At 70.1% G+C, this 113749-nt stretch carries 93 protein-coding genes (2 of these 93 running past the window's edge); 44 read left to right on the plus strand and 49 right to left on the minus strand.

What is annotated here, in order from left to right; genetic code table 11:
- A protein-coding gene (locus tag ACG01O_RS11245; protein WP_394384544.1) for an oxidoreductase crosses the window boundary here: on the minus strand, positions 1–1109 show its 5' portion. Its footprint begins 952 nt before the window's first position; only the first 1109 of its 2061 coding nucleotides appear in the window; it begins with the start codon at positions 1107–1109; its stop codon lies beyond the left edge, outside the window.
- Positions 1110–1300: 191 nt separating this feature from the next.
- Between ACG01O_RS11245 and ACG01O_RS11250 the strand changes: the two genes are divergently transcribed.
- From ACG01O_RS11250 to ACG01O_RS11275, 6 genes are all read left to right on the plus strand, one after another.
- On the plus strand, positions 1301–2614 hold the full coding sequence (locus ACG01O_RS11250) for a DUF4397 domain-containing protein (protein WP_394384546.1): 1314 nt from the start codon (positions 1301–1303) through the stop codon (positions 2612–2614).
- A 99-nt stretch (positions 2615–2713) separates the two neighbouring features.
- Positions 2714–3403, plus strand: a complete 690-nt coding sequence (locus ACG01O_RS11255; protein WP_394384548.1) for a hypothetical protein — start codon at positions 2714–2716, stop codon at positions 3401–3403.
- A gap of 107 nt (positions 3404–3510) precedes the next feature.
- A complete protein-coding gene (locus ACG01O_RS11260; protein ID WP_394384549.1) occupies positions 3511–3723 on the plus strand; it encodes a cysteine-rich CWC family protein in 213 nt (70 codons plus the stop codon).
- A 29-nt stretch (positions 3724–3752) separates the two neighbouring features.
- Positions 3753–4610, plus strand: a complete 858-nt coding sequence (locus ACG01O_RS11265; protein WP_394384551.1) for a DMT family transporter — start codon at positions 3753–3755, stop codon at positions 4608–4610.
- Between the two features lie 14 nt (positions 4611–4624).
- A complete protein-coding gene (locus tag ACG01O_RS11270; RefSeq protein WP_394384553.1) occupies positions 4625–6295 on the plus strand; it encodes a long-chain-fatty-acid--CoA ligase in 1671 nt (556 codons plus the stop codon).
- A gap of 155 nt (positions 6296–6450) precedes the next feature.
- A complete protein-coding gene (locus ACG01O_RS11275; protein ID WP_394384555.1) occupies positions 6451–6729 on the plus strand; it encodes a hypothetical protein in 279 nt (92 codons plus the stop codon).
- A gap of 52 nt (positions 6730–6781) precedes the next feature.
- Here ACG01O_RS11275 and ACG01O_RS11280 read toward each other — a convergent pair whose 3' ends face one another.
- The 3 genes from ACG01O_RS11280 to ACG01O_RS11290 form a co-directional block, all read right to left on the minus strand.
- Positions 6782–8077, minus strand: coding sequence for an ABC transporter ATP-binding protein (locus ACG01O_RS11280; protein ID WP_394384557.1), 1296 nt, complete (start codon positions 8075–8077; stop codon positions 6782–6784).
- A 169-nt stretch (positions 8078–8246) separates the two neighbouring features.
- Entirely contained in the window at positions 8247–9974 is a 1728-nt protein-coding gene (locus ACG01O_RS11285; protein ID WP_394384558.1) for an ABC transporter permease, read from the minus strand.
- Positions 9975–10128: 154 nt separating this feature from the next.
- Positions 10129–10440, minus strand: coding sequence for a DUF2834 domain-containing protein (locus ACG01O_RS11290; protein WP_394384560.1), 312 nt, complete (start codon positions 10438–10440; stop codon positions 10129–10131).
- 109 nt (positions 10441–10549) lie between these two features.
- Here ACG01O_RS11290 and ACG01O_RS11295 point away from each other — a divergent pair, with 109 nt between their 5' ends.
- Positions 10550–11320, plus strand: a complete 771-nt coding sequence (locus ACG01O_RS11295; protein ID WP_394384562.1) for a helix-turn-helix domain-containing protein — start codon at positions 10550–10552, stop codon at positions 11318–11320.
- Positions 11321–11351: 31 nt separating this feature from the next.
- Positions 11352–11876: a DUF1697 domain-containing protein gene (locus ACG01O_RS11300; RefSeq protein ID WP_394384564.1), complete on the plus strand. Its 525-nt coding sequence runs from the start codon at positions 11352–11354 to the stop codon at positions 11874–11876.
- Between the two features lie 127 nt (positions 11877–12003).
- Here ACG01O_RS11300 and bglX read toward each other — a convergent pair whose 3' ends face one another.
- Positions 12004–14262, minus strand: coding sequence for a beta-glucosidase BglX (bglX, locus tag ACG01O_RS11305; RefSeq protein WP_394384566.1), 2259 nt, complete (start codon positions 14260–14262; stop codon positions 12004–12006).
- Between the two features lie 137 nt (positions 14263–14399).
- Between bglX and ACG01O_RS11310 the strand changes: the two genes are divergently transcribed.
- On the plus strand, positions 14400–15203 hold the full coding sequence (locus tag ACG01O_RS11310) for a helix-turn-helix domain-containing protein (protein ID WP_394384568.1): 804 nt from the start codon (positions 14400–14402) through the stop codon (positions 15201–15203).
- A 3-nt stretch (positions 15204–15206) separates the two neighbouring features.
- Here the strand turns inward: ACG01O_RS11310 and ribA are convergent, their stop codons facing one another.
- Entirely contained in the window at positions 15207–15812 is a 606-nt protein-coding gene (gene ribA, locus ACG01O_RS11315) for a GTP cyclohydrolase II (RefSeq protein WP_394384570.1), read from the minus strand.
- Positions 15813–15898: 86 nt separating this feature from the next.
- On the opposite strand from ribA, the gene ACG01O_RS11320 reads away from it, so the two are divergent.
- The 3 genes from ACG01O_RS11320 (at position 15899) to ACG01O_RS11330 (ending at position 19469) form a co-directional block, all read left to right on the plus strand.
- Positions 15899–16594, plus strand: coding sequence for a dienelactone hydrolase family protein (locus ACG01O_RS11320; RefSeq protein ID WP_394384571.1), 696 nt, complete (start codon positions 15899–15901; stop codon positions 16592–16594).
- Between the two features lie 257 nt (positions 16595–16851).
- A complete protein-coding gene (locus ACG01O_RS11325; protein ID WP_394384573.1) occupies positions 16852–17535 on the plus strand; it encodes a PEP-CTERM sorting domain-containing protein in 684 nt (227 codons plus the stop codon).
- 263 nt (positions 17536–17798) lie between these two features.
- Positions 17799–19469 (plus strand): HDOD domain-containing protein, encoded by a 1671-nt coding sequence (locus ACG01O_RS11330; RefSeq protein WP_394384575.1) that lies wholly within the window; start codon positions 17799–17801, stop codon positions 19467–19469.
- 18 nt (positions 19470–19487) lie between these two features.
- Here ACG01O_RS11330 and ACG01O_RS11335 read toward each other — a convergent pair whose 3' ends face one another.
- The 4 genes from ACG01O_RS11335 to ACG01O_RS11350 form a co-directional block, all read right to left on the minus strand.
- On the minus strand, positions 19488–20576 hold the full coding sequence (locus tag ACG01O_RS11335; protein ID WP_394384577.1) for an HD domain-containing phosphohydrolase: 1089 nt from the start codon (positions 20574–20576) through the stop codon (positions 19488–19490).
- The gene (locus ACG01O_RS11340; RefSeq protein ID WP_394384579.1) at positions 20573–23320 is read right to left on the minus strand and encodes an ATP-binding protein; all 2748 of its coding nucleotides are present in this window, start codon (positions 23318–23320) and stop codon (positions 20573–20575) included. The genes ACG01O_RS11335 and ACG01O_RS11340 overlap by 4 nt, the downstream gene beginning before the upstream one ends.
- Before the next feature lie 16 nt (positions 23321–23336).
- The gene (locus tag ACG01O_RS11345; protein WP_394384581.1) at positions 23337–24458 is read right to left on the minus strand and encodes an FIST signal transduction protein; all 1122 of its coding nucleotides are present in this window, start codon (positions 24456–24458) and stop codon (positions 23337–23339) included.
- Between the two features lie 103 nt (positions 24459–24561).
- Positions 24562–25038: an Lrp/AsnC ligand binding domain-containing protein gene (locus ACG01O_RS11350; RefSeq protein WP_394384583.1), complete on the minus strand. Its 477-nt coding sequence runs from the start codon at positions 25036–25038 to the stop codon at positions 24562–24564.
- Between the two features lie 101 nt (positions 25039–25139).
- Here ACG01O_RS11350 and ACG01O_RS11355 point away from each other — a divergent pair, with 101 nt between their 5' ends.
- On the plus strand, positions 25140–28697 hold the full coding sequence (locus ACG01O_RS11355) for an L-glutamate gamma-semialdehyde dehydrogenase (RefSeq protein ID WP_394384585.1): 3558 nt from the start codon (positions 25140–25142) through the stop codon (positions 28695–28697).
- A 21-nt stretch (positions 28698–28718) separates the two neighbouring features.
- Here the strand turns inward: ACG01O_RS11355 and ACG01O_RS11360 are convergent, their stop codons facing one another.
- Positions 28719–29369 carry an MSMEG_1061 family FMN-dependent PPOX-type flavoprotein gene (locus ACG01O_RS11360; protein WP_394384587.1) on the minus strand — a complete coding sequence of 217 codons (651 nt, stop codon included), beginning with the start codon at positions 29367–29369 and terminating at the stop codon, positions 28719–28721.
- A gap of 277 nt (positions 29370–29646) precedes the next feature.
- Positions 29647–30054, minus strand: coding sequence for a hypothetical protein (locus ACG01O_RS11365; RefSeq protein WP_394384588.1), 408 nt, complete (start codon positions 30052–30054; stop codon positions 29647–29649).
- Between the two features lie 78 nt (positions 30055–30132).
- Between ACG01O_RS11365 and ACG01O_RS11370 the strand changes: the two genes are divergently transcribed.
- Positions 30133–30303, plus strand: coding sequence for an oxidoreductase-like domain-containing protein (locus ACG01O_RS11370; protein ID WP_394384590.1), 171 nt, complete (start codon positions 30133–30135; stop codon positions 30301–30303).
- Positions 30304–30330: 27 nt separating this feature from the next.
- Here ACG01O_RS11370 and ACG01O_RS11375 read toward each other — a convergent pair whose 3' ends face one another.
- Positions 30331–31236, minus strand: coding sequence for a hypothetical protein (locus ACG01O_RS11375; protein ID WP_394384592.1), 906 nt, complete (start codon positions 31234–31236; stop codon positions 30331–30333).
- A gap of 57 nt (positions 31237–31293) precedes the next feature.
- Here ACG01O_RS11375 and ACG01O_RS11380 point away from each other — a divergent pair, with 57 nt between their 5' ends.
- The 4 genes from ACG01O_RS11380 (at position 31294) to ACG01O_RS11395 (ending at position 34311) form a co-directional block, all read left to right on the plus strand.
- On the plus strand, positions 31294–31572 hold the full coding sequence (locus ACG01O_RS11380; protein WP_394384594.1) for a DUF2277 domain-containing protein: 279 nt from the start codon (positions 31294–31296) through the stop codon (positions 31570–31572).
- Between the two features lie 37 nt (positions 31573–31609).
- Complete coding sequence (locus ACG01O_RS11385; protein ID WP_394384595.1) at positions 31610–32029, plus strand: hypothetical protein; 420 nt, start codon at positions 31610–31612, stop codon at positions 32027–32029.
- 41 nt (positions 32030–32070) lie between these two features.
- Positions 32071–32325 (plus strand): hypothetical protein, encoded by a 255-nt coding sequence (locus tag ACG01O_RS11390; protein WP_394384597.1) that lies wholly within the window; start codon positions 32071–32073, stop codon positions 32323–32325.
- 114 nt (positions 32326–32439) lie between these two features.
- Positions 32440–34311: an ABC transporter ATP-binding protein gene (locus ACG01O_RS11395; protein ID WP_394384599.1), complete on the plus strand. Its 1872-nt coding sequence runs from the start codon at positions 32440–32442 to the stop codon at positions 34309–34311.
- Positions 34312–34333: 22 nt separating this feature from the next.
- Here ACG01O_RS11395 and ACG01O_RS11400 read toward each other — a convergent pair whose 3' ends face one another.
- The 13 genes from ACG01O_RS11400 to ACG01O_RS11460 form a co-directional block, all read right to left on the minus strand.
- Positions 34334–35839, minus strand: a complete 1506-nt coding sequence (locus tag ACG01O_RS11400; protein WP_394384601.1) for an ATP-binding protein — start codon at positions 35837–35839, stop codon at positions 34334–34336.
- A complete protein-coding gene (locus ACG01O_RS11405; protein WP_394384602.1) occupies positions 35836–36384 on the minus strand; it encodes a heme NO-binding domain-containing protein in 549 nt (182 codons plus the stop codon). Before ACG01O_RS11405 ends, ACG01O_RS11400 begins: the two co-directional genes overlap by 4 nt.
- Positions 36385–36582: 198 nt before the next feature.
- Positions 36583–37572, minus strand: coding sequence for a DUF1444 domain-containing protein (locus ACG01O_RS11410; RefSeq protein ID WP_394384604.1), 990 nt, complete (start codon positions 37570–37572; stop codon positions 36583–36585).
- A gap of 88 nt (positions 37573–37660) precedes the next feature.
- Positions 37661–38665 carry an alpha/beta hydrolase gene (locus tag ACG01O_RS11415; RefSeq protein ID WP_394384605.1) on the minus strand — a complete coding sequence of 335 codons (1005 nt, stop codon included), beginning with the start codon at positions 38663–38665 and terminating at the stop codon, positions 37661–37663.
- Between the two features lie 50 nt (positions 38666–38715).
- Positions 38716–39432, minus strand: a complete 717-nt coding sequence (locus ACG01O_RS11420; protein WP_394384607.1) for a hypothetical protein — start codon at positions 39430–39432, stop codon at positions 38716–38718.
- A gap of 138 nt (positions 39433–39570) precedes the next feature.
- Positions 39571–43257, minus strand: a complete 3687-nt coding sequence (locus ACG01O_RS11425) for a hypothetical protein (protein WP_394384609.1) — start codon at positions 43255–43257, stop codon at positions 39571–39573.
- A 35-nt stretch (positions 43258–43292) separates the two neighbouring features.
- The gene (locus ACG01O_RS11430) at positions 43293–46808 is read right to left on the minus strand and encodes a beta strand repeat-containing protein (protein ID WP_394384611.1); all 3516 of its coding nucleotides are present in this window, start codon (positions 46806–46808) and stop codon (positions 43293–43295) included.
- A 156-nt stretch (positions 46809–46964) separates the two neighbouring features.
- Positions 46965–47714 carry a PEP-CTERM sorting domain-containing protein gene (locus ACG01O_RS11435; protein ID WP_394384613.1) on the minus strand — a complete coding sequence of 250 codons (750 nt, stop codon included), beginning with the start codon at positions 47712–47714 and terminating at the stop codon, positions 46965–46967.
- A gap of 56 nt (positions 47715–47770) precedes the next feature.
- Positions 47771–50557: a DUF7453 family protein gene (locus tag ACG01O_RS11440; protein WP_394384615.1), complete on the minus strand. Its 2787-nt coding sequence runs from the start codon at positions 50555–50557 to the stop codon at positions 47771–47773.
- A 50-nt stretch (positions 50558–50607) separates the two neighbouring features.
- Complete coding sequence (locus ACG01O_RS11445) at positions 50608–51555, minus strand: hypothetical protein (protein WP_394384617.1); 948 nt, start codon at positions 51553–51555, stop codon at positions 50608–50610.
- A 23-nt stretch (positions 51556–51578) separates the two neighbouring features.
- The gene (locus tag ACG01O_RS11450) at positions 51579–52262 is read right to left on the minus strand and encodes a PEP-CTERM sorting domain-containing protein (protein WP_394384619.1); all 684 of its coding nucleotides are present in this window, start codon (positions 52260–52262) and stop codon (positions 51579–51581) included.
- A gap of 139 nt (positions 52263–52401) precedes the next feature.
- On the minus strand, positions 52402–55404 hold the full coding sequence (locus ACG01O_RS11455; protein ID WP_394384621.1) for an AAA family ATPase: 3003 nt from the start codon (positions 55402–55404) through the stop codon (positions 52402–52404).
- A gap of 80 nt (positions 55405–55484) precedes the next feature.
- Positions 55485–56618, minus strand: a complete 1134-nt coding sequence (locus ACG01O_RS11460; protein ID WP_394384623.1) for a hypothetical protein — start codon at positions 56616–56618, stop codon at positions 55485–55487.
- A 104-nt stretch (positions 56619–56722) separates the two neighbouring features.
- Here ACG01O_RS11460 and proC point away from each other — a divergent pair, with 104 nt between their 5' ends.
- From proC to ACG01O_RS11485, 5 genes are all read left to right on the plus strand, one after another.
- A complete protein-coding gene (gene proC / locus ACG01O_RS11465) occupies positions 56723–57541 on the plus strand; it encodes a pyrroline-5-carboxylate reductase (protein ID WP_394384625.1) in 819 nt (272 codons plus the stop codon).
- Between the two features lie 9 nt (positions 57542–57550).
- Positions 57551–58093 (plus strand): chorismate--pyruvate lyase family protein, encoded by a 543-nt coding sequence (locus ACG01O_RS11470; RefSeq protein WP_394384627.1) that lies wholly within the window; start codon positions 57551–57553, stop codon positions 58091–58093.
- A gap of 180 nt (positions 58094–58273) precedes the next feature.
- Positions 58274–58819 carry a hypothetical protein gene (locus tag ACG01O_RS11475; protein ID WP_394384629.1) on the plus strand — a complete coding sequence of 182 codons (546 nt, stop codon included), beginning with the start codon at positions 58274–58276 and terminating at the stop codon, positions 58817–58819.
- 105 nt (positions 58820–58924) lie between these two features.
- Positions 58925–60088, plus strand: a complete 1164-nt coding sequence (locus ACG01O_RS11480; RefSeq protein WP_394384631.1) for an HPP family protein — start codon at positions 58925–58927, stop codon at positions 60086–60088.
- Complete coding sequence (locus tag ACG01O_RS11485; protein WP_394384633.1) at positions 60078–61112, plus strand: Gfo/Idh/MocA family protein; 1035 nt, start codon at positions 60078–60080, stop codon at positions 61110–61112. Before ACG01O_RS11480 ends, ACG01O_RS11485 begins: the two co-directional genes overlap by 11 nt.
- Before the next feature lie 81 nt (positions 61113–61193).
- On the opposite strand, the gene ACG01O_RS11490 is transcribed toward ACG01O_RS11485, so the two are convergent.
- Positions 61194–61982 carry a substrate-binding periplasmic protein gene (locus tag ACG01O_RS11490; RefSeq protein WP_394384635.1) on the minus strand — a complete coding sequence of 263 codons (789 nt, stop codon included), beginning with the start codon at positions 61980–61982 and terminating at the stop codon, positions 61194–61196.
- On the minus strand, positions 61979–62887 hold the full coding sequence (ubiA, locus tag ACG01O_RS11495; protein ID WP_394384636.1) for a 4-hydroxybenzoate octaprenyltransferase: 909 nt from the start codon (positions 62885–62887) through the stop codon (positions 61979–61981). Before ubiA ends, ACG01O_RS11490 begins: the two co-directional genes overlap by 4 nt.
- Before the next feature lie 83 nt (positions 62888–62970).
- Here ubiA and ACG01O_RS11500 point away from each other — a divergent pair, with 83 nt between their 5' ends.
- Both ACG01O_RS11500 and ACG01O_RS11505 read left to right on the plus strand, forming a co-directional pair.
- On the plus strand, positions 62971–63381 hold the full coding sequence (locus ACG01O_RS11500) for an OsmC family protein (RefSeq protein ID WP_394384638.1): 411 nt from the start codon (positions 62971–62973) through the stop codon (positions 63379–63381).
- 97 nt (positions 63382–63478) lie between these two features.
- On the plus strand, positions 63479–64204 hold the full coding sequence (locus ACG01O_RS11505) for a glutathione S-transferase N-terminal domain-containing protein (RefSeq protein ID WP_394384640.1): 726 nt from the start codon (positions 63479–63481) through the stop codon (positions 64202–64204).
- Between the two features lie 3 nt (positions 64205–64207).
- Here the strand turns inward: ACG01O_RS11505 and ACG01O_RS11510 are convergent, their stop codons facing one another.
- From ACG01O_RS11510 to ssb, 4 genes are all read right to left on the minus strand, one after another.
- Positions 64208–65563, minus strand: a complete 1356-nt coding sequence (locus tag ACG01O_RS11510; RefSeq protein WP_394384642.1) for an aminotransferase class I/II-fold pyridoxal phosphate-dependent enzyme — start codon at positions 65561–65563, stop codon at positions 64208–64210.
- Between the two features lie 134 nt (positions 65564–65697).
- Positions 65698–66048: a PRC-barrel domain-containing protein gene (locus ACG01O_RS11515; RefSeq protein WP_394384644.1), complete on the minus strand. Its 351-nt coding sequence runs from the start codon at positions 66046–66048 to the stop codon at positions 65698–65700.
- A gap of 175 nt (positions 66049–66223) precedes the next feature.
- Positions 66224–67087, minus strand: a complete 864-nt coding sequence (locus ACG01O_RS11520) for a PEP-CTERM sorting domain-containing protein (protein ID WP_394384646.1) — start codon at positions 67085–67087, stop codon at positions 66224–66226.
- Between the two features lie 336 nt (positions 67088–67423).
- Entirely contained in the window at positions 67424–67957 is a 534-nt protein-coding gene (ssb, locus tag ACG01O_RS11525; RefSeq protein ID WP_394384648.1) for a single-stranded DNA-binding protein, read from the minus strand.
- Positions 67958–68113: 156 nt separating this feature from the next.
- Here ssb and ACG01O_RS11530 point away from each other — a divergent pair, with 156 nt between their 5' ends.
- The 6 genes from ACG01O_RS11530 (at position 68114) to ACG01O_RS11555 (ending at position 78400) form a co-directional block, all read left to right on the plus strand.
- Positions 68114–69217, plus strand: coding sequence for a sensor histidine kinase (locus tag ACG01O_RS11530; RefSeq protein ID WP_394384650.1), 1104 nt, complete (start codon positions 68114–68116; stop codon positions 69215–69217).
- Complete coding sequence (locus ACG01O_RS11535) at positions 69214–70008, plus strand: LytR/AlgR family response regulator transcription factor (protein WP_394384652.1); 795 nt, start codon at positions 69214–69216, stop codon at positions 70006–70008. Before ACG01O_RS11530 ends, ACG01O_RS11535 begins: the two co-directional genes overlap by 4 nt.
- Positions 70005–70862 (plus strand): head GIN domain-containing protein, encoded by an 858-nt coding sequence (locus ACG01O_RS11540; RefSeq protein ID WP_394384654.1) that lies wholly within the window; start codon positions 70005–70007, stop codon positions 70860–70862. Before ACG01O_RS11535 ends, ACG01O_RS11540 begins: the two co-directional genes overlap by 4 nt.
- Positions 70863–70903: 41 nt before the next feature.
- Positions 70904–75994, plus strand: coding sequence for an alpha-2-macroglobulin family protein (locus ACG01O_RS11545; protein WP_394384656.1), 5091 nt, complete (start codon positions 70904–70906; stop codon positions 75992–75994).
- Between the two features lie 258 nt (positions 75995–76252).
- On the plus strand, positions 76253–77794 hold the full coding sequence (locus ACG01O_RS11550) for a GmrSD restriction endonuclease domain-containing protein (RefSeq protein WP_394384658.1): 1542 nt from the start codon (positions 76253–76255) through the stop codon (positions 77792–77794).
- Between the two features lie 207 nt (positions 77795–78001).
- Positions 78002–78400, plus strand: a complete 399-nt coding sequence (locus ACG01O_RS11555) for a YfeK family protein (protein WP_394384660.1) — start codon at positions 78002–78004, stop codon at positions 78398–78400.
- Positions 78401–78436: 36 nt separating this feature from the next.
- Here the strand turns inward: ACG01O_RS11555 and ACG01O_RS11560 are convergent, their stop codons facing one another.
- Positions 78437–79027 (minus strand): putative 2OG-Fe(II) oxygenase, encoded by a 591-nt coding sequence (locus tag ACG01O_RS11560; RefSeq protein WP_394384662.1) that lies wholly within the window; start codon positions 79025–79027, stop codon positions 78437–78439.
- Positions 79028–79116: 89 nt separating this feature from the next.
- Between ACG01O_RS11560 and ACG01O_RS11565 the strand changes: the two genes are divergently transcribed.
- Both ACG01O_RS11565 and pbpC read left to right on the plus strand, forming a co-directional pair.
- Positions 79117–80046 (plus strand): hypothetical protein, encoded by a 930-nt coding sequence (locus ACG01O_RS11565; RefSeq protein WP_394384663.1) that lies wholly within the window; start codon positions 79117–79119, stop codon positions 80044–80046.
- A gap of 11 nt (positions 80047–80057) precedes the next feature.
- Positions 80058–82406 carry a penicillin-binding protein 1C gene (gene pbpC, locus ACG01O_RS11570; RefSeq protein WP_394384665.1) on the plus strand — a complete coding sequence of 783 codons (2349 nt, stop codon included), beginning with the start codon at positions 80058–80060 and terminating at the stop codon, positions 82404–82406.
- Between the two features lie 34 nt (positions 82407–82440).
- Here pbpC and truD read toward each other — a convergent pair whose 3' ends face one another.
- Entirely contained in the window at positions 82441–83472 is a 1032-nt protein-coding gene (gene truD, locus ACG01O_RS11575) for a tRNA pseudouridine(13) synthase TruD (RefSeq protein WP_394384667.1), read from the minus strand.
- Positions 83473–83529: 57 nt separating this feature from the next.
- Here truD and ACG01O_RS11580 point away from each other — a divergent pair, with 57 nt between their 5' ends.
- Together ACG01O_RS11580 and dgt are read left to right on the plus strand one after the other, a co-directional pair.
- Positions 83530–83751, plus strand: coding sequence for a SlyX family protein (locus tag ACG01O_RS11580; RefSeq protein ID WP_394384668.1), 222 nt, complete (start codon positions 83530–83532; stop codon positions 83749–83751).
- A 209-nt stretch (positions 83752–83960) separates the two neighbouring features.
- The gene (dgt, locus tag ACG01O_RS11585; RefSeq protein ID WP_394384670.1) at positions 83961–85319 is read left to right on the plus strand and encodes a dGTP triphosphohydrolase; all 1359 of its coding nucleotides are present in this window, start codon (positions 83961–83963) and stop codon (positions 85317–85319) included.
- 67 nt (positions 85320–85386) lie between these two features.
- Here dgt and ACG01O_RS11590 read toward each other — a convergent pair whose 3' ends face one another.
- Entirely contained in the window at positions 85387–85881 is a 495-nt protein-coding gene (locus ACG01O_RS11590) for a cupin domain-containing protein (RefSeq protein ID WP_394384672.1), read from the minus strand.
- 29 nt (positions 85882–85910) lie between these two features.
- On the opposite strand from ACG01O_RS11590, the gene recQ reads away from it, so the two are divergent.
- Entirely contained in the window at positions 85911–87794 is a 1884-nt protein-coding gene (recQ, locus tag ACG01O_RS11595) for a DNA helicase RecQ (protein ID WP_394384673.1), read from the plus strand.
- On the opposite strand, the gene ACG01O_RS11600 is transcribed toward recQ, so the two are convergent.
- Entirely contained in the window at positions 87795–88079 is a 285-nt protein-coding gene (locus ACG01O_RS11600; protein ID WP_394384675.1) for a hypothetical protein, read from the minus strand. It lies immediately after the preceding gene.
- Positions 88080–88282: 203 nt separating this feature from the next.
- On the opposite strand from ACG01O_RS11600, the gene ACG01O_RS11605 reads away from it, so the two are divergent.
- The 6 genes from ACG01O_RS11605 to ACG01O_RS11630 all read left to right on the plus strand — a co-directional run bounded on the left by ACG01O_RS11605 (position 88283) and on the right by ACG01O_RS11630 (position 95520).
- On the plus strand, positions 88283–91819 hold the full coding sequence (locus tag ACG01O_RS11605) for a hypothetical protein (RefSeq protein ID WP_394384677.1): 3537 nt from the start codon (positions 88283–88285) through the stop codon (positions 91817–91819).
- Entirely contained in the window at positions 91816–92493 is a 678-nt protein-coding gene (locus ACG01O_RS11610; RefSeq protein ID WP_394384679.1) for a hypothetical protein, read from the plus strand. Before ACG01O_RS11605 ends, ACG01O_RS11610 begins: the two co-directional genes overlap by 4 nt.
- 403 nt (positions 92494–92896) lie before the next feature.
- The gene (locus tag ACG01O_RS11615; protein ID WP_394384680.1) at positions 92897–93289 is read left to right on the plus strand and encodes a DUF6896 domain-containing protein; all 393 of its coding nucleotides are present in this window, start codon (positions 92897–92899) and stop codon (positions 93287–93289) included.
- Positions 93290–93468: 179 nt separating this feature from the next.
- Positions 93469–93879 (plus strand): hypothetical protein, encoded by a 411-nt coding sequence (locus ACG01O_RS11620; RefSeq protein ID WP_394384682.1) that lies wholly within the window; start codon positions 93469–93471, stop codon positions 93877–93879.
- Between the two features lie 87 nt (positions 93880–93966).
- The gene (locus ACG01O_RS11625; RefSeq protein ID WP_394384684.1) at positions 93967–94404 is read left to right on the plus strand and encodes a hypothetical protein; all 438 of its coding nucleotides are present in this window, start codon (positions 93967–93969) and stop codon (positions 94402–94404) included.
- A gap of 489 nt (positions 94405–94893) precedes the next feature.
- A complete protein-coding gene (locus ACG01O_RS11630; protein WP_394384686.1) occupies positions 94894–95520 on the plus strand; it encodes a hypothetical protein in 627 nt (208 codons plus the stop codon).
- Between the two features lie 64 nt (positions 95521–95584).
- Here ACG01O_RS11630 and ACG01O_RS11635 read toward each other — a convergent pair whose 3' ends face one another.
- The 8 genes from ACG01O_RS11635 to ACG01O_RS11670 all read right to left on the minus strand — a co-directional run bounded on the left by ACG01O_RS11635 (position 95585) and on the right by ACG01O_RS11670 (position 106650).
- Positions 95585–96325: a LytR/AlgR family response regulator transcription factor gene (locus ACG01O_RS11635; RefSeq protein WP_394384688.1), complete on the minus strand. Its 741-nt coding sequence runs from the start codon at positions 96323–96325 to the stop codon at positions 95585–95587.
- Positions 96322–97437 carry a sensor histidine kinase gene (locus ACG01O_RS11640; RefSeq protein ID WP_394384690.1) on the minus strand — a complete coding sequence of 372 codons (1116 nt, stop codon included), beginning with the start codon at positions 97435–97437 and terminating at the stop codon, positions 96322–96324. Before ACG01O_RS11640 ends, ACG01O_RS11635 begins: the two co-directional genes overlap by 4 nt.
- Positions 97438–97564: 127 nt before the next feature.
- On the minus strand, positions 97565–97987 hold the full coding sequence (locus ACG01O_RS11645) for a hypothetical protein (RefSeq protein ID WP_394384692.1): 423 nt from the start codon (positions 97985–97987) through the stop codon (positions 97565–97567).
- A 99-nt stretch (positions 97988–98086) separates the two neighbouring features.
- Entirely contained in the window at positions 98087–99478 is a 1392-nt protein-coding gene (locus tag ACG01O_RS11650) for a pectate lyase family protein (protein ID WP_394384693.1), read from the minus strand.
- Between the two features lie 362 nt (positions 99479–99840).
- The gene (locus ACG01O_RS11655; RefSeq protein WP_394384695.1) at positions 99841–102804 is read right to left on the minus strand and encodes an AAA family ATPase; all 2964 of its coding nucleotides are present in this window, start codon (positions 102802–102804) and stop codon (positions 99841–99843) included.
- 76 nt (positions 102805–102880) lie between these two features.
- On the minus strand, positions 102881–104086 hold the full coding sequence (locus ACG01O_RS11660; RefSeq protein ID WP_394384697.1) for a hypothetical protein: 1206 nt from the start codon (positions 104084–104086) through the stop codon (positions 102881–102883).
- A 200-nt stretch (positions 104087–104286) separates the two neighbouring features.
- A complete protein-coding gene (locus ACG01O_RS11665) occupies positions 104287–104520 on the minus strand; it encodes a hypothetical protein (protein WP_394384699.1) in 234 nt (77 codons plus the stop codon).
- 138 nt (positions 104521–104658) lie between these two features.
- Positions 104659–106650: a S9 family peptidase gene (locus tag ACG01O_RS11670; RefSeq protein WP_394384701.1), complete on the minus strand. Its 1992-nt coding sequence runs from the start codon at positions 106648–106650 to the stop codon at positions 104659–104661.
- A 72-nt stretch (positions 106651–106722) separates the two neighbouring features.
- Here ACG01O_RS11670 and uvrA point away from each other — a divergent pair, with 72 nt between their 5' ends.
- Entirely contained in the window at positions 106723–109632 is a 2910-nt protein-coding gene (gene uvrA / locus ACG01O_RS11675; RefSeq protein WP_394384703.1) for an excinuclease ABC subunit UvrA, read from the plus strand.
- Positions 109633–109688: 56 nt separating this feature from the next.
- Here uvrA and ACG01O_RS11680 read toward each other — a convergent pair whose 3' ends face one another.
- The gene (locus ACG01O_RS11680; protein ID WP_394384705.1) at positions 109689–110522 is read right to left on the minus strand and encodes an MHFG family PEP-CTERM protein; all 834 of its coding nucleotides are present in this window, start codon (positions 110520–110522) and stop codon (positions 109689–109691) included.
- A gap of 217 nt (positions 110523–110739) precedes the next feature.
- Here ACG01O_RS11680 and ACG01O_RS11685 point away from each other — a divergent pair, with 217 nt between their 5' ends.
- Positions 110740–111135 (plus strand): response regulator, encoded by a 396-nt coding sequence (locus ACG01O_RS11685; protein WP_394384707.1) that lies wholly within the window; start codon positions 110740–110742, stop codon positions 111133–111135.
- Positions 111136–111302: 167 nt separating this feature from the next.
- Here ACG01O_RS11685 and ACG01O_RS11690 read toward each other — a convergent pair whose 3' ends face one another.
- The 4 genes from ACG01O_RS11690 to ACG01O_RS11705 all read right to left on the minus strand — a co-directional run.
- Positions 111303–111725 (minus strand): SWIB/MDM2 domain-containing protein, encoded by a 423-nt coding sequence (locus tag ACG01O_RS11690; RefSeq protein WP_394384709.1) that lies wholly within the window; start codon positions 111723–111725, stop codon positions 111303–111305.
- A 233-nt stretch (positions 111726–111958) separates the two neighbouring features.
- Complete coding sequence (locus ACG01O_RS11695) at positions 111959–112504, minus strand: cytochrome b/b6 domain-containing protein (RefSeq protein ID WP_394384711.1); 546 nt, start codon at positions 112502–112504, stop codon at positions 111959–111961.
- An 8-nt stretch (positions 112505–112512) separates the two neighbouring features.
- Entirely contained in the window at positions 112513–112797 is a 285-nt protein-coding gene (locus ACG01O_RS11700) for a PepSY domain-containing protein (RefSeq protein ID WP_394384713.1), read from the minus strand.
- 11 nt (positions 112798–112808) lie between these two features.
- Positions 112809–113749, minus strand: the 3' portion of a protein-coding gene (locus tag ACG01O_RS11705; protein WP_394384714.1) for an alpha-hydroxy acid oxidase. 196 nt of this gene lie beyond the right edge of the window; only the last 941 of its 1137 coding nucleotides appear in the window; its start codon lies beyond the right edge, outside the window; it ends in the stop codon at positions 112809–112811.

The raw sequence follows: 113749 nt of genomic DNA on the forward strand, positions 1-113749 counted from the left end.
TCTTGCTCGTAGGCCGCGCGCGGGTTCACCAGGCAGCTGGAAATCTTTTGCTGGAAGGTGTGGTCCAGGCAGGCCTGGTTGCAGGCGATGCAGGTGTTGATCTCGTCCGCCCGGTTCTGGCGCGCCTTCTTGACGAACTCCGGGTCGGCCAGAAAAGGCCGGGCCATGGACACCATGTCGGCGCTGCCGTCGGCCAGCACGCCTTCGGCCACCTCGGGCGTGTTGATGCGGTTGCTGGTGATCAGCGGCGTGGTGATGCCTTCGGCCCGCAGCTGCGCACGCAGCTTGGCCGTCACCCACGCAAAGCCGGCCCGCGGCACGCTGGTGGCAATCGTCGGGATGCGCGCCTCGTGCCAGCCGATGCCGGTGTTGATGATGGTGGCGCCGCCGCGCGCCACGCGCCGGGCCAGCTCCATCACCTCGTCCCAGCTGCTGCCGTTGGGAATCAGGTCCAGCATCGAGAGGCGGTAGATGACGATGAAGTCCGGCCCCACGGCCTCGCGGATGCGCGCCAGGATTTCCAGCGGCAGCCGCATGCGGTTTTCGTAACTGCCGCCCCAGGCGTCGGTGCGGTGGTTGGTGTGCTCCACCAGGAACTGGTTGATGAAGTAGCCCTCGCTGCCCATCACCTCGATGCCGTCGTAGCCGGCCTCTCGGGCGAGCTTGGCGCAGCGCACGAAGGCGCGGATCTGCCGCTCGATGCCCCGGGCGCTCAGCTCGCGGGGCGTGAACGGCGTGATCGGGCTCTGGATGCGCGACGGCGCCACGCACAGCGGCGAGTAGCCGTAGCGGCCGGTGTGCAGGATCTGCAGCGCGATCTTGCCGCCCTCGGCGTGCACCGCGTCGGTGATGAGCTTGTGGCGCCGCGCGGCGCCGCTTGTGGCCAGCGTGCCGGCGAACGGCTTGGCCCAGCCCTCGATGTTGGGCGCGAAGCCGCCGGTCACGATCAGGCCCACCTCGCCCCGGGCGCGTTCGGCAAAGAACACCGCCATGCGCTCGAAGTGCTTGCGGCCGTCTTCCAGCCCGGTGTGCATGCTGCCCATGAGCACGCGGTTCTTCAGCGTGGTGAAGCCGAGGTCCAGGGGCGCGAGGAGGTGGGGGTAGGTCATGGCGGCGATGCTAGCGACGCCGGCCGCGCGTGGATTGGAGAGTTCTCCTCAGGTCGACCCGGCTCGACCAGCAACAGTTCTTCACCCGCTGCCAGATGGCGGCAATCGCGATCGGGCTGGGTTGGGTTCTAATCACGCGTCCGCGAACGGGGGATTTGGCCCGGCGGTTTGGTTTTTTCGGAGAGTTTTCGATGCGATTCACCCCCTGGGCCACCCGACTGGTCCTGACGCTGAGCCTGTCGGCCACCGCCTTCCTGACCGCTTGCGGCGGCGGCGGCGGCAGCGGCAGCACCGCGCAGGTCCGCCTGCTCAACGCCACGCAGTCCTACGCGCAGCTGGACCTGACGGTCAACGACAAGACCATCAACAGCAAGGTCGCCTACGCCACCGTCGGTGAGTACGGCGGCGTGGACACCAACAACACCGCCACCAAGGTGCTGACCAGCGACGTCGGCACCAGCATCTCGGCCACCACGCCGACGCTGTCCGGCGGCAACAACTACACCTACATCTCCTACGGCTTCGCCGGTGCCATCCGCACCTCGCTGCTGCAGGAAGCGGAAACCGCCCCCGACACCGGCAAGGCCAAGCTGCTGGTGCTGAACCTGGCGCCGGACGCCGGCGCCCTGGACGTGTACGTCACGGCCAGCGCGGACGCCCTGGACACCGCCACCCCGGTCACGTCCAACCTGCAAGGCGGTTCGGGCAGCGGCTACAACCTGATCAACGCCGGCACCTTCCGCGTGCGCGTGACGGGCTACACCAAGAAGGGCAATGACCTGCGCCTGGACATCCCGGCCATCACGCTCGACTCGGCCAGCGTCAACACGCTGATCCTGACCGCCACCAACGGCGGCGTGCTGGTGAACGGCATGCAGCTGGTGCAAAAGGGCGCCGTCAAGAACTACGCCAACTCGCTGACCCGCGTGCGCGCCGTCAACGCCCTGGCCGGCACGCCCATCGTGGCCGCCAGCGTGAACGGCAACAACATCCTGCCCGCTTCGCTGCCGCCCAACACGACCGACTACTACAGCTTCACCGCCGGTGCCAGCACGACGTCCATCACCGTGAACAGCATCCCGCTGACGGTCGGTTCGCCCAGCTTCGCCGCCGGTGGCGACTACACCCTGCTGATCTGGGGTGATGCCTCGGCGCCGCAACTGTCCGTGCTGAGCGACGACAACCGCCTGCCCACCGTGAGCGGCAACGTGAAGATGCGTCTGGTGAACGGCCTGTCGGTCGCCGGCAGCGTCGCGTCGCTGAACATCGACTTCCAGGCCCAAGCCAGCAACGTGCTGCCCGGCACCAGCTCGGCCCCGGTGAGCATCGGCTCGTCGACCGGCTCGGTCGTCACGGTCAACTCGCCCCTGAAGGTGGACGCCCTGTACAACCCGTCGGCCGGCACCTCGTCGGGCCTGACCCCGCTGACCGCCAACGGCGTCTACACCATCTTCGTGATGGGCGACCCGAACGCCCCGAAGGGCAAGCTCAGCAAGGACCGCTGATCCGCCGCCGGCGCGATCCGCACGCAAAGCCCCCGCGCCACCGGCCGGGGGCTTTTTTCATGCCCGGCCCGCGTGCGGACTGCGGCGAAGATGCGCCCCATGGCCACGCCCTCCCGCTTTCACCTGCAGCGCTTGCGCCAGCTGTGGCGCAGCGCCGGCTGGCCCTGCCAGGACCTGGTGGAGGTGGAACTGCTGGCCGCCGGCTGGGTGGAGCGCCTGCAAGAGCCCGACGGCCGCGAGCGCCTGCGCGTGACCGAGGCCGGCGTGGCGCTGATTGCCGCGTCACTGACCCGCAACCGCGCCGCGCGCGACCGCCACGAGCAACTGGTGGAGCGCGTGGCGGTGGAGATGCAGCGGGCCGGTCGCATCGCTTGGCGCGGGCTCACGCTGCGGGCCGGCCTGCCCGGCGACAGCGAGGGGCAGACCCGCTGGGTGCAGGCCATGCCCGACGTCTATTCCATCCGCCACAGCACGGTGGAGGAGTACCTGGAGCCGGCCATCCATGAGATCAAGGTCAGCCGTGCCGACCTGCTGGGCGAGCTGCGCCGGCCCGACAAATCGGCCGCCTACCGCGCGCTGTGCGGCCAGTGCTGGTTCGTGCTGCGCGCCGGCATCGCCGAGCCCGAGGAAATTCCGCCCGAGTTCGGCGTGCTCATCGGGCACGACACGCACCTGGAGCTGGCCCGCCCCGCCCCGCGCCGCGCCCACAAGCCGGACTTCGCCACCTGGATGACCCTGGCTCGCGCCACGCCGCTGGCGCCGCCGGAGGATCCACAATCCCTACTTTGAACGTTCGTCCTGCCCGCTGACATGGCTGCCGAGTTCCTGACTGTGCCGTCCGTCCCCCTCCTGCCCCTTCGTGGCCGCCGCGCGGCCGGCCGCGCATGAACGGCCCCATGCTCGACGCCCGCTGCCCCCGCTGCGGTGGCGCGTTTGAATGCGGCATGCAGGCCGGCCACTGCGCCTGCTTTGGCATCCGGCTGACCGAGCGGCTGCGGGCCGAGCTGGCCGAGCGCTACAGCGGCTGCCTGTGCCTGCCCTGCCTGCGCGAACTGATCGACGCGAACAGCCGCCCGCCGCTGCCGCCCGGCGCCGCCACGCCCGACTGAGCCGCCGCGCCTTGGCATGATGGGCGGCCATGACCGCCCTTGACCGCCTCGCGCCGCCGCTGTTCATCTTCATCTGGGCCACCGGCTACATCGCCGCCAAGCTGGCCGCGCCCTATGCCGACCCGCTGACCTTCCTGAGCTGGCGCTATGCCGGCGTGGTGGCGTTGATGCTGTCGCTGGCCGTGGTGGCCCGCGCGCCGTGGCCGTCGCCGCGACAGATGCTGCACCTGGCCGTGGCGGGCCTGGGCATCCAGGCGCTGTACCTGGGCGGCGTGTGGGTGGCCATCCGCCAGGGGCTACCGGCGGGCACGGCGGCGCTGATCGTGAACCTGCAGCCGGTGCTGGTGGCCGCGGCCGCGCCGCTCATCGGCGAGCGCGTGTCGCCCCGGCAGTGGGCGGGCGTGGCGCTGGGCCTCGCGGGCGTGGTGCTGGTGATCTGGCACAAGCTCAACCTGGGCGCCAGCTACGGCCCGCCCTTGCTGCTGAGCCTGATGGCGCTGCTGGCCATCACGGCGGGCACGCTCTACCAAAAGCGCTTCGTGCCGCAGTTCGACCTGCGCACCGGGCAGGTGGTGCAGTTCACCGCCGCGCTGGCCGGCACGCTGCCGCTGGCGGGGTGGCTGGAGCCCATGCGCATCGTCTGGAACGCCGACGTGATCTTCGCCATGGGCTGGAGCGTGCTGGTGCTGACGGCCGGCGGCATCAGCCTGATGTTCTACATGCTGCGCCACGGCCGGGTCACGGCGGTCAGCAGCACCATGTATCTGGTGCCCTCTGTCACCTCGGTGATGGCGTGGTTGTTGTTCGGTGAAACACTCGGCGCACAAGCCATTGCCGGCATGGGCGTGACGCTGCTGGGCGTCTACCTGGTGGTGGTGAAAAAGTAGACCGGAGACCCCCGATGACGACGAGAGCCCACCACAAGTTCTGGCCTGCCCGCGTGCCGCACGCCATCGAGCCGCCCGCCACCGCGCTGACCGACAACCTGCTCGTCAACGCGCGGCGCTTTCCGCACCGGGCGGCGCTCGTGTTCCTGGGGCACACCACCACGTATGCCGAACTCGCGGCGCAGGTGCAGCGCCTCACCGCGTGGCTGCATGGGCGCGGCATCGCCAAGGGCGACCGCGTGCTGGTGGACCTGCAGAACTGCCCGCAGCTCGTCATCGCGCACTACGCCATCCTGAGCCTGGGCGCCGTGGTGGTGCCGGTGAACCCGATGTGCCGCGCGGCCGAGATCCGGCACCTCATCACCGACAGCGGCGCCGGGTTCGCCGTGACCAGCGTTGACCTCAGCGCCGAGTGGCTGGCCGCCGGCATGGCGGCCTCAAACCTGCTCGTCACGCGCCTGGCCGAGGTGCTGCCCGGCGGTCGGGCGGAAGGCGCCGAGCTGCCCGCCGGCTGGGCCGACTGGCTCAATGCCGACCTCGCCCTGCCCGCTGGCGCCACGCCCTGGGCCGAGGCCATGGCGTGCACCGCCACACCGCCGGTGGTCCAGGTGGGCGCCGACGACCTGGCCCTGCTGCCCTACACCAGCGGCACCACCGGCCACCCCAAGGGCTGCATGCACAAGCACCGCAGCCTGCAGCACAACATCTTTGCCGGCGGCCTGTGGGCCAACGCCAACCACGAGGACGTGGTGCTGGGCGTGGTGCCCATGTTCCACATCACCGGCATGGTGGTGGTGCTGCACGGCACCCTGGCCTGCGGTGCGGCGCTGGTGCTGATGCCGCGCTGGCAGCGCGAGTACGCGGCCCACCTCATCGCCACCCACCGCGTCACCCGCTGGACCAACATTCCCACCATGGTCATCGACCTGCTGGCCAGCCCGCAGGTGGACCGCTTCGACCTGAGCAGCCTGATCTCCATCGGCGGCGGCGGTGCGGCCATGCCGCAAGCCGTGGCCGAGCGGCTGTGGCAGCGCTACGGCCTGCGTTACATGGAAGGCTACGGCCTGACCGAAACCGCCGCGCCCAGCCACAGCAACCCCTACGACGCGCCGAAGCAGCAGTGCCTGGGCGTGCCCTACCTGAGCTGCGATGCCCGCGTGGTGGACCCCGACACGATGCGCGAGCTGCCCGTGGGCGAGGCCGGCGAAATCATCGTGCACGGCCCCATGGTGTTCGAGGGCTACTGGGGCCGGCCCGACGCCACCGAGGCCGCGTTCATCGCGTTCGAGGGCAAGCGCTTCTTCCGCACCGGCGACATCGGCTTCGTGGACGCCGACGGCTACTTCTTCATGACCGACCGCCTCAAGCGCATGATCAATGCGAGCGGCTTCAAGGTCTGGCCCAGCGAGGTGGAGAACCTCATGCACGCCCACCCGGGGCTGGCCGAGGCCTGCATCATTTCGGCGCCCGACGCCTACCGCGGCGAGACGGTGAAGGCCGTGGTGGTGCGGCGTGCGGGCCATGAATCGCTGACCGAGGCCGAGTTGCGCGAGTGGTGCCGCGCGAACATGGCGGCCTACAAGGTGCCGGCGCTCATCGAGTTCGTGGACAGCCTGCCCAAAAGCGGCGCCGGCAAAGTGATGTGGCGCACCCTGCAAGACCGCGAGAAAGCCGCCGCCAAGTGAGGCCTTCCCTGCGGGTTACCCCGGAGTTACGGGGGGTGGCGCCGGTGTTGTTCACCTTCATCGCCGCGGAGTTTTGACCACCCGAACCCGCCTAACCCCGAAAAAATGATCGACACACAGCAACTCTGCTGTGCCAGCTCAAGGGGGAGACGCAAATGGTTCAAGACCTCGAATTCGCACCGCGGTATTGGGTTCAGGCGGCGGACGACACCTGGTATCCCGCGCCCTGGTGGGCCCAGGCCTTTCCTCTGCTGGATGCATTTGCCGACCCCGGCCGCGCCCGTGCCGAAGAGTCGGCTCGGGCCCAGGAGCTGCAGCAGATCGTGGAGCGTGGCGGCCTGGTGCGCAGCACCGAGCCCGACTCCGCCCTGCCGGTGACCGAGGTGGTGCGCGCGGTGTATGCCCGCGCCGGGGTGGCGCACCTGCTGGCTTGACCCCCAGGTCCGATTGGCGGGCCAGGCCCGCTGACGCGCCCGGGATGGGCGCTCAGTCTTCGTCGGCTTCCGGCAGGTGGATGACGCCGGTGTGGAAGTCGTACTCGAACACCTCGCCGTAACGGGCCCATTCGATGGCCACGCGCAGCACGCGCTCGGCCTCGGTGTGGTCCATGTGGGCCGACAGCAGTTGCAGGAAGGGCTCTTCCTTGAGCTCGCCGTCGGTCTCCTGCTCCAGGCTGTGGCGGATGTACGCCGCCAGCGGCACGTGTTCCAGCAGCTGCTGGCCGAACACCTGGCGGCGGAACTCGTGCGTGCCTTCCACGTACTTGCGGCCCAGGGCCGTCATCAGCAAGTCGCCGCCGCTGAGCTGGGCCAGGCCCAGGCGGTTGAGCGCGTCGGCCAGGGGCAGCACTTCCTCGTCGGTGAGCTCGCTCTCCTCCACCAGCTGCGGCAGGTCGGCGCGGCCCTGGAAGGGGTCGTCGGCCAGCAGTTCCAGCAGGCTTTCCATGCGGCCCACTTCGGCCTCGGGCAGGCGGTCGCCCAGGTGCGGCTTGGCCGTCTCCTCGGCCGCGCCGGGCAGCGTGGTGGCGCTGGTCATGAGGCGGTAGACCTCGTCGATCAGCAGCCGCACCTCGGGGCTGTCGGCGCGGCGCGGGCGCGGCAGCGTGATGGGCAGCTCGGCGCGCACGCGGCCGGGGTTGCTGGAGAAGATCAACACGCGGTCGGCCATCATCACGGCCTCTTCGATGTTGTGCGACACCACCAGCATGGCCTGCGTGGGCATCTGGCCGCCGTCCCACAGCTCCAGGATTTCGTTGCGCAGCCGTTCGCCGGTCAGCACGTCCAGGGCTGAAAACGCTTCGTCCATCAGCAGCACGTCGGGCTCCATGACCAGGGCCCGGGCGATGCCCACGCGCTGGCGCATGCCGCCCGACAACTCGCGCGGCAGCGCACCCTCGAAGCCGGCCAGGCCGATCAGTTCAATGGCCGCCTCGGCCCGCTCGGCCCGGTCGGCCGCAGGCATGCCGGCGGCTTCCAGGCCCAGCTCCACGTTCTGCTGCACCGTGAGCCACGGGAACAGCGCGAAGCTTTGGAACACCATGGCGATGCCTTGCGCCGGCCCGAACAGCGGCTGGCCGCCGTAGTGCACGTCGCCGGCATCGGCCGGAATCAGCCCGGCCATGATGCGCAGCAGCGTGCTCTTGCCCGAGCCGCTCTGGCCCAGCAACGCCACGATTTCGCCCTTGGCGAGCTGGAAGTCCACGCCTTCCAGCACCGAGCGCAGATGACCGTCGGCCGACTTGAAGCCCTTGGCGACCCCCTTCAGTTCGATGAGTGCCTTCATGTACGTTGATCCTTGTGTTTGACGGGCCGGGCGCCGGGCCGCTCCCAAGCCGGCCCGTTGTGGCGATGGGCTTGCCGGTCGAACCGGCCAGCATCGCCGTCCCCACGGGGGACCGACCGGGCCTGCCCGCGTTCAGCAGGGCGGGACTGGGCGAGGGGCTGGCAGTGATTCAGAAATGCATCCTTTCCTCGGCGATGCGGTACAGGCGTCGCCAGACCCAGTGGTTGAGCGCCATGACGAACACGCACATGACGCCGATGCCCAACGCGATGCGCGGGAAGTCGCCGGCGGTGGTCATCTGCTGGATGTAGCTGCCCAGGCCCGCGGCCTGCAGGTGGGTGTCGCCCCAGGTCACGTACTCGGCCACGATGCTGGCGTTCCAGGAGCCCCCGCTGGCGGTGATGGCGCCGGTGACGAAGCTGGGGAAGATGGCCGGCAGCAGGTAGCGCTTCCAGGCCAACCAGCCCTTCAGCCCGAGGTTCTGCGCGGCCAGACGCAACTCGGTCGGGATGGTGGCGGCCCCAGCCACCACGTTGAACAGCAGGTACCACTGCGTGCCCAGGATGATCAGCGGCGACAGCCAGACGTCCGGGTTCAGCTTGAACTTCACGATGAACAGCACCGCCACCGGAAACACCAGGTTGGACGGAAACGCCGCCAGGAACTGCGCCACCGCCTGCACGCGCCCGGCGATGCGGGGGTTCAGGCCGATCCACACCCCGATGGGCACCCAGATGACGGAGGCCACGGCGATCAGCACCAGCACGCGCATCAGCGTGTAGAAGCCCAGCTGGAACACATGCGCGGCTTCGCCCCAGCCCACTTCGGTGTGGATGAAGCTCACCAGGCGCCAGACGGCAAACAGCACCAGCGCAGCGATGAAGGCGTCCCAGGCGCGGGCCCACAGCGGGTTGGGGGCCTGCGGTCGGGCGTGGATGGAGCGGCCGTCGTGGCGCTTCTTGAACGACGCGAAGCTGGCCGTGATCCAGCGGCCCGGCCACGCGCCCAGGCGCTGCAGCAGCGCGGTGCGGCGCAGCCAGGTCAGCAGCCACGACTGCGGCGCGTTCTCGCTGCCCGTGGCCTCGAAGCGGAACTTGTCGGCCCAGGCCAGCAGCGGGCGGAAGAAGAGCTGGTCGTACAGCAGGATGCCGATCAGCATGCCCAGGATGGCCCAGCCGATGGCGCCGAGGTCACGCGCCTCGATGGCCACCGCGATGTAGGAGCCCACGCCGGGCAGCTTGATGTCCTGCCCCGCGACCGAGATGGCTTCGGATGCGACGACGAAGAACCAGCCGCCGCTCATGCTCATCATCATGTTCCACAGCAGGCCCGGCATGGCGAACGGCAGTTCCAGCCGCCAAAAGCGCTGCCAGCCCGACAGCTGGAAGATGCGCGCGGCCTCCTGCAACTCGCCCGGCACCGTGCGGAGGGACTGGTAGAGGCTGAAGGCCATGTTCCAGGCCTGGCTGGTGAAGATGGCGAACAGGGCTGCCAGTTCCACGCCGAACAGGTTGCCCGGGAAGAGCGCGATGAAGGGCGCCACCGCGATCGCCTGGAAGCCCAGGATGGGGATGGACTGCAGGATGTCCAGCAGCGGCACCAGCACCTTCTCGGCGGCGCGCACCTTGGCGGCCAGCACCGCGAACACGCACGCAAACACCACCGACGCCGCCAGCGCGATGAACATGCGCAGCGTGGTGCGCAGCAGGTAGTACGGGAGCTGGGTCGGGTCCAGGCTCAGCGGCAGCGCCTCGCCCAGGTGGAAGGGGCGCGCCATCTGGGCCGCCGCCATGGCCAGCAGCACCAGGACCGCCAGCACAAGCGGCAGCAGCGCCCAGTCCCAGCGGTTGACGCTGGCCTCGACGGCGGAGCGGGTGAAGTAGCGACGGTCAGACATGGGGCCCTGCGAGCAGAAGCCGGCAGCCTACGGGGCTGGCCCGGCCCGCACATGAAGGCCCGCTGTCCCTGGGCTTGCTCGCAGCTTGCGCGGTGCGCTCTGGGGCAGCGGCCCCGCATCGGGTCGCTCGCTGGGCGTTCGCGCGGGCCTGGGCTCAGGCCGCGACTTCCCGTAGGGGCTGCGCGCCCTGGGCCGCAGGCGTCAGCAGCAGGTACAGCAACGGCCCGAACGAGCCAGCGGCCAGGGTGATCATCGCGTAGGGCCAGACGCGGCGGCCTGTGGCCTGGGCGTCCCGCGCGAGAAAGCCCAGCAAGAGCAAGGACGTGATGACGAAGTCGACCAGCAGTTGCCAGGCACCCAGGTTGGCCATGCCCGCCTGCCAGATGCCGAGGTAGCCGACCTCCCACATGGCGTACAGCGAGAACGCACCGAAGGCGGCCAAAACGAGGAAGAGGACGGGTCGCATGACGATCTCCTTGAGGTTGGGGTGCCGTCATGCTGCGGGGGCTGCCGCAGGGCCGCAATGACCTGGGAGGTCATCGCCTCACGGCCGGCTGCGCCTCAGAATGCGCCACATGACGGCCCTCCTCGCCACCCTGCGCAAGTCGCGTCGCGTCAGCCAGCTGGAGCTGTCGCTGCGAACCGGCGTCTCGCAACGCCACCTCAGCTGCATCGAGACAGGCCGCTCCGGCGTGGGCCGCGAGACGCTGCTCACGTTGCTGGACGGGCTGGGTGCCTCGCTGGAGGAGCGCAACCAGGCGCTGTTGGCCGCCGGCTACGCACCGGCCCACACCGAGCGTTCGCTGGACGATCCGGAAATGGCGCCAGTGCGTGCGGCCTTGGCGCAGCTCATCCACGCCAACGGCGCTGCACCCGCGCTGGTGTTGGACGGTGAGTACAACGTCGTCATGGCCAACGCGGGCCTGGCGCGGCTGCTCACGCTGCTGGGCCTGCCGGCCGAGGCCCTCCTGGCCCAACCGCTGAACCTGCTGCGTGCCGTGTTTGCGCCGGGCGGCCTGCGCACGCTGTGCGTGGACGAAGCCTGGCTGTGCAATGAGATGTGGGCCCGCGCCAGCCGAGAAGCCGAGCACCTGCCCCGGCTGCGCACATTGTTGGATGAGCTGCGGCCGACGTTGGCGCCCTGGGCGGGCAGCGAGACCTGCAGCCTGCTGCCCGTGCTGGCTTTCCGCCTGCGCGCGGCGGACGGGCGCGTGTTGAGCTTCTTCTCCACCCTCACCAGTTTCGGCACGCCGCTGGACATCACGCTGGCGTCGCTGAAGGTGGAGCACCTGTTCCCAACGGACGAGGTGACGCGCGCCGCGCTGGCCGAGGTGGCGATGGGTTAGCGTTCGGCCTTTTCGATCGAGGACGCGAACCATGCCCCGTTACGTCGCCATGCTCCGAGGCGTGAGCCCGATGAACTGCAGCATGTCCGAGCTCAAGCGCAGCCTGGAAGCCGCCGGCCTGGCCGACGTGAAGACGCTGCTGAGCAGCGGCAATGTGGCCTTCACGGTGGCACGGACGCTGCCGCCCGCGGTGCTGCAGAAGCGCGTGGAGAAGGCCATGAAGGACGGCATGGGGCGCAGCTTCCCTGCCGTCGTGCGGCTCAGCACGCAGTTGCGGCAGCTCATCCAGTCCGATCCGTTTGCCGAGTTGGAGCTGCCGACCGAGGCCAAGCGCGTCGTGACCTTTCTGCGCAACCCCGGGGCCGTGTCCGAGGTCCTGCTGCCGATCGGCGTGCCCGATGCCTACATCTTCAAGCGCGTGGGCAGCGAGGTGTTGTCCGTCTACGTGCCCGACGAGAAGCGGGGCCCGGCCTTCATGCAGCTGCTGGAGAAGACCTTCGGCCAGGACATCACGACGCGCACCTGGGACACCGTCACGAAGTGTGCGGCCGCCTGAGCGCTTCGAGGGGTCCCGCCGAACGGTGCGCCGCCAGCACTCGAAGTGCTTTGGCCCGCGCGAGCCCGACGGCCCTGCGTGTTAGCGCGTGGGGGCGCTGACGCGCCGCGATGCGCGTCAGCCCTGATCAGCGCGTCAGCTGGAACTCGGTGTGCGCGGTGGCCGCGGAGCTGCCGCCCACCCACACGTCGAAGCGGGCGGGCTCCACGCCCCAGGCTTTCGTGACGGGGCTCCAGAACTTCAGCTCGTCGCGGCCCAGGGTGAAGCTCACCGTCTGCTCGGCGCCGGGCGCCAGGTGCACGCGCTGGAAGCCCTTCAACTCCCGCTGCGGCCGCGCGGCGCTGCCCGAGCGCTGGTGGGTGTAGAGCTGCACCACCTCGTCGCCCGCCACCGCGCCGGTGTTGCGCACCGTAACGCTCACCTTCACCGGCGCGCCGGCCTTGGCCGTGGTGCGGTCCAGCGTGAGGCCGCTGTACGTGAAGCTCGTGTAGCTCAGGCCGTGGCCGAAGGGGTACAGCGGCGAAGAGGGCGCATCGGTCGAATAGCGCGAGGTGAAGTTGCGGCCGGTCTCGTCGGCATGCGTGCGGTTGTGGTTGTAGTAGGCCGGCACGTGGCCGGTGCTGCGCGGCCAGCTCACCGGCAGCTTGCCGCCCGGGTTCACCGCGCCGCTGAGCACGTCGGCCACCGCGTGGCCGCCCTCGCTGCCCGGGAACCAGGCCTCCACGATGGCCGGCACGTGCGTGCTGGCCCAGGCGATGTCCAGCGGCCGGCCGTTCAGCAGCACCAGCACCACCGGTTTGCCCGTGGCCACCACCGCCTCCAGCAGCGCCTGCTGGTTGCCCTGCAGCGCCAGCGACGCGACGGACGCCGCCTCGCCGCTCATGTTGGCGCGCTCGCCCAGCACCATCACCACGGCTTCGGCCTGGCGCGCGGTCGCCACGGCTTTGGCCAGTTCGGCCTGCTGCTCGGCAGCGGACATCAGCGCCGGGGCCGCCTTGCCTTGATCGGCATCCCAGGGCAGCGGATAGGCGCGCTGCATGTCGCCACCGCGTGCGAACGTCACCTCGGCCTGCGGCCAGCGGGCCTTGATGCCTTCGAGCACCGTCACGCCGGTGGTTTTCTCCACCGTCCAGGAGCCGAGGATGTCTTCGCCGCTGTCGCCCAGCGGGCCGATGACGGCAATGCGCTTGAGCGACGCCGCCAGCGGCAGCGCCCGGCCCTCGTTGCGCAGCAGCACCAGCGAGCGCTGCGCGGCCTCGCGCGTGGCGGCGCGGTGGGCGGGGTCGTTGAACACGGCGGCCTTGCGCTCCGGCGCACCGTAGGGTTGTTCGAACAGACCCATGCGCAGCTTCACCGTCAGCACCTCACGCACCGCGTCGTCCACCACCCGCATCGGCAGCTTGCCGGCCTTCACCAGCGCCGGCAGCTGGCGCATGTAGCTGTTGCTGGCCATGTCCATGGTCACGCCGGCCTGCAGGCCGCGCGCGGCGGCGTCGGCGTTGTCGGCCGCAAAGCCGTGGTTCTCCAGCGACTGCACCGCGAACGCGTCGCTGATGACGAAGCCCTTGAAGCCCATCTCCCGGCGCAGCACGTTGCGCAGCAGCCAGGCGTTGCCCGAGGCCGGCACGTCGTTGAGCGTCATGTAGGCCGACATCACCGTGCCCGCACCCGCGTCGATGGCCGCCTGGAAGGGCGGGAAGTACACGTTGCGCAGCGTCACCTCGGGCACGAAGACCGAGTCGTAGTCGCGCCCGCCGTCGGCCGCGCCGTAGGCGGCGAAGTGCTTCACGCTGGTCAGCACGCGCTCGGGCGTGCCGAGCGCCGGGCCCTGCAGGCCGCGCACCTGGGCGCGGGCCATGGCCACGCCCAGGAAGGTGTCCTCGCCCGCGCCTTCCACGATGCGGCCCCAGCGGGCATCGCGGGCGATGTCCACCATGGGCGTGAAGGTCCAGTTGATGCCGGCCACCGACGACTCTTTGGCGGCGATGGCTTGCGAGCGCTCCACCAGCGCCGGGTCCCACGAGGCGGCCAGGCCCAGCGGCACCGGGAACACGTTCTTGTAGCCGTGGATCACGTCGTAGCCGAACAGCAGCGGGATGCCCAGGCGGCTTTCCTTCACCGCCACGCGCTGCAGCCGGGCGATCAGGTCGGAGTCGATGGTCCACAGCACCGAACCTGCCTTGCCGGCGCGGATGAGCTCGTCCGGCGTCTCCTTGTTCGGGCCCGGCACCTCGGCGCCCAGCTGCGTGAGCTGGCCGATTTTTTCCTCCAACGTCATGCGGGCGATCAGCGCGTTGGCGCGTTGCGTGACGGTGTCGGCACCCGCCGTGGTGGCGGTGAGCAAGCAGGCGCAGGCGGCCGCAGCCAGCGGCGAGAGTCGGGCCATGGGGATGTCTCCTGAATCGTTGTGGTGTTCTGACCGGCGGCGACTCTAGGTTCCGGGCCCGGGGGGCGTGAATCGCCGCACGGGCGATCCGCCTATAACATCGGCCGATGCGCGGCGTGATCGGATCGACCGGACCCATGATGCCCATGACCGGCTACTTCAACAGCCGCGCGGAGCCGCGTCAGTGGGTGGAGGGCAACCTCGCGCACTGGAACGGTTACTTCACGCTCCGAGGGAAAGGCGAGGTGCGCTTCCCTCAGGAGATGGTGACCACCAGCGTCGGCGAGCTGCTGCTGCTGGCGCCCACGCACCCGCGCTCCTACCGCATTCCGGACCCGCAAACGGGTTGGGAGTTCTACTGGCTACATTTTCGGACGACGCCCCGGCTGGACGGCTGCCTGCCCTGGTTTGACCCGGCCCGCCGCTGGCAGGCGCATGCGGTGGCCGATGTGTCGCTGCGCGTGGAGCTGGCCTCGCAGCTGGAGGCCGCGCACCGCTTCAACCTGACCGAACCCGACCTGCCCCAGCGTGAGGCCATCGTCGAGGCGCTGCTGGAAGCCTTCCTGCTGCGCGTGGCCGGCGCCGAGGCCAGCCCGGGCGGCGCCAACCCGGTGGACCCGCGCATCGAGCGCGTGCTGGAGCGCTTCCATTGCGACCTGGCCGCGCCGGTGAATGTCGATCAGCTCGCCGAGTTCGCCGGCCTGTCGCGCTCGCAGTTCTGCCTGCTGTTCCGCCGCGGCACCGGCCGCTCGCCCCAGGTCTACATGGAAGACCGCCGCCTGGAAATGGCCGCGCATTACCTGCGCGCCACCGGCCAGCCCGTGGCCGAGGTGGCCGAGATGGTGGGCTTTGCCAACCCGTTCTATTTCACGCTGCGCTTTCGGCGCCGGCATGGGCTGAGCCCGACGGCGTACCGCGAGCAACACAGCGGCGGCGCGTGAGGCTCACTCGAACAGATGCCCCAGGTCGTGGTGGCCCATGGACTCGGCCTTGGTGCGCAGGTACTTCTCGTTGTCCGGCCCCAGCGGGGTGAGGGAGGCTTCGCGCTCCACCACCTCGATGCCGAACTCGGCCAGCGCGGCCATCTTGAGCGGGTTGTTCGTCAGCAGCCGGATGCGGTGCACGCCCAGCGCGCGCAGCATGCAGGCAGCGGCGTCGTAGCGACGGGCGTCGATGGGCAGGCCCAGCACCGCGTTGGCCTCGATGGTGTCGCGGCCGGCGTCTTGCTCGGCATAGGCGCGCAGCTTTTGCACCAGGCCGATGCCCCGGCCCTCGTGGCCGCGCATGTAGATGATGGCGCCGCGCCCGAGGGCGGCGATGCGCTTCATGGCGCTTTCCAGCTGCGGCCGGCAGTCGCAGCGCAGCGAGCCGAACACCTCACCCGTCACGCACTCGGAGTGCACGCGCACCACCGGCGGCTCGTCGCCGGCCAGGTCGCCCATGCTCAGCACGACGTGCTCCTGCCCGCTGTCACCCTCCCGGAAACCGTGGATGGTGAACTCGCCGTAGGGCGTGGGCAGGCGGGTGGAAACGATGTGTTCGATCTTCATGGCGAGCCCGCATTGTCCCCTGGGCGGGAAACCCCCCGGCAGATGCGGCAGCATTCGCGGCTGAATCTGCAACCCAAGGAGCAACCATGGCGCAAAACATCCACTTCGCACGTCCCGACGGTGTCAGCGTGCCGGGCTATCTGGCCGAGGCCGATCGGCCGGTGGGGGCGGTGGTGGTCATCCAGGAGTGGTGGGGCCTGAACGACCAGATCCGCGGCGTGGCCGACCGTTTCGCCCGCGCTGGCTTCACGGCCCTGGTGCCCGACCTGTACCGCTGCCAAAGCACCGTGGAGGCGGAGGAGGCCCACCACCTGATGACGGGCCTGGACTTCGGCCAGGCCGCCTCGCAAGACGTGCGCGGCGCGGTGCAGTACCTGCAAGGCCTGAAGCTGGGCAGCGGCAAGGTGGGCATCACCGGCTACTGCATGGGCGGTGCGCTGACCGTGCTGGCGGCCACGATGACGCCCGAGGCCGCGGCCGCCGTGGTTTGGTACGGCATGCCGCCGCTGGAGTACGTGGACGCCAGCCGAGTGGCCATGCCCGTGCAGGCCCACTGGGCCACGCAGGACGAGTTCTTCAAGATCGACGGCGTGGACGCGCTGGAAGCCAAGTTCGCCGACGCGGGCGTGCGCTACGAGGGCCACCGCTACCTGGCGCACCACGCCTTCGCCAACGAAACCGCGCAAGGCCCACACCGCCTGCCGCAGACGCAATACGACGCCACCTGGGCCACCCAGGCCTGGGACCGCACGCTGCGTTTCTTCGGCCAGCACCTGGGCTGACCTTGCATGGCGGGGTGACCGCTGCAGCGGCGGCACACAGCGATTGCGCCGGCGCGCATGACGTCCACCTGGACCCCCGGGGCCAAGGGGCGCAATGCCGCGTCGAGATTTTTTACAGCGGCGCTCCGCCGGAGTCTATCAAGGCCATCCATCGCTTTTGTTGATCGGCTCTTTCGGCCGCTGGCCCATCCTTTGCTTGTGGCACCGCCCGCCCGCCCGGATCTTCGGTCGGCCATCCGATACACCAACACTTACACATGCGCCTGAATCTCTTCGGCCTCGCCCTGGCCTCCTCTCTGCTGACCGCCAGTCAATTGGCTGCGGCGAACGTCTCGGCCATCTCTGAAAATTTCGAGGGCACGTTGTCGAAGTGGGTTGACCGCAGCGTCTCCGTCGGCGGCCCGGTTCAGTCCGCCATCGTGGTGGACCCGCTCAATGCGGCCAACCACGTGCTCGGCTTCAACATGATGTACAGCGCCGGCAGCCTGTTCAGCGCTGACACCATCCAGACCACCAATGGCATGTTCACGGTCAGCTTCGACTACCTGGGCCTTGCGCAGCCGGGCAGCGTGGCCGGTGACCTGGGCGGCTTCTTCGGCATCAGCCAAGGCAACCCGGGCTTCCACGACTGGATCGCCGGGACCCTGGATGGCTACCAGATGGCCAACGGCGTGCCCGTCATCAACCTCATCGATGACGGTGCGTGGCACCACTACAGCCTGACCTTCAAGTCCACCATCGGCAATTCGGTGCACCTGATGTTCGAGGACTTTCAAGGCTCGGGTGGTGTTGCGGGTGACGTCTTCTTCGACAACATCCAGTTCAACGACAGCAGCGTTCCAGCGGCTCCGCTCAACAACCTGCCCGAGCCGGGCAGCCTGGCCCTTCTGGGCGCCGCGGCTCTTGGCGCTGCCGCCGTGCGCCGCAAGCGCCAAGCCTGACCCGCTGACCCGCGTGTCGAAGCACCTCGCGCTTGCCGCGTGAGGTTCTTGTTTGCATCGGGTGTGGGGTGCTGCGATGAGTGCAGCTGTTCGGTGAGTCGGCCCGTTCGTGGCGCCCCTCACGGCAGCCAGCCGTGCGAAGTTGCCCGATCCGCCACCCCCGCCCCGCTGAATCCATGGCGGGTGTGGGGGCTTGCGTGCTAGCCTGCCGGCGCTCCACAAAAACGAGAGATGCGCCCCCGCCGGCGCAGGGATGCAGATCGATGCAGCACGAGGAAACACGCCGCGCCGACGGGGAAAACGGCACGGGCGTCAGCGCGTCCAAGGTCACACCGGCTCCAGCGCCGGCCCCACCGCCGCCGCCCCCGCCACCGCCCAGCGCTGCCGCGCAGGACGAGGCCGAGGCGCGCGAAGAGGCGATGCGCCAGCAGCGCCTGACCCGTGTGATGCAAAGCATCGATGCCCAGCCCGACTTCGCGGCCGTGAAGGCCTCGATGCTGAACCTGCAGCAGATCAGCCGCTCCGAGCGCTCGCACGTGCGGGCGCTGACCGACCTGATCCACGACGACCCGGCCATGCTCGCCAAGCTGTTGCGGCTGGTGAATGCGGCCTTTTACCGCTCGGTGGGCGGCGGCGAGATCACCAGCATGGCGCGCGCCGTGCAGCTGCTGGGCTTTCAGAAGGTGGGCATGCTGGCCAGTTCGCTGCGCCTGTTCGAGACCCTGCCCAAGACCGCCGACGGCCTGCGCATGCAGCAGGAGTTCGCCCGCTCGCAGCTGGCGGCTTTGCTGGCGCAAGATTTCTGCCACAGCCGCCGGCACGGCGACACCATTTACCTCTCGGCGCTGTTCCAGCGGCTGGGGGACCTGCTGGCCGGCCTGCACTTCCAGGACGACGCCCAGGTCATCGAAGACAAGCTGGACATGCAGGACCTGCCCAAGGAGTCGCCGCAGCGCCACCGCGCGCGCGACAAGCTGGCCCGCGCCAACTGGGGGGTGACGGTCGAAGAGATCGGCCACGACGTGGCGCGCGGCTGGGGCTGGCCGGCCAACCTGCTGGGCACCATGCGCAGCCTGCACCCCGAGTCGCCCGAAGACCCGCTGGAAGGCGACGACTACGCCCGCGTGCTGTGCACCGCGGTCAACAGCTTTGCCGGCGAGCTGATGCAGGTGCCGCGCGTGGGCACGCTGGAAGAGCAGGCCGAGGCCCGCGGCCCGGTGGTGCGTGCCTTTGCCGAGCGCCATGCGGAGCAGCTGGGCCTGAACCCCGAGACCCTGGCCGAGGCGGTGGAGCAGACCTTTGCTGCGTGGCTGGAGCTGCTCAAGGCCCTGGGCGTGACGCTGCTGGCCCCCGGCGAGGTGCCGGCCAAGGCTGCGGCCAAGAAGCTGGACCCCAACTCGCGCGAGTACCGCCAGAACCTGGCGGACAACCTGGCGGACGCCATCGAGCACCTGCGTCGCATGAACCGGCGCTCGGCCCCGCTGCAAGACGTGCTGGACGCGGCGTTGAAGCTGCTGATGAAGTCGCTGGACCTGCAGCGCGCCGTGGTGTGCCTCACCGACCCCAGCGCCGCCGGCCTGCGCGGCAGCATGGGCGTGGGCGACAAGGCCGTGGTGCTGGCACCTTTCTTCGAGATTCCGCTGGCGCCGCCGAGCTGCCTGTTCGGCCTGCTGTGCGCCAAGAATGCCGACACGCTGATCCGCGACGTGGCGGACCCCGTCATCGCCAAGCGCCTGCCGGGCTGGTACCCGGAGCGGGTCAAGGCCGGCACCTTCCTCGTGCTGCCCTTGATGACTACGGGCCAACAGGTGGTGGGCATGCTGTATGGCGACCAGCGCCAGGCCGGTGACCTGGTGGTGCACGACCGCGGGCTGGCGCTGCTGCGCGACCTGCGCCAGCAGGTGCTGAACGCGGTGATCATGCCGCGCGCCTGAGCGGCGCTCCGGCCGAACTCAAACCTTGCCCAGCAGCCCGGCCAGCTGCGGCGCCAGCGCGGCGTCGTCGTCGGCAAAGCGCTCGCGGATGGCGAGCACGCCGGGCCAGTCGCCCAGGAAGGCGTCCACGCAAGCCGGGTCGAAGTGCTGGCCCGAGGCCTCGCGGATGAACGCCTGCGCGCGGTCCAGCGGCCAGGCCGGCTTGTAGGGGCGCTGCGAGGTCAGCGCGTCGAACACGTCGGCCACCGCCACGATGCGGCTGAACAGTGGAATCGCCTCGCCCGCCAGGCCCTGCGGGTAGCCGCTGCCGTCGAACTTCTCGTGGTGGCCGTGGGCGATGTCGGCCCCGGCGCGCAGGTAGGCCGAGCTGCTGTCTTTCAGGATGTCGTAGCCGTGCCGGGCGTGCTGCTTCATCACCTCGAACTCTTCGGGCGTGAGCTTGCCGGGCTTGAGCAGGATGTGGTCCGGGATGCCGACCTTGCCGATGTCGTGCAGCGGCGCGGCGTGCAGCAGCAGGTCCAGGTCGTCGCCGTTCAGGCCGAGGTGGCGGCCGATCAGCTGGGCGTAGTGCGCCATGCGCAGGATGTGGGCGCCGGTCTCGGGGTCGCGGAACTCCGCCGCGCGCGACAGCCGCAGCACGGTTTCCAGCTCGCGCAGCCGCAGTTCAGCGGTGGCCTCGCGCACCTCGGCGGCCAGCCGGTCAGCGTGGTGCAGCAGCGCGCGGCGCGCGCGTGACAAGGCCAGCAGGTTGCGCGCCCGGGCCGAGAACTCGACCCGGTCCACCGGCTTGGTGAGGAAATCGGTGGCGCCGGCGTCCAGCGCGCGGTAGCGGGTGTCCTTGTCGGCGTCGGCCGTGATCATCAGCACCGGCAGGTCTTCGCAGCCGGGGGTCTGGCGCAGGGCCTGCAGCAGTTGCACGCCGTCCAGCCCCGGCATCATGTAGTCGAGCACGATCAGGTCCGGCCGCTGCGCCTGCGCCCAGGCCAGGCCGGCGTGGGCGTCGGCAAACACCACCGCGTCGCAGTCGGGCAGCTTGCCCAGCAGGGCCTGGAACAGCGCCAGGTTGATGGCGTTGTCGTCGATGACCTGCACGCGTTGTCGGCTCATGGCAGGGTGGTCTCCACACGGGTGAGGGCGTCCAGCAGGCCTGGCATGGCGCGCAGGATCTGGGCATGCAGGGCGTCCACGCGCTCGGCCTGGCGCTGGCGGGCGCTGGCTTCCAGCCGCTCGGCCGCCAGGGCCACGGGCTCGGCGCCGAACATGCGCAGCGTCGATTTCAGGGTGTGGCACACGTAGGTCATGCCCTCCCAGTCGCGCTGGGCCACGGCGGTGGCCAGCCGTTCGGCGTCCAGCGGCCACTGCTTCAGGAACACCGGCGCAATGATGGCCACGACCGTGGCGTCGGCGCGGGCCAGGCCCTGGGTGGCGTCGTAGCCCGGTGCCGGTGCGGCCTCGGCTCGGCCAGCAGGCGCGGGCGCGCTGCGCGGGGCATGGCGGGCCAGCACGCGCTCGAACTCGGCCACCACGAGGGGTTTGGCGAGGTAGTCGTCCATGCCTGCGTCCAGGCAGCGCTGGCGGTCGGCGGGCAGGGCGTTGGCGGTCATGGCGATGATGGGGGTGCGCGGCCCTTGCTCCATCGCGCGGAAGCGCCGGGTGGCCTCCAGCCCATCCAGCACCGGCATCATCATGTCCATGAAGACGAGGTCGAAGCGCCGCGCCAGCAGCTGCGCCAGGGCTTCCTCGCCGTCGCCGGCCAGCACCACGCGGTGGCCGCGCCGGGTCAGCAGGTTCATGGCCAGGCGTTGGTTGACCGGGTGGTCCTCCACCAGCAGCACATCCATCGCGGCGGCGTCGCCAGCCTCGTCTGCGGTGGTGCCGGCGGGGGCCTCAGGGGCCTGCGGAGCGGCCACGCGGGCCAGGGGCAGCTGCACATGGAATTCGCTGCCGCGGCCCACCTCGCTGTCCACCCAGATGCGCCCGCCCATGGCCTGCACCAGCCGGGCCGAGATGGTCAGCCCCAGCCCGGTGCCGCCGTAGCGGCGGGTGATGGAACTGTCTTCCTGCGTGAAGGCGTCGAAGATGGTGTGCAGCAGGTGGGCCGGGATGCCGATGCCGCTGTCGCGCACGCTGAAGCGCAACTCGTAGCGTTCGGGCGAGGCGTCTTCGATGCGCACGGTGGTGACGATCTCGCCGCGCTCGGTGAACTTGATGGCGTTGCCCAGCAGGTTCAAAAGCACCTGGCGCAGCCGCCCAGCGTCGCCCACCACCCAGCCGTGCAGGTCGGGTGCGATGTTGTGCGTCAGGGTCAGGCCCTTGAGCGTGGCAGCGCCGACGAGTGACTTGATCGCGGCGTCCACCGTGGCTTCGACGCTGAAGGGCAGGGCCTCGATCTGCAGCTTGCCGGCCTCGACCTTGGAGAAGTCCAGGATGTCGTTGATGACCCGCATCAGCGACTCGGACGACGACTTCACCACCTCCAGGTAGCCGCGCTGCTCGTCGTCCAGGGGGGTGTCCAGCGCCAGCTCGGTCATGCCCATGATGCCGTTCATGGGCGTGCGGATTTCATGGCTCATGTTGGCCAGGAATTCCGACTTGGCCCGGTTGGCGGACTCGGCGGCCTCCTTGGCGCTGCGCAGCTCCTGCGCCACCGCATGGGCCTGGGTCACGTCCTGCCAGATGCCGGTGTAGACGATGTGGCCGCGCGGTGTGAGGTGGGCGTCGGGGTGGGCTTCGCTGCTGATCCAGAGCGTGGCGCCATCCGGCCGGCGGATGCGGAACTCGCCGCGCCAGGCGATGCGCTGGCGCATGGCGTCGTGCATGGCCACCGCGGCGCGGCTGCGGTCCTCCGGCAGGATCAGGTCCAGCATCGCGTCGGTGTCGCTCAGCACGTGCTCGGGCTGCAGGCCCATCAGATGCCGCACCGTCTCGCTGACGAAGGTGAAGCGGAAGGTCAGCGTCTCTGGCGACACCTCCACCTGGTACACGGCGCCCGGTACCGCGTTGGTGATGCGCCGCAGCCGCGCCTCGGCCTGCTGGATGGAGGCCTCCAGCGCCTTGCGCGCGGTGATGTCGGTGCGGATGGCGATGTATTGAACCGGCACGCCGTGCTCGTCTTTGAGCGGCACGATGGTGGCCTGCACCCAGTACAGGTGGCCGGCGCGGGCGCGGTTGCAAATCTCGCCGTGCCACACCCGGCCGGCACGAATGGTTTGCCAGAGGTTGGCGAAGAACGCGCGGTTCTGCACGCCGGAGTTGATGAGCCGGTGGTTCTGGCCCACCAGCTCTTCGCGGCTGTAGCCGCTGATCTTGATGAAGCTGTCGTTGACGTAGGTGATCTCGCCGCCCACCGTGGTGATGCTGACGATGGCGTGCTGGTCCAGCGCGAACTTCTGGTTGGCGAGTTCGGCCAGCGCGGCCTGCAGTTCGCGGCGGCCTTGCTCGCGCTGGCGGAACAGGTCGGCCACGCGGTGCGAGAGCGATTCCAGGCTGTCGTCCTGCGCGGGCAGCCGGGCGTCGCCGGTCTCGGCCATCAGGGTGTCCACGGTCGCGCGCAGCGCGTCGATGGCCCGGTTGCGGCTCAGCAGCTCGGCGCGCAAGCGCTTGTTGCTGTCGGTGGTTTCGGCGGAGCTGAGCTCCAGGCTGCGGGTCTTGAGGTCCAGGTCGCGGTCGTAGTTGTCGTACGCGCCGTCGATGCGCTCCAGCAGCAGGCCCAGCCCTTGCAGTGCCGCCGCCTGCTCGGGGCTGAGGGCATCGCCGGCTTTCAGCGCGGTGAGCTCCGCCAGGCGCGGCCCCACCTCGGCCTCTTGCAGGCCCCAGGCCCGGCGCAGCTGGCGGATCAGCAGTTTGTGCATGGCGGCAGGGGCGGGCTCAGGCTTCGTGCAGCCGTGCGATGGTCATGGTCTGGTTGTGCAGCTTGCAGTCCAGCAGCGTGCCGGCCGGGCTGACCTCGCCGTTGGAATAGAACCCGGTGAGCGTGACGCCGGGGCCGAACACGTCGGCCACGGCTTCCACTTCTTCGTCCACCCGGTCGCCCATCACCAGCTTGCGGCCCACGCAGCTCACCAGCAGCGCCAGGCCCGGGCCTGAGCGCGGCGTGGCCGACTGTTGCGCTGCGGTGCCGGCACCGTCCACCAGCGCGTCGGTGCTGGCGTGCATCAGGCGCAGGTAGCCGTCGGGGTCGATGTCGCCGGCCAGGGTCACGCTGCCCTCGGCCTCGTTCACGCCCAGGATGGTGCGCACCAGGCCCACCTCCTGGTCGTCCTCGCCCAGCATCGCGAAGGGGAACAGCAGGCCTGAGCCCGGCAGGCCCTGCGCGTGGCTGCCCAGGTAGCGCTTGTAGATCTCCAACGCCGGTTCTCCGTCCAGTTCGTACAGCACGTTGTGCTCGGAGCGGGTCACCTTGCGGGCCGGGCCGAAGGGCGTCCAGCCGCCGTAGCAGCCGAAGTCGAACTGCAGCGCGTCGCCGTACAGGCCCACGGCCACCAGCTGGTCTTGTGACAGGCCTTCGGGCGTCAGCACCCAGGTGGCCTGGAAGCTCACATCCCCCGCCAGGCCGCCGGCAATCGGCACACCGCCCAGCACGCCCTTCATGCCCTGCAGCAGCGCGCTGCCGTTGATGCCCACGCCTTGCGACAGCAGCAGCACCGCGCGCAGCCCGTCGGCCGGCAGGCCCTGGGCCAGGCGCTCGCCCGCGGCCTGCGCGTCGGCCATGCCGGCCAGGCGCGTGACGGCGGCGCGCACCTGCACGCGGTCAAAGCTCACGGCGGTGACCACGGCGGTGTCGTCGCTCACGCCGCGGCTGGAAATCTCGCCCGCGGTGCAGCAGCCCATGCGCACCGCCGCCGGTGCGGCCTGCGCCAGCGGCGCTTGCAAGGCTTGCAGCCACCCGGGCGAGGCGAACACCAGGATCAGTTGCGCCCAGCCCCCGGCCAGAAAGCCCAGGTCGACCGACGTCGGCACCCCTCGAAACACCTGTTGTTCCACACGCATGCGCTGCCTCTCACGTTGGCGGAATGGCCGGTCGGCGCCGCTGCCGCCCGGGTCATCCGGGCATGGTGCATGAACTGGGCGACGCTGCCCACGCGGGCGGCCCTCAGAACGGCAGGGCCGTGGTGGATTTCACTTCTTCCATCACGGCGTAGGTGCGGGTTTCGCGCACGCCGGGCAGCGTCCAGATCACGCTGCCGATGAACTCGCGATAGGCGCCCATGTCGCGCACCCGGGTTTTGAGCAGGTAGTCGAACCCGCCGGCCACCAGGTGGCACTCCAGGATCTCGGGTCGGGCCTGGACGGCGCCCTTGAAGGTGTCCATCACATCCTGCACCGTGCGGTCCAGGTGCACCTCGATGAACACCAGCATCGCCACGCCCAGCTTGGCCGGGTTCAGCCGCGCCTCGTAGCCCAGGATGTAGCCCTCGCGCGTGAGCCGCTTCACCCGCTCCAGCACCGCGGTGGGCGACAGATGCACGGTCTCGGCCAGCTTGAGGTTGGAAATGCGCCCATCGGCCTGCAGCACGCGCAAGATGCGCTCGTCGATCTTGTCGAGGGAAGCGGTGGTGGCGTCAGTCATTGGGGTGCTTCATCTGGATTTAACTCGGCGAGAGCGTTGATCCTTGGAATTTAATCCAGTCTCACCGTCGATAGAGTGCGACTCCTCACCAGGAGACCCCCATGCCCACGCCTTTCATCGCCCCGCCCGAGCATCCCCGCCTGCCCGACGCCTACCGGCCTGAACACGGCGTGGTGCAAGCCCTGGCCGACCGCATGGGCGGCGCGCTGGCCTGGTCGCAGGTCATCGACATGGCCGCCCCCTGGGTGGAGCAGGTGCGCAAGAACCCCGCGCCCTTCTGGGCCATGGAATCGCTGCTGCGCGAGTACCCCATCACCAGCGCCGAGGGCCTGGCCCTGATGCGCCTGGCCGAAGCGCTGCTGCGCGTGCCCGACGCACCCACCGCCATCGCGCTGACCGCTGACCAATTGGGCCGCGCCGACTTCGACGGTGCCAGCGAGGGCAGCCCGCACAAGATGCTGGCCGCGCTGTCGGCCTCGGCCATCTCGCTGTCCAAGCGCTTCCTGCCGGGGGCAGACGACGACGGCGGCCTCTTCAAGCGCCTGGGCGCGCAGACCGTGGTGGCTGCCACCGTGCGCGCCATCCAGCTGCTGGGCCGGCAGTTCGTGCTGGGCCGCAATATCCAGGAAGCCATGGGCGAGGCCGATGATGCGCGCAAGGCCCAGAAGCAACTTCGCTTCAGCTACGACATGCTGGGCGAAGGCGCCCGCACCGAAGACGACGCGCGCCGCTACCAGGCCGCCTACGTGAAGGCCATCCAGGCCATCAGCGCCGGCCGCCGCGCCGAGAGCCCGGAAGGCTCGGACGGCATCTCCATCAAGCTCAGCGCGCTGTTCAGCCGCTACGAGGTGCTGCAGCGCGACCGCGTGTTCGCCGAGCTGCTGCCGCGCGTGTGGCAGCTGATCGAGCTGGCCGCGGCCGCCAACATCAACCTCACCATCGACGCCGAAGAGGTGGACCGCCTGGAGCTGTCGCTGGACGTGCTGGACACCCTGGCCGCCGGCATTGCGCTGCGCTACCCGCAATGGCGCGGCTTCGGCCTGGCCGTGCAGGCCTACCAGACCCGCGCGCTGGCGGTGGTGGACGAAGTGGCGGCCATCGCTCGCAAGCACGGCCTGCGCTTCATGGTGCGGCTGGTGAAGGGCGCCTACTGGGACGGCGAGATCAAGCGCGCCCAGGAACTCGGGCTGCCGCACTACCCGGTGTTCACGCACAAGCAGCACACCGACGTCTCCTACCTCGCCTGCGCCCGTGCGCTCATCCAGCACGCCGACGTCATCTACCCGCAGTTCGCCAGCCACAACGCCGGCACCATCGCGGCCATCGTGCAGATGGCCCGTGCGGCCGGCGCGGCCTTCGAGATGCAGCGCCTGCACGGCATGGGCGAAGGCGTGTACCGCGAGGTGCTGAAGGACGGCAGCATCCCCTGCCGCGTTTACGCCCCCGTGGGCGAGCACCGCGACCTCCTGGCCTACCTGGTGCGCCGCCTGCTGGAGAACGGCGCGAACTCGTCGTTCGTGCACCAACTGGCCGACCCCACCGTGCAGGTGCCCGAGTTGCTGGGCTCGCCGCTGGCCGACGTGCGCACCACCGGCGCGCTGCCCCTGCCCCCGGCGCTGTACCAAGACGGTGACAGCCGCGGCCGTGCCAACTCCACCGGCGCGGACCTCACCGCCCCTGCCCACCGCGCGCCGCTGCAAGCCGCGCTGGACACCGTGGCCGTGCAGGCCGTGCCCGAAGCCACCGCCGCCGAGGTCGACGCCGCCATGCAGCGCTTGCACGCTGGCTTTGCCGGCTGGAACGCCACGCCGGTGGCCCAGCGCGCGGCCATCCTGCGCCGCGCGGCCGATGCGCTGGACGCCCGCCTGGCCGAGTTCTGCGCGCTGCTGGTGAAGGAAGCCTTCAAGATCCAGGCCGACTGCGTGGCCGAAGTGCGCGAAGCCGTGGACTTCCTGCGTTATTACGCGGACCAAGCCGAGCTGGACGCCAGCGGCATGCAGGGCCGCGGCGTGTTCGTCTGCATCAGCCCGTGGAACTTCCCGCTGGCCATCTTTGCCGGCCAGGTGGTGGCCGCGCTGGTGGCGGGCAACACCGTGGCCGCCAAGCCGGCGGAGCAGACGCCGTTCGTGGCGCTGCAGATGGTGGCGCTGCTGCACGACAGCGGCGTGCCAGCCGACGCGCTGGCCCTGCTGCACGGCGCCGGCGAGACCGTGGGCGCGGGCCTGGTGGCCCACGAACACACGGCCGGCGTGTGCTTCACCGGCTCCACCGCCGTGGCGCAGATCATCCACAAGGCCCTGGCGGCCAAGCCCAACGCGCCGCTGCCGCTGATCGCCGAAACCGGCGGCCTGAATGCGATGGTCGTCGACTCGACGGCACTGCCCGAGCAGGTCATCGACGCCGTCGTGCAAAGCGCCTTCCGCTCGGCCGGCCAGCGCTGCTCGGCCCTGCGCCTGCTGTGCGTGCAGGCCAGCATTGCCGACGGCGTGGTGGAGATGCTCAAGGGCGCCTTGGAGCAGCTGCACGTCGGCGTGCCGGCGAAGCTTGCGACCGATGTGGGCCCCGTCATCGACGACGAAGCCCACGCCAATATCAGCCGCCACGTTGAGCGCCTCAAGCGCGAGGCGCGCCTCATTGCCGAAGCCCCGGTCGCCGAGGCCATGCCGCGCCAGATCCGCCCCGTGGCTTTTGAGCTGAAGCGCATCGCCGACCTGGGCGAAGAGATCTTCGGCCCGGTGCTGCACGTGGTGCGCTTCGAGGGTGGCGTGGATGAGGTCATCGACGAGATCAATGCGCTGGGCTACGGCCTCACGCTGGGCATCCAGACCCGCATCGACAGCCGCGCGCAGCGCCTGGCCGACGCGGCCCGCATCGGCAACGTCTACGTGAACCGCAACATCATCGGCGCCGTGGTGGGCGTGCAGCCCTTCGGCGGCGAAGGCCTGTCGGGCACCGGCCCCAAGGCCGGCGGGCCCGACTACCTGCGCCGCTTCTGCGCCGAGCCCGTGCTGGCCGCCGCCGCACCCTCGGTGACCCTGACGGGCGCGGCCCCGGCCCCCACCCTGGCGCTGGACACCGCCTGGCGCGACACCGCACTCGCCGACCGCATCGCCACGCTGCGCCGCGCGGCCGACGCGCTGGACGCGCCCACGGCCCTGGCCCTGCGCAGCCTGTTCGGCGCCGCGCAGGCCCAGCTGGCAGACGTGTCGCTGCCTGGCCCCACCGGTGAAAGCAACACGCTGCGCCACCATGCCCGCGGCGTGTTCGCGGTGCTGGGCCGTGCCGAAGCCGGCCTGGCGGCCGTGGTGAGCGCGCTGCTGGCGGGCAACACTGTGGTGTGGGTGGGCGGCGACGAGCCGGCCCGCCAGGCCCTGCTGCGCGCCGGCCTGCCTGCCCGCGCCCTGACCTTGACGCCCGAGGTGGCGCTGGGCGCCGTGCTGGCCTCCGCCCAACTGGCGGGCGTGGCCCTGGCGTCGTCGGATGCGGCCGCCGCGCGTGCGATGGCCCAGGCCCTGGCCACGCGGCCGGGCGCCATCCTGCCCCTGGTGGTGGCCGCCGGCCATGTGCGCCAGCTCTACCGCTTCACGGCCGAGCAAACGCTGACCATCAACACCGCCGCCGCCGGCGGCAACGCCGCGCTGCTGGCCGGCGTGCACTGACCGGCCGGGCCCGCGCAGGGCTCAGTAAAAGCCTTCGCGGCGGCGGTAGCGCGCGGCGCGCTCGGCGTCGTAGCCCGCCGCGTCGAAGGCCTCGCCCTGGATGGCGCGGTGCACCTCGCCGCCGGTGGGCAGCTCGGCCGGGTCGATGAAGCGGGCCGGCTCCCAGAAGTGCGAGCGCAGGAAGGCCTTGGAGCACTGCGTGTAGGCCTCCTCGATGTCGATCAGCAGGCCCAGGCGGGGCACCTTGCCTTCCAGCGCGCTGGGCGCCAGCAGGGCCGCATCGGTGGTGATGACGGCCCGGCCGTTCACGCGGAAGGTGTCGGTCGCGCCGGGAATGATGAACAGCAACCCCAGGCGCGGGTTGGCCAGCAGGTTGCGCAGCGAGTCGGCAATGCGGTTGCCGGGGCGCTCGGGCATCAGCAGCGTGCGGTCGTCCAGGATGCGCACAAACCCCGCCGGGTCGCCGCGCGGGCTCACATCGCAATGGCCCTGCGCGTCGCTGGTGGCCAGGCACACCAGGGGTGCGCGCTCGATGAACCGGCGTGTCTCGGGGTAGAGCCGGTCGGTGATCTTGGCGCAGGTCAGCGGCAGCGGTTCGCCGATGAGGGCGCGCAGGTCGGCTTCGGTCTGCACGAGGCGGTCAGTCAGCCGGTGGGTGTGGGGCGCGGTCATGGCGGGCACCAGGCGGGGAGGTGCGCGCATTGTGGGCGCCGCTTTGGCCCGGTGCGGCTCGTCACGCCGGGGCGCGGAGCGGCCTCATGTGACGACGGCGGGCTGAAAAGAAAAAGGCCCTCTGCGGGTGACTCGCACCAGAGAGGGCCAAATCCACCCAGGGGCGGTGGAGGAGACAAACGGTCATTGCAGCTATGCAATGTTGCGGTGCAGCATAGCTCAATTTTTACCAAATGGTGTGACAAAAAGGTGTCACGTCGCAACAGCGGCCATCGGGTCAGAAAAACTGCACAAGAAACGCCGCCGCGGCCGGGCTCAGCCCGACCAATTTGTTCGTCGCCTGCCGGTAGCACTTGAAGTTGAGCTCGGTCTCGGGCTGGCCGTCGTCCCAGGCGGTGAAGGGCTTGAGCTGGGCGCGGCCCAGCGGCTGCTGCGCGCGGGCCGTGACCTGCACGGTGAGGTCCACGCGCGGCGTTTGCCGGTCGCAGTCCGGCCGGCGCGGGCAGGGCGCTGTGGCCGTGACCACCCCGCGGGCCACCAGTCCGCTGCCGCCCTCGTGCTCGCTGGCGATCAGGTACACCGTGTCGCCCACCGCCACGTGCTTGCCGCCGTACATGGTTTTCTGGGCGGTGAACACCAGCACGCAGGCCTCCGGGTCGGGGATCGCGGCTTTGAGCAGGTACATGCGGGCGGCGCTTGTTGGCGGTGGGGTGTGGGGGTCTTGGGCCGTAGGGCCATCTTCGCGGCCGGACAATCCCGGGTCATGCGCGACGACCCTGACCCCATGCCCGTGCCGCCGCCCGCGCCGGACTTTGACGCCTGCTGCGGCAACGGCTGCGATCCCTGCATCTTCGACCTGCACGACCTGGCGATGGACGAGTACCGCCGGGCGCTGAGGGCGTGGCGGGAGCGGCATCCGGACGTGCCGGCCTGAGGGGCAGTCCCGGCGCCGCCGCGGTCGTCAGATGTCGTGCGTCGGGTTGCGGCCGTGCAGGGGCCGGTAGGTGGTGCCGTCGTGGCGCAGCACCCGCTGCTCGTCGATGGTGCGTCGGGTCAGTGGGGCGCCAGGGGGCTCTTGGGCCGCTTCGGTGCCGGTGAACGTCAGCACTGCATCCGGCCAACCCGTGCCGGTGGCGGCCTCGAAGCGCCAGGTGCCCTGGATGTCGAAGCAGTTGTCCGCGGTGAGCGATGCCTCAGCCGCGTCGGCCTTCTTGCCCTCCAGCCATTCGCTGCACCCCTCGACGGCGCCCGCAGCGCTCGTGGCGATGCGCTCGTTGAACAGCGGCTGCACGCCCGCTGCCGTGACGCCGAACACCTCAACCCAACTGCCGCAGAAGCCTTGCCAGCAGCTGCCGTTCTCGATCGACAGGGCTACGCGTCCGGGGGCCAGTGCCTGTTGCTTCAACTCGCCGGGGGTGCCGAAGAAACCGGTCCAGGTGAGGGCCGGCCGTGCGAAGGTTGCGAACCAGCGGCCATCGCGCCGCTCGAATCCGTAGACGCTGACACTGGCACCCGTGGCATGGCCGTCGACCGGCTCGCCGCGGCCCCCATCGAGCGGGCCGGCGACGACGAGCGCGCGGTGGTCGGCGTCCAGCGCGATCACCTGCATCGGCGACACCAGCACGCGCGAGGTTTTCTCCGGCGAACCGGGTTCGGCAGGCATGTCGACCGCGTGGGGCGCGTCGGCCTTCCAGCCGGCGAACACCTGTGCCATCAGCGCGCCGGGGCTGTCGTCCGCGGCACCCGCCGGTGCGGATGCCGCTGCGGTGTCCGAGTCCGGACCCGGCCCGGGCCCCGGCCGTTGGCAGGCCTGCAGCGTGAGCATCAGCAGCGCCAGCGCCACCCATTGAAAACCAGTGCGTCGCATGGGCCGGCACGATAGCGCAGGGCCTAGCATCGACCGCTTCACGCCCGGAGCCCCGCCATGTGCCGCAACATCCGCACCCTCTTCAACTTCGAGCCGCCGGCCACCGAGGTCGAGATTCGCGACGCGGCACTGCAGTTCGTGCGCAAGCTCAGCGGTTTCAACGTGCCCTCGCAGGCCAACGCGGCCGCGTTCGACCATGCGGTGCAGGCGATTGCGGCCGAGGCGCGCACGCTGATCGCGTCGCTCTCCACCACCGCTGCGCCCAAGAACCGCGAGGTGGAGGCGGCCAAGGCGCGAGCCCGGTCGGCCGAACGGTTCGGCGGCACGGCGGGCTGACGCACAATCGCCGCGCCATCGCTCCTTGAGTCTGCCCATGCGCCTGAAGCTCGCCCTGTTCTTCATCGCCCTCGTGCTGCTGGTGACCGCCTGGATGGCGTTTGCCTGGCGCTGGAGCTACTCCGAAGGCGAGCGCGCCGGCTGGGTGCAGAAGTTCTCGCGCAAGGGCTGGATCTGCAAGACCTGGGAGGGCGAGCAGGCGCTCGTGTCGCTGCCGGGTTCCAGCACGGTGGAGAAGTTCTACTTCACCGTGCACGACGAGGCCACAGCCGAGGCCATCAACAAGGTGATGGGCCGCCGCGTGAACCTGCACTACGAAGAGAAGGTGGGCCTGCCCACCTCGTGCTTTGGCGAGACCCGCTACTTCGTGACCGGCGTGACCCCGGTGGACGAGATCTCGCTGTCGCCCGGCGTGGTGGTGCCGGTGCCGGCGGCAGCGTCGGCGGCCAGCCGCTGAGGGTGTGCCGTCATAACGACCGCATCAACCCAAAACCCCGCATGACCACGCCAGAGCACATCCTGAGCCTGCTGGGCCGTGCCAACGCGCACGAGGCCCAAGCCGGGGCGTACTACCGGCAGGCCAAGGGGTGCCACGACGACGACCGCAGCCACTACTTTGAAAAGGAGCGGGACGAGGCCGACGCCGCGCGCGAGCTGCGGGCGACGGCCTGGGCCCTGGTGCAGGCGGACCCGACGCTCCAACCTCCCGGGGTGGTGGTGCCGGCGCCCGCCTCGCCAACAGCCGGCCGCTGATCCCGGCGGCCCCACGGTCGGGCCCCTGGGGCCTCGCGCGGGCCAGCCAGGGCGCGCCGCCTGACGCCGCGGGTAGGGCGTGTGTGGACAGCGTTGTCCGGCGACACTTGCGGCATGTCGATCTTCCAGCCGCTGACCTCGCGCTTCGAGCGCCTCGTCGACCCCTACCCCGAAACCTCCGACGCGGCCGGCAGTGCGCCGCCGTCGCGGTTCTTTCCTTTCCTGTGGCGCTGTGCCGAGGGCGTGCGCCGGCACTTGCTGACGGTGATGCTGTTCACCGCTGGCATTGCGGCTGCGGAAGCGTGGCTGTTCAGCTTGATGGCTTCGCTGGTGGACTGGTTGTCCACCCAGCAGCCGGCCGAGCTGTGGCGCCGGCCGCAGCCGGTGGTGCTGATGCTGGTGGGCGTGCTGGGCCTGAGCGTGGTGCTGGCCGGCGTGCAGGCGCTGATGAAGTACCAGGGCGTGTTCGGCAACTTCCCGATGCGGCTGCGCTGGATCTTCCACAGCCGCATGCTCAACCAGAGCCTGGCCTTCTTCGGTGACGAGTTCGCCGGCCGCATCGCCACCAAGGTGATGCAGACCGCGCTGGCGGTGCGCGACACCTGGCTCATCGTCGTGGACATCCTGGTCTACGTGTGCGTGTACTTCGGCACCATGGTGGCCATCGTGGCGGCGTTCGACGCCCGGCTGATGGCGCCGTTCGCGGTGTGGCTGGCGCTGTACCTGGTGGCGCTGCGCTTCTTCGTGCCCCGACTGGGCCGGGTGGCCCAGGCCCAGGCCGATGCGCGCAGCCTCATGACCGGCCGCATCACCGACGCGTACACCAACATCGCCACCGTCAAGCTCTTCGCCCACGGCCGGCGCGAGGCCGGCTACGCCAAGGCTGCGATGCAGGACTTCATGCTCACCGCCTACGGCCAGATGCGGCTGGTGACGGGTTTCGAGGTGGTCAACGCCACGCTGTCGGCGCTGCTCGTGGGCAGCACGGCGCTGCTGTCGCTGTGGTTGTGGAGCGAATCGGCCGTGGGCGTGGGCGCGGTGGCGGCGGCCACGGCCATGGCCATGCGCTTGAACGGCATCTCGCATTGGGTGATGTGGGAAATGGCCTCGTTGTTCGAGCACATCGGCACCGTGCAGGACGGGCTGGCCACTTTGTCCAAGCCCCAGACCATCACGGATGCAAACGGCGCCACCGAGCTGACCGTGCCGGCCGACGGCTCGGGCGGCGAGGTGCGCTTCGAGAACCTGCGCTTTGCCTACCCGAATGGCAAGGTGGTGGTGGACGGGCTGAACCTCACCATCCGCCCGGGCGAGAAGATCGGCCTGGTGGGTCGCAGCGGCGCGGGCAAGAGCACGCTGGTGAACCTGCTGCTGCGCCTGTACGACCTGCCGGCGGATGGCGGCCGCATCTGCATCGACGGCCAGGACATCGCCCGCGTGACGCAGGACAGCCTGCGCCGCCACATCGGCATGGTCACGCAAGACACTTCCTTGCTGCACCGCTCGGTGGCCGACAACATCCTCTACGGCCGCCCGGATGCGAGCGCCGAAGACCTGCAGCGCGCCGCGGTGCGGGCCCATGCCGATGAGTTCATTGCGACGCTGTCCGACCCCAAGGGCCGCACCGGCTTCGAGGCCTTCGTGGGCGAGCGGGGCGTGAAGCTGTCGGGCGGCCAGCGCCAGCGCATCGCCATCGCCCGCGTGATGCTGAAAGACGCGCCCATCCTGCTGCTGGACGAAGCCACCAGCGCGCTGGACAGCGAGGTGGAAGCCGCCATCCAGCAAAGCCTGTACACGCTGATGGAAGGCAAGACGGTGGTGGCGATTGCGCACCGGCTCTCCACCATCGCGGCCATGGACCGGCTGGTGGTGATGGACGCCGGCCGCATCGTGGAGCAGGGCACGCACGCCGAACTGCTAGCCGCCGGCGGCATCTACGCGCGGCTCTGGGCGCACCAGAGCGGCGGCTTCCTGGGTGAAGACTGAGGGCTGAGGCTGGCGGGCGCGTTCAGGGCTGGGCCGGAAACCACAGGCCCACGCACGTGCCCAGGCCCGGCGTGCTGCGCACGTCCACGCTGCCGCGGTGCAGCTTCATGATCTGCTCCACCAGCGACATGCCCAGGCCCGTGCCCAGCACGTGCCCGGACGGATCGGCGCGGTAGAAGCGCTCGAAGATGCGGGCCACCTGCTCTTCGGACATGCCGATGCCGCGGTCCTGCACCTCGATCCTCACGCCCGCCAGGCCGTCTCGATCCTCGGCCATGCAGCGGATCTCGATCGACTCGCCGTCCGGCGAGTACTTCAGCGCATTGCTGATGACATTGCCCAGCGCCTGACCCGCTTTCACGGGGTCGGCCAGCAGGGGCGGCAGTGCTGCCTGCACCTGAAGCTGCAAGCGCTCGCGTTGGGGCGAGCTGCCGTAGGCGTCCACGGCGCTGGCCAGCAGGTCGGCCAGCGCGAGGGTGTCCAGCCGCAGGTCGTCGGACTGCCGGGCCTCGATGCGGGCCATGTCCAGCACCTCGTTCAGCAGCTTCACCATCCAGGCCGCCTGCCGGTGGATGGTGTCGACGGCCGAGCGCAATTTGTCCGGCGGCAGGTTGGGCCGCATCAACAGCTCCGAGAAACCGTAGATGCTGGTCATGGGCGTGCGCAACTCATGGGCGGCGGTGGTCAGGAACTCGCTCTTCATGCGGTCCACCAGCGTCTCCTGGGTGATGTCGCGGATGAAGATCACATGCTCCTGCTGCGTGCCGGCGCGAAAGGCGATGGACAGGTGCCGGCCGTCGCGCGTGCGCAGCTCCGTGGCCTCGCCGCCGTGCTCGGCATGCCGGGCCAGCGCCCCCAGGTTCAGGCCCGCAGCGTCGGCTTCAGCGGCCAGCGCCTGCAGCCGGCGTTCCACGTCGTCAACGGTCTTCAGGGCCGGCGCGTCGGCGCTCAGGTTGAGCAGGGCGCGCAGCCGCAGGTTGGACTGTTTCAACTCGCCGGTGCTGGAGAAGTAGCCCATGCCGATGAGGGACAGCTCGCTCATCAGCTGGAGGTGGTCGGACTTCTCGCGCAGGCAGTCGGTCAGGCGCTGGGCGTCCTCCCGTGAGGCGGTGGCGGCCTGTTGCAGCATCAGCATGTCGCCGGTCGCGTCGTGGGCCGCGAAGTCGGTGAGCTGCAGCCCGCGCGCCTGCATGTCCTCGAAGCTCTGCAGCTTGGGCCGCAGCAACAACAGCACGGCGGTGTCGTCCTGCACGGAGATCTGGCCGCGAAACCCCAGGCCGCCCGGCTCCCGGTTTTCCAGCAGCAGAGCCTGGCCGTCGAAGCGCGCCCAGTCGGCCGTGCTGGCCAACGCTCTCGGGCGGCTGGGCGTCAGGTGCTGGCTCAGCAGCATGCCCGGCACCAAGCCCGGCATGACGCGCTGCAGGCCCGGCCCCGCCTCCCGCACCGTGCCGTCACGGTTGAGCTGCAGGAAGAACGGAAACGCACGGGCCAGCGCGGCGCCGCTGAGCTGGGGCGTTGTGCCGCTCACGCCAGGATCTGGACGAGAAAGCGGTCGTGCGGGGTGCTGGCGTCGCGCGGGGCGGTCAGCCGGATGTCCACGCGCTGGCCGAAGCGCTTGGCCAGCCCGGTGATGAGCCCCTCCACCATGGGCGCCAAGCCTTCGCGGGTGGACTCGTAGACCAGCGCGAAGGTCTGGGCATCCAGCTCATGCACTTCGAAGCTGGGCGGCCGGATTTCCGGCAACGAGGCCTCGATGCGGGCGTGCATCTGATTCATGCCGTGCAGAAAGCTCAGCAGGTCGCTGCCGCACATGGTGAGCATGCTGCCATAGCCTTCTTCGGCGGTGTAGAGGATCCAGTACTCCCCAAAGGCGCGCAGCACGGCATCGGGCGGCAGGCCCAGTTCCTCGCTGACGGCGCCGACGAGCCGGTAGGTCACCGCGTCGTCGTAGGTTTGCATGGCCACAAAGCCGCCGTCGGGCCACCCGGCCCGCTGGCAGACGCGCTCCCAGGCCGAGTCGCCTTTCAAAGACACCACCAGCTGTTCGATGGCGCGGTTGACGAGTCCGTACATGCGATCTCCTGATCGGCAGTCGAACCCCGAGCGTAGGCCGGCGGTGCGTCGGGCGGCGCACGCAGCCGCGTCAGGCGGCTGAGCGCGCCGTGGCATTTCCCACACGCACGGGCGGGTTTGGCGCGCCGGGGCTGTGCGGGCACGCGATGCGGGCCGGCGCGCTGAGGAGCCGCGCCCGGTGCTCGCGTCAAACGGCGGTCAGAAGGTTTCCAGCACAGTCCAGCGGCCATCCCGGCGGCGCAGCAGGCCCTGGAACAGGGCGCCCGGGGTGTGCGGGGTCACGCGGCGGCAGGCGGCGCGCAGCGCGGCCAGGCCTTCGGTGGCGTGGGCGTCGCAGAAGTGCAGCTGGCCGTGGGCCGGAATGGCCACCACGGCGCCGTTGGGGGTCTTGTCGGCAAACAGGCGGTCCCACACGCCGTCCACCAGCACCATGCAGGCCTCGTGCTCGCCGTCGAGCTTGAGGCTGAAGCAGTCCGGCCGCTCCACCAGGCGCAGCCCGCGGCCTTGCTTGACGCGCTGGCGCAGGTTGGTGAGCGCGGCCCGGTGCAGCAGGTCCAGGTTCAGGCCGGCGGCCTGCATGGCCTGTTCGCCCACCAGGCTCCAGTGCTCGCCCGCTTCAACGTGGTAACCCACGGCAAACACGCCCGCCGTGCCGCGGGTGGGCGGCATGGGCTTGGGCACGCCGGGCAGCATCACGGCCTCGCCCTCGGGCCAGCCTTCGGCGGCCACGGCGCGCAGCACGGGCAGGGCTTCCTGCGCGGGCGCGGGTTCAGCGGCCAGGGCGGGGCGGGTCACGGCGGCGGCCACTGCATCGGCGGGCGCCAGGTCGCGTTGCTGCTCCAGCGCGCGGGCCAGGCGGATGTCGGAGGCCAGCACGTCGCGCGTGGTGCGCGAGCGCTGCCACACGTACAGCGGTGCGGCCAGGCTCACCACCGGCAGGGCGCAACTCAGGAACAGCGGCAGCTTCAGGCGCGGCGACGCGCGCAGCGGCGACACGGCGCGCTGGATCACCCACGGGCCCACCAGCCAGGTGCCGATGCAGCCCACCACGATGACGGCCACGTTCTTGCCCAGCACGCCCACGAGCGCCACCCACACCAGGGCCAGCCACAGCCACACCGGCTTGGCCAATGCCTTCAGCTGCTGTTCCTGTTGCAGCAGCTCGTTCAGTTCCGCTGTCCCGCCCATCCCAATCGCCTTGTCCCCAAAACGGGCGGCAGTGTAGAGAGGTCGGCCCGCTTCAGTGAGGGGGCAAGCGCCGACAAGCGGGCATCTCCTACCCCCGGAGTCGGGTGTTGAGAAATGCCACGGTCGAGCGCAGTGCCTCGCTCAAATCGGCCTGCGCGGCCTCGGTGGCGCTGCCGCTGCGCGGGCCTCGCGGAGCCCCGCCGGCCGGGCCCATGGGGCCCCCACCCATGCCCCCATTCATCCCGCCACGTTGCCCGGCGCCCAGACCCGGCTCGCGGCCGCGGTGCTGGTCTTGGGTGTGCCAGCCCTCGGGGGCCAGGGTGCCCGACAAGGCCGCGTGGCTCACGCCGCCCAGGTTCAGCAGTTCACCCGCCGGCAGCGAGGCCAGGGCGCGCTGGCGGTCGGCCGGCCGGGTCACCAGGCCCAGGGCGTCGCCGTCGACGTCGCTGGTCACCAGCAGCGCGGCGGGCAAGCCGGGTGCGGCGTCCATGGGCGGCGGGCTGATGGCGATGACGGCGCGCGGCCGCCAGCCGTCCGCCGCGGGGACGAGGTCCAGCACCGCCTGGGCGCCGGTTTCATAGCCGGCCAGCGCGGCGTGTTGCCAGTCCAAGGCCACAGGAGGCAGGGCGGGGCTGGTCAGCGTCGGCAAGCGCCGCAGGGCGTGCAGCAGGTGCGCCACCGCGGCCTGCCGCTGCGTGCGCAGCTCGGCCCCGTAGTGCCGCTCGCCCAGCGCCCGGAATTCGCCGCTGCGCGCCAGTGGGGTGCGCCAGGCGTCGGCGTCTTCGGCCAGCGGCTGCACGGTCAACACCGCATAGCCGGCCTGCGCCCAGCCCGCGGCCCAGCGCTGGCCGGCGTCGTGCGCCTGGCCCAGCCCCGGCAGGTACACCACCACCGGCAGCGGGCCGCTGCGGCCGCGGGGCAGCGTCAGGCCCACGGGGCGCCCGGCCACCTCCACCTGCGCCAGTTGCAGCTGCAACTCGCGGGTGGCCACCTCGGCCCAAGGGCGCGGCGCCGGCGGCCCGCCTGCACAGGCCGCCAGGGCCAGCGAGGTCAGGAGGGTCAGCAGCGGCAGGGCGGGGCGGTGCAGGGGCATGGCAGCACGGGCGGGGGCAACACCCGCCACGTTAGCGCGCCCGGGCCGGCTCAGCGTGGCTGCGGCTGGGGCTGCTGGCGTCGGCGGTGCTGTGCCAGGGCCAGGGCGGCCCAGGCCGCGCCGGCCAGCGGCAGGCTGCCGGGCTCGGGCAGCGGTTGTTCGGTGGGCTGCACCTCTTCCACGGCGGGACGCACGGTCAGCTGGGCGGCCCAGGGCGTCAAGGGGCCCACGGGCGGCAGCGGGGTGCTCCAGCGCGTGTTGCGCACGCCGTCGGGGGCCCAGTCACCGCAAATCCAGAACAGGCAGAACCGGCGGTAGTCGTGGCTTTCCATCTGCCAGTCCAGGTCCGACGCGGCGAACCAGGTGCCGGTGAGCCAGTAGGTGCCCGGCGTTTGGAACGTGAAGCTGACCTGGCCCTGCATGCGCGGATCACCGAAGGTGGTGACCGTGCCCTTTTGGCCGTCGGAGCTTTGGAATTGGTAGGCGGCCCAGTCCAGCACCTCGGTGCTTTGCACCCAGTCGTAGCTCGTCCAGAACTGATCGCCGGCGAACTTGGGGCCGGGCATCTCGTGCAGGCGGCGTTCGCCCTGTGTGGGCGTCAGCGCGATCACGCCGTTCACGGTGATGGTGAAGGCCTCGCCCACGCGCAGCAGCGTGGGGCTGGTGCTGACGGCCACCGGCATGGGCAGGGCCTGTGCGGCGTGCATGGAGGCCAGCGCCCAGGCCAGCCCGGCCGCCCAAGGCAGGCCGCGTCGTGTGGTGTTCATGTGTTCTCTCCCTGGGCTGCCGTTCCAGCGGCAGCCTCTGGGAAAAACTGTAGACACGGCGGGGCCGTGCGGCAGGGCTCGGGTTGGGTGATCTTGCCCTTGACGGAGGCGCCTCAGCCCAGGCCGGCGCTGCTGGCGTCAGTCGTCATCGCCCAGCAGGTGGTCCAGCCGGTGGCGGCCGGCGGCGTCGATCACGGTGATGGCGCGCAGACAAGGCGTCAGGCGCAGGGGGCGCAGGTTGGAAAGCCCCCCCGGGGTCACCGGGGTTACCGGCGCTGACGGGCCTGACTGGACGCGGGGCAGCCCCGGCGCCCCGTGGGGTCGCGGGCTGGGGCCCGGCGCCGGGCGGGGCGCCAGGGCACTCAGCGGCGTGGGCTGGCCCGCGGTCAGCACGCCACGGAGCACCTGCCCGCCGGGCACCACCACCCGCCAGCCCTGCAGCGATTGCGGGGTCAGGGGCGCAGGCCCCGTGCTGCTGATCTCCAGGGCTGCGTTCACCACCCGAACGCGCAGGCCGTCGGTGGGCGCCGCACCCGGGTGGACCAGGAAGGTCTTGCGCACCCGTTGCGCCGGTCGCCCGCCTTGGGCGCAGGCGAACTCCAGCACATTCAGGCCCGGGCGGATGGCCCGGTGCGTGCTCGCCAGCTGCAGCGACAGGCGGCTCAGCCCGTCGGTGTGTTGCCACGCGGTGTCTGGCACGCTCAGAGCGTCGCCGTTGAGCAGCAGCACGGCCTGGCCGTCCATGGTGGGGTTGGAGGGGGCCGGCAGGCCCGCCACGACGATGCGAATCGGGATGCTCGCGTGGTACGCGCAGGCCGCCTGCAGGTCGGCAGCGATGCCCAGCGGGCTGCAAATGTTCAGCCCCAGTGGGCCACCCCCCAGGGCGGCATCCAGCGCCCGCTGCTGCGCCTCCTGCGCCTGGGTCTGGGTCGCGATCTGGGTGCGGGTCTGGCGCAGCCGGGTGCGGGCGGCTTGCTCGTTCTCGCGGGCACTGAACGCCAGCCGCAACGCATCACGCAGGGGCGGCAGCTGGGTGATGACGTCCACGGCGGCCTTCACGATGGCTGTGATGGAGAGCTCGCGCGGCAGCTGCAGGTTGGCCACGGCGCGCACGGCGGCATCCAGCCGGTCGGTGATCGCTTGGGTCAGCGCGCGCGTCAATGCCGTGGCATCGGCGGCTGCGGCAAACAGCCGGGCGATGTCGTCGCCCACCGCGCGCAGCACTTGAAGCGCGCCGTCGAGCAGCGGGCGGATGCCGGCGAAGGCCGTGGCAAACGCCGCGCCGGCGACGTTCAGGGCCGCTGCACGGGCATCCCGCGGCAGCTGGGCGAAGCCGGGCACCTGCCGGGCGAAGGCCCGCGCGTTGGCGATGCCGTCTCGCTGCAGGCGGTCCAGGATCTGCTGGCGGCGGGCCGCCGAGCGGCAGGCCGCCGCGGCGTTGTCCAGCTGGCGCGACATCTCTCGCGCCCAGCGTTCGGCCTCGGCCAGCCGCGCGTCGGCCTGCCGGCTCAGCACCACCAGCGTTCGGCCCAGCACCACCAGGTCGTCCCGCAGGCGGGCCAAGCCGGCGGCCAGGCCGACTTCGATCCGCTGCACCAGGCCCTCACCCAAGCGGGCAAAGAAGCGCTCCAGCGCCGCCACCGTGGCCGACAAGGTCTGGCCCAGCGTGGCGGCCATGGCTTCGGCCTGCAGCACCACCATGTCCTTCACGGCTTGCGGGGCGGGCACGTAAGCGCAGGCGGCGATGTCGGCCATGAAGCGATTTGGGTCGGCCCGGTCAGCTTCGCCGTAGACGCTGAACAGGATGCGGCGCAGCAACTCGCGCTCGCGGGCGCGGCGGGCGTCGGTCCACACCTGCTCGCCGGTGGCACTGGCCAGCACCAGCAGCAGGTCCGCCGCCAGCTCCCGGCTGGCCTCCAACATCACGGCGCTGGGAATGACGCCGCCCACCGCTGCTGCCAGAGGTTGCGCCACGGTGTGAAAGGCCTGCGCCAGCGGTGTTCGCCGGCCGTCTCGCAGCGCGTCGGCCAGATCGCGGGCGGCTTCGGCCGCGTGGTCTCGGACGTGGTCCACCAGGATGTCCCGCAGCACCACCACATGGCTGATCACGACCTTGCCCACCAGCAGCCCCAGCGCAGCGCGCAGCGGCTCTTGCTGCAGCGCGCGGCCCGCCACGGCGTCGTCCAGCCGGGCCAATACGAAGTCGCGCAGCATCAGCAGGCTGGGGCGCACCACCTCGTCGGTCCACAGGCGGGTTGGGGCGTCGTCGGGCAGCGCGCCGGCCAAGGCCGGCAGGAGTTGCTGGATCAACAGCCCATCGAGCAGGCGCGACGCCAGCGCCCGGCAGGGTGCGTAACGCAGCCGCAGGTCGCCCCGCAGCGCGGCCGTGAGCAGGTCGCCCACATCCAGCTCCTGCTCGATCAGGTCCAGCAGCGGCGCGAGCTCTGGCAGCGCGGCGCGCAGTTGCGGCAGCAGGCGGCTGTCGATCAGCCACGCCACGGCGTTCGCAAACGACAGCCGGCTGTCGCGCGGCAGGCCCAGCCGTGCGTGCAACTCGTCCTGAACGAAGGCCGGCACGTCGCGAATTTCGATCTGGATGACCTGTGAGACCTGCGTGGCCAGGCCCAGCACCCCGGCGCTGGCGCTGGCCTGCGCGGCCACCACGCCCTGGCGCAAGGCCTGGGCTGCCGCCAGGCTGAGCCACAGGGCGGCCAACGCGGTGCGACAGGTGCTGCGCTCGGCGGCATCCAGCGCATCCAACAGCGCAACGAGCCGGGGCAACGCCTCGGTGGCGCGGGTCAGCGTCCAGCCCTCGCCCTCCATCGACGCCAGGGCGTCCAGCGCGGCCTGCACCGCGGCGGCTGTGCGGGTGGCCACGTCCGACGGTGGCGCCGCCGCCAGACGGTCCATGACAGCATCCAGCTGCGCGGCGAGCCGCGCGGCCGCACCGCGCGCGAGTTGGTCCAGCACGAAGCGCTGCAACTCGGCGCCCATGCAGGCCGCGAACACCTCGCCCGCCACCGCCGGCCGGGCGGCCAGTGCAGCGGTGTCGATTTGGGCGATTTCGTACGCGGCATGGAGCAGCGCCGGCAGCGCAAATTCCAGCGCCGCCAGCGGCAGGGTCAAGGCGGGTGGCAGGTGCTTGCGGGCTTCCGTCACCAAGGCGCCGGTCGCGATGTTCACGGCGTTCAGGAAGAACCGCTTGGGGCTCTCGAACCGCGCGCCGGCGTACACATCCACGCCCGCGCCGGCGGCCGCGCCCACGGCCAGGCCCCCCGCTATCACGAAGCCCGCGTGGTTGTCGTCGGCCAGGCTCAACAGCACCGAGATCTCGCCACGCGCCATCGCTGCCACGCCCAGGCGCGCCCACACCCCGGCGCCCAGACGGATCTCACCGAGCAAGGCCAGGAAGATCTCCAGCGCCGGGCCGTCCAGCCGCGCTGCGGCCAGCCGGGCCACATCTTGAAGGTCCAGCGACACGGCCAGCCGGCCCGCCACCGAGGCCTCCGCGTAGGCCGCCACGCTCACATCCAGGCCGGCCCGGTCAAACGGGTCGACGGTGGCCGTGGCCACCAGCCGTGCGCCCGCGCTGGCCAGGGCGGCGCCTTGTGCATCCCCCGACAGCAAGCCCAGCAGCACCAGCTGCGCCGAGGCGTCGGCCCGTGCCTGCGCGCCGGCCTGCACGGCCAGCCCGTGGCAGGCGGTGAAGCGCGTGGTGAAGTTCAGCCGGGCGCTGGCCCCCACTTGGCCGCGGACCAGGCCCTCATCAAAGCCGGCAGAGGCGTCCAGCGAGAACACCTCGCCCGCGAGTACGACGTTGGGCATGGCTCAACTCCTTGGGAGGCGTGGCGCGACAGCGTTCAAGCGCGGGCCGCCGTGCTGCGGCGTGCGCGCAGGCCCAGGCCCACCACGCCCAGCGCCATCAGCGCCCAGGTGGAGGGCTCGGGCACGGCGGCGGCCTGGAAGTCGCTCACCACCAGCCCTTGCCCGGTGCCGTAGTGCACCAGGAAGCTGCCGGTGCCGTCGGCGGTGAGCAGACGGCCGCCGTCGGCCACGTTGGCGAACTGGCCGAACACATCGCCCCCGGTCTGGATCAACTGGAATTGCTGCCCGGCCGCCGCCGTGAAGCCGCCGATGAAGCTCAGGCGCAGCGTGGTGTCTTGCCCCAGGTCCACGGTGCCGCCCACGTTGAGCGCGTCGTAGCTGCTGCCCCGCAACAGCCCGCCGAGCTCCATGTTCAGCACCGCCAGCCCGCTGAAGCTCAGGTCTTGCCGCACGCTGAAGAGGCCCGCGCTGGCGCCCGGGGCCAGCTCGGCCGACTGCACGGCCAACCGCTCCACCGTGCCGTGGCCGCCCAGCGTGCCGGCTTCCACGGCGGTGAGGCCGGTGTAGGCCTGCGCGCCGTTGAGCACCAGCGTGCCCGCACCCGTCTTGAGCAGGCCCAGGCCCGACTGCAACTCGCCGATGCTGCCGGCCACCACCAACGTGTGGCCGTTGGTGTCGATGAAGCCGGCGGTGCTGCCCGATTCACCGTCCAGCAGCACGGTGCGCGTGGCCGCCAGCGTGAACGAATCCCACGCGCGCAGGCCGCCTTGGGCGCTGCGGGTGGATTCACCGTCGAAGAAGCTTTTGCCCAAGATGAGGCGGTTGCTGGCCGCACCCAGCGAGCCATCGGCCGTGATGCCCAGCACCGCGCTGCCGAAGCCCTGCGGGTCGCCCAGCTGCAGGTCGCCGGTGAACGTGTTGTTGCGATTGGCCAGGCGCACGTCGAACTTGTCACCGCCATCGCCCGGACGGCTGCCGCCTTGGACGTTCAAGGCCAGCGTGCCGGTGAGCGCCCGCTCGACCACGATGGACTGCCCGCCCGCCACCAAACCCGCGCCGCCGGGCCCGATCTGCAGGTTCATCGCGTTGCTGATGACCAGCGGTGCCGCGAGCCGGTTGCTGGCCTCCAGCGAGCCGTTGTCCAGCCGCAGCAGGTTGCTCGCGGCGCCCAGCGCGTTCTCGTGGCCCACCGTGAGCCGGCTGCCCTGCGTCACCTCCACGCTGCCGGAGAACGTGTTCGCGCCGTTCAGCGTGACGGCCGCGGACGAGAAGCCCGCACGGCCCACCAGCAGGTGGCCCTGGCCGGCCAGGCTGCCGTCCAGCGTGCCGAACAGCGGGCGCAGCGTGCCGCCAGCGCCCAGGTCCACGGTGCTGCCGGCGGCCGTGTTCAGCGTGTTCACGGTCAACGCGCGGCCGCCCATCTGCAGTTGGGCTGCGGCGGCCACATCCACCAGGCTGCGGGCGCCCAGCGCCTCGTTCACGCCCAGGGCCAGCGCGCCCTGCAGCACCTGCACGCGGTTGTCGCCGCTGGCGTCGGCGTTGGCGGTGTTGAGCGTCCAGGTGCCGGCGCCCGCCTTGGTCATGCCCAGGCCGGTGATGGGCTGGTTGAACACGACGTCGAAGCCGGCCGTGTCCACCGTCATGTCCCGAAAACTCGTGCTGCGCGTGGCGCTGATGTTCAGGTTTGCGGCCGCCTCCAGCGTGCCGGGCAGGGAAGACAGGCCGCTGGCACGGCCGATGTTCAGCACGCCGCCGGCGGCGCCCAGCCGCGCGTCGCTGTCGACGACCAGCACCGCCGCCTGGCCGTTGGACACACCCGCCAGGGCCACGCCGCCAGACTGGGTTGCGGTGCTCGCCAACACATACCGCGCTGCGCCGCTGAGGTTGAGCCGGCCGGTGCCGCTGAGGGTGCTGGTGACGGTGTGCGTGCCCGAGCCGCTCACGGTGGCGGCATTGCCTTGCAAGGTCAGCGGGCGGTTCAGGTCGTAGCCGTCCGGCAGGGCCAGGCCACCGCCCAACGTGATGCCTGCGCCCGCAGCGCCCAGGTTGCCGTCGTGCGTGAAGCGCAGCGTGGTGGTGTTGGGCTGGCCGGCCGCGTTGAGGCTGCCGTCGTTGAAGACGCCCAGGCCGCCGGCAAAGCTGTTGGCGCCGGTGAGCGTGATGACACCGCCGATGACGCTGACGCCGCCGTCGCCGGTGATGGTGCCGCTGACGGTGTTGGTGGTGCCGTTGCCGAACTGCAGCACGCCCTGGCCACCCGTGGTGGTGATGGCCCGCGCGAGGTCGAAGCCGTCGCGCACCAGCAGGCGGCCGCCACCGTCGAACTGCAGCACCGGGCTGGCGCTGCCCAACACGCTCTCGCGGCCCACCTGCAGCGTGCCGGTGTTGCGCAAGGTGATCTGGCCGGCGAAGGTCAGGGGCGCGGCGCTGCCCAGCACCAGCGTGCCGCTGCGAACGTCCAGATCGCGCTGACCGCTCAAGGCGCCGGAGACGGTGAGCTGGCCGAAGCTGTTGGCATCGAAGTCCACCACCACGCGCCCGTTGCCGGCGAGGCTGGCCACCGTGGCGCTGCCGCCCGCGCCCCCGGCGTTCAGGTCACCCGCCCCGGTCACGGCGCCGGTGGACACGCTGCCGCCGTTGGGGCGCAGCGTCAGGCTGCCCGTGCCGGCGACTGTGTTCAGCACCAGCGTGTTCTGCGCGCCCGCGGTGCTGAGCGTGAGCGCCTGCCCGGCGCGGTCCACCGCACCGCTCACCACGAAGCGCACGGGTTGCGCGTTGGTGCCACCGAGGGCCTGGATGTCGGCCGCGTCGGTCAGCGTGACGGGCCCGCTCACGGTGCCGCCGGCCACCGCGCCGAAGGGGGTCTGCACGAACGGCGCACTGCTGCTCAGGCGGCCGCCGAGGGCGATGGCTGGGGTCAGCGTGGTGGCGACGTTGGAGGCCACGATCTGCAGCTCGCCACCTCGCGCCACCTGAACGCCGCCGGTGCCGGCCAGCGCCCCGCCGGCCACGCCCAACGCGGCGCCGGTGGCCACCGTGGTGAGCCCACTGAAGCTGTTGTTGCCGCTCAGCACGGTGCGGCCGCTGGCCAGCGCCAGGCCGCCGGTGCCGCTGATGTCGCCGCGCAGGAAGAGCTGGCTGGCGTTGCTGAGGCCGCCGGCCACCTGCAGGTTGTCACTCAGCACCAGCGCGTTGTTCACGCTGCCATGGCCGCCGTTGGACTGCATGCGCAGGTAGGCGCCCGCGCCCTGAAAGCGCAGCGTGTTGCCGGTCAGCGTTGGCGCCGGCGCGTTGGCGCCCAGCGTGAGGCCCAGCAGCGTGAAGCCGCCGGCGAGGTCGTTGACGCTGGCCGGGCGCGCGGCACTGTCCAGCAGCAGCTCACCACCGGCCACGGGCAGGCCGCCGGCCCAGTTGGCGGTGTCGCTCCAGCTGGCGCTGGCAGTGCCCGTCCAGGTGTGCACGGCTGCGCCGACGGACGCAGGCGACAGGCCGATCAGGGCGAGGGCGGCGGGAAGTGTTCGAAGCGCGTGGGTGAGTGGATGCGAAGGCATGTCAGCGTCTCGGTGTGCGGCGGATGCCGTGTCGTGGAAAGGCAGGACTGCCCGGGCTCGATCCCGTGCAGCTGCGTTCAGTGACTGATGCGTGTGGATGGACTCGGGCGTGTGCGAACGGTGCGTCGCGTCATGGCACCGATCCGCTGTGCAGGCTCAGACCTTTGGTTCATGTCGCCCGTCGACCGCGAGACCTGCATGCCGCCGGCGCCGACACAGGCCCAGCACCGCGAGGCCCGAACCCAGCATGGCGATGGTTGAGCTTTCTGGAACCGCAGACAGCACAAGTGACAGGTTGTCTGCGTAGCCGTCGTTGTACGAACCCGCTTGCCGCGTCAGGGTGAGTTGCAAGTCGATGAACCGCGTGCCCACCGGCACGGCGCCTGACGTCTGCCGCAGCAAAAGACCCGTGGCGTTGCCACGATCGGTGTGTGTCACCGGGCCCACCGACCCGGCGCCCAGGACATCTCCGGAGGCACCGAGGAAGGTGGCGGTCAGCATGGCGTTGTCCTGCTGAGAAGAAAAGCCGCCCAGGTACGCCGCGAGCTCGAAAGACACCGCGCCGCCATCGATCAATCCAAGGATGGACGAGACATCAAACGACTGGGTGGCGCTGGATTGCGGAGCGTTCGGCCCCCCTGCAAAGAAGTTGCTCCCCCGACTGGACGGCCCCGGATCGCGCGCCGCAGGAAAGCCACCCCCCGCCGCGTAGGACACGACGGTGAAGCTGCCCGAACTCAGGAATCCGGGTGCTGCAACGATCGCGTTTCCGTTGCCCCCGGCGCCGGATTCAGCGTCACCGTTGACGACGAGGTTGCTTCCCAACACGCCACTGGCCTGGGCAGCAACAGCAGCGAGCACAAGAACGGATACGGACAGTGCTTTTGTGAGCGTTCCAGCTTTCATGCGTTTCCCCCTGGAAAGAATGGAATGGTTGTCTGGCGCTTGTCGAACGCCGGGAGTCATGCTGCGTCGCTGGTGTTGGTGCGACGGGCCTTGCAAGCGCGCCAGCCCAGGCCCAGCAGGCCCGTGGCCATCAGTGCCCAGCTGCCCGGCTCGGGCACGGCCGTCACGCTGATCACGCCGTCGGTGTAGAGGCGGCTCACGTCCAGCGTGGTGCCGGCGGCCAGCTGCAGGCCGCTGCTGTCGATGCTGCTGAACTGGCCCTGCAGCGTGCCCCCGTCGAACAGGTCGAAGCTTTGGCCGGCCTGGCCCGTGAAGCCGGCGAAGGACACCAGCTGCAGCGTGCCGCCCAGCGTGAGGGTGCCGGCCACGCGGTAGTGGTCGTAGCCGGTGCCCAGCACGGTGCCGCCGATCTCGGCCAGGTAGGTGCTGCCCAGGCCGAAGCTCACGCTGCCGGCGTCTTCGCCCAGGCCGGGCGAGTTGCCCACGCTCAAGCTGCCCTCGAAGTACTTGTGGCCCGTGCCCGTGAGCAGCGCGCCGCTGCGCTGTGCCACGGCGCCGAAGAACACGGCGGTGGCGCCGGCCGAGGTGCGCAGCTCGCTGCCGGCTTGCAGCTCCACCGCGTCGTAGAAGGTGGTGGTGCCCTGGCCGGAGAGCAGGATCTGGCCGGCCTTCTGGTTGGTCACGGCGCCGAACACATCGCTGTCGCCCGAGGTGACGAGCACCTGGCCGGCGTTGGTCAGGCCCTTGCTCACCGTCAGGCGGGCGTCGCCCAGCAGCAGGCGGGCGCCGGCGGCGTTGGTCCAGGCGCCTTCGGCCAGGGTGGTCGAGCGGTTCAGGTCGATCACGCCGCCGCTGCCGTTCAGCAGCGTGCCGGTCAGCTCCAGCCGGCCCTGGTTGATCTCGAACACGCCCAGGTTGCGGTGGCTGGCGCCGCGCAGCTGCAGCGTCTCGCCGGGCTGCACCAGCACGCGGCCGCTGGCCTGGTTGAGCAGGTCGGCGTCCAGCCCGGCGCCGTTGCGCGGCCCGCCCGCCACGCCGCGCACGAGGCCGGCGTTGCTGAGGCTGGCCGTCATCGCCAGTTGGTCGGCCTGCACCGTGCCCTGGTTGACCACCAGCCGCGAGAAGCTGCCCGTGCCGGTGAGCACGCCGCGCGGGCCGATCAGGATGGGGTCAGCCGCGTCGATGCTGCCACCCGCCATCTGCAGCGTCACGATGCCGGCGCCGGTGCCCACCTGCAGGGACTTCAGCGTCACCGCGCTGGTGGGGCCGGTGATGCGCAGGCTGGTGGCGGCGTCGATGGCCACGTCGTGCACGTCGGCGGGGTTCATGCCCAGCGTCCAGTTGGCGGCGTCGGCCCAGCTGCCGCCGGCTGTGCTGCGCCAGCGCAGATCGGTTTGGGTGTAGACGAAGACGCCGCTGCGGCCGTCCGCCAGGGTGGCGCGGTAGGCGAGCTGGGCCTTGCTGTTGAAGCTGTCAGCTGCGAGCGTGAGGCCAATGACGGTGGAACCCGCGAGCGCATCGCCCTCGCGCACCGCCAGGATGAGTTCCCGGCCATCGCCCAGGTACAGGCCCGCGTTGTTGCCACTGGTGACGCCCGAGCCGGTCAGTCCACCCAGGAACGCAACCTGCCCACCGGCATTGAGTTGCAGGTTCGAGAAGGAGCTGAAGTTCACGCCTGCACCCGCACCGGGTGCGGCGGTGCCGGAGCGAGCGATCAGGCTGCTGTCCCGCCACAGGCCCTGGTCATTGACGTTGTTGTTGACCCCCAGGCCCGCCAGGTTGGCATGGAAGGCGATTTGGCCGGCGTCATTGAGCTGCACCTCAAAGGGATTGAAGGGGCTGAACTCGTCGAAGGTCACGCCCAAGCCTGCGCCGGGCGCCGCCGAGCCTGCCCGAGCGATGAGGCTGCTGCCTAGCCAGAGGGACTCGCTGTTTCTGACGGTCGTGCCCGTGCCGGCTAGGTTGCTGGCATAAGCCACTGCGCCCGTGGCGTTCATCTTCAGCAGCTGAAGACTGTCGTAGCGCACCCCGCTTCCCGCGTCGCTGGCGGCTGCACCCTTGCGGACGATCAAGCTGCTGTCGCGCCAGATGCCCTCGTCGTTGGTGAGATTTGTATTGCCCTCCAGGCGCGCCTGGAAGGCCACTGCACCCTGCACATTCGCAAGCACGGCGGAGAAGGATTGAAAGTCCACGCCGCTGCCGACGCCCGGCGCTCCCTCCCCCGAGCTGACGATCAGGTTCGTGCTTGAGCCGCCGATCGCCGGGTTGCTGCGCCAGACGCTGTTACCGGGCCTTGTACCTGCGGAGCTGGTGAGGCTGGACGTGAAGACCACCATTCCTGCGGGGCTGATGCTGCGGCTGCCCAGCGCACCAAACAGCAACCCGCTCGTCCCGGGCGCCGCGTTGCCCTCCTGGGCGACGAGCGAGCCCGATCGCCAGAGGCCGAAGTCATTGCTGGGCTTGACGCTGGAGCCGGCGAGAGAAGCGCCGTAAAGCACGGTCCCGGCGCTCGCGCCGACCTGCAGCACGTCGAAAGACGCGAAGCTCACACCACTGCCCAGGCCCGGTACCGCGCTGCCGGTGCGGGCGATGAGGGAAGCACCTCGCCAGATGCCGCTGTTGTTGCTGCTGGTCACGGTGGGGCCGGCCAGCGTGCCCTTGAAGAAGGCCGCGCCGAAGTCGTCGAGCGCCGGAGCTTCAAATGCCGAGAAGACCACGCCGCCGCCATTCGGCGCGGCGCTGCCGGTGAGCGCCACGGTGGCCGTGCCGGCCCAGGCGCCCTGGGCGTGCGCCAGCGCCAGGGCGAAGGTGAGGGCGGTGCGCCGCAGGGTGAAAGCTTTCATGGGGGTCTCCAGAGCGGTTCTTGTTGTCCAGGTGAAGGGCGAGGCCGCGTTCACGGGCAGCCCTGCATCAGCTGTGAGGTCATCTGCCCGCTGTCGACGAGCGTCAGCAGCAGGTAGCCAGCGCCCAGGCCCACAGCGCCCACGGCGGTGGCGGCCAGGGCGCGGCCCGGGGTGAGGCCGCTGACGCGCAAGTAGCGCCACCACACCCAGCCCAGCCACAGGCTCAGCGCCAGCAGGCACAGGCCTTCCAGCGCGCCAGCCAGCAAGAACAGCGGGCGGCTCACCGTGTCCAGGTACAGGGTCTGGGCTTGCAGCAGTTGTTCGGGGTCCAGGCCGGCGGGGGGCGCGCCCGCCGGCAGCTGGCCGGTTTTCAGGTCCGCCTGGCACAAGAGCACGCGGGCGCCGTTGCCGATCTGCTGGGCCGTGTGCCGGATCTGTTGCCAGTTGCGCGCCACCACCGGGTCGGCCATGCCCACGTTGGTGAGCGCCCCGGCCAGCGCCAGCAACACCAGCGTGGCGCCGCCGAAGCGGGCCACCGCGCCGAAGAAGCCGGCAAACGCCTGCCGGTTGCCCAGCAATTTGCTGCCGCCGTGCACCACGGCCGCCGCACCCAGGAACACGAACAGCTGGCGCAGCACCGTGGCGCCTTGCGTCAGGGCGTCCTGCGGCTTGGCGGCCTCCAGCGGCGCCATGCTGGCCACCGGGAAGGCCACGGCCACCCCGGCGGCCACGGCGAGGGACAGGATCAGGAAGCTCACCCCGTCTTGCACCGGCTTGCCTTCGGTCGGCTTGGCCTCGGGTTTGGCGTCCTGCTTTGCATCCGCCTTGGCCTCGGGTTTGGCATCGGGTTTGGCCGCGCCCCCCGGCCCGCCCGCCGCCGCCGGCGCCGCGTTGGCCAGTTGATCCGCCAACACCTGGCTGGGGTGCGCCAGCGTGTGGGTGAACTGGCCCAGCCATTGCGGAATCTGGGCCAGCAGGTCGTCGACGGATTTGGGCATGACGGGCTCCCGGTGGAGGTGTTTCAGCGCGAACGCGGGGCCTGCTGGCGGCGGCGGTTCCACGCCCCGATTCCGGCCAGGCCGGCGGCCATCAGCGCCCAACTGCCGGGTTCGGGCACGGGGGCCAGTGCGGCGGCGTAGCTCAGGTTGTCGATGGCGAAGGAGGCCGAGCAGCAGCCGTTGCTCTCGAACACCAGGCGGTTGAAGGTCTGGTCCGACGTGAAACCGATGAACTGCAGGCCGCTGCCGGAGGGCTGCAGCCGTGCCACGTTGCGGTAGGAGCCGAGACCCTCCAGGCTGTTGGCGTCGACGGTGAAGTTGGGCGGCACGCCGTTGAACCAAGCCCCGAAGGCGCGCAGCGGCGTGTTGAAGCTCATGTCCGCCCAGCTGCCGCCCGGCAGGCCGAAGAACAGGTTGGTGGTGCCGTCGATGTCTCGCAGCAAGGTCGGGGAGTCGATCATCCAGGAGCCTTGCAACACGAAGTCGCCGCCGAAGTTGCCACTGGCGGCGGGGTGGTTGGAGGCGATGGAGATGTCCTGCGCGAAACGGTTGAAGTTCTCGGTGCGGGTGGCGCCAACGGCGGCGAGAAAGGCGGCCTCGCTGTTGTAGACCTGGAAGCCCGCGTGGGCGCTGCTGGCAGCGGTCAGCGCGACGATGGCGGCAGCACAGGCACGCAGGGGCAGAGACAGAGGCAGAAAGCGCGGCATGGAAATCCTCGGTAAGACCCGCAAGGGGTGACGAGGGTCATGCTGCCGGCCGGGCGTCTCAGCGGCGTCTCAGCGGCAGGTTCAGCGGGCGCGATGGGGCTGGGTGCGCCCCCCAGAGGTGGGGGAGCTGCTTCGGGCTTCAGGCCGCGCGCGGTTCCCGCCGGGCGGCGGCGGCGGCGTCGAACAGGCTCGGCCGCTCGCTGCCCTTGAGCACCGACAGCGCCGCGCGGGCGCGCTTGGCGTCGGCCGGCGTGCCGCTGTGCGCGGTCAGCCAGGCGCAGGCGCGCCAGTGCAGGTCGGCGTAGCCGGCCGTGCTGGCGTGGGCGGCCACGGCCTCGGCCACCGGGCGCAGCGCGGCGTCCGGCTCGCCGGCCAGGGTGCGGGCGCGCAGGGCCAGCAGCGCGGCTTCAGCCGCCCATTCCTGCAGGCCGTGGCTGCGGGCCACGGCCGCCAGGCGCTCGGCGGCGGCCAGCGCGGCGGGGGCGTCGCCGTCGGCCAGGGCCAGCTCCACGTCCACGCGGGCCTCGCGGGCTTGCACCATGGGGTGCTGCAGCCGGGCGCTGGCGGCACGCAACCGTGCCAGGTCTTCCGCAGCCGGGCGCTGGCCGCGGGCGGTGGCGGCGAGCGTGGCCATCAACACCCAGTTGGACACGCGCAGCGGCTCCTGCGCCTCGCGCAGCAACGGGGCGGCGGCGGCCAGCAGGGCGGCGGCGTCTTCCACGCGGCCGCATTGCAGGCGCAGCCGGGTCAGCCGCACGCGGGCCTCGGCCTCGAACAGCGCGCTGGATTGCGCCTGCGCCTGCGTCAGTGCCAGTTGCAGCGTGGCGTCGGCTTCCGCGTGGCGGCCGGCGGCGGTGAGCACGCTGCCCAGCACCAGGCGCGACAGGCACTCGGTGTGGCTCACGCCGGCCCAGCTTTGCAGGCTGCGGCGGGCCATGTCCTCCGCAGCCGGCAGGTTGCCCAGGGCATGCAGCATCACGGCCAGGTCGTTTTCCACGGTGAGGCCGCGGCAGTAGTCGGGGTGGCGCGCCAGCAGTGTGGCCAGCGCGTCGTGGGCGGGCAGCACATGGCCGCCGAACCAGTGGATCTGGCCCTCGAAACTCAGCACCGAAGGCAGGTGCGGGCCCGCCTCGCGCAGCTGGGCCAGCAGGGCCCAGGCGGCGGGGATGTCGGGCTCGCGCATGGCGAGTTCGATGAGCACCTCGTAGGCCTGCACCCGCTCTTTGGCCGGCAGGTCGGGCAGCAGCTCGCGCAGGCGGGCAGCGTGCAGGGCGGCCGCGGGCAGGTCGCCGGCGAACACGCGGTTGTCCACCAGCGCGGCCCGCAGGCGCCCTTCCATCAGCAGGCGCTGGGCGGGGTCGGCCACGCCGTCTAGCTGTGCGCGGATGGCGTTCAGGGCCACCTCGCCGCGCGCCAGGTCTTCAAACAGCGCGCAGGCGGCCAGCTCCAGCCGGGCCAGCAGGGACTGGGCCAGGTCTTGCGATTCATCGGCCACCTCGCGCCACACGGCGATGGCTTCGTCGTAGCGGCCCCGGGCCTTGAGTTGCTCGGCGCCGCGGTGGCGCCAGGCCAGCGCGGTTTGGGGCTCACCGGCCGCGCGCCAGTGCTCGGCCACCGTCATGGCATCAGCCTGGGGCTGGCTGCCCAGCCACAGGGCCGCGTGGCGGTGCAGGGCCAGCCGCCGCGCGGCGCCCAGCTGCGCGGCCGTGGCCTGGCGGATGAGGTCGTGGGCGCAGGCCCAGCCGCCCGGGTGTTCGGCGAGCATGCCGGCCTGGTGCGCGGTGTGGCGGGCGGCGTGCCACGCGGAGTCGCCGGCTTCACCGTCGGGCAGGCCCAGCATCAGCCGCAAGGCGGCCTCGGGCACGGGTTGCACCAACACGGCCGCGGCCTCCACGGTCTGTGCAGCCGCGGCCGGCAGGGCGCGCAGGCGGCGCTGCACCATGTCGCGCACGCGCTCGGGCAGCGCCGCGGGGCTGGCCTGCGCGGGGGCACCGGCGGCCACCAACTCGTTCAGGGCGAAGGGGTTGCCGGCGCTCAGGGCGTGCAGGCGGTCCAGGTCGTCGGCGCCGAAGCCGCTGTCGGGCCAACGCGCGCGGCAGACTTCATCCAGCGCGTCGCGGCTCAGGGGCGGGAGGTCCAGCGTGGTCAGGCGGCCGGCTTCGCGCAGCGCTTGCAGCGCCTGTGTGTGGCTGGCGGGCAGTTCATGCGGGCGGGCGGCGGCACGCCAGCGCAGGCGCTCGCCGTGGGCCAGCATCAGCAGCCATTCCACCGTGGCGGTGTCGCACCACTGCAGGTCGTCCACGCGCAGCACCGGGCCCAACAGCTCGAAGGCGCGGGCCAGGGCTTCGGCCAGGCGGGCTTGGGCGGTGAGCGCGTCCAGCGGGGGCAGGGGTTCGTCCGGGGCCAGCTCGGGCAGCACGCGGGCCAGGTCCAGCCGGTAGGGGCGCAGGGGGCCGCGGGGGTCGTCGAGGGCGGCCTGCAGCGTGGGCAGGCGGGTGCGCAGCACGTCCAGCAGCGGCCGGTAGGGCATGCCGTGCAGGCCTTCCAACCCGCGCAGGCAGGGCGCGTGCGGGAAGGCCGCGGCCAGCAGCGTGCTCTTGCCGGCGCCGGGCTCGCCCAGCACCAGCACGGCCGCGGCCGGGCTGTGGCGCAGCTGGGCGTGTTCCGCGTCGCGCGCCGGCGGCGGTGGGTGGGTGGGCGCGGCCAGCGGCTGCTGGCGGTGTTGCTGCAGCCAGCGGCGGTGCAGGGCCTGCGCGGTTTCCAGGCGCCAGGCCTCGAAGGCGTCATAACCGTTCAGTCGCCAACCGGAAAGCCAGTCCTGCGCCTGCGGTGCGGCGTCGGGCAAGACGCCGAGATCGGTGGGCAGGTTCAGCGCCAGCACGAAGCCGTCGGCGCGCAGCGCGTCGGCAAAGCCCCAGTCGCGCAGCAGCGTGCGGGCGCGGTGCAGGTTGACCCGCAGGTGGTGCAGGGCGTCGGTGGGTTCGGCCTCGGGCCAAAACAGCGCAGCCAGGCGCTCGCGCGCCATGCCGGCTTCGCCCTGAACGGCCAGCACCAGCACCAGCGCACCGGGCACGGTGGTGGGCAGGCGACGGGGCGGCGAGCCCTCGGGGGCCCAGGCGGGAACGGTGAGCAGGCGCAGCATGGCGCGCGAAGTGTCGCGCAGGGGCTGCCGTCGCACGGGGTGCTGCGTGAGGCTGCTTCGGGGGGCACAGGGCCCCAGTGTCAGACGGCGCTGGAGCGGATGCGTGGGCGGACACGCAGGGCGCAGGCCAATGCCCACGCCACCAAGGCGGCAATGGGCGGCTCAGGCACCGCTGCGGGCGCAGCCAACGCGGTGACGATGCCGTTGCGCAGCACCAGCCCGCCCTCGGCGTCCAGCCCCGAGCCCAACCCCGGCTTGAGGGTGGCGAAGTCCGAGGCGCCGCCCGGGCCGGGCACCACATCAAGCCGCAGGTAGGCCAGCCCACCGCTGTCGGTGAGGCCCAACACGCCCAGGCTACCGATGACGTCGCCTTGCAGGTCGAACAAGTTGGCGTCAAGGCCGGCGTCAAAGGACAACGTTTCCAGGTCGCCCGCGTCCGAGAACAGGCCGGCGGGGCCGACGTTCTCGAGCAGCAGGTCCAGCGACGGTTCATAAAGGTTGACGCGGTGCTGCGTGTTCACGCCCACGATGAAGCCGGCAGCCATGGCCAAGCCGGTGTCGGCCGCAAAGCCCAGGGGCCGGCTGACCTGGGAGGTGCTGCCCACGGCGCCGTCGGTGCGCACCAGACGCAGGCGGCCGTCCGCGGTCGTGCCCAGCAGGCCGGTGCCGGCGCCGGCCGTGTTGACCTGGCCGAAGAGGGACTGGCCGCGCGGCAGGTCGAAGGCCAGCAGGTCGCTGCCCAGCGAGAACAGGCCCGGTGCCGAGGACACGCTGAACGACGGGGACAGCTGGGGGTCGAAGTAGGTCAGCCCGCCCGCTGAGTTGACGGCGACGACGAAGCCCAGGCTGCGGGCGATGCCGCCTCGGGCGGACAAGGCCAGCGGCCCGGTGCTGGCAGCGTCGGTGCTACCGTCGGCGCGGATGCGGTCGGTGGCCACCAGGGTCAGGCCGCCTTCGTCGCTCACACCCAGGACGCCCTGGCGCGCGACGCCCAGCGTAGGCGCGAACAGGTCGCCCGACTGCGTGGTGTGCGCGGCCAGGTGGCTGCCTTGCGCGATGCCGGTGGCGGCAATGCCGGGGGTGATGCGGCTCACGCGCAGGTCCACCGTGGTCAGCGTGGGGGCGGCGCTGGCGCCAAGGCTGGCGGCGCAGCAGCAGGCGGCCAGGGCCCGCCGGTACAGCGTCAGCAGGGAGGGGCGGGGCAGTGTGGGCATGGCAAGCGTTGCAGGAATCGAGCGGCAGACGATGTTGGCGGCGTGGCGTCTCAGCGGCGTCTCAGCCCGGCAGGGCCAGCCCCCAGGGCCTAGACTCGCGCCCCATGAATTCAGCGCACACCCTGGCGTTCATCGGCGGCGGCAACATGGCCGGCGCCATCCTTGGAGGCCTGCTGCGCGCGGGCCAGGTGCAGGCGGCAGATGTGCTCGTCGTCGAGCCCTATGCCCCGCAGCGCGACAAGCTGCGCGCCGACTTCGGCGTCGAGGCCCTGGCGGCGGGCGACGCCTCGCTGGCCCGCGCCGGCACCGTCATCTGGGCGGTGAAGCCGCAGCTGTTCACCGCGGCGGCCGAGCCGCTGCAGGCCTGGCTGGGCGGTGCGCTGCACCTGAGCGTGATGGCGGGCATCCCGTCGGCCTCACTGGTCAGGCTGACCGGCAGCGAGCGTGTGGTGCGCAGCATGCCCAACACGCCCGCCCTGGTGGGCAAGGGCATGACCGGGCTGTATGCACGCCCGGCGGTGTCGGCCGACGAACGCGCCGCGGTGGAGCGCCTGCTCAAGCCCACCGGCCAGACGCTGTGGGTGGATCGCGAGGACGACCTCGACGCCGTGACCGCGCTGTCCGGCTCGGGCCCGGCGTATTTCTTCTTCTTCGTTGAAGCCATGATGGCCGCGGCCGTGGACATGGGCCTGACGGCCGAGCAGGGCCGCCGCCTGGCGCTGGCCACCTGCGGCGGCGCGGCAGCCTTGGGGCTGGCCTCGCCCGAGTCGCCCACCACGCTGCGCGAACGCGTCACCAGCAAGGGCGGCACCACGCATGCGGCCATCACCTCGCTACAAGGCGACGGGGTGGACGCTGCAATCCGGCGCGCGGTGCGGGCGGCTCAACACCGCGCTGCGGAACTCGGCAAAGAGTTCGGCTGACACCGCGGGATGGGCATTGCCACGCGAGACAGCCTGCGCGACTGGCTGCGGGCACCCGGCTCGCTGAGCCGGCGCCTGGCGCGCCTGGGCCAGCGCTTCGAGGTGCAGGTGCTGCACCAGGGCGTGACGCCGTTTCGCGCGCTGGAGCGGGCCGCGTTGGGCCTGCCGCCGCGCGGGCTGACCGTGGTGCGCGAGGTGATTTTGCGGGTCGACGGCGAGCCGCTGGTGTGGGCGCGGTCGGCCCTGCACCAACGCGCCACCACCGGCCCCTGGCGGGCGCTGAAGGGTCTGGGCACGCGGCCGCTGGCCCACCTGCTGTACGACGACCCGCACATTCACCGCAGCGAGTTGCAGCCCCGCCGCCTGGCGCGCCAGGGTCACACCCGGCGCCATGCCGAGCGCCAGTGGGCCGAGGCCACGGGCACGGCCATGTCGTCGCAGATGCTGTGGTCCCGCCACTCGGTGTTCAGCCGGGGCGGTGCGCAGTTGCGCGTGATGGAGCTGTTCGCGCCAGAACTGGCCGGGCACCGCCCCGGCCGGCTGCGCCGCTGAGCGAAAACGCCACGCTGCCTGTCCGCGGGCTGTCTTTTTTCATGGTCGAGCGTTTTTCCTGAGTCATAAATTCGCTTCAAATCCATAAACGCCCATAAACTCTGATCCGTACCAGAGAGGCGTTAGTAGACCGGCCCTGCCATGCAGTGAAAAGAAGCCGGCGCAGTGACTGGGGCAGTGATGAACACGCGCGACGTGGTGATCTTCAGCGGCGAACGCTTTGTCGTTCCGCAGTGCATTCAACGAATCGACCACCTTTCCACCCACGGCTGGCAACTCCGCTACGGCGGCACCAAGCTTTTCTCGGACCACAGCCAAGACGGCTCCGGCGCCAAGCGCGCCCTGGCCCTGGCGACCAAGGAATTGCTCAAACGCATCGCGACGCTCCCGGCGCCCTCGCGCCTGCGCCGCACGCCCAGCCGCAAGAAGCAAAGCGACCTGCCCTCGGGCATTTCGGGCCCCATCGTGCGCCAGCGCGCGGGCAGCCGCGTGCGCGATTGCAGCTTCGCCGTGACGCTGCCGCGCTTTGGCGACACGCCGCTGGCCCGCAGCGTGTACATCGGCACCGAGAACACCTACACCATCGAGCGGTACCAGGAAGCCCTGGAACGCGCCGTGGCCCTGCGTGAGAAGGCCGAAGCCGCCTACCAACGCGCCGCCACCAAAGAGCGCCGCGCCCAGGCCCAGGCCTTGAAGGCTGAGATGAACGCCTTCCTGAAGGGTTGAACGCCCGGCGGGGGCGCCGGCCGGTGTGAAACCGGTTTGAACCTGCGCCCGCGCTGGTAGCGCACACAATCGGCGGCCCCGACCTCCTTGGTCGGGGCCGTTTTCATGTCTGCCGTGCACACCTTCATCACCCGCCTGCGTGTCTGGGGGCAGGCCTTGTGGCCCGTGCCCCAGCCGGTGAACGCCCGCGAGCGGGCCCGGGTGGCCTTGGGCGCGGTGCTGGGTCTGCTGTTGGCCGGCGGCCTGAGCCAAGCGGTGATGCCGCTGGGTGTGCCCTGGCTGGTGGCGCCGCTGGGCGCCAGCGCGGTGCTGGTGTTCGGTGTGCCGGCCAGCCCGCTGGCGCAGCCGTGGGCGGTGGTGGGAGGCAACAGCGTGTCGGCCCTGGTGGGGCTGGCGTGCATGCACGCCCTGCCGGGGCCCGCGCCGGTGGTGGCGGCGGTGGCGGTGGCTCTGGCCATCAGCGCGATGTTTGGGCTGCGCTGCCTGCACCCACCGGGCGGCGCTGCGGCCTTGCTGATGGTGCTGACCGGTGCCCACGACTGGCACCTGGCGCTCGCGCCCGTGGCGCTGAACTCGGTGCTGCTGGTGGCGGCGGGCATGGTCTACAACCCGCTCACCGGCCGGCGTTACCCGCACGGCCAGCAGCCGGCCTCGGCGGCGGTGTCGGCCGCATCGGCAGGCGCGCAGGTGGCGCCACCCCGGTTCAGCGATGCCGATCTGGACGCCGTGCTGGCCCGCTACAACCAGGTGTTGGACGTGCCACGCGACGACCTTGCACGTTTGCTGCACGAGGCCGAAATGGTGAGCTACCGGCGCCGCATGGGCAGCCTGCGCTGCCAGGACGTGATGAGCCAGCCCGTCATCACCGTGGAGTTCGGCACGCCGCTGGCCGAGGCCTGGGGGCTGCTGCAGCAGCACCGCATCAAGGCCCTGCCGGTGGTGGACCGCGTGCAGCGCATCGTGGGCATCGTGACCCGGGCCGATTTCCTTCGCGCCGCGGAATCGGCTCGGCACGAGGGCCTGGGCCAGCGCCTGCAGCAGCTGCTCAAGCCCGACCCGGCCAGCCATTCGAGCAAGCCCGAGGTGGTGGGGCAGATCATGACGCGCCAGGTGCGCGTGGCCAGTGCCGAGCGGGCGCTGGCGGAACTGGTGCCATTGTTCTCGGCCACCGGGCATCACCACATTCCCATCGTTGGCGAGCAGGCACGGCTCGTCGGCATCCTCACGCAATCTGACCTTGTGAAGGCCCTTGGCACCCATGGCTCTTGATGACCAACCACTCTTTCGCTGGGGCGTGATCGGCCCGGGCGGCATTGCCAACCGGTTTGCGGGCGCCCTGGCCGCCGTGCCCGGCGCGCGGCTGGCGGCGGTGTTCGCGCGCGACGCGGCCAAGGGCCAGGCCTACGCCCAGCAGTGGCAGCGCGCGGGCGAGGCACCCACGTGGGTGACGACGCAGCTGGCCGAGTTGCTGGCCAGCGCTGAGGTGGACGCGATCTACATCGCCACGCCGCATTCCCACCATGGCGACTACGTGCGCGCCGCGCTGGAGGCCGGCAAGCCCGTGCTGTGCGAGAAGCCGCTGGTGACCACCCGCGCCGAGGCACAAGCGCTGGTGGACCTGGCCCGCTCGCGCGGCGTGTTCCTGATGGAGGCGCTGTGGACGCGCTTTCTGCCGGCCTACGACCTGGCTGGCCGGCTGCTGCGCGAGGGCGCCATCGGCGAGCTGCGCGCCATGCAGTCCAGCTTCTGCTTCTCGGCCGCGTACGACCCGTCGCACCGCAACTGGAACCCCGCGCTGGCCGGCGGCTCGTTGTGGGACATCGGCATCTACAACCTGGCCGTCACGCGCTGGGTGCTGCAGCAGTTCCACGGCGGCGTGTGCCCGGAGCCCGAGCGCATCGAGGTGGCGGCCACGCTGGCGCCCACGGGGGTGGACGCGTCCGTCACGGCCACGCTGCACTTCCCGGGCGGCGTCACCTCGCAGTTCCGCTGCGGGTTCGACGCGTCGTCGCTGAACGCCTTCGAGGCCCAGGGCTCGACTGCGGCGCTGCGCTTCCCGGTGGACTTCTGGCAGGCCGAAGCCGTGGAGCGCGTGACGCGCAAAGCCCCGGTGGAGCGGCTGGAGGCGCCGTTCGCCGTCAACGGCTTCGAGGGCGAAATTGCCGAGGCGCAGGCCTGCATCCGCGCCGGGCAGCTGGAAAGCGCCCGCATGCCGCACGCCGAAACCCTGGCCCTGGCGGGCTGGATGGACGCGATTCGGGCGCAGTTTCCCGGCGGCGTGAACAAGGCCTGAGGCGCCGCCCGCAGGCGTCAGCCTTCACCCTCAGCCCGCGCTTCAGCCAGCGCCTTCTGCCCGCGCCTTCTGCCCGCACCTTCAGCGCACGTAGCGCCGTTCGATGCGGGTGATGCTGCCGTCGCGCAGCATCGCGGCCAGGCCGGCGTCCATGGCGGCTTGGGCGGCGGCCGCGCGCGGGCTGGCTTTGGCGAAGGCCATGTAGGTGGGCTCGGGGTTGAAGTGCTGCAGCGGCTGGCGCTCCAGCCGGTCGGCCAGACCGAGTTGCCGAATCTCCCAGGCGCCCACCAGCGCGGTCACCAGCACCACGTCGGCCCGCTGCTGCTCCACCAGCTGCACGGCCGCACCCACGTCGCGGGCATGTTCCAGCTGGCCGGCGGCCTGGTCCAGCACCACTTGCGGGTACAGATAGCCGGCGCTCAGCGCCAGGCGCAGGCCGTGCAGGTCGGCCAGCTTTTCCAGCTTCAGCCCGGCGCCGCGGCGCGTGTAGAAGTGGTAGCGCTTGCCGGCCCGGTAGCTGGTGCTGAAGCGCAGGAAGCGCTCGCGGTCGGCGCTGTGGTTCACGGTGGTGGTGAAGTCCGCCTGGCCGTGCTCCAGCATGAACAGCGCGCGCTTCCACGGCACCCACTGCAACTCCACCGCGCCGGTGTAGCCGCCGCGCCGCAGGGCTTCGCGGGCGATGTCCACGTCGATGCCTTCACCGCTGCTGTGGCCGGCCGGGTTCACCAGCGGCGGGTACACGGTGTTCACCAGCAGCAGGGGTGCGTCCTGCGCACCGCTGGCCGGGCTGGTGGGTTGCGCCCACGCACGGCCCAGCGTGGCCCCGGCCAGCGTGCCGGCCGCCTGCAGCCAACGGCGCCGGGTGTTCATCCGCGCAGCGCCAGGTCCAGCACCGTGCCGGCGAACACCGCAAACCCCACCCAGTGGTTGGCGCGGAAGGCCCGGAAGCAGCCCTCGCGGCTGCGGTCCCGGATCAAGGTGTAGTGCCACAGCGCCTGTGCGGCCGCCACGGCCACACCGCCCAGGTACCAGCGGCCCAGGCCCAGATGCAAGCCCAGCGCCGCCCACAGCGCCAGGTACAGCGCGTAGAAAGCCATGATGCCCGCCACATCCCAGCGCCCCAGCGCAATGGCGGAGGAGCGGATGCCGATCTTGAGGTCGTCGTCGCGGTCCACCATGGCGTACTCGGTGTCGTAGGCCAGCACCCAGAACAGGTTGGCCACCAGCAGCCCCCAGGCCGACCACGGCACCGAGCGCAGGTGCCATTCCATGCCGCCCTGCGCCGCGGCAAACGCCATCGGGATGCCGAACGAAAACGCCACGCCCAGCACCGCCTGCGGCATGGCCAGCACGCGCTTGGCAAACGGGTAGGCAATCGCCACGGCCAGCGCGGCAAAGCTCAGCAAGATGGCCGGCGGGTTGGTTGTCAGCACCAGGCCGAACGACACCAGCGCCAGCGCTGCGCCCAGCCCCAGCGCCTCCTTCACCGACACCGCGCCGGTGGTGACCGGCCGTGCGGCGGTGCGCTTCACATGGCGGTCGAAGTCGCGGTCGGCCACGTCGTTCACGCAGCAGCCGGCCGAGCGCATCAGCACCGTGCCCAGCGTGAACACCGCCAGCAAATGCCAGCCGGGGAAGCCGTCGGCCGCCATCCACAAGGCGGCCAGCGTGGGCCACAGCAGCAGCAGCCAGCCGGCCGGGCGGTCCCAGCGGATCAGCTGCAGGTAAAGCGAAAGCCGCGACGGCGCCGCGGCCACAGGAAGCGAGGTGGACATGGGGGCATTTTCACGCGCCCGGCGCTGGGCGGGTGGGCATAGTGGGCGGTGGTTTCCAACCCTTGATCACTCCGGAGGCATGCATGCAGATCTCGGCCCAGGTCCACAACACCGCCACCACCCACCAGGCCACCGTGGCCACGCAGGGGCGGGCGCAAACCGTGGCGGTGCCCGGCCGTGCGGGCGGTGGGTCGGGCCTCAACGGCGGCGAGCTGCTGATGCTGGCCCTGGCCACCTGCTACTGCAACGACCTCTACCGCGAAGCCGCGCGCCTGCAGATCGAACTGACCGCGGTGGAGGTCGAGGCGCAGGCCGAGTTCGACGGCATCGGCCTGGCCGCGCGTGACGTGCGCTACCGCGCCCGCATCCAGTCGCCCGATTCGGCCGAGCGCATCGAGCAGCTGCTGCGCGAAACCGACGCGGTGGCCGAGGTGCACAACACCTTGCGTCGTGGCGCGCCGGTGCACCGCCAGCCCTGGCCCGACGCCGGCTGACCGCCTGCCGCCTCCGTGATGCCCGCGCCACAGCGGGGCTTTGCGCCGTCGCCCTACATTGACCTGCCCCTCACTGCAGTTCCATCGCCTGACCGCCATGACCCACCCGCACGCCGCGCCGCTCACCTTCCCGCACGACTTCCCCGTCACCCGCAAATGGCCCGCCGCCCACCCGGACCGGCTGCAGCTGTACTCGCTGCCCACGCCCAACGGCGTGAAGGTGTCCATCGCGCTGGAGGAGCTGGGCCTGCCCTACGAAGCCCACGTGGTGAGCTTTGCAACGAACGACCAGCTCAGCCCCGAGTTCCTGTCGCTCAACCCGAACAACAAGATCCCCGCCATCCTCGACCCCAACGGCCCCGGCGGCCAGCCGCTGCCGCTGTTCGAGAGCGGCGCCATCCTGCTCTACCTGGCCGAGAAAACCGGCCGCCTGCTGCCGGCCGACACCGCCCGCCGGTACGAGGCGCTGCAGTGGCTGATGTTCCAGATGGGCGGCGTGGGGCCGATGTTTGGCCAGGTCGGCTTCTTCCACAAGTTCGCCGGCAAGGAGTTCGAGGACAAGCGCCCGCGCGACCGCTACGTGGCCGAGGCCCGCCGCCTGCTGGGCGTGCTGAACCGCCACCTGCACGGCAAGACCTGGCTGGTGGGCGACGACTACACCGTGGCCGACATCGCCACCTGGCCCTGGGTGAACAACCTCATCGGCTTCTACGGCGCCGCTGACCTGGTGGGCTATGCCGAGTTCACCGAGGTGCAGCGCGTGCTGCAAGCCTTCCTCGCGCGGCCGGCCGTGCAGCGGGGCTTGGCGGTGCCGGCGGGCTGACCCTCACTGCAAGCCCGTCATCCCCCGCGCCTTGGCCAATGCATCGGCCACGATGTGCGCCGCGGTGGCGCACAGGGCCGGCGTGTGGTCGGCCATCACCTGCATGCGCAGCCGGGCGCTGTTCAGTGACACCGCGGGGTACTCCACCAGGTTGGCCAGCAGGCCGGCGGCGCCCATTTCGCGGCAGGCCACGCGGGCCAGGGCGTCGGGGCCCAGCATCACCGGCACGATGGGCGAGGGTTGGCCCAGCACCTCGATGCCGTGCGTGCCCAGCGCGCTGCGCAGCGCCAGGATGGCCTGCATCAGCCGGTCGCGGCGGGCGGCGCCTTCGTCGCTGCGCACCAGCCGCAGGCAGGCGCGCACCACGGCCACCTGCACCGGCGAGAGCGCGTTGGAGAAGGTGTTGGGTGCGGCGTAGAAGCGCAGGTACTCCTTGATCGCCCGGTCATGGCAGGCCACGAAGCCGCCGTTGGACGCGAAGGTTTTGGAAAACGAGCCCATCACCAGGTCCACCTGGCCCAGCAGCCCCTGCAGCTCCAGCTGGCCGCCGCCGCTGGCGCCCAGGCTGCCCAGGTCGTGTGCCACGTCCGCCAGCAGCAGGGCGCCGTGCGCGCGGGCCAAGGCCTGCAGGCGGGCGAGGTCGGGCGCGTCGGCGTCCATCGAGAAGCAGCCCTCGGTCACCACCAGGATGCCGTTGTGCGGGTCGCGGCGGCGCACGCGTTGGAGCAGGCGCTCGACATGGTTCACGTCCAGGTGGCGGTGCAGGTGGATGTGGGGCGTGGCGGCCTTCGCGCCTTCGTGCAGGCAGTTGTGGGCCAGCTGGTCGATGATGACGTGGTCGGTCTCGCGCACCAGGCCCTTGATGGCGCCAAAGCCCGCGGCCCAGCCGGTGGGGAACAGCAGCACCTCGGGCATGCGCAGGTGCTCGCCCAGTTCGGCTTCCAGCGCGGTGGTTTCTTCCACGTTGCCGGCCAGCGCGGTGGAGCCCGCGCTGTGCACGCCGTAGCGGTCCATGGCCATCAGCGCCGCGGCGCACACCTGGGGGTGGCGGGCCAGCGAGAGGTACTCCTGCGACGAGAAATTCAGCCCCGCGTGGCGTTGGCCGTCCAGCAGCGTAAGTTCTGCCGTGGCGCCGGGGCGCCCGCCCAGCCGCTTGCCGTACGGGAACACGCCGTGCTGCGTGCGGTGCTGGGCCCAGGCGTGAAAGGCCTGCGCCTTGGCGGCGAGGTCGGTGCCGGGCTGGGTCAGGAAGTCGAACGAGGAGCCGCGCAGCTCGGCGCCGAGGCCCGGGGTTGGCGGCTCGGTGGTGACGGGCGCGGGGGCGTTCTCGGTGGTGGGGCGGTCCAGCAGGTCGTCCATGTGCACTCCTCAAGCCATGACGTGCAGAGGGGCGCACTGTGCGGACGAACACCGCCCCTGACATCCGCACTTTTGGCGAGTGCGGTGGGGCGTCAGGGGCGGCGAGGTTCAAGCGGACGCAGGGTCCACCCGCGTCAGACCCACCAGGACGAGCCGTAGTGGTCGTACACCTTGCGGCCGTAGTCGTCGGTGTAGGTCGGGGTGTCGTTCAAGGCGTAGCGCGGGGCGTTTTCCAGCTGCTCCTTGCTCAGGTGCACGACATAGCCGTCCTTGCTGGTGTCGTACTTGAGCTGGTCCCACGGCAGGGGGTAGCGGTCGCTGCCCAGGCCCAGGAAGCCGCCGAACTCCAGCGCGGCGTAGCGCACGCGGCCGCTGTGCTTGTCGATGAGCAGGTCATCGATGGAGCCGAGCTTGTCGCCGCTGGGGCTGTAGACGTTGGTGCCTTCGACCTTGGACGACGAGATGGTGGAACTGATGGAAGCCATGCGGAATCTCCTGAAGTGGCAACACGGGGACGCGGCGGCCCGAACTGGCCGCGGCGTGGGTGCGTGAGCACCGTGCAGTCACTGTGCGACCGGCGCGCGGGGCGGCGGGTCGGTCGTGGAGGCGATGGGCTGTAGGAGGAGACCGGGCCCGGCCTGTCAGTGCCGGGCCCCCAAGTCAGGGTCGCTGAGCGCGGGCGCGCAGCACCACGAACATCAGGCCTGCAGCGAACAGGGCGTAAGTCTCGGGTTCAGGAATGGGTGCCAGCAGTTCGGAGCTCTTGATGGTTTCTGTCGTGACCGAGCTGACGTTCTGCACCACGTCGCGTGCGTTGTAGTTGCCCGACTCCAGGCTCAGGCTGAAGCTGCTCAGGTTGACGGCACTGTCGGCCCAGGTGGCCACTTCGATCGTGGTGGAACCGGCGGCCAGACTCAGAGATTGCCAGGCCGAACTCCAGAACGTGCTGCTGGGTGTGTCGACGCTTTGGTTGGTCTGCAGGGCCGTCCAGGTGCCGCTGCCAGCGGTGCGCAGGAAGAACGAGGGCAGGGCCGGCACCGCATTGCCAAAGGGTGAGCTGATCGGTACATAGCTGCCGCTGGTGTTCAGAGACAGCCAGCCGCTCTGGAATTGAGATGCGGTCACGGTCGCACTGAAGGTGATGAACTCTGGGTTCGCCGTGTTGCCCGTCAGGCTCTGCTTCAGCGAAAACTGGTCGTACGTGGCGAAGTGATCCGTGGTGGTCGTCGTCGTGGTGCTGACCTCCACCCACTGCGCCAGGCCGGCCGTGGTGGCGGTGGGCGCCACGACCACGCGCTTCACCAGCTGCGACACCGTCGAGGTGCTGGTGTCCGGCAGGCCCAACATGGACTCGACGGCTCGAGACGCCTGGACCGAGGCCGGGCCGTCCAGGGCCACGCCGCTGGAGGTCCAGGCGCCGGGCGTGACCACCACCACGGGCGGGGTGACAGCGGCGTGGGCGGGTGCCACGGGGGCCAGGGCGGCAAGGCCGAGGGCGGTTGCAAACACGAGGTTCAAGCGCATGGACATTCCTCCGGTGGACCGTTGTGGGTTCTCGAACGTCACATCCGCTGTAGCGGACTTCGTGCCAGCTTGAACAGCACCCCCGCAAGCGCGGGGTGTTGGGCGGGGTTTGCAGGGCGTCAGCGCGTTAGCGGCGCGCGGCGAGGTGCGGTTGGGCTCGGGCGGACGGGGGCGTGGGGCCGTGCTGTCGCACCGCAAGGCACAGGCGTTGTGCACACGCCGCCCCGCTGCGGTGCACGGTGGCGTGCCGCAAGGCGGTGCGCACAGGCGAAAAAAAGCCCGTGGGGGTGCCACGGGCTGCGGGTGCGCAAGCGGCGCGGAGGCCGCCGCGATGGGTCAGAACGGAATGTCGTCGTCCATGTCGTCGAAGCCGGTCGACGCCTTGGGGGCCGGCGCCGGGGCGCGCTGGGGTGCCGGGCGCGGGGCGGCCGGGCGGGCGGCTGCGCGGGGGGCGCCGCCGCCGAAGTCGTCACCGCCGCCGCCACGGCTGTAGCCACCGCCGCCACCGCCCATGTCGTCGCCACCGCCGGCGCCGTCACGGCCGCCCAGCAGCTGCATGGTGTCGGCAATGATTTCGGTGGTGTAGGTGTCGCGGCCTTCCTTGTCTTGCCACTTGCGGGTCTTCAGGCGGCCTTCGATGTAGACCGGGCGGCCCTTCTTCAGGTATTCGCCGGCAATTTCAGCCAACCGGTCGTTCATGACGACGCGGTGCCATTCGGTTTCTTCCTGGCGCTCGCCGGACTCGCGGTTCTTCCAGTTGCGGGTGGTGGCCACGCTCAGCGTGCACCAGGCACCGCCGTTGGGGTTGTAGCGCAGCTCGGGGTCGCGGCCCAGGTTGCCGATGAGGATGACTTTGTTGACGCTGGCCATGGCTCGTCCGAATTCGATGGGGAAGGGGTGGAATTATGCCGGGCAGGCCCTCCCTGCCCTGTCAGCAACACCCCGCAGACCGCATCCCGCACCCCGGGAGCCGCACTTCGTCTCCCCCGCCCCCGGGCGGGCCGGGGGCGTCCCTAAGATGAAGCCATGAACCCCGTCACCCCGCCCGCCGCCCCCCGCCCTGGCAACCGCCGGCTGTGGCTGGCCTATGCCGGCTGCTGCGTGCTGGCGTGGTGCCTGTTTGTGCTGGCGGGCAGCGAGTTCGACCGGGGCCTGGACCCGTTCTGGCTGGCCGTGTACCAGGCCACCACCATGCTGTGGGCGCCCATGGTGCTCGGCATGGCGGTGTGGCCGGTGGCGCGGTGGCTGCATGCAGCACCCATTGGCCTGGCGCCGGTGGCGCTGGCCCACACCGGGGCGGCGCTCGCGTTTGCCGGGCTGTGGCAGGGCGGCGAGTTCGCGGTCAACACCGTGCTGTTCGGGGGCGACCACGCCGGCGCGGTGCTGCTGGCCGGGCTGCTGTGGCGCTCGGTGTGGGGCGTGGTGGTGTACGCCGCCATCGCCACCGCGTTCACGGCAGTGCTGCAGGCGCGCTCGGCGCGGGCCGCGGCCATCCACGCGGCGCAGGCCGAGAGCGCGCTGGCCAAGGCCGAGTTGTCGGCCATCAGCGGCAAGCTCAACCCGCACTTCCTGTTCAACACGCTGAACGTGCTGATCGCCCTGACCCGCAAAGACCCCGCCCGGGCCGAGTCAGCGCTGATGCAGTTCGCCACCATGCTGCGCTACGTGCTGGACAGCAAGCGCGGCGCCGAAGACCGGGTGCTGCTGACCGACGAGCTCGACTTCCTGCGCGACTACCTGGCGCTCGAGGCGCTGCGGCTGGGCCCGCGCCTGCGCGTGGAGTGGGCCGTGGAAGAGCGCGTGCTGGCGGACGAGCTGCCACCGCTGACGCTGCAGCCGCTGGTGGAAAACGCCATCCTGCACGCGGTGGCGCTTCGCAAGGGCGGCGGCACTGTCACCATCAGCGGCCGCCGCAACCTCACCAACCAGGGGCTGGAGCTGACCGTGGCCGACGACGGCCCGGGCTGCGAGCCCGAGGCGCTGCTACCCCAGCCCGGCCAGCGCCGCGGCGTGGGCCTGGCTGCGCTGCAAAAGCGCTTTGCGCTGGACTTCAACGGCCAGGCCCGCATGCACATCCACACCGCCCCCGGCGCGGGCTTTCGCGTCGACCTTTTCATTCCGCAGCCATGAACACGATCACCACGGTCTTGATTGCCGAAGACGAACCCCTGGCCGCCGAGGCGCTGGCCGACTGGGTGAAAGACACGCCGGGGCTGCGCCTCGTGGCGGTGTGCGAAGACGGCGACGACGCGCTGGCGCAAATCCGCGCGCTGCAGCCCGCGCTGGTGCTGACCGACATCCAGATGCCCGGCCTCACCGGCCTGCAGGTGGCCCAGGCGCTGCAAGGGCACGACTGGGGCGCGGGCCAGCCGCCGCGCATCATCTTCACCACCGCGTACGACCAGCACGCCCTCACCGCGTTCGAGCTGCACGCGGTGGACTACCTGCTCAAGCCCTTCTCGCGCGAGCGCTTCGACGAAGCGATTGCCCATGCGCTGCGCGACGTGGCGCCTGCCGGGGCGGACCTGGCACCCGTGGGTCAGATGGCGCAGCTGGCCGAAGTGGCCGCCACGCTGGCCGCGCCGGCGCACGCGCCGCTCACCCGGCTGCTGGTGCGCGACCAGGGCAAGATCTTCCCGCTGCAGGTGGACGCCATCGAGTGCCTGCGGTCCGACAACAAATACACCGCCATCACCAGCAAGGGCCGCAGCTACCTGGTGCGCCTGCCGATTGCCGATTTCGAAGCCAAGCTGGACCCCACCCGCTTCCTGCGCGTGCAGCGCGGCTGCATCGTGAACCTGGACTGCGTGGACAGCCTGACCCCGGACGAAAACTCTCAGCTGGTGGTGCAGCTGCGCGACGGCACGCGCATCACCGCCAACCGCGAGGTGTCCAAGATGTTGAGGGAGCAATCGCTGTGAACACCTGGCCCCCCCTGATGGCGCTGGCCGCCGGCTTGAGCGCGGCGCTGGCCCACGCGCAGCCGGCGCCTCCAGCGCCTGTGACACCCGTGACGCCGGTGTCGCCCGTCACGCCGCCCGGCGCCGCCACCCCGCCCGCGCCGGTGGTGCCCCCCGCCGCCGTGCGCGCGCTGCCGCCCTTGCCGCCGCTGCCACCCGAGCCCGGCCGCACCTACGCCCCCGGCCCGTTCGACCGGCTGGAGCTGGCTGGCGCCGCCCGCGTCATCGTCGTGCAGGGCGAGCGTGACCAGGCCTTCGTGGCCGGTGACGCCGAGGTGCAAAAGGGCGTGGACGTGGTGCTGAACGACCGCCAGCTCGTCATCCGCCCGGCCGGCGGCTGGAAGTTCTGGAGCAACCAGAAGCTCTTCGTGCACGTGGAAATGCGCGAGCTGCGCCAGCTGTCTGTCTCTGGCGCCAGCGACGTGCACGCCCCCGGCCCGCTGCGCACCGATCAGCTCAAGCTCAGCATCAGCGGCGCCGGGGTGGCGCGGCTGGACCAGCTGCAGGCCCGCCAGCTCAGCTTCTCCATCTCCGGCGCGGGCGACGGCCAGCTCGGTGGCCGCGTGGACGAGCTGACGCTGCAAATCTCCGGCAAGGGCAAGGTGGTGGCCGACCGGCTGCAAGCCCAGCGCGCGCGCGTCAGCGTCAGCGGCATCGGCAACGTGGTGCTGTGGGTGATGGACGACCTCAACGCCCACATCTCCGGCATCGGTTCGGTGGACTATTTCGGCAGCCCCCAGGTGCAGCGCTCGGTGTCGGGCATGGGGAATATCAACGCCCGCGGCGAGAAGAAACCTTCCGTGGACAGCCGCTGACCGCTGCCTAAACTCCGCGCCACATTGCAGGGAGATCGTGCATGGTGGCGTGGAAGAAGGCCGTGTTGGGCCTGGTGGGTGCGGCGGCCGTGGTCGGCGGCGGCTGGTGGGCGGCACAAAAGATGGGCCAGCCCGGCTTGCCCAGCAGTGCCGAGGTCGGCGGCGATCAGGCCGCGTTTGCGCTGCAGGACTGCAAGCCCCGCCTGTTCGACGGCTCGCCCGCCATCGCGCTGAGCTTCACGCAGCCGCTGGACAGCAAGCAAGACTTCGGCGCCCTCATCACCGCGCAGGAAGGCGCGGCGCCCAGCACCGACGACGGCGGCAAGAAAACCCCGCCTGCCGACAACACCTTCAAGCCCGTGGCCGCCCGCTTCGTGCTGGGCGACAACCCGCGCGTGCTGTACCTGCCCTTCGTCACGCCGGACCGCAGCTTCAAGTTCGCCTTCAAGCCCGAACTGGCCGCCCGCGCCGGCGCCAAGCTGGCCACGGCGCAGGCCTGCGACGCCTTCAGCGAGGCCATGCCCGACAGCTACTACTTCGCCAGCCGCGGCCTGGTGCTGCCGGCCGGCCAGAACGGCGGCCTGCCGGTGGTGACCGTCAACACGCCCGAGGTGGACGTGCAGTTCCTGCGCGTGCGGCCCGAGTCCCTGCCTGCCTTCATGGAGCAGGTGGGTGGCCGGCGCGAGCGCCAGGTCAACTCCGGTGAGGAAGACGGCGAAGGCGGTTACTACTACGACGGCTGGGGCGACAACCAGCGCCGCCTGAAGGGCACCGTGGGCGGCTGGGTGCTGGACGAACTGCGCGCCATGAGCGACAGCGTCTACCTCGGCCGCTTCACGACCGACGCGCGCGCCAACCGCCGCAACGTCAGCTTCCTGCCGGTGGAGAACATCAAGGAGCTGCAGGAGCCCGGCATCTACGTGGCCATCATGAACCAGCCCGGCCGCTTCGGCTGGGACTATCAAGTCACGCACTACTACGTGACAGACATCGGCCTGCACCTGCGCCGCTTCAACTCGGGTTCCAGCGCGCAGATCGACGTCTTCACCACCTCGCTCAAGAGCGGCGGCGCACTGTCGGGCATCGAACTGAGCCTCGTGGACGAAGGCGGCAAGGCCATTGGCCAGGCGCAGACCGACGGCGACGGCCACGCCGTGTTCACCGGCAAGCTGGACAAGGCCCGCGCCGTGCTGGCCCGCCGCGGCAACAAGGAGATGTCCATCCTCAGCCTGCGCGACGCCGCGCTGGACCTGAGCGAGTTCGAGGCCACCGGCCACCCCTCGCGCAGCAACAAGCTCTTCGTCTACGCCGGGCGTGACCTGTACCGCCCGGGCGAGAGCTTCCCGCTCTCGGTGCTGGCGCGTGATGCCGATGGCAAGCCTTTCCCCAAGCCCTTGCCCGTGACGATCACGGTCAAGAAGCCCGACGGCAGCAAGCTCGTCGAGCAGCTGGTGCAGCCCGGCAAAACCGGCACGGCCTACTACCAACACACCATCACCCTGCCGGCCGATGCCCCCACCGGCGGCTGGACGGTGCAGGCCCGCATCGACCCTGCTGCCAAGACCCCCGACGCCCAATGGGCCTTCAAGGTGGAAGAGTTCCTGCCCGAGCGCATGAAGCTGGCGCTGACCGCCCCTGAAGGCGTGCTCACCGGCGAAGGCGGCCTCACCGTGCAGGCCCAGGGCGACTACCTTTATGGCGCCCCCGCCGCCGGCAACCGGCTGCAGGGCAGTGCGTACTCCGAGCGCCTGCTGATGCCGCTGCCGGCCAAGCTGCCCGGCTTCATCTTTGGCGACCTGGCCGACGACAAGGCCAAGAACCGCCAGGACCTGGAAGAGCAGGAGCTGGACGCCGATGGCAAGGCCGGCATGGACATCAAGACCGCCTTCGGCGACCGCAAGAGCCCGATGAAGATCCGGGCCGCCTTCAGCCTGCTGGAAAGCGGCGGCCGCCCGGTGGTGCGCACGCTGGAGCGCAGCTGGTGGCCGGCGCCGGTGCTGGTCGGCGCCCGCCCGCTGTTCGACCGCAACGTAGCCCCCGAAGGCGGCCTGGCCGAGTTCGAGCTTGCCCGTGTGGATGCGGCCGGCAACTTCAAGCCTGCGAAGGAAGTGCAGCTCAAGCTCATCTACGAAGAGCGCCAGTGGTACTGGCGTTATGACGACGGCCGCGGCTGGCACTCGGGCTTCAACACCACCGAGGAGCTGATCGAAGCCCGCACGCTGGCGCTGAAAGAACGCACCAAGGTTGCCCTGCCCGTGCGCTGGGGCCGCTACCGCCTGGAGGTGATGGACCCCGACACGGGCCTGGCCCTGCGCTACGGCTTCTACGCCGGCTACGGCGCGCAAGACGCCGACGACATCGGCAACCGCCCGGACCGCGTGCAACTGAAGCTGCAAGGCGCCCCCTACAAGCCGGGCGACGTGGCCAAGCTCGCCATCAAGCCCCCGCACGACGGCGAAGCCGTGGTGACGGTGGAAGGCGACCGCGTGCTGTGGACCAAGCGCATCGGCGTGAAGGCCAGCGGCACCGATCTGGACATCCCGGTGGACGCCGCCTGGGCGCGGCACGACCTCTACGTCACGGTCGCTGCCTTCCGCCCCGGCAGCCAGGGCGACAAGGTCACCCCGGCCCGCGCGCTGGGCCTGGTGCACCTGCCGCTGAACCGTGAAGACCGCAAGGCCAAGGTGGCCCTCACCGTGCCAGCCAAGACGCAGCCGTCCGTGCCGCTGCCCATCACCGTCAAGGCGCCGTCGCTGGCGGGCAAGCCGGCCATCGTCACGGTCAGCGCCGTGGACGTGGGCATCCTGAACATCACCAACTACAAGACGCCCGACCCGCAGGACTACTTCTTCGGCAAGCACCGCTACGGCGCCGACATGCTGGACCTCTACGGCCGCCTCATCGAGAAGATGGACGGCAACATGGCCAAGCAACGCTTCGGCGGCGACGCCGGCAAGCGCGACTCCCAAAGCATGCCGCGCAAGGTGCTGCTGGTGGACCTGTTCAGCGGCCCCGTGCAGCTCGACGCCAAGGGTGAAGCCACGGTCAACCTCAAGCTGCCCGACTTCAACGGCACGCTGCGCGTGATGGCCGTGGTCAGCAGTGCAGACAGTTATGGCTCAGCCCAGGCTGAGACGGTTGTCGCCGCCCCGCTGGTGGCCGAGCTGAACATGCCGCGCTTCGTGGCCCCCGGCGACAAGGCCACCATCGCGCTGGACGTCACCAACCTCAGCGGCGCGCCGCAAGAGGTGAAGGTGGCCGTCACCGCCAGCGGCCCGGTCAAGATCACCGGCGCGGCCGACACGGTCAAGCTCGCCGACAAGCAGCGCCAGATCCTGCGCTTCCAGGCCGAGGCGCTGGACGCCTGGGGCCTGGCGCCCATCCAGGTGAAGGTGAGCGCCGGGGCCCTGAGCCTCACGCGCGAAGCCGCACTGCAGGTGCAGCCCGTGACGCCGCTGGTGCGCGAGAGCCGCCGCATCCGCCTGGAGGCGGGCGCCACGCAAGCGCTGGACAAGACCCTGCTGGACGCTTTCTGGGCCGGCTCGGCGGGCGTCACGCTCAGCGTGTCCAACACCCCGCCCATCGACATCAAGGACCAGGTGCAAGGCCTCTTGATGTACCCCTACGGCTGCCTGGAGCAAACCACCTCCAGCGCCTACCCGCTGGTGTTCATCGACGACGAAGCCGCCAAGCGCTGGGGCCTCAAGCCCGTGCCGCGTGAAGAACGCGCCAAGCGGCTGGACGGCGCCTTCGCCCGCCTGGCCAGCATGCAGCAGCCCAAGGGTGGCTACGGCCTGTGGGCGGCCAGCAGCCCCTACGAAGCCTGGCTGAGCGCCTACGTCACCGGCTTCCTGCAGGACGCGCGCGACGCCGGCTTTGCCGTGCCCGAGGCGCAACTCAAGCGCTCCATGGACGGCCTGCTGGAGCAGTTCCAGCGCGCCCCGTCGCAGCAAACCACGCCGGCCAAAGACCCCAAGCGCGACGACAAGGGCCGCATCGCCAACTGGCAAGACGCCGAGGCCCTGCGCCTGGCCCACCAGCGCTTCGCCGAGGCCGCGCATGGCGGCTACATCCTGGCCCGCGAAAAGCAGGCGCCGCTGGCCACGCTGCGCACGCTGCACGACCAGTACCGCAGCCATGCGCTGTCGCCCCTGCCCCTCGTCCACCTCGGCCTGGCGCTGAAGCTCATGGGTGACGAAGCCCGCGCCAAAGTGGCGTTTGACGACGCCATGGCCCGCGGCTACGGCTACCAGCCGGACGACCCCAACAACACCTGGTGGGGCCAGTGGCTGGGCGACTACGGCAGCAAGGTGCGCGACCGCGCGCTGGCCTACGCGCTGCTGTTGCGCCACAAGGTGGCGCACGACAAGCGCGAGAACCTGCTGTTCGACCTGTCGGAAGACTTCCAAAAGCGCAACTACTACTCCACGCAAGAGCGCCTGGCCCTGTTCCTCGCCGTGCAGGCCGCCACCAACGGCACCGCCAAGGACGACACCTGGAAAACCTCGCTGACGGTCGGCGCCAAGGCCGACGCCTGGACCGGCACCGGCGTGGGCCAGCAGAGCTTGGTGCTCGCCCAGCTCAAGTCCGGCGTGGCGCTGAAGAACGAAGGCGGCTCACCGCTGTACGTGGACGTGGCCGCCCAGGGCTACCCGGTCAAGCCGCTGCCCCCCAGCAGCGACCGCATCTCGGTGGAGCGCGCCATGTTCACGACCGACGGCAAACCGGTCACAGCTCGCCAGTTCACGACGGGCGAGATGTTCATCGTCCGCCTGCGCGTGAAGGCCAGCCAGAGCATCAAGGACGGCCTGGTGGTGGACCGCATCCCCGCCGGTTTCGAGATCGAGAACCTGAACCTCAGCCAAGGCCCCAAGGCCGGCGAGTTCACGGTGGACGGCATCAACATCGCCCAAGCCAACGCCAACGAACGCATCACCCACATGGAGTACCGCGACGACCGGTTTGTGGCGGCTGCGGCGTTGGGGCAGACGTTGGATGTGTTCTACCTGGTGCGTGCGGTGACGCCGGGCCGGTATGTGGTGCCGGCCACCTTTGCCGAGGACATGTATCGGCCGGAGGTGCGGGGCATCGGCAAGGCGGAAGGCGAGATCACGGTGGTGGATAAGAAGTGAGCGGGGATATGCACGCCATCGCCAGCTCAGCACCTCGCTACTAGCATCAATGAAATGGGGGACGCGCCCATATGGGGTGATTCATGACGGCAATCGAGGCCCTATTGATAGCGCGGATGAAGAAACTGGTACCCCAGTACGTTGCCAAGGCGGTCGGCTATTTCTGGGCTGAGGACTTGTTATTTGAGGCCTGAACCAAAATTTGGGACGCCACCGATTTTTAGGATTGTCAAAAAAAGCTAGCGGAAGGGAGAAAATATGGCCAAGGTAAATCTGGATGCGCTCATTCAGCGCGAAGATTTCGAAGTCGAAGAGGTAATTAATTCTGGAAAGAAGAAGGAAACCATATCCATTGAGGATATTCGCTCGGATTCCTTCTTTTTCTCAAACCTTCGTAAGCCAGATTTTCAGCGGGAAACCAATGAATGGGATGGGGCGAAAGTCGCCGAACTCATCAGATCCTTTATTGCGGGCGACCTCATACCCGCTGTAATTCTTTGGCGCAGCACTGGCGGCTATTTGTTTGTGATTGACGGAAGTCACCGCCTGAGCGCATTGGCTGCCTGGGTCAATGACGACTATGGTGACAATGCAGCATCCAAACTTTTTTATGATGGCATCCTGCCGGACGAACAACTCGCTATCGCTCAGGAAACGCGTAAACAGGTCGAGAAGCTAGTTGGAAGCTACAAAGACTACAAGCTGGCCTTAACACACCCTGATAAGGTAAAGCCAGAAATTGTCCGAAACGCAAAAAATCTAGGAGCGCTAGCGATTCAGTTGCAGTGGGTTGAAGGCGACGCACGAAAAGCGGAGAGCTCATTCTTCAAGATCAATCAGCAAGCAGCACCCATCGACAAGACGGAGCTTAAATTGCTGGAAGACCGCCGGCGGCCGAATAGCATCGCAGCTCGCGCCATCATCCGAAGCGGAAAGGGACACAAGTATTGGTCATTGTTCAGCGAGGAACAGCAGTCTCTCATCCAGGACTTGGCATCGGAAATTAATAACATTCTATTTTCTCCGCGGCTCCAAACGCCCATAAAGACTCTTGACCTGCCGATTGCCGGCAAGTTGTATTCCGCGCAGACGTTGCCTCTGATCGTAGATATGATCAGTATTGTGGTGCCTCCGGGCGATGGGGCAGATGACACGACCGGCGAAAAGACGGTGGCTGTCCTAAAAAGCGTGCGTCGTGTGGCCTACCTGCTAAATAGCAACCACGCATCCTCTTTGGGACTACATCCCGCGGTCTATTTCTATTCGCAAGAAGGGCGTCACAAAACAGCTTCCTTCTTGGCTCTGACCGACCTTGTAGCTCGCCTTGTTAAGCACGGCAAAATCAATGACTTCGTCAAAGTCAGGAAGCCGTTTGAAGCCTTTCTGCTGGAATATGATTATTTAATTCAGCAAATCAATAGAAAATACAGAACCGCGCAGGCTAGCTATCCGCACATATCCGAATTTCTCGAGGCCGTCATAGATGGAATGTCGAGCAACTCGGATAGCCAAGCAATTTTGGGAAGAATTCTCTTGCTTCCGGAATTCGGCCACCTAAGCCTTCAACGCCCAGCAAACAAGCGAGGACAGGCGGGAAAAAAGTTCGATTCCGATGCAAAAAGCGCTGTGTATCTGAGGGAAGTTCTGAAGACTGCTCCCGTATGCAAAATATGCGATGGCTACATACACCGAAATTCAATATCAATCGATCACGTAGAACGCCGCAGCGCTGGCGGATCTTCAGGCGCTGAGAATGGACAACTCACGCACCCCTACTGCAACACCGGGTTTAAAGCATAAGTACGCGCGCCGTAACCAGTCTCACAGCAACAGGTTCAGCCCGGTAGGTTGGGATGAACGCAGTGAACCCCAACGACTCCGCGCAACGCATGTTGGGGTTCGCGTGGCTGACCACCCACCTGCGGCGGAAATGCAGCGCCAAGCTCCAATTCCTGTGTGGCCTGCTTCATCAAGCGCGCTGCCACGCCCCGCCGAGTCCTGCGAACCATGAACCCCACCCTTTGCTTCCGCACGGCCGCCGTACTGCTCACCTTGGGCGGCGCGCTGACTGCCTCAGCGGCGCCCCTGCCCGCGCCCGCCCGCGCCGAAGTCGACGCGCTGCTAACCCGCCTCCAAACCTCCGGCTGCGAGTTCAACCGCAACGGCAGCTGGTACGCCGGCGCCGAGGCCAAGGCGCATCTGTTGAAGAAGCTCGACTACCTCGAAGGCAAAGACATGGTCAGCAGCGCTGAGCAGTTCATCGAGCGCGGCGCCACGGCCAGCAGCACCAGCGGCAAGGCCTACCTCGTGCGCTGTGCGGGCCAGGCGCCGGTGGAGAGCGCGGCGTGGCTGAAGGCGCAGTTGCAGCAGGTGCGTGCGGGGCGCGCAGCCTCGGCGCCGCGTTGAGCGTTGGAGCGCCCGCGTGTGGCCTTGTGGCGTTTGTCAGGCCCCGGCGTTGAGGCTGATCACCACCCGGAGGTCCGAGCCATTGGCTTCGAACCCCGAGCCGTGCTTGAGCCAGGACGGGAACAGCACCAGGTCGCCCGGCACGAGCTTGAACTTGGCCATCTCCATGTTGAACTCGGTGGGGCGGGCCGCCTCGATGAAGCCGAGCAGCGGGTTGGGGTTTTCGAAGTGCAGCTTGCTGCTGGCCTCGTCGCTGGCAATGCACAGCGCGGCCGACACGCGCGAGTCGGGGTGGGTGTGATGCCGCAGCACGCTGCCCGGACGCTGAATGTTGAACCACGAGTTGGACAAGCGGGCACCGTCCAGCCCCAGTTCGCGCGCATAGGCGTCCATCAGCTGCGCCAGGCCTTGCGTGAGCCCTTGCAGGTTGGCATGCGTGGCTTCCAGCGCTTCCAGAAAGTGCGCGTCTTTGTCGAAGGTCGACTGCGCATCCCCCAGCAGCGCGCCGTGCCGCCCAGCCTCCGCCTGCAGGCAGTGGGTGAGGATGGTGTCGAGCTGCGGCGGCGTCAGCACCTCGCTGTAGCGGTGCACGAGGGTGGGGAACAGTTTCCAGGCTTGCTTTTGCATGGGGGGCAGGGCGGGCGGCGCTGCGGCAATTCTGCAGGCGCCGGGGCCGACGCTCGTTGCAACAGGCCGGGCCGGCGAAAGGGCGCGCCATGAGCGGCTGGTGGGGCCGGCTGCAGGTGGCTGCTGCGGCGCTGTGCCTGCCACTGTGGGCCAGCGCCGCCGCGCAGCCGGCTGACGTTCAGCAGTACCTGAGCGACCGCCGCGCCGCCCAGCGCACGGTGGCGCGGGCGTTTGCCGCGGCGGTGCAGCAAGGGCGCGACTGCGCCGCCAAATCAGCCGCCCCGGTCGCACTGACGGCCCCGGGCGCATGCGGCGCGGGGGTGGATGAGGCGATGGCGCCCGTGCTGGCGCTGGACCGCACCCGGCAAGCCGCGTTGTTCTCATCACTCCGCGCGATGCTGGGCGTGCAACCCTGGCCGGGTTGCGAGGCCGAGCCGGTGCTGAACGCCGAGACCCTGATGCCCGAGCTGGGCTTTGGCATGTTGGACGGCCTGCGTTACCGCTGCGGGCCGGCGGCGGACGATGCGGTGGTGCACACCCACCGGCGCCTGCTGGACGCCTGGCGGGCGGAGCCGCCGGCGAGCGGCGAGCCGCCCTTGCCGCGCGCCCGGGCCGCAGCGCTGGCCCACCCGCGCTTCTACGGCCGCGCGTTGGATGCCGGCGCGGCGTTCGAGGTGTTCCAGCCCTTGCCCGTGGCCGCGCCGCCCGGGGCGTCGGCCGCGGTGGCGCTGCTGGGGCTGTGGGCGCAAGACGTGGCCCCGGTGCCGCCGTCGTCGGTGGTGGCCACGTTGCTGCAGGGCGACCGCGTGCTGCTGGTGCGCCTGGCGTTGGCCGAGCCTTTGCCCGAGATGCCCGCCTGCCGTGCGGTGTTCCTGCACCGCGAGCGCCAGAGCGAGAACTCTGCCTTCGCGGCCTACATGCGCTGCTACACCCAAGCCCTGGCCGGCCGCCCCGAGCTGGCCGCCGTGGTGGCCCAGGCCCAGGCGCGCTTGAACGCCCTGGCCGCTGCCGCGCCCTGACCTCCTGCCCCATGCCCCTGCCTGCCTCCCGTTGGCGCCGCTTTGAGCTCTCGCTCGCCGCCGTCCTGCTGCTCATCCTGGCGCTGGACTTCGCCTTCCCCCTGCCCACGCCCGCCAGCAACTCCCCCACGCTGACCGTGCTGGCCGCTGACGGCACGCCGCTGCGCGCCTGGCCGGGCGACGACGGGGCGCAGCGCCACCCGACCACGCCCGAGGCCGTGTCGCCGCACTACCTGCAGGCGCTGCTGCATTACGAAGACCGCTGGTTTTACGTGCACCCCGGCGTGAACCCCGTGGCCCTGGCGCGCGCCGCCTGGCAGTGGGTGCGGCATGGGCGCATCGTGTCCGGCGGCTCCACGCTCACCATGCAGGTGGCCCGCTTGGTGGACGAGCGCGCCGCCGGCCGCAGCGTGCCGGCCAAGCTGCGCCAGATCGTGCGCGCGCTGCAGCTGGAGCTGCACCTGAGCAAGCACGAGATCCTGGCGCTCTACCTCAACCTTGCGCCCATGGGCGGCCCGCTGGAGGGCGTGGAAACGGCCAGCCGCGCCTATCTCGGCAAAGGCGCGGCGGACCTGTCTCAGGCCGAGGCCGCGCTGCTGGTGGCGCTGCCGCAGTCGCCCACCCGGCTGCGGCCCGATCGCGCCGTGGCCTCGGCCCAGGCCGCGCGCGACAAGGTGCTCACCCGCATGCAGACGCAAGGCGTGTGGACCGCCGCCGAGGTGGCCGACGCCAAGCTGGAGCGCGTGTTCGCCCCGCCGCTGCGCGCCCGCTGGCTGGCGCCGCTGGCCGCCGAGCGCCTGCGCCAGGAAGCCCGCCGGCAAGGCAAGACCGAGGCCGTCATCCAAAGCACGCTGGACGCCGGCCTGCAAGCCCGGCTGGAGCAGCTGCTGACCGACCGCCTGAACAGCCTGCCCGAGGCCGTGTCCATGGCCGCGCTGGTGGTGGACAACCGCACGCTGGACGTGCGCGGCTACGTGGGCTCGGCCGACTTCACCGACGCCCGCCGCGGCGCGCATGTGGACATGGTGCGCGCCAAGCGCTCGCCGGGCTCCACGCTCAAGCCGTTTCTCTACGCCATGGCGCTGGACGAAGGCCTCATCCATTCCGAAAGCCTGCTCATCGACGCGCCGCAGAACTTCGGCGGCTACGCGCCGGGCAACTTCCAGGCGGATTTTTCCGGCCCGGTCAGCGTGAGCGAAGCGCTGCAACGCTCGCTCAACGTGCCCGCCGTGGACCTGCTGGACCGCCTGGGCCCGGAGCGCTTTGCCGGCCGGCTGCGCAACGCGGGTGTGAAGCTGCGCATGCCGGCCAACGCGGCGCCCAACCTCAGCCTGATCCTGGGCGGCGGCAGCACCACGCTGGAAGAGCTGGTGGGCGCGTACACGGCACTGGCTCGCGGCGGCCTGGCCGCGCGGCCGCACCTCACGCCGGGCGCACCGCTGCAGGAGACGCGGCTGATGAGCGAAGGCGCCGCCTTCATCGTGCGCGAGATCCTGGAAAACGGCGGCCGCCCGGGCAACCCGTTCCGTGAAAGCGGCCAGCGCGTGGCCTGGAAAACGGGCACGAGCTTCGGCTTTCGGGACGCCTGGGCGCTGGGCGTGACCGACCGCTACACCTTCGGCGTGTGGATCGGCCGGCCCGACGGCACGCCCAACCCCGGCCACTTCGGCGCCAACTCGGCCGCGCCGCTGCTGCGCGACCTGGCCGCGGCGCTGGGCCCCGATGGCATGTCGAATCAAGCCCGCCAGCAACTCGGCCCCCGCCGCAAGCCCGACAACGTGGCCGCCGTGCCCATCTGCTGGCCGCAGGGCCAGGCCGAGGCCGCCACCGAGCCGGGCCTGTGCCTGCAACGCCGCACCGCCTGGACGCTGGACGGCGCCGTGCCCCCCACGCTGCCCGACCGGCTTCGCCCCACGCCCTTGGCCGAACCCGTGTGGGTGAAGGCCGGCCAGCGCGTGCAACCCGGCTGCGCGCCCGACGCCGAACGCGTGGACGCCGTGCGCTGGCCCGCGCTGCTCGGCCCGTTTCTGGACGCCGAACAGCGCCACCCCATGGAACGCCTGCCCTGGCGCGCCGACTGCGCGCCGCGCGAGCCGGTGGCGAACCGCCTGCGCGTGGTGGGCCTGGAGCCCGGCACCATGCTGCGCCCCGCGCCGGGGCAGGCCGAGGTGACGCTGCGCCTGCAGGCCATCGGCGCGCAGCAAGGCGCCACCTGGCTGCTGGACGGGCAATGGATGGCCGCCAGCGATACCGCGGCGGCCGCGCAAACCCTGCACGTCAGTCGCCCCGGCCCGCACCGCCTCACGGTGATGGACGGTCTGGGCCGCTGGGCGCGGGTGGAGTTTCAGGTGGCGAACTAGCGCGGCGGCAGCGGCCGTGGCGCCGTGCCCCCGCTCACTCCCCCGGCGGCGTCTCCGCGTCGGGCTCGCCGTGCCGCTCGGGCTCGGTGGTGTGCAGCAGTTCGTGCAGCACCGAGGTGGCGTACTGGCCGGCGGGCAGGGTGAAGCTCAGCACCAGCTGGTCGGGCTCCGGCCAGGCCCAGGTCAGGTCTTGCGGGTGGGCGGCCAGGGCGCGGCGTTCCTGGTCCAGGCCGGCGTGTTCCATGCCGTCGCACAGCGTGGCGTGGCGGGCGGCCACGCCGTTTTCCAGGGCCTGGGCGGCGTCGGTGGTGCTCACGCGGCCACGGCCCCACAGCGGGCCGGTGGGGCGGCCGGCGGCGTCCAGCACATCGCCGGCGAGCGTCTGCCCCCACAGCCCCTGCTGAATGCGCAGCCCCAGCACCTCGTTGAACACGAAGGAGCGCACGGCCGAGAGGTAGATGCCCTTCTTCTTCGGGTTGCGCACGCGGATCTCGCGGGCCAGCATGGCGCGGCCCTGCTCCACGTTGCCGCCGTCAAAGCCGAAGCGCTGGGCGCCGAAGTAGTTGGGCACGCCCTGCGCGGCCACGGCCTGCAGGTTGGCTTCCACGGCGGCGCGGTCGCCGGTCACGTCACGCAGCACCAGGCGGAAGTGGTTGCCCTGCAGGTCGCCCGGGCGCAGCTTCTTCACGTGGCGGCTTTGGCTCAGCACCTGGAACTCAGGGTGCTGGAGTTGGGTCAGGTCGGGCGTTTCGCCGGCGCCCTTGGCAATCGGCAGGTAGATGCTGAACCACTGCCGCGTGACGGCGTAGCGGTCTTTCAGGCCGGCGTAGCCCACGTCCCATTCGTTCACGCCCGCCGCGGCGGCCAGCTGCTGGGCCACGAAGGCGGTGTTGGCGCCGTTCTTCTGCACGTCCAGCCACAGGTGTTCGCCGGCGCCGGAGGGCAGCTGCAGCGGCTGCTCGGTCACGAGGAAGTCTTCGTTGCGGGCCTTCAGCGTGGCGCGGGCGCCGGTGTCGGGATAGGCGCGGGGCCAGGTCGGAAGGGCGGTGTAGGCGGCTTCGGTCATGGGTGATTGTCCCGCGCGTGGGCCGCAAGGCGGCGGAATTGCGCCACCATTGCGGCCATGGACACGCTGCACGCCCTCGAACAACGCATCACCGACCTGGAGATCAAGGCCAGCTTTGCCGAAGACACGGTGGAGCAACTCAACCAGGTGGTGGTGCGCCAGCAGGCGCAGATCGACCGGCTGGTGAAAGAGCTGGTGGAGCTGCGCAACCAGGCCGCCTCGGCCGCCGAGCCGGGTGGGTTTCGCAGCCTGCGCGACGAGCTGCCGCCGCACTATTGATCTGCCCGCGGCCCGCGCCCCTGCCGCGCGCCCATCGCGAGCCTGGGCCGGCGCAAGCTGCGACTTTCTGCACACCTCACGCGCCGGCCGCTGTGCCACGGCGGGGGCGACCGGCCTACCCTTGGCGCACGTGTCGGCCTTCTCAAGCGGCGCTCACAGCCCCGTCCGGCACACCTCAGGGAGCCAAGTCTTGCGTGGAGTTGTGCGCCATGGACGTCCTGATGGAAGCCGCTGTTGCCGAGGACCGGCCCCAGCCTGAACCCGCCCTGCAAGTGCAGCGAGACGACCTCCAGTGGCAGCAACGCCGCTCGGGGTCGGAGCTGATGCGCGTGCGCGGCGCCTACCGCAACCCTTACGCCCGCGACCGCGCGCGGGTGATGCACAGCCAAAGCTACCGCCAGCTGCAGGGCAAGCACCTGCTGGGCGGGGTGGACGACGGCGAGGTGTTCCGCACCCGCGCCACGCTGGCGCAGGAAGCCGCGCAGCTGTCACGCGGGCTGCTGCGCTCGTTGCAGCACCTGCACTCGGCCAGCGCGCCGTGGGCCCGGTTGCTGCCTGAGCCCAACCTCATCGAGGCCATTGCCTTCGGTCGCCAGATGGGCTGCCCGGCCTTTGGCGAGGCGGGCGAAACCGCGCTGAACAACTGGCTGCACGACAGCGGCGGCTTCTCGGCCCCGGCGCAAACGCTGCGGCTGCTGGCCCGCCAGGAGCCCTATGCCGACCAGTTCGGCCTGGACCTGTCGCGCCGCGTGCTGCTGGGCTGCCTGGCCCACCCCGCGCCGCGCCGCCTGGTGTTCAGCGCCAGCAGCGCCGGCCGCGACGACCGCCGCCGCCCGCCCGGCTGCTACTACGACGCCGACCAGGACATCGTCGACTGGACCCTGCTGCCCGCCAGCAGCAGCGACAGCCACGCCTTCATGCTGCCCTCGGCCCTGCCGCGCGACGGCCACCACGGCGCCGCCGGCTGGAGCGGCTTCGACGCCAGCCTCATCGGCCTGGCCGAGGCGCTGGCCACCGGCGTGCACGTGCTGGAAGACGGCATCCGCCTCGGCCTGGTGACGGCCGAGCGCTGGTTGCGCCTGAAGCCCGACCCGGGATGGGCCGCAGCGGTGGAACTGGGCTCGCCCAGCGAAGCGGCGCGGGCGCTGTTCGGGGCGTCCGAGTCGGCCCGGCGCCGCGCCATCGGCACCTTGGTGAATGCCTTCATCGTGTCGGTGGAGGTGGACGAGCGCGACGACATCGAAGAGCCGCTGCTGCGCCACCGCGTGTGCCTGCTCACCGAGGCCGAGGCCTTCCTGGCGCAGCTGCGCCACCTGGTGCACGAGGTGGCCCTGGGCGCGCCGGCCGTGTCGGCCTACCAGCGCCGCGGCGGCCGCATGCTGCGCGCGGTGGCCGAGGCCTTCTGGGACGACCCCCTGCACCTGCTGCCCGAGGCCCAACGCCAGGCCCACGAGCAGGCCGGCAGCACCGGCGAGCAACGCCGCCTGCTGGCCGACTGGCTGGCCAGCGCCTGCGACGCCCGCGTGATGCGCTGGCACACGCAGCTGGTGGGGCCGGTGAGCGGGTAAAGGCGGGCGTGAATGTGGGCGTGGAGGTGGCCCTGAATGTGGGCCTGAACCGCGAGGCTCAGGCGCCTCAGGCCTCGCCGTCCCAGTAGTCCACCCCGGCGTCCTGGCGTTGCAGCAGGCGCAGGCCGGGGGCGTAGCAGCCCACCTTGCCGGAGTCGGGGTAGACGCAAATCTCCGGCGACTTCTGCGTGCTGACCGACAGGTAGTGCAGCGGCGCGTCGGAGGTGTTGAGGATGTGGTGCGGGTACTCCGGCCCGGCCGGCACGGTGATGACGTCGCCCGCCCGGATGGGCAGCAGCTCGCCGGCCACGCGCAGCGTGCCTTCGCCTTGCAGCACGATGAACATCTCTTCTTCGCCGTGGTGGTAGTGGTAGGGGCAGCCTTGCTGGCCCGGGGCCACCACGTCGATGCGGGCGCCCAGCTGCTGGGCGGCGGTGCCTTGGGTGAGGGAGGCGCCCTCGGTGTCGTAGCGGGGGGCGCGCACGAAGCGCTCGCGGGGGGCGTCGTGGAAGTTGCGGATCAGGCGCTGGCGCAGTTCGGCCGCGCGGTTGGGCAGGGTCATGCAGGGTCTCCGGGGACAATGGCGGTTGAATGAATCCGCCCCTGCATCTTCCAAGCGCCACCGACGACCTGCAATCCGCTGCGCACCAGGTCCTGTCAGCAGTCTTTGGCTACACCGCCTTCCGCGGCCCCCAGGCCGAGATCGTGGAGCAGGTGGCCGCCGGGGGCGACGCGCTGGTGCTGATGCCCACCGGCGGGGGCAAGAGCCTGTGTTACCAGGTGCCGGCCATCCTGCGCCACACGCGCGGGCAGGGCGTGGCCATCGTCGTGAGCCCGCTGATCGCGCTGATGCACGACCAAGTGGGCGCGCTGGAAGAAGCCGGTGTGCATGCCGCCTTCCTGAACAGCAGCCTCACCAGCGAAGAGGCCACGCGCATCGAGCGCGAGATGCTGAGCGGGCGCCTCACGCTGCTGTACGCCGCGCCCGAGCGGCTGACCACGCCGCGCTTCCTGGCCCAGCTGGAAAGCCTGCGCGAGCGGGGCCTGCTGAGCATGTTCGCCATCGACGAGGCGCACTGCGTGAGCCAGTGGGGGCACGACTTCCGCTCGGAGTACCTGCAGCTGAGCCTGCTGCACGAGCGCTTCCCCGAGGTGCCGCGCATCGCGCTCACCGCCACGGCCGACGACCTGACCCGCGCCGACATCATCGAGCGGCTGCAACTGCAAGACGCGCGCGTTTTCATCAGCAGCTTCGACCGGCCCAACATCCGCTACCTCATCGTCGAGAAGAACGGATCGCCGCGCGAGCAGCTGCTGCGTTTCATTCAAGACGAGCACGAGGGCGAGGCGGGCGTCGTGTACTGCCAAAGCCGCAAGAAGGTGGAAGAAACCGCCGAGTTCCTGCAAGCGCAAGGCCTGAACGCGTTGCCCTACCACGCCGGGCTGGACGCTGAGGTGCGCCGCCGCCACCAAGACCGCTTCCTGCGCGAAGACGGGCTCATCATCGTGGCCACCATCGCCTTCGGCATGGGCATCGACAAGCCGGACGTGCGCTTCGTCGCCCACCTGGACCTGCCCAAGAACATCGAGGCCTACTACCAGGAGACCGGCCGCGCCGGCCGCGATGGCGCCCCCGCCGAAGCCTGGATGACCTACGGCCTGGCCGATGTGGTGAACCAGCGCCGCATGATCGACGAGAGCCCGGCGGGCGAGGAGTTCAAGCAAGGCCAGCGCGGCAAGCTGGACGCGCTCTTGGCCCTGGCCGAGGCGACCGACTGCCGGCGCGTGCGGCTGCTGGGCTATTTCGGCGAAGCCAGTGAACCCTGCGGCAACTGCGACAACTGCCTGAACCCGCCGGCCACCTGGGACGCGACCGAAGCCGCGCGCAAGCTGCTGAGCTGCATCTACCGCTTCCATCAGCGGGGCGAGCGCTTCGGCGCCGGCCACCTGATCGACGTGCTGCGCGGCAAGGTGACCGACAAAACCACCCAGTACGGGCATCAAAGCCTGTCCACCTGGGGCTGCGGCGCCGACTTGTCGGAGCAGCAGTGGCGCGCGGTGCTGCGCCAGCTGATTGCGCTGGGGCATGTTGCGGCCGAGGGTGAGTTCAACACCCTGGCGCTGCAAGACAGCGCGCGGGCGGTGCTCAAGGGCGAGGTGGAGATTCGGCTGCGCGAGGCCGAGGAGAAGAAGCCGCGCGGCAAGTCCACCCGCGGCGGGGCGCGCCCCAAGGCCGATCCGGCGCTGGGCCTGGATGCGGAAGCGGCCGAGCGCTTCGAGGCGCTCAAGGCCTGGCGCTCCGAGGTGGCCAAGGAGCATGGCCTGCCGGCCTATGTGATCTTTCAGAACACCACGCTGGCCGAAATGGCGCGGCAGATGCCCGCCGACCTGGCCGAGCTGGGCGACATCAGCGGCGTGGGGGCGAAGAAGCTCGAAGCCTACGGCCGCGAGATCCTGCGCGTGCTGGGTCGGTGATCAGCGGGCGCTGACCGGGAGGTCGGCGCTGGCCATCTGGGTGCCGTCCACGCTGCGGCGGCCTTCAATCACCACGCGCGGCAGTTGCTCCACGGCAGCCACGGCGTCGGGCGTGCGCACGCCGCTGATGACGACGCGCTCCAACTTCACCACCTCGGGGCCTTCGGCCGGCGCGGTGATGGTGGTCCAGGCGGCCGCGGTCAGGGCCACCAGCCCCACCAGCAAGGCGGCGCTGGCGGTTTGCAGGCGGGTGGTGCGGGCGGTGGTGGTGGCGATGCGGTTCATGGTGTGTTCCTCTCTGTCTGTGGCGCCAGTGTGCGGCGGGGAACGGCCCGGAACTAAGGGTTTGCGATAGGTCGCCGGAAAACGCGCCTGAACTGCGGCCGGGCGGGATGGACGGCGTTCGTCGTCAAGCCTGAGGGCCGCCCCTGACGCGGCGGTCGTGCGGTGCCCGGATACTGCGGGCCGCCTATCAGGGAGAGATCAACATGGCACGTGGCAACGACGTTCAACTCGGCGGCATCACCGACCTGGTGCTGCTGGCCGACATCAAACCGGGGTTTGTGGACGCCCTGGAAGTGGCGACCTATGTGGACCGCCTGCGCAAGGTGCTGCGCACGCTCAACAGCCTGCGGCTGGGCTCGCGCGAAAGCAGCGCGCCGGCCTCGCCCTACACCGACATCGTGGCCCGCTGGCGCATCGTCCACTCCTTCCGCTGGGCGGTGGTGGAGGGCAAGAACGGCGCGCCCGACCGCCTGCTGCTCAACGTCAACTTCGACGGCGGCTGGGAGCCCTACATGCGAGTCATCTGGGACCAGCTCGGCTCCACGCTCGACCTGATCCTGTGCCACGTGGAGGGCTACGAGCTCTCGTGCAACTGCAGCTTCGAGACCTACGCCCGCTGGGTGCGGGCGCATGAAATCTCGGCCGACTTTTTGTTCATCGAGTCCGGCCGCACGGTGAGCGATGCGGAATACCTCGCCAAGCTGGAAGCCGCCCAGCGCGGCCACGCCAGCGAGTTGGGCGCCGACCGCCTGCGCGCCCCCGCCGCCGGCGAGGTGCAGCCGCTGCCCACCGCGCCGGCCGACCAGTTCGCCATGGCCGCGCGCGGCCTGGTGCCGCTGGCCGCCTTGTTCACGCTGCAACGCTTCTTCAACGAAAAGGCCTGGGATGGCCGCGTGCTGCTGCGCGCCACGCAAGACGTGCTGTTCGAGCTGACCCGCCTGGGCACCGCGCTGCAGTTCCCGGTGGGCACCGGCACCACCCCGGGCGAGCTGCTGCGCCGCCGCCACTTCGCCATGCTGAAGTGGTTCGAGACGACGCTGACGCCGCCCGCCGTGCAGGCCCGTGCGCTGGACGTGCAAGACGCCGACCTGCAAGCCGGCATGCTCACCAAGCTGCCCACCAACCGCGGCGCGTTGCTGCTGCTGCGCATTGCCCAGCCCACGCAGGCGCTGGCCTGGCTGTCCACCGCGCCGGTCACGGCCGAAGGCCAGGCGCCCGCCGGCACCGGCGCGCTGCAAGGCGTGTGGACGCAACTCGCCCTCACGCTGGCCGGCCTGCAAGCCCTGGGCGTGCCGCAGGCGCGGCTGGACCGCTTCCCGCAGGCCTTCAAGGAAGGCATGGCCGCCCGCGCCGGCCTGCTGGGCGACGTGCGCCACAACCACCCCGCGCACTGGGCCCTGGCCCCGCACGTGAACGGCCGCGACCGGTTCGACCCCGCCGGCGCCCATGTGCTGGTGCAAATTCGCTTCACCAGCACCGAGCCGGGCGAGGCCGTCACCCCCGCTGACCAGGCCCGCATCGACGCCGCCGCCCAGGCGCTCACCCAAGGCACGGGCCTCGCGCTGATGGCCGTGGAGCCCCTGCGCAGCAACGCGGTGGACAGCGAGAACTTCGGCTTCAAAGACGGCATCAGCCAGCCCACCCCGAAGTGGAAAACGCCCACCGCCACCGGCGCCAACTGGGACGACCGGGTGGAGAACGGCGAAATCCTGCAGGGCTACCCCACCGCGCGCGACAAGGGCTACGCCGTGCCCGAGCAGCCCGACGCGCTGCTGGACCGCGGCAGCTTCCTCGTCGTGCGCAAGCTGCGCCAGTACGTGGGCCGGCTGGATGCGCGCATCACCGACGCCGCCCGCACCACCGGTCTGCCCAAAGAGCTGCTGCTGGCCAAGCTCATGGGCCGCTGGCGCACCGGCGTGCCGCTGGCCGACGAGCGCGTGCCCGCGTCAGGCAACGACTTCAACTACGAGGCCGATGCCAAGGGCGCGATGTGCCCCTTCCACGCGCACATCCGCCGCACCAACCCGCGCGACCAGGGTGCCGACATGGCCTTCGCCCGCGCCCGCATGCCGCGCATCCTGCGCCGCGGCATGAGCTACGGCCCCCCGCCCAACCGCGATCAACCCGTGGACGACGCCGATCGCGGCCTCGTCTTCATGGCCTACAACGCCCACCTGGCCGAGCAGTTCGAGGTGGTGCAACGCTGGGTGGCCGGCGGCAACGCCAGCGGTGGCTACTCCGGCCAGAGCGACCCGCTCCTGGGCGTGGTGGACGGCACCGGCCCGCGCCTGTACCCGTTCGAGCACGACAAGCGCGCGTATGAGATTGACCTGGGCCATCAGCCCTTCGTCACGCTGCAGTGGGGCGCCTACTTCTTCGTGCCCTCGGTGCGGGCGCTCAAGAGCCTGCCCGGCCTGGTGGAGCTGCCCCTGCCGCAACTGCCCGCCGTGCCACTGCCCGACGCCGTGCCCGCGCTGACCGACTTTGACGGCTGGCGCCAGGCGCTGGAAGACACCAACAAGCGCGACTCCACCTGGGCCTGGGTGCGCGCCCAGCCCGGCGGCGTGGTGTCCACCGCCTACGGCGTGCTCGTGGGCGCGGCCGAGCGGGTGCAGCAGGTGCTGCGCAATGCGCCCGACCGCTACTCCAACGCCGGCTACGGCCAGCGCATGGCCGACTCCGTGGGCGTGGGCTTCCTGGGCCTGGACGACGACACCGGCCACCGCGAGCAGGCGCCCGCCGTGAACAAGATTCTGGAAAGCGTCAGCGAGCGCGATGCCTTCGCCGCCGCCTACCAAATCGCCACCGCCGGCATCGCCGGGCTCAAGCAAGAGGCCCAGGCGCTGCTGGCCGCCTTCCCGCCCAGCCAAAAGCCCGCCGACCTGCCCACCGACACCCCGCTGGACCTGGAGCGCCTGAGCGAAGGCGTGCTGGCCAAGCTGTGCCAGGTGTGGTTTGGCCCGCCGGACGGCCGCCACGTGTGGGGCACCGAGTTCCACCCCGCCAGCGAACCCGAAGCCCCGCGCTGCCCGGCCGCGCTGTTCCGCGTGTCGCGCTACGTGTTCGGGCCGCACCCCACGCCCGACGTGTGCCAGGCCGGGCGCGACGCCGGCAGCAGCTTCACCGCTGCGGTGGACCGCTGGCTGGCCGCCACGCCATTCGAGCAACTGCCCAAGCTCACCCAGGCCATCTTGATGGCTGCCCGTGCCGTGCCCAACGCCCCGGCCGACCTGCCCGTGCGCACCCTGGCCGGCGTGATGCTGGGCTTCCCGCCCACCACCCACGCCAACCTGCTGGCCACGCTGGCCATCTGGGTGCAAACCAAGAAGCTGTGGGACCTGCAGCCCCAATGGCACGAAGTGCCCGCCACCACGCCGCTGCCCGAGCGCTACACCGCCGCCGTGGCCCGCCTGCGCCCCGCGCTGGTGGCCACCATGAACTACAAGCCCACGCCCTTCCAGATCTGGCGCCTGGCCCGCACCGACCACCGCCTGGGCGAGGTGGACGTGAAAGCCGGCGACACCCTGGTGGTGGCCCTGGGCTCCGCCACCCAGCAAGACCCGCTGCGCCACCACGTCGCCTTCGGCGGCGACCGCGCCGACCCGCAAGGCGCCCCGCCCCACGCCTGCCCCGGCTACGGCATGGCCATGGGCGTGATGCTGGGCGTGATCGCCGCCGTGCTGGACGCGGGGGTGATGCGGTTCACGGGCTCGCCGACGGTGGTGGCGTTGGCGGTGTGAGGGGGCGTTCCATCTTCCGGGCCGGCCTGACCTGTGTGGCGCTGCTGGCCTTGCCGGCCTCGGCTCAGGTCGCGCCGGCCGAGGTGCAGGCCGGCGTGGCCGCGTGTGCCGACGCCAACTTCAGCTGGCTGGACTGCGCCCGGGGCATCGAGCGCCAGGCGCTGCCGGGTGTCGGTGTGAGCCGGTCGCCGGGCGTCCTCACGCTCCAGACCGCTCGGGCCACCGTGCGCCTGAAGGACACGTTCGACGCCACCGGTTTCCCGACGACCGTCTACACCTACCTCGGCCCGGCCAAGCCGCTCCCACACCACCTGGTGCTTCAGCTGCACGAGGAGCAAAGCAGCCATTGGCTGATCGATGCCGAATCCGGCCACATCGCCCAGCTGCCCAGCTTTCCTGTCGTGGCGCCCGGTGGCCGCCATGCGGTGGTCGCGTCCGAAGACCTGGGGGCTGGCTTTCGACCCAACGTCCTCGAAATTTGGCGCGTGGCGGATGGTGCGATTCAGCGCGAGGCGAGCTTCAAGCCGGCCTGGGGGCCACGTGCGGTTCGTTGGGTGACGGCCGAGCGCGTGGAGGTCACCAAGGTGTGCCTGCAACCCACCGCGCCGGAGCCCCAGCTTTGCGGCTTGGCCTCGCTCACGCGCCGCGGCGGCGTGTGGCGGCTGATGGACTGAGGGGACGGTGGGGCACGGTGCCAGTGGTCGTCCGGGCCTGGTTGCCAGCGGGGCGGCTATCGGCCACGCGCCATCACCCGCAGACGGCGGGTATGCGGAGGTCAACCTGACTGCCCTGCAAGCAATCGGTGGGCATGTCGCGCTGAGGCAGCCCCCTCAATTGCGCTGGGTCCGAGCGGCTGGCAGAGTCGCGCCGGTTCATGCCGCTTTCCGCATCAATTTAATGGCAGTGAATTGCAGCTTGCCGCTTGAAATCTCTATTCCGGTCAGCGAGTTGCCGTTAATTTCCCGGGCCTGGTTAAGCAGCAGTGCCCGGAGTTCTGCGGCACGGCGTGCTGGATAAACCAATAGTTAGGCTCTCTTCAAACAGCCTGTCAGGCACACGTTAGAGTGTCAGTTCATCATGAGTACTAATCCTGTCCTTGCAGCTATTCCCCTCTGGCATGCGCAAATGGCATGGGCCAAAGAACTCATCAAGCGCAGCTTCAATTTGGAGCATCCAGAGGACATCCTTCTTCACACGAACAGAGGCAGGCATGCAATTCCTGGAACATCTTGGTTCTTATGCACTCACGGCATCGGTGTTGATATCTACAAAACCCCCGACGTCGGCGGAATTGATTTTGACTTCGACAAACCAAACCCAGATCCATGGCGCATGAAAATCTTCATCGAGCGTCAGGTAAACGAAGGAAACCTTCCTTATGAACCATTCCAGCAACTCCTGGCTGATGAAGAAAAGCTGAAAATCGCAATCGAAGATGCGCTAGAGGTCCAAAAATCAAACCTTGAATGAGCACATCAACCAGGCTAGATCTATGCAAATGCAACACCGTGCCTACGCGCCCCAGCCTAACTGGGGGTTCAACGCGGACGCCAACATAGGCCATGGCTTCGCCATTTTCATGGCCTATGTTGGTGCCCTCCAGCCTTCGGCTTCCGGCGCCGGTTAACCAGGGCGTTGGACAGAACAGCATGCGTAAAGCACTCATCCCGTTGTCCATTCTCTTGTTCGTCGCCTTTGGCGCTCAAGGGGCTGACCGAAAGCAGAAATTTGCGTCGTTCGTGGTGAATTCGCGCGAGAGCCCCGAATTGAGGTATGAGTTTTCTGAGGCGGCCGCTACCTCAAACGATCCAATCGTGATTTCCGCAATCGGAAGAAATCTATTGAAGTCGGATCTGGAGAATCGAACAGACTTGCAAAAGATCTGGCTTGGCCGAAACGTGCCCAAAGCATTCGTGATTCAAGCCCGTGTACAGGTGGGGGACTGCGGCGTAAGTCAGCCAGGGGAATTTCATCACTGCGACGCGTATGAGTTCAAAGATCCAAAGACGGGGAAGGTGCATGCCTACTACATCTACATTGGCAACTGGCCATTTCTCTGAACCTGGTGCTGCCCAACCTTTTGCTGCAGCGGACGGCTTCGCCGCTCGCTGAGCGTGAACGTTAGCCATTGCAAATACCATCTCGGCATGCTTACTGATCTGATCGTTGCAACTCTTGAAGAAGCCCCTGCAATTTTGCAATCGCAGGGACACGCGAGCATTTGGCCAACCCTGGAAGCGAAAGGCATTGACCAAGTCAAGCTGGCAAGCCTCCGCTTCATCTTGAAGGGTGAGCCGCCTGAGGATCAGGTGGTCATCGAGTACATGAAGTCGTTTGAGATCCAAGCCGATGGTGGCGCAGAGGGGCCGTGGGTCGATTCACTGCCCGAGGACTTGGTTGGTCTGCTTGCCGCAATCTCTGCACCAGATATCCAAAGGCTTGCAACTGCTTGGGCAAATACCGAGGAAGCTCAGCTTGATCGTTGGGTCGCAGCAGACGTAGAGCCGCTTCTTGGAGAACTCTCTGCGCTTGCTGCTGGAGCGGTGGCTCAAGGGAAGCGATTGCTGCTATGGGTTTGCCTGTAGCAATGGCTGACCAGTCGCTCGAGCCGACTCGCGTCGCCATGCCGCCGCCGCTCACGGCTCAACTTCGACGTTAGGCATCAATTCAAGATCGCACTGTGGTCATGTTTGTGCTGATTAGCGGTGCTGTGGCAAATCCTGGGCGTCATGAGGTGGCGCCGCCGATGACGATTGAAAGAGCACTGGACTTGGCAGGCAAGCCTTGCTCGGACTTCGACGAAGTGGCCCGCCGGCCCCATTCATGTGCGTAGGCCTCGGCACGGCCGGGCCGTCGATGTGTGGGAATTCAATCTCACTGACGAGCCTGCCCTTTGGAGAACATTTGTCGTGGACCCAAATGATCTGGTGGTATTCACTTGGCACATCGAGGAAAGCGATGCCTAACTGTCGAGTCCCGGATGAATGGCTCCTTGGCAGCCAGCAGGCGAGGCGCGCAAAGCTCGGGGTATGACCGCGCTGCCGACATGGCGCCCTCGCGGCGGCATTCGCCCCGTGGCATGGACGTTGGCGCTGGGGTTGCAAGGCGGCCTGTGGGCTGGGCTGTGGCAGGCCAGCCAGAGTGGCGGCCCCGGGGCTTCGCCTTCCGCGGCGCTGCCGAGCATTCGCACAGTGGTGCCGGTGCGCTGGGTGGCGCCCCCGCCCGCGCGGGTGGCGGGCACGGTGGCGGCAGCGCAACCGCGCGGTGGCGCGGTGGGCCGTTCAACGCGGTGGGTGGAGGGCGTGCCGCCCGTGGACGCTCCGCAGGCCGTGTCCGACGCGCGACCGGTGACGGGTGCTGCCGGTTCAGGCGCCGGCGCTGCCGAGGGCGTGGTGCCCCGCCTGCCGGCTACGCCCGCAGAGGCTGTCGCCCCGCTGGACTTGCGGGTGCCTCGGGCTGCGCTGCGCACTCCGGCCGACCACGGCGCCGCCTGGGCGGCGCAGGACGACCGGGCCCACTCCGCACCCTTGACCCGCTGGGACCGCCTGGCCCAGGCCAGCGGCGCTGCGCCATGCTTTGTGATGCGGCGCGATGCCGACGGACAGTTGCGCAAGCAGGTGGGCCGCTTGGTGGGCCGGCCCCGGTTGTATGCCGAAGCCACCGGCGACACGCGGCCGGTGTTTCAGTGTGAGGCGGGTTGAAGGACTGAGGCGTGGAGGGGCTGACGGGCTCAGTGGCTAAGCCGCCGTGCGGCTCCTCGCCCTCCTAAATCGACAAATCCCTCAACCGCTTGCTCGCCTCGCGGTTGGCCAGCAGTTCGGTGCCGTCTTTCATCAGGATTTGCAGCTGGCTTTGCTCGTCGGCTTTCATGGACTCCACGAAGTCCAGGTTCACGATGGCGTTGCGGTGCACGCGCAGGAAGCGGGTGGGGTCCAGCCGGGCTTCGAGGTCGGTGAGGGCCATGCGCACCAGAAAGCTCGCGCCGCGGGCGGTGATCTGGGTGTATTTCAGGTCGGCGCGCAGGTGTTCGATCTCGCCCAGCGCGAGCGGGAAGATGCGCCCCCGGTCGCGCACCAGGATGCGCGCCAGCGCCTCGCCGGGCTGGGTTTGCAGCGCGCTCACGGCAGCGGCGCTGCGTTCGGCGGCGGGCGCCGGGGTTTGCAGTGCGCGCTGCACGGCGGCCTGGAAGCGGGCTTGGGTGAAGGGCTTGAGCAGGTAGTCCAGCGCGTGCAGCTCGAAGGCGGTCACGGCGTGCTGGTCGTACGCGGTGGTGAAGATGAGCGGCGGCACGGTGGCGAGCTGGCGCACCACCTCCAGGCCGGTGAGCTCAGGCATCTGGATGTCCATGAACACGAGGTCGGGCGACAGGGCGGTGATCAGGCGCAGCGCCTCGCGCCCATTGGTGGCTTCGCCCACCAGCACCAGCTCGGGCAGCGCGGCGATGAAGTCGCGCAGGGTCTCGCGGGCGAGCGGCTCGTCTTCGCAGATGACAACGCGGATGGTCATGTTGGCAACCTCATTTCCACAGTGAACCCCTGGCCGGGTGCCGACCGCACTTCAAACCGCGCGGCATCGCCCCAGCGCAGCGCCAGCCGCCGGGCCACGGTGCGCAGGCCCAGGCCCGTGCCGGGGGGCAGGGCGCCGTCGGGGGGCAGTTGCACGCCGGGGCCGTCGTCGGCCACGCGCAGGCGCAGCGGGCCGTCGGCGGTGTCGATGTCGATGCGCAAGGTGCCGGGCTCGCTGCGCGGGTTGAACGCGTGCTTGATGCTGTTCTCCACCAGCGGCTGCAGGCTCAGCGCCGGCACGCTGCGGCCCAGCAGGTCGTCGTCCACGTGCCAGTGCACGCGCAGCCGGTCGCCCAGGCGAATGGCTTCCAGCGCCAGGTACTGCTCGGTGAAGGCGAGTTCGTCGCGCAGCAGCACCTGGTCGTCGCCGCTGCGTTCGGTGTCCAGCAGGTAGCGCAGCATTTCGCTGAAGGTGAACAGGGCTTCTTCGGCGCGCACGGCGTCTTTGCGCACCAGCGCCAGGATGCTGTGCAGCGTGTTGAACAAGAAGTGCGGGTTGAGCTTGTTGCGCAGGGCGGCCAACTCGCTGCGCGCCAGCAGCATTTGCGCCTGCGCCGCGGCGGCGGCCTCGGCCCGGGCGCGTTGCACCGCGCGGTAGGCGCTGAAGCCGCCCGCCGCAGCGGCGTAGGCCAGCATGCCGAACTCCAGCTGCCAGATGAACCAGTTGTTGCGCGCTCGCTCGGCCGCGTCCACGCCCGACTCCAGCGCAATCCACCCCCACAGCACGCCGTACCAGGCCACCACAAAGGCCACGGCCAGCACCGCGTGCGCAGCCACCTGGCGAACGGCACCCAGCCGGCGGGTTTCCATCCAGCCGGTGGCGGGCCAGAGCAGCAACAGCAGCACGAACTGCGGGCCCATGTTGCGCAGCGTGCCGTGCAGCGCGCTCCACAGGTTGAAGCCACGCGCCCACACGCCGTCGGTCTCCACCGCCACGAGGTAGATCAACAGCACCGGCAGCCAGGCCAGGGCGTAGATGCGCAGCACCTCGCGCGGGGGGAGCCACGGCTCAGCGGGGGGCGTTGCCAGGGCGGCGGGTGGGTGGGAGGTCATGGCGCCGATTGTGGGCGCCGGGCATCAGCGGCGGCAGGCGGTGCGCTGGAGGCACGGAATCTGGGGCTGGTTTGAGGACGCGGGGGCCCAGCGGGCCCGTCCCCCGCTGCCCGCCCCAACAAGGCGCTTACTTCTGCTGCGTGCAGGTTTCGCGGCCGAAATTGCCGCCCTTGAACTCGGGCTCGTAGTACCACTTGCTGAACTGCCACAGCCCGCCGCGCGTTTTGCGGAAGGTGGCGATGCCGGTGCCGTAGTCCTGGGTGGACGGGTCGGTCAGCGCGAAGTGGATGGCCATGTGGGCGCCGTCGCTGGCGGCTTGGCCGGGGTAGCGGCCGTAGCCGGGCACCTCCAGCTCGAACCGGTACGCGCCGTGGCGGCCGCTGCTTTGCTCGCGCACCAGGGTCAGGGTGACGGTGCCGGTGTAGGGGCCTTCGTGGTCGTCCACGCCTTGGCAGGTGTAGCGGCCGCTGTAGTCGGCGCCGGTGAAGGGTTGGGGCGCGGCCTGGGCCGTGGTGGCCAGGCTGAGCAGCAGCGGGGCGATCCAGCGCATGGGAGGTGAACCTCTAAAGCCTTTGACGCCGCTAGTTTGAGCCCGCCGCCTGGGGCCGACCCAAGGGCCGACCCGGGGGCGGTGCCCCCGGGTGCTGCATCAGCAGCTGATCTTGGCGAGCCCGGTGCCTGCGCCGGCGGCGGCCGGCAGCTTCTGCTTCACGCACGCCGGTGCTTGCAGCGTGTAGCTGTACGGGATGCCGAGCGGGAAGTTGGCGGTGCTGCGCCAGTCGGTGGCGTCCCGTGAAGGCGACGAGCCGCTGGCCACCCAAGTGATGCCGTAGGTGGCGAAGTCGGCCGGGCTTTGGATGTTGTTGTTGCGCAGCTGCCAGTAGCCGATGGACGAGCTGTCGCGCGAGGTGACCGGGTTCTGTGAGTTCTCGAACCAGTTGCCCTCAATCAGCGCGTAGCCCCCCATGCGGATGTTGGCGCCCGAGGTTTGGATGCCGGTGTAGAGGTTGTTGTAGAGGTGGGTGTAGCCGCCGCGTTGCAGGGGCAGGCGGGAGCCCACATCCTTGTAGTGGTTGTGGTGGAAGGTGATGAAGCGGTCGCTCGCGTCGCTGTCGCTGGAGCCGATCAGGCCGACCTTGTGGTGGTCGTGGATGTAGTTGTAGGAGTAGGTGATGTGGTGGGCACCGGCCTTGTTGTCCACCAGGCCGTCGAACTCCAGGTCACCCGCCCCGCTGCATTCCTTGAGGCTGCTGAAGAGGGTGTTGTGGTCCACCCAGATGTAGCCGGGGAATTTGCCGCTCTGGCCTTCGATGCCGATGGCGTCGATGGAGCCGGGCAGCAGGCCGATGGTCATGTTGCGGACGATGATGTTCTGCGAGTCGCCCTTGATGGCGAGGCCGAAGTTGGCGGCCGATCCATCGGCGCCTTCGACGGTGACGTTGTCCTTGCCCTTGATCTCCACAATGGCGCCGGCCGGTTTTTTCCATTGCGTGCAGGCGTCGGGGATGGTGCCGAAGTCGAAGCGGCCGGTGTAGCGCAACACCAGACCCGAGGCGCCGTCATAGCTGTCGATGGCGGCTTGCATCTGGGCGGCGGTGCTGACGGTCACGGCCGCCTTCGTGCCGCCGCCGGTCACCGTGCCCGCATAGCCACCGCTGCTGCCGGCGGGTGCGGGGGCCGGCGCAGGCGTGGGTGCGGGCGTGGGCGCCGGTGTGGGTGCCGGTGTTGGGGCCGGGCTGCCCACCGGGCCGACGGCGCACTTCTTGGTGAGGCCGGGGTTGGGGTCGGAGCCGAAGGTGGCCACGGAGCAGGCGACATCGCCCTTGAGGGTTTTGACGACCCATTTGTCTTTGATGCCGAAGGACACCGGGCGGGCGCTGGCGCCGGCGGCGCAGGTTTCGCCTTCGTTGGCGCATTTCGAGTAGCCCGTGGGCCAGTCAACGGCCTGCGCGGCCGTGGCGGCCAGCAGCAGGGACAGGGCGGCACCGGCCGACCGGGTGGCGGGCAGCGGCGGGGGCGTGAGCGGGGTCGACGTCGTCATGGGGTGGTTTCCAGGTCGTGGCGGCCGCGCAGGGGCGGTTGCGGTGCGTGCGGCCGGGTGTCAGGCGCAGCTGTGCACGGCGGGTCCGCTGCGAGGCGCGGGGGGGGGGGGCTGTGGGTGGGAACCGGCGCAGACGTCAGGTCGCAGCCGGTCATTCGGTGCCGATCCGCGCGCGTGGGCGCGGCGACGTCAGGTCGGCGCGATACCGCTGCGCATCTGGCGGGCGCAATAATGAAACGACGTTCTGTTTTTGTGGGCGCGTGGTTTCATGAGGCCGATAGCAGTGACGACCGGGCCCAGATGCAGCTCAGATCGGGGCCGCCAGCAGTGCCGCCCGGCACCCGCTCGCGGGCGGGCGTGGGTCAGAGCTGTCGGGCGCGGTCCAGGAAGCCGGTCATGCCCAGCCGCGTGAATTCGGCCAGGGCCAGGTCGCGGGCGGCGCGCCAGCGGTCGTCCAGCTGCAGCTCGGCTTCCAGCAGCGCGGTGACGGCGGCTTCGTGGGCGGAGTTGCGCTGCGCGCCGGCGCCCCGGGCGAGGCTGAGGTAGCGCTTGGCGCGGTTCACATCGCCCACCTTGGCAGCGAGGCGGGCGGCGGCGCGGTAGGCCATGGCGCCGCCGATCCAGTCGTGCTGGCGGCCGCGCTTCAGGGCCAGGGCCACGTGGTGGCGGGCCGCGCCGGCGTCGCCCTGGGTGGACAGGATGTCGGCCAGCCAGCCGTGGTTGAAGCTGCTGTACAGGCCGCCGCCGCGCGGGGCGAGCCAGGCGGTGGCGTCCAGGATGTGTTGGCGGGCGGTGGGGTCGGCCTGCTGCATCCAGGCGCCGTAGGCTCCGGCGGCGTGGCCCATGGCGCAGGTGAACAGGCTGCGCACCTGGGCGCCCACGCGGTGGGCCACGGCGGCGGCTTCGCGGGCTTCGGCCCAGCGGCCCTGCCACAGCAGCACGGCTGCGCGCCAGCCCTGGATGCTGGCTTCCACCGCGTGGCCGCTGCCGTCGAACGGGGTCAGGGCTTCGGCAAACACGGCATGGGCGTCGTCGAATTCGCCTTGGTCGCCCAGCACGTAGGCGCGGCAGCACAGCGAGTAAGCCAGCCCGATCTGGTTGGCCGGGCTCTTGCTGGCGCGGGCGCGCTGGCGGGTGATGGCCAAGTCCAGCATGGGCAGCGCGTGGCTGTAGTCGGCGGCGGCCGCCTGCAGTTGGCCCACGGTGCCGGGCAGCTGCGCCAGCAGGGCCTGGTCGCCGCATTGCTGGGCGATGTCGACCGCGGCGCGGGCGTGGCGCAGGCTGTCGCGGGTTTCGCCCAGCGCGTAGCCCACGTAGGCCAGCCAGTACTCGGTGCGGGCCATGAGGCCGGCGTCGCCGTCGGCGTGGGCCAGTTGCGCGGCGTGCTTGAGCACACGCAGGTCGTCTTGCGAGGCGTCGAACACGCAGGCCATGCCCAGGCGCTGCGCGATGCTGACCCAGCGGCGGCGGCGGTCGTCGTCGTCGGGCAGGAACTCCAGCGCAGCCAGCGCGGCGCGGAACTGCTTCTTGGCGCGGTCCAGCGCCGAGGCGGCCAGCGCCAGGTCGCCCGCGGCCTCGGCGTGCCGGGCGGCGGCGTGCCAGTCGTTGGCGGCCGCGTCGTGGTACGCCAGCGGTTCGTGGAGTTGGTCTTCGGTGCCGCCGCGCGCGCTCAGCGCAGCGCTGATGTGGCGGTGCAGGGCCTGGCGTTCGTGCAGGCCGGTGGCCTCGTACACCACGTCGCGCGTGATGCCGTGCTTGAAGCGCAGGTGGCCCGGGCGCTGGTCGGGGAAGATGAAGTCTTGCGCGGCCAGGGCCTGCACGTCGGGGTGGCGCTCGCCGCAGCCGGTCAGCGTTTCCAGCAGCCACACCGGGATCACGTTACCGATGACGGCGGCCACGCGCACCAGCGCGGCCTGCGCCGGCGGCAGGCGGCCCACGCGTGATTCCACCAAAGCGGCCAGCCAGGCCGAGCTGCTTTGCCCTTCGCCCAAGCCGCCCCCGGCGTCGGCCGCGGCGTGGCACAGCTCTTCAATGAAGAGCGGGTTGCCGCCGGCGTGGCGCTGCACTTCGGAGGCGACGAAGGGGTCGGTGGTGGGCAGCAGTTGCTGCACGGCGCGCGCGGCTTCGTCCTCGGTCAGCGGCGGCAGTTCAATGACCGCGGCGTCGCCGTCGTTGGCGCTGGGCATGTGGGCGTTGTCGCTGGACGGCCGGCTGGCGGTGAGCAGCAGCAGCGGCAGGCCTTGCAGCTGCGCAGCGGTGCGCAGCCGGTGCAGCAGGCGCAGCGAGGCGTCGTCGGCCCACTGCAGGTCGTCAATGCACACCAGCTGGGGGGTCTCGCGGGCCAGGGCCAGCAGCAGCGCGAGCAGGGCGTCGGCCCGCTGGGCGGGGGCGCTTTGCTGCGCGGCGAACAGCTCGGGCGGCGCGTTGTGCAGGCCGTCCAGCGCCCGCTGCATTTGCAGGAAGGGCTGCAGCGGCTCGGCGCTCAAATAACTCTCGCAGTAGCCGCGGTGGATTTGCACCGACTGGTCGGCCGCGTGGCGCAGGAATTCTTCGGTCAGGCGCGTCTTGCCCACGCCGGCGCCGGCGCGCAGGCCCAGCCACAGGGTGTGGCCGGTGAGCACGTGGGAGAGCGCATCGTCCAGCGCAGCCAGTTCGCGGCAGCGGCCCACAAACGGGGCCAGCCCGCGGCGCACGCTGGCCTCGAAGCGCCGGCCCACCGGCGCGCGGCCGTGCACGCGGTACACGGCCAGCGGCGTGGCGCGGCCGCGCAGCTGCAGGGTGAAGCGCGGGCCGGTTTCAAAGAACTGGCTTTGCAGGCCCAGGCTTTCTTCGCTGGCAATGATTTCGTCGGCCTTGGCGGCCTCGGACAGGCGCGCGGCGATGTTGGGCGCGTTGCCCAGCAGCTCGTAGCGGCCGCGCATTTCGTCGCCCTCGTTCACGAGCACGATGCCGGCGTGGATGCCGCTGTGCAGCGTCAGGCCGGCGAAATCGGCCGGGCGGGGGCCGGGCGGCAGCAGGTTGCGCACGGCGGCGTGCAGCTCCAGCGCGGCCTCGGTGGCGCGGCGGCCGTCGTCTTCGCGCACCTCGGGGTGGCCGAAGATGGCCAGCATGCCGTCGCCCTGGATGCGGGCAATGGCGCCGCCGTGGTGCGGCACGATGCGCTCGTACAGCGCCCGCAGGTCGGCCAGCATGGCCGCGTAGTGCTCGGCCTCCATCCACTCGGCCATGGCGGTGGAGCCGCTCAGGTCGACGAACAGCACGGTCAGCAGCCGGCGCTGGCCGGCGCTGCGGTTCGGGGCGGCGATAGAGGCGAGGGACACAGTCACGACGCCGGGGATGCTAGCCGTTACCGCCGCGGCAGCGCGTGAATTACGGGCGTTTGGAGGGTGATCTCCAGGCCGTTCATGCCGGCAACGGCGCGAAGTCGGTGTCAGCGGTGGTGCGCGGGGCATCCGCCGGGAGGTCTTCCTCGCGCAGGCCGAGGTAGATGGGCTCGCCGTTGCGGCGGTGGATGTTGATCTTGGCGTTGTAGACGCGGTGGATCAGCCCGTGCTTGTCGGCGATCTGGTACTCGCTGATGCCCCACAGGCCGGTGGCGTCGCGCCGACCGGTCAGGTAGCAGGCGATTTCGTCCACCTCCGAGCCTGCGAGCTTCAAGCCGTTCAGGCTGCGCAGCGGGGCGCGGGTGCGCTCCACGAAGTCCAGGCTGTCGATGCGCACGTTCTCGCCGGTGCCTTCATCGCGCATCACGGTGTTGAACTTGCCCACCAGGATCTGGCCGGGCTGGGCGCGGTCGATCATGCGGGCGAGTTCGATCGTGACCTGACCCACCAAGTAGCTGAACGAGGTGGGGTTGAGGCCTTCCGATTGGTAGAACTCGTAGTGCGAGCCCACATGGAAGCAGGCGCGCAGCTTGGGCACCGACTCCGGCCGCGTGGCGCGTTCCTGGGCGATGGCGTTGTCGGCCAGGATGAACTGCATCAGCTGGTACAGCTCGACGTTGGCTTCCACGCCGCGCATGCGGTTCCAGATGTAGAAGCCGTCACCCGTGGTGGTGCGCGCGAAGTTGATGTTGATCTCGCGGTCCAGCAGCTTGGCGTAGGCCGCGTTCACCGAGCAGCTCAGGCTGTTGAGCTGCACCACCTGCTGCAGCGGCGTGAGCAGCGAGAAGCCCACGGCGTCGAACAGGATGACGGCGCGGTCTTCCACCAGGCGAATGCCGTAGCGCGCGGCAATCGCGGCAATCAACGGCAGGCCCAGGCCCCGCTCGGGAATGAAGGGCAGCTCGATGTGCGTGGGCTTCACGCCCAGGGCTGCGGCCACGGCGTCGAAGGCTTGCGGGTCCAGGTGCTCCTGGTTGGAGAGCAGCTTGTCGAGCAGGCGGGTGCGGCGCGTGACTTCGGTCTGCGGCAGGTTGCCGTCACCCACGGCGTACTCGGTCAGCATCTGGTGCGGCGCAACGAGCACGCGCAGGCCGCGCCCCTCGGGCATCCACGCGTAGATGAGGTTGTCGCCCAGGCTCCACAGCGTGTAGAGCGCCTGGTCGAGCAGGATGATGTTGTCGCGCAGCGCGGTTTCACTCAGGCCGGCCGGGGCGGGGTAGGCCATGAAGCCATCCAGCCAGGACCGGCGTTTGCGCAGCTCTTCTTTCACAAGCGGGCTCCCGTCACAGAAGCCCGGATTGTCTTTCAGACCGGCATCAATCGCTTGCACCAAGCCGACTCGGCGGCGCAACAACGGCCACCGGCCTGTTGCGCCGGCGACTCGGCTCGGGGTTTTCCCATCGTTTGCATCGGCATCGTGGGCGTTCAGGCGCGGCGGGCGGTGACGGTGACGCGGGGCAGCTGTTGCAGCGCGGCGACGTCGCGCACGGCCATGCCGGTCACCACCACGCGGGGCAGCTGGGCCACGGTGCGGGCGGCTTGGCCGGTGATGACGACGCGGGGCAGGGTTTCAACCTTCTGCGGCGCGGCGCTGGCCGTGAAGGCGGTGAAGGCAAACGCGGCAACGGCGGCGGCTTGGATCAGGACGGTGGCTTTCATGGTGCTTCCTTTCGGGTTCAACGCAGCGGAATTGCTGTGTCGATGGAAGCAGTGTCTGCAGCAGGCCGCCGCGTTGCCACAGGCGTGCGATGAATCGCCGGCCGCCTGCGTTGAACTGCAGGCGGCGGCGATGGATGGTCAGGGCTTGGGGGCCAGATGGGTGGCCAGGAAGCGCTCGACGCGGCCCCAGAAGTCTTCGTTGGACTTGAGGTTGAACCAGCCATGACCCTCGTCCGCGTAAACCACCCATTCCACCTGCTGGTCAGGCCGCAGGGCTGCCTTCAGGTCCGTACCGTGTTTGATGGGTACGCGGCGGTCCAGTGCGCCGTAGGCCATCAGCAGCGGCATCCGAATCTCGCTCGCGCGAGCCAGCGGCGAGGTTTTGCGAAGTTGCTCAGCGTCGGCCACCGGGTCGCCCACGAGGCGCTTCATGCCGTACTGTTTCCACTCATCCGAGGCGTCGCTCCAGGTGATGGTGGACAGCAGGCTGATGTCGGTGACGCCCACCCAATTGATGGCGCACTTGAACAGGTCTTGCTGCGTCACGGCGGCCATCATGGCCGCGTAGCCGCCGTAGCTCGCACCGGCGATACACGTGCGCTTGGGATCTGCCCATCCTTGCTTGACGGCCCAAGCCAGTGTGTCGGCGATGTCGTCTTGCATGGCCAGCCCCCACTGCTTCCAGCCTGCCCGGAAATGCTTGGCACCGTAGCCGGTGCTGCCGCGGAACTCCGGCTCCAGGACCAGGTAACCACGGCTTGCCAGGAACTGGGCCGTGGGCTGCCACGGCCAGTGCGTGCCTCGCACATAAGGCCCGCCGTGCACCAACACCACGGTGGGGGCCGGCCCCTTGAGGTCACCGGCGGGTTGGGTGACGAGTACGGGCATCACCAGACCATCGCGCGCAGCCACGCGGTGGTAGTCGCGTTGGCCCATGGCTGCCACCGGCAGGTCAGGGCGCGCCCCACCCAGCGGTTGAAGTTGCTTGTCCGCTACTTTGTAGAGGAAGTATTGGGGTGGCCGCATGTCCGACACCGACGTGACGACCAAATGGCTTGCCGATGTGCAACGCAGGCAGCCGATGAGATTGACGGTGCCCGGCAGCTTGGCGTCGATGTCGGCCTGACGCGCCTTCATCGCGGCGTCCAGCCACACGGTGCTGGGTGCGTCGGTTTCGTACTGAATGCCAAGCAGGCGACCATCGCCCGGTTCCGTGATGAGTTCGCCCGCGAAGTCGTAGCCCGGGGTGCTGATCAGCGGTTCGCCTTCCGGTTTGCCCGTTTGGGCGTCGAGCCGGAACAAGGCGCTGTAGCCCTTGTGGTTGGCCAGGCCCAACATCTGGCCGTCCACGCCGATCCAGGATGGGCTGGCGTGGCGTCGGGCTTCGGCATCGTCATCGAACCAGGGGGTCCATTGCCCGCTGCTGTCGCGGCGGAAGAACTGGCTGCGGCCCTTGGATTGCGTCTCGATGATGCGTGGCTCGCCCTGGGCATCGATCAGCCAGCGACCCGCGTGGTCGGGCACGCCTTGGCTCAGGTTGCGCGTCAAGCCGGTGCGGGTGTCCAGGCGGGCCAATTGAGTTCCACTGCCTGCGCGGTCGCTGGCCCATGGCTGGCGCATCACCAGCACTTCGTTGCTGTCGAGGCTGGGCAAAACGCTGAACAGCATCCAGTTCATGTCCAGCCGGCGGTCGTTCACTTGGGTGGCCTCACCCGACACGAACTGTTGGTCGCTGTGAATCAGTTGCCTGCTGTTGTTGCCGTCACGGTCCACGCCCCAAAGGCCTTGCCCGGAAACGCGGGTGTTGCCGTCGGGCGAGTTGGTGATGGTGAACACCAGACGGTCTTCGCTGATCCAGTGGTGGCTGCCAATGTCGGCATCCTTGAACCCGGCAATCAGCTTGGGTGCCTGCAGGGTTTGCAGGTCAATGATGGCCAGCCACATCCGATCACCTTTGCCCGCTGCCTGGACGGCGAGGTATCGGCCGCTGGGGCTGAGCTTGGGAGCGCGAACGGACACGCGTTTGAAAAACGCGGAGGCCGATGGAGGTTCAGACGTGGTGGCCGCCTGTGTTGCCGGCGCCAACAAGCTGGCAACGGCGAACACGACGGTGGCGAGGCAGTGCTTCATGACAGTTGTCCGGGTGGATCGAGCGCGCGATTGTGGCGGCCTATCATGCTCGGTTCGCTTGTAAAAACTGACATGGCTGTCCCGCAAATGGCTGTCCCGCAATTGCCCGACTCGAAATTCATCCGCGTTCGCGGGGCGCGCACGCACAACCTGAAAAACATCGACGTCGATCTGCCGCGGCATTCGCTGGTGGTGATCACGGGGCTGTCGGGCTCGGGCAAGTCGTCGCTGGCGTTCGACACGCTGTACGCCGAAGGCCAGCGCCGCTACGTGGAGAGCCTGTCCAGCTACGCGCGGCAGTTCCTGCAGCTGATGGACAAGCCCGATGTGGACGTCATCGAGGGCCTGAGCCCGGCGATCTCCATCGAGCAAAAGGCCACCAGCCACAACCCGCGCTCCACCGTCGGCACGGTCACCGAGATCCACGACTACCTGCGCCTGCTGTACGCCCGCGCCGGCACGCCCTTCTGCCCTGACCACGACCTGCCGCTGGAAGCGCAAAGCGTCAGCCAGATGGTGGACGCGGTGCTGGCCATGCCGGACGAAAGCAAGCTGATGCTGCTGGCGCCGGTGGTGCGCGACCGCAAGGGCGAGTTCGTGGAGCTGTTCCAGGACCTGCAGGCCCAGGGCTATGTGCGCTTTCGCGTGGACGGCGTGACGGTGGAGGTGCCCGACATCCCACCGCTCAAGAAAGCAGAGAAGCACGACATCGACGTCGTCATCGACCGCATCAAGCTGCGGCACGACTCGGCCGACGCGCTGCGCCAGCGCCTGGCCGAGAGTTTTGAGGCCGCCCTGCGCCTGGCCGAGGGCCGCGCGCTGGTGATGAACATGGACACCAGCGACACCACGCTGTTCTCCAGCAAGTTCGCGTGCCCGGTGTGCTCGTACTCGCTGCCCGAGCTGGAGCCGCGCCTGTTCTCGTTCAACTCGCCGGTGGGCGCCTGCCCCAGCTGCGAAGGCCTGGGTCAGGTCACGGTGTTCGACGAAGCGCGCGTGGTGGCCTTCCCCACGCTGAGCCTGGCCAGCGGCGCCGTGAAGGGCTGGGACCGCCGCAACCCCTACACCTTCTCCATGCTGGAGGCGGTGGCCGCGCACTACAGCTTTGACGTGGAAGCGCCGTGGGAGAGCCTGCCGGCCGAGGTGCAGCAGGTGCTGCTGCACGGCTCGGGCGACACGGAGATTGCGTTCGTCTACCAGGCCGAGACGGCAAACGGCAAGAAGCGCTCGGTCAAGCGCAGCCATGCGTTCGAGGGCATCCTGCCCACGCTGTCGCGCCGCTACAAGGAAACCGATTCGGCGGCCATCCGCGAGGACCTGGCGCGCTACATGGCTGCCAAGCCGTGCCCGCATTGCGAGGGCTCGCGCCTGCGCCGTGAGGCCCGAAACGTGGTGCTGCAGCCGGCCGACGCGCCCCCCGGCGTGCGCGGCCGGCCCATCTACGAGGTGGAGCATTCGACGCTGCGCGAATGCCTGGACTACTTCGAGGGCCTGAAGCTCAAGGGCAACAAGGCCGAGATCGGGGACAAGGTGGTGCGCGAGATCGCCTCACGCCTGCGCTTCCTGAACGACGTGGGGCTGAACTACCTGAGCCTGGACCGCAGCGCCGACACGCTGTCGGGCGGCGAGGCGCAGCGCATCCGCCTGGCCAGCCAGATCGGCTCGGGCCTGACCGGCGTGATGTACGTGCTGGACGAGCCCAGCATCGGCCTGCACCAGCGCGACAACGACCGCCTGATTGCCACGCTGCGCCGCCTGCGCGACCTGGGCAACTCGGTGCTGGTGGTGGAGCACGACGAAGACGCCATCCGCGCCGCGGACTGGGTGCTGGACCTGGGCCCGGGCGCCGGCGTGCACGGCGGCCGTGTGATGGCCCAGGGCACGCCCGACGAGGTGGCCGCCAACCCGAACTCGCCCACCGGCCGCTACCTGAGCGGCGCGGCCCGCATTGAAGTGCCGGCCACGCGCCACACGGCGCCCGAGGGGCAGGCGCTGCGCATCGTCAACGCGCGCGGCAACAACCTCAAGGGCGTGACCGTCGACATTCCCGTGGGTGTGCTGACCTGTGTGACGGGCGTGAGCGGCTCGGGCAAAAGCACCTTGGTCAACGACACGCTGTACGCGGCCGTGGCCAAGAAGCTGTACCAAAGCCATGCCGACCCCGAGGCGCACGACGAGATCGAGGGCCTGGACGCGTTCGACAAGGTCATCAACGTCGACCAGTCGCCCATCGGCCGCACGCCGCGCTCCAACCCGGCCACGTACACCGGGCTGTTCACGCCCATCCGCGAGCTGTTCGCCGAGATGCCCACCGCCCGTGAGCGCGGCTACGGGCCGGGCCGCTTCAGCTTCAACGTGGCCGGCGGCCGCTGCGAGGCCTGCCAGGGCGACGGCGTGCTGAAGGTGGAGATGCACTTCCTGCCCGACGTCTACGTGCCCTGCGACGTGTGCCAGGGCCGGCGCTACAACCGCGAGACGCTGGAGGTGCTCTACAAGGGCAAGAACATCACCGACGTGTTGAACATGACGGTGGAAGACGCCCACACGCTGTTCAACGCCGTGCCCACGCTGGCGCGCAAGCTGCAAACGCTCTTGGACGTGGGCCTGGGCTACGTGAAGCTGGGCCAGAGCGCGACGACCTTGTCCGGCGGCGAGGCCCAGCGCGTGAAGCTGGCGCTGGAGCTGTCCAAGCGCGACACCGGCCGCACGCTCTACATCCTGGACGAGCCCACCACCGGCCTGCACTTCGCCGACATTGCGCTGCTGCTGAAGGTGCTGCACCAACTGCGCGACGCGGGCAACACCATCGTCGTCATCGAGCACAACCTGGACGTCATCAAGACGGCCGACTGGCTGATCGACATGGGCCCGGAAGGCGGTGCGGGCGGCGGCACGCTGCTGGTGGCCGGCACGCCGGAAACGGTGGCGGCCTGCGAGGCCAGCCATACGGGGCGCTACCTGGCGCCGTTGCTCAAGCGCTGACGCGGCGGGGCGCCGCGGCCCGCGGCCCGCGGCCCGTGGGCGTGCGGCGGCTGGGCTCAGCGGCGCCGCTGCGCGCGGTGCACGATCAGCAGCAGGCCCAGCGCCATCAGCACCCAGGTGCTGGGTTCCGGCACCGAGCTGACGACATCCCCGCGCGGCGGGGTGTCGGTGGTGCTCACCTGGCCCGGCGGCAGCGCCGGCATGCCGATGTTCACGAGGCCCGGACCGCCGCTGGGCGGCGCGGCCGGCGTGGGGGCGGACCCGCCCATCAGGCTGGGGCCCTGGGCCGCGCCACCGGTGGGCGTGGCATTGGTGAGCGACGGCACACCGGCCGCCGACGCAAAGGTTTCGCCAGCCCCGGCGCCTGCACCGGCGGCGGCCGTTGGGCCCGCGCTCGGCGGCTCGAATTCCAGCGGGCCTTCCTCGCTGGCGCGAGCACCGGCCACCTCGTTGACGGCGCGCGTGGGGGCCACGGCGCGCGGGGCTTCCAAGCGGCGGATGCGGCTCACGTTGCGGCACACCGTGGGCACCAGGATGCACTGGCCGTCTTCGCAATACACCAGCCCGCGCTCTTGCAGCTGCGCCGTCCAGCGGGTGCGCGTGACGGTGCGGCAGATCGACCCCTGGCCGAAGTGCATGTCACGGATCTCGGGCGCGTAGCGGCCCTTGCCGGTGATGCCGTCGCGCTCGATCAGGGCGATGTCGTCGTAGTTGCGCGCCTTCATGCGGGCCTGCAGCTTGCGGCGGGTGGCCACGGGGATGTCGGCGTAGTGATCCACCGCCGCCACCACGTCACCCATGAACGGATTGACGCCAGGGCGATCCCAGCTGCACTGCGGCAGCGAGCCGCCGGCCGCAGCGGCCAGCGCGAAAGAAGCGAGCAAAGACATGAAAGACCCAACGAAGGTGACGCCTCTGCAGGGCGTCTAGGACTTCATGTTAGGGATATTTACATCTTGTATCGACTCGCGCCCCCTGAAAGAGGGGGCCTACGGCACGGGCAAAAAGTCACGAACGGGCGGTAGGGCGGCTTGCACTCCCTCAACCGAGGGGGCGTGCCTTGCTGCTATCGTGCCTATCGCTTCTGTTTCCCGTGACCGAGCCGACATGCCCGACCGTGCCCCCGCGCAGGTGCTTTACGTCGAAGACGACCGCATCCATCAGATCCTGATGGAGGAGGTGTGCCGCCAATTGCCGGGCCTGGCGTTGCGAACCGCCGAGACCGGCGAGGAGGCGCTGGCCGCCCTGCGGGACGGGCCGCCGGATCTCGTGCTGGTGGACATGAACCTGCCCGACACCACGGGCCTGGCGCTGCGCCGCGCGGTGGCGGCCGATGCGGCGCTGGCCGTGACGCTGGCCCGCACCCGGTGGGTGGCGCTGTCGGCCGATGACCCGTGCGAGCTGGTGCGCGCCGCGCGTGAGGCTGGCTTCGACGACTACTGGGTCAAGCCCATCGACGTGCCGCAGTTGCAAGGCAGCCTGCGCAGCCTGTTGATCGACTGAAGCCGCGGGCTCTGGCCCCGGCCTGGGTGCGTTGCGCGCTTGCAGGGGCGCTCCGCAAGGCGCTCCTCACGGCCCCACAACCCACCAACGAAACCCACCAACGAAAAAGCCCGGCACGGGGCCGGGCTTGTCACGCATCAGGCCGCGCGGGGCGGCCCGAAGGCGCATCACTTCAGGTGGCTGTTGATCAGCTTGGTCATCTCGAACATGTCGGCCTTGGCCTTGCCGAAGATTTCCTTCAGCTTGGCATCGGCGTTGATGACACGCTTTTGCAGCTCGTCCTGGAGCTTGTTCTTCTTGATGTACTCCCAGACCTTCTTGGTCACGTCGGTGCGCGGCAGCGGCGCCGAACCGACGATGGCGGCCAGAGCCGCGCTGGGGGTCAGGGCCTTCATGAAGGCGGCGTTGGGCGTGCGCTTCTTGGCGGGAGCGGCGGCCTTCTTGGCCGGGGCTGCCTTCTTCGCAGGCGCTGCAGCCTTCTTGGCCGGCGTGGCGGCGGCCTTCTTGGCCGGGGCCGCAGTCTTGGCCGGAGCCGCCTTCTTCGCCGGTGCCGCCTTCTTCGCGGGCGCGGCCTTCTTCGCAGTTGCCATGTCGATTCACTCCATCAAAAGTTGTTGATGTGCCGGGTCCGGGTGAAGGCCGCGTAAGCCTTCAATACTCTCTAGCACCCTGCGGCGACGATGGTACTGCGCTCCCTAGGGAAAAAGAAGGCTTTCATAGAGGGGATGACCCGCAGAGGCCCATGAAATCGGGCCTTTCGTGCGTCGCCTGTCGCGAGGCCGCATCACTCGGGCCTTCTGAGGGGCCGCTGCGTGGTGAGCGCTCAGTCGATGTCGCCCGCTTCGGGCGCGCGTTTGGTGCCGCTGAACATGGCGCCGACGAGGTTCTCGCGGTGGCGCCAACTCGTCATCAGCACGCCGCCCCAATGCCCGAGCACGAGGGCCGCGATGACCCAGGCCAGGCCCGCGTGCAGGGCTTCCAGCCAGCCATAACCCCACAGCCACTCGGTCGTGTACAGCCAGCCCGTGGCGGCGACGGCGGCGGCGGTGAGCCACAGCATCACAGCCATCCAGCCGCCCAGCGGGTTGTGGCCGAGGTAGCGCGGCTCGCGGCCGGCGCGCAGGGCCCGTGCATAGGCCAGCACCTCGCGCGGGTTGCTCACGAACTGGGCGAATCGCGCGTGCCGGCTGCCCACCGCGCCCCACACCAGGCGCAGCAGCACGGCGGCCCCGGCCACGTAGCCGGCGGTGTGATGCACGGTGTCGAAGTCATCCGGCGCCCAGTGGCCGCTGGCCCACGCCGTCACCACGGACGCGGCCAGCACCCAGTGCAGCGTGCGAACGGCGCCGTCCCAGACGCGGATGCGCATCGCGCGGCTTACTTCTTGTCGGCGGGCTGTTCACCTTCGGCGGCCACGCGCTCGAAGGTCTTGGGGTTGAAGAAGACCTCGGCCTTCTTGCCCTGCGCATCGATGCCGTAGACCTCGTAGCAGCCGTTGTAGTTCTTGACCTGGCGCACCTTCCAGCCTTCGGCTTCGAGCTTCTTTTGCAGTTCCATCTGCGGCTTCTTCTCTTCCTTGGGCATGGCCGGGCACGAGACGTTGCCGTGGGCGAAGGCGGCGGAGGCGGTGAATGCGAGGGCGAGGGTGATGAGCAACTTCATGAGAGCGTCCTTCAACGAGAGGGGGAGGGAGAGGAAAAGGAGCCGGGCCACAGCAGCGCCGGGCCGGCGTTGGAGAGGGTCTTGCAGCCCGAGAGCGCCATGGCGATCTCGAGTTCGTCGCGCAGCAATCGCAGCGCGTGGGCCACGCCCAAGGCGCCGCTGGCAGCGAGCGCGTGAACGTACGGGCGGCCCAGCAGCACCGCGTTCGCCCCCAGGGCCATGGCCTTGAGCACATCGGTGCCGCGGCGGATGCCGCCGTCCACCAGCAACGGTACGTCAGGCCCGAGGGCGGCCCGCAGCGGCGGCAGCAGCACGGCGGTGGGTGGCAGCGTGTCGAGCGCGCGGCCGCCGTGGTTGCTGACGATGAAGCCGGTCACGCCACGGGCGAGGGCCTCGCGGGCATCGTCGGGGTGGGTCACGCCCTTGAGCAGCAGGGGCAACGGGCTTTCGGCGCGCAGCCAGTCGATCTCGGCCCAGGTGGCGGCGCGTGGCATCAGGCCGTCGAACAGCGCGCTTTGGCCGGGCTGCAGGTTCAGCGGTTTCTTCACGCCGCCGAGGTTGACCGCGCGGATGTGCTGCGGGAGATGGAAGCCGGCGCGGCGTTCGCGGTCCCGGGCGCCGTGCACGGGGGCGTCCACCGTCAGCACCAGGGCCTGAAAGCCCGCGGCTTCGACGCGGCGCAGCAGTGCGCGCATGAAGTCGCGGTCGTCGCGCCAGTACAGCTGGAACCACAGCGGGCCGGCGGCGGGGTCGGCGAGCATGGGCGCGGCGATGGCCTCCATCTCGAGGCTGGCCTGCGCGCTGAGGATGAGGCCGGCTTCCTGCGCGGCGGCGGCGTGGGCCACGGCCAGTTCGCCGTCGGCATGGAAGAGGCGCTGGTAGGCGATGGGCGCGAGCAGCACCGGGTGGCGCAATTCGCGGCCCAGCAGCGTCACGCGGGTGTGGCCGCCGG

Origin of the sequence: Pelomonas baiyunensis, from assembly GCF_043555935.1 — a bacterium.
Lineage (GTDB): Bacteria > Pseudomonadota > Gammaproteobacteria > Burkholderiales > Burkholderiaceae_C > Pelomonas > Pelomonas baiyunensis.

Coding starts and splice junctions, on each gene's coding strand:
- ACG01O_RS11250 (WP_394384546.1), top strand. CDS start 1,301: ATGCGATTCACCCCCTGGGCCACCCGACTGGTCCTGACGCTGAGCCTG.
- ACG01O_RS11255 (WP_394384548.1), top strand. CDS start 2,714: ATGGCCACGCCCTCCCGCTTTCACCTGCAGCGCTTGCGCCAGCTGTGG.
- ACG01O_RS11260 (WP_394384549.1), top strand. CDS start 3,511: ATGCTCGACGCCCGCTGCCCCCGCTGCGGTGGCGCGTTTGAATGCGGC.
- ACG01O_RS11265 (WP_394384551.1), top strand. CDS start 3,753: ATGACCGCCCTTGACCGCCTCGCGCCGCCGCTGTTCATCTTCATCTGG.
- ACG01O_RS11270 (WP_394384553.1), top strand. CDS start 4,625: ATGACGACGAGAGCCCACCACAAGTTCTGGCCTGCCCGCGTGCCGCAC.
- ACG01O_RS11275 (WP_394384555.1), top strand. CDS start 6,451: ATGGTTCAAGACCTCGAATTCGCACCGCGGTATTGGGTTCAGGCGGCG.
- ACG01O_RS11280 (WP_394384557.1), bottom strand. CDS start 8,077: ATGAAGGCACTCATCGAACTGAAGGGGGTCGCCAAGGGCTTCAAGTCG.
- ACG01O_RS11285 (WP_394384558.1), bottom strand. CDS start 9,974: ATGTCTGACCGTCGCTACTTCACCCGCTCCGCCGTCGAGGCCAGCGTC.
- ACG01O_RS11290 (WP_394384560.1), bottom strand. CDS start 10,440: ATGCGACCCGTCCTCTTCCTCGTTTTGGCCGCCTTCGGTGCGTTCTCG.
- ACG01O_RS11295 (WP_394384562.1), top strand. CDS start 10,550: ATGACGGCCCTCCTCGCCACCCTGCGCAAGTCGCGTCGCGTCAGCCAG.
- ACG01O_RS11300 (WP_394384564.1), top strand. CDS start 11,352: ATGCCCCGTTACGTCGCCATGCTCCGAGGCGTGAGCCCGATGAACTGC.
- bglX (WP_394384566.1), bottom strand. CDS start 14,262: ATGGCCCGACTCTCGCCGCTGGCTGCGGCCGCCTGCGCCTGCTTGCTC.
- ACG01O_RS11310 (WP_394384568.1), top strand. CDS start 14,400: ATGATGCCCATGACCGGCTACTTCAACAGCCGCGCGGAGCCGCGTCAG.
- ribA (WP_394384570.1), bottom strand. CDS start 15,812: ATGAAGATCGAACACATCGTTTCCACCCGCCTGCCCACGCCCTACGGC.
- ACG01O_RS11320 (WP_394384571.1), top strand. CDS start 15,899: ATGGCGCAAAACATCCACTTCGCACGTCCCGACGGTGTCAGCGTGCCG.
- ACG01O_RS11325 (WP_394384573.1), top strand. CDS start 16,852: ATGCGCCTGAATCTCTTCGGCCTCGCCCTGGCCTCCTCTCTGCTGACC.
- ACG01O_RS11330 (WP_394384575.1), top strand. CDS start 17,799: ATGCAGCACGAGGAAACACGCCGCGCCGACGGGGAAAACGGCACGGGC.
- ACG01O_RS11335 (WP_394384577.1), bottom strand. CDS start 20,576: ATGAGCCGACAACGCGTGCAGGTCATCGACGACAACGCCATCAACCTG.
- ACG01O_RS11340 (WP_394384579.1), bottom strand. CDS start 23,320: ATGCACAAACTGCTGATCCGCCAGCTGCGCCGGGCCTGGGGCCTGCAA.
- ACG01O_RS11345 (WP_394384581.1), bottom strand. CDS start 24,458: ATGCGTGTGGAACAACAGGTGTTTCGAGGGGTGCCGACGTCGGTCGAC.
- ACG01O_RS11350 (WP_394384583.1), bottom strand. CDS start 25,038: ATGACTGACGCCACCACCGCTTCCCTCGACAAGATCGACGAGCGCATC.
- ACG01O_RS11355 (WP_394384585.1), top strand. CDS start 25,140: ATGCCCACGCCTTTCATCGCCCCGCCCGAGCATCCCCGCCTGCCCGAC.
- ACG01O_RS11360 (WP_394384587.1), bottom strand. CDS start 29,369: ATGACCGCGCCCCACACCCACCGGCTGACTGACCGCCTCGTGCAGACC.
- ACG01O_RS11365 (WP_394384588.1), bottom strand. CDS start 30,054: ATGTACCTGCTCAAAGCCGCGATCCCCGACCCGGAGGCCTGCGTGCTG.
- ACG01O_RS11370 (WP_394384590.1), top strand. CDS start 30,133: ATGCGCGACGACCCTGACCCCATGCCCGTGCCGCCGCCCGCGCCGGAC.
- ACG01O_RS11375 (WP_394384592.1), bottom strand. CDS start 31,236: ATGCGACGCACTGGTTTTCAATGGGTGGCGCTGGCGCTGCTGATGCTC.
- ACG01O_RS11380 (WP_394384594.1), top strand. CDS start 31,294: ATGTGCCGCAACATCCGCACCCTCTTCAACTTCGAGCCGCCGGCCACC.
- ACG01O_RS11385 (WP_394384595.1), top strand. CDS start 31,610: ATGCGCCTGAAGCTCGCCCTGTTCTTCATCGCCCTCGTGCTGCTGGTG.
- ACG01O_RS11390 (WP_394384597.1), top strand. CDS start 32,071: ATGACCACGCCAGAGCACATCCTGAGCCTGCTGGGCCGTGCCAACGCG.
- ACG01O_RS11395 (WP_394384599.1), top strand. CDS start 32,440: ATGTCGATCTTCCAGCCGCTGACCTCGCGCTTCGAGCGCCTCGTCGAC.
- ACG01O_RS11405 (WP_394384602.1), bottom strand. CDS start 36,384: ATGTACGGACTCGTCAACCGCGCCATCGAACAGCTGGTGGTGTCTTTG.
- ACG01O_RS11410 (WP_394384604.1), bottom strand. CDS start 37,572: ATGGGCGGGACAGCGGAACTGAACGAGCTGCTGCAACAGGAACAGCAG.
- ACG01O_RS11415 (WP_394384605.1), bottom strand. CDS start 38,665: ATGCCCCTGCACCGCCCCGCCCTGCCGCTGCTGACCCTCCTGACCTCG.
- ACG01O_RS11420 (WP_394384607.1), bottom strand. CDS start 39,432: ATGAACACCACACGACGCGGCCTGCCTTGGGCGGCCGGGCTGGCCTGG.
- ACG01O_RS11425 (WP_394384609.1), bottom strand. CDS start 43,257: ATGCCCAACGTCGTACTCGCGGGCGAGGTGTTCTCGCTGGACGCCTCT.
- ACG01O_RS11430 (WP_394384611.1), bottom strand. CDS start 46,808: ATGCCTTCGCATCCACTCACCCACGCGCTTCGAACACTTCCCGCCGCC.
- ACG01O_RS11435 (WP_394384613.1), bottom strand. CDS start 47,714: ATGAAAGCTGGAACGCTCACAAAAGCACTGTCCGTATCCGTTCTTGTG.
- ACG01O_RS11440 (WP_394384615.1), bottom strand. CDS start 50,557: ATGAAAGCTTTCACCCTGCGGCGCACCGCCCTCACCTTCGCCCTGGCG.
- ACG01O_RS11445 (WP_394384617.1), bottom strand. CDS start 51,555: ATGCCCAAATCCGTCGACGACCTGCTGGCCCAGATTCCGCAATGGCTG.
- ACG01O_RS11450 (WP_394384619.1), bottom strand. CDS start 52,262: ATGCCGCGCTTTCTGCCTCTGTCTCTGCCCCTGCGTGCCTGTGCTGCC.
- ACG01O_RS11455 (WP_394384621.1), bottom strand. CDS start 55,404: ATGCTGCGCCTGCTCACCGTTCCCGCCTGGGCCCCCGAGGGCTCGCCG.
- ACG01O_RS11460 (WP_394384623.1), bottom strand. CDS start 56,618: ATGCCCACACTGCCCCGCCCCTCCCTGCTGACGCTGTACCGGCGGGCC.
- proC (WP_394384625.1), top strand. CDS start 56,723: ATGAATTCAGCGCACACCCTGGCGTTCATCGGCGGCGGCAACATGGCC.
- ACG01O_RS11470 (WP_394384627.1), top strand. CDS start 57,551: ATGGGCATTGCCACGCGAGACAGCCTGCGCGACTGGCTGCGGGCACCC.
- ACG01O_RS11475 (WP_394384629.1), top strand. CDS start 58,274: ATGAACACGCGCGACGTGGTGATCTTCAGCGGCGAACGCTTTGTCGTT.
- ACG01O_RS11480 (WP_394384631.1), top strand. CDS start 58,925: ATGTCTGCCGTGCACACCTTCATCACCCGCCTGCGTGTCTGGGGGCAG.
- ACG01O_RS11485 (WP_394384633.1), top strand. CDS start 60,078: ATGGCTCTTGATGACCAACCACTCTTTCGCTGGGGCGTGATCGGCCCG.
- ACG01O_RS11490 (WP_394384635.1), bottom strand. CDS start 61,982: ATGAACACCCGGCGCCGTTGGCTGCAGGCGGCCGGCACGCTGGCCGGG.
- ubiA (WP_394384636.1), bottom strand. CDS start 62,887: ATGTCCACCTCGCTTCCTGTGGCCGCGGCGCCGTCGCGGCTTTCGCTT.
- ACG01O_RS11500 (WP_394384638.1), top strand. CDS start 62,971: ATGCAGATCTCGGCCCAGGTCCACAACACCGCCACCACCCACCAGGCC.
- ACG01O_RS11505 (WP_394384640.1), top strand. CDS start 63,479: ATGACCCACCCGCACGCCGCGCCGCTCACCTTCCCGCACGACTTCCCC.
- ACG01O_RS11510 (WP_394384642.1), bottom strand. CDS start 65,563: ATGGACGACCTGCTGGACCGCCCCACCACCGAGAACGCCCCCGCGCCC.
- ACG01O_RS11515 (WP_394384644.1), bottom strand. CDS start 66,048: ATGGCTTCCATCAGTTCCACCATCTCGTCGTCCAAGGTCGAAGGCACC.
- ACG01O_RS11520 (WP_394384646.1), bottom strand. CDS start 67,087: ATGCGCTTGAACCTCGTGTTTGCAACCGCCCTCGGCCTTGCCGCCCTG.
- ssb (WP_394384648.1), bottom strand. CDS start 67,957: ATGGCCAGCGTCAACAAAGTCATCCTCATCGGCAACCTGGGCCGCGAC.
- ACG01O_RS11530 (WP_394384650.1), top strand. CDS start 68,114: ATGAACCCCGTCACCCCGCCCGCCGCCCCCCGCCCTGGCAACCGCCGG.
- ACG01O_RS11535 (WP_394384652.1), top strand. CDS start 69,214: ATGAACACGATCACCACGGTCTTGATTGCCGAAGACGAACCCCTGGCC.
- ACG01O_RS11545 (WP_394384656.1), top strand. CDS start 70,904: ATGGTGGCGTGGAAGAAGGCCGTGTTGGGCCTGGTGGGTGCGGCGGCC.
- ACG01O_RS11550 (WP_394384658.1), top strand. CDS start 76,253: ATGGCCAAGGTAAATCTGGATGCGCTCATTCAGCGCGAAGATTTCGAA.
- ACG01O_RS11555 (WP_394384660.1), top strand. CDS start 78,002: ATGAACCCCACCCTTTGCTTCCGCACGGCCGCCGTACTGCTCACCTTG.
- ACG01O_RS11560 (WP_394384662.1), bottom strand. CDS start 79,027: ATGCAAAAGCAAGCCTGGAAACTGTTCCCCACCCTCGTGCACCGCTAC.
- ACG01O_RS11565 (WP_394384663.1), top strand. CDS start 79,117: ATGAGCGGCTGGTGGGGCCGGCTGCAGGTGGCTGCTGCGGCGCTGTGC.
- pbpC (WP_394384665.1), top strand. CDS start 80,058: ATGCCCCTGCCTGCCTCCCGTTGGCGCCGCTTTGAGCTCTCGCTCGCC.
- truD (WP_394384667.1), bottom strand. CDS start 83,472: ATGACCGAAGCCGCCTACACCGCCCTTCCGACCTGGCCCCGCGCCTAT.
- ACG01O_RS11580 (WP_394384668.1), top strand. CDS start 83,530: ATGGACACGCTGCACGCCCTCGAACAACGCATCACCGACCTGGAGATC.
- dgt (WP_394384670.1), top strand. CDS start 83,961: ATGGACGTCCTGATGGAAGCCGCTGTTGCCGAGGACCGGCCCCAGCCT.
- ACG01O_RS11590 (WP_394384672.1), bottom strand. CDS start 85,881: ATGACCCTGCCCAACCGCGCGGCCGAACTGCGCCAGCGCCTGATCCGC.
- recQ (WP_394384673.1), top strand. CDS start 85,911: ATGAATCCGCCCCTGCATCTTCCAAGCGCCACCGACGACCTGCAATCC.
- ACG01O_RS11600 (WP_394384675.1), bottom strand. CDS start 88,079: ATGAACCGCATCGCCACCACCACCGCCCGCACCACCCGCCTGCAAACC.
- ACG01O_RS11605 (WP_394384677.1), top strand. CDS start 88,283: ATGGCACGTGGCAACGACGTTCAACTCGGCGGCATCACCGACCTGGTG.
- ACG01O_RS11615 (WP_394384680.1), top strand. CDS start 92,897: ATGAGTACTAATCCTGTCCTTGCAGCTATTCCCCTCTGGCATGCGCAA.
- ACG01O_RS11620 (WP_394384682.1), top strand. CDS start 93,469: ATGCGTAAAGCACTCATCCCGTTGTCCATTCTCTTGTTCGTCGCCTTT.
- ACG01O_RS11625 (WP_394384684.1), top strand. CDS start 93,967: ATGCTTACTGATCTGATCGTTGCAACTCTTGAAGAAGCCCCTGCAATT.
- ACG01O_RS11635 (WP_394384688.1), bottom strand. CDS start 96,325: ATGACCATCCGCGTTGTCATCTGCGAAGACGAGCCGCTCGCCCGCGAG.
- ACG01O_RS11640 (WP_394384690.1), bottom strand. CDS start 97,437: ATGACCTCCCACCCACCCGCCGCCCTGGCAACGCCCCCCGCTGAGCCG.
- ACG01O_RS11645 (WP_394384692.1), bottom strand. CDS start 97,987: ATGCGCTGGATCGCCCCGCTGCTGCTCAGCCTGGCCACCACGGCCCAG.
- ACG01O_RS11650 (WP_394384693.1), bottom strand. CDS start 99,478: ATGACGACGTCGACCCCGCTCACGCCCCCGCCGCTGCCCGCCACCCGG.
- ACG01O_RS11660 (WP_394384697.1), bottom strand. CDS start 104,086: ATGGCCTACCCCGCCCCGGCCGGCCTGAGTGAAACCGCGCTGCGCGAC.
- ACG01O_RS11665 (WP_394384699.1), bottom strand. CDS start 104,520: ATGAAAGCCACCGTCCTGATCCAAGCCGCCGCCGTTGCCGCGTTTGCC.
- ACG01O_RS11670 (WP_394384701.1), bottom strand. CDS start 106,650: ATGAAGCACTGCCTCGCCACCGTCGTGTTCGCCGTTGCCAGCTTGTTG.
- uvrA (WP_394384703.1), top strand. CDS start 106,723: ATGGCTGTCCCGCAAATGGCTGTCCCGCAATTGCCCGACTCGAAATTC.
- ACG01O_RS11680 (WP_394384705.1), bottom strand. CDS start 110,522: ATGTCTTTGCTCGCTTCTTTCGCGCTGGCCGCTGCGGCCGGCGGCTCG.
- ACG01O_RS11685 (WP_394384707.1), top strand. CDS start 110,740: ATGCCCGACCGTGCCCCCGCGCAGGTGCTTTACGTCGAAGACGACCGC.
- ACG01O_RS11690 (WP_394384709.1), bottom strand. CDS start 111,725: ATGGCAACTGCGAAGAAGGCCGCGCCCGCGAAGAAGGCGGCACCGGCG.
- ACG01O_RS11695 (WP_394384711.1), bottom strand. CDS start 112,504: ATGCGCATCCGCGTCTGGGACGGCGCCGTTCGCACGCTGCACTGGGTG.
- ACG01O_RS11700 (WP_394384713.1), bottom strand. CDS start 112,797: ATGAAGTTGCTCATCACCCTCGCCCTCGCATTCACCGCCTCCGCCGCC.